Genomic DNA, 109,225 nt, shown 5'->3' on the forward strand with positions numbered 1-109,225 from the left:
ACGCGGCGATGTCGCCCGCCAGCACGGCGAGGCGCGCGCCGAAATCGTCCGGCAAAGCATCGACATCATCCTCGTCTCCGAAGTCGAGGATCGCCTCGACCGCGGCCGACAATGCCAGTACCTCGCCGCGCCACGCTTCGACCTGCCGCGACAGGACGCCGCCTGCCATGAGGAGCGCGGCACGGCGCTGGCTTTCGGTCTCGGCGGCAAGGAGGTCGGCAAGACCCTCGGCTTCGGCAAGGTCAATGCGGCCATTGGCAAACGCGCGCCGGGTGAATTCGCCCGCCTCGGCGCGGCGAAGGCCGGGAATGCGCGCGAGTTCGGCTTCGATTGAAGCGACGACCGCGCGGCCGCCGTGAAGATGGAGCTCGGCGGTATCCTCACCGGTCGCGGTCCCCGGTCCCGGGAGCCAGAGGACTAGCGCCCGGTCGAGTTCGCCTCCGTCGGCTCCGCGCAGGATCATCGCCGTCGCCCGGCGCGCTGGTGGAATGCGGCCCGCCAGTCGCTCCAGGGCGGATGCTGCGGCAGGCCCGCTTACGCGAACGACGGCGATTCCCGCTGGCGGGGCGCCGCTCGAGAGCGCGAAGATCGTGTCCATGCTGTAGACCGCGCGGAGACGCGCCTCAGTCGCCCTTGCTGTCCTTGGGCGGGGTTGCGGTGCTCGATGTGGGAGCGGACTGGTTGGCGCGAGCCGCCGCCCCTTCCATGAAATTCTGGAACATTTTCAACCCCATCTGGCCCATCGGTGCCACTTGGGTCGCATATTCCTGCAGCTTGTCGATACTGCCCACGCCCTTCATCGCCTTGGCGACGGCATCGACGTAGACGTCGTTGACCTTGCCGACATCCGGCAGACCCATGAAGGTCCGCGCTTCCTCGGGGGTGCAGTCGATCTCGATATGGACCTTCATGCCGCGCTCCTGCGTTGACCTATCGACACCTGTCACACGGATTTGGCAAAGTCCATCGCGCGGCGCTAGACTGGCGGCGTACCAACGGAGACGATATTGGCCGACATGCACCGCATTTCCACCCTCGACGAAACCGGGACCTTTCCGGCCTACATCGCCCGGCCCCAAGGCGAGGTACGGGCAGCGATCATCGTGATACCGGAGATCTTCGGAGTGAATCCCGGAATTCGCGCCAAGTGCGACGACTGGGCGAGCAAGGGTTATCTCGCCGCGGCCCCAGACATCTTCTGGCGCTTTGCCGAGGGCGAAGAGCTCGATCCCGACGTGCCCGAGCAATTCCAAAGAGCGCTCGACAACATGGGCAAGTTCGACCCCGACCTCTGCATCCAGGACACCGAGGCGCTGATCCATTGGCTGAAGCGCGACGAGGGATGCGGAAAAGTCGGACTGGTCGGATTCTGCCTCGGCGGGCGCATTGCCTACATGGCCGCGACGAGGACCGACGTCGATGCCTCGGTCGGATACTACGGTGTGATGATCGACCAGATGCTGGGCGAAGCCCACGCGATCGCCAATCCGCTGATGCTCCATATCCCAACGGCGGACCACTTCGTTGGGCCGGAAGCGCAGGCGGCAATCCATGCCGCGCTGGACGATCACCCCCGCGTGACGCTCCACGATTACGAGGGTCTCGATCACGGTTTCGCGGCCGAATCCGGCAACCGCCGGGACGAGGCAGGCGCGAACCTCGCCGATTCGCGCACCGAGGCATTTTTCGCGCAGCATCTGGCTTGAGGGAGTACTATCGATGAGCACATCGCAGGGACTCGCCAACTGGCACCGGGTGATCGAGGGCGGTAACAACCCGGTGGAACTTGCGGCCATCATCCGCGAGGACGCGGTGTTCCACTCGCCCGTCGTCCACACCCCGCAGCACGGTCGCGATATCGTCGTGGCCTATCTCGCGGCAGCGGGCGTGGTGCTCAACACCGACAAGTTCCGGTACGTCCGTGAGTTCGCCGATGGGCACGATGCGCTGCTGGAATTCGTCACCGAGCTCGACGGAATTCACATCAATGGCGTCGATATCATCACCTTCGATGACGATGGATTTATACAAGACTTCAAGGTCATGGTGCGACCGCTGAAGGCGATCAACAAGGTGTGGGAGATGATGGGCGCGCAGCTCGCCGAGGCGGGCAAGCGCTAAGGCTGCCGGGCAAGGAAGGCGATCAGCGCAGCGCGCTCGGCCGGGTCGTCCATGCCGAAGTAACCCATCGCGTTGCCCGGCGCCGCCCGCTCGGGATCAGCCAGAAACGCGTCGAGGCGCTCTTCAGTCCAGACCGGACTGGTCTTCGCGAAATCCTCAAGCGCGGCGGAATACCGGTATCTCTGGACCGATGCGACCCGGCGCCCGACGATCCCACCCAGATGCGGCCCGTCGGCACCGATCGTTTCAGGCGACAGCGCATGGCAGGCATAGCATTGCTGGTACGCCCGCTCACCCACCGCTAATTGATTGGTAGCTGGCGAACCGCTGGCTGCAGCAAGGGGCACGCAGGCGGCCGCTATCGCGCTTGCTCCAAGGATAAAGGCAGCCTTCAACCGCTAACCCGCACAAGCATCAGGCGATCGGTGCCCGATTCCGGCAAGTAGACCTCGGCACCCCGTCCGAGAATCTGGCGCACGTTCGCCCCTGCGCCGGTTCCCGGGATCGTGTGGATGAACCGCTCGCTCTTCGGGTCGAACACCAGGGTGGCGTTGGCGGCGAAATCGGTCACCCAGACCAAATCCCGCTCATCGACATAGACGGCGTAAGCCTTAGGCGCCTCACCGGGCAGCATCCAATCCTTCCACGTTCCCGCAGCCGGATCGTAACGATAAAGCTTGCCGCTGTTCCACCCGGTCGCCCAGAGCTTGCCGGTGGAATCCGACCATACGCGGCGAAGCCCGGCACCTGCATCGGGCGCGTCGACCACCGTCAATTCGCCCGTGGTCCGGTCGATCTTGGCCAGATGGCTCCCGGCGAGCGAGGAATACCAGACGTCGCCCGCGGGCGTATCGTCGATGCCATAGGGTCCCCGCCCCTTGGGATCCTTCCATACCGTGACCACGCCGTCGCTCGCAGCAACCCTGCCATAAATCCCGTTCTGGCCCGTGAACCAGTGCACGCCATCACGGTCGAACGCGCCAGTGTTGAGATTGGTGTATCCCGTATCCGCCGGCAGCGCCCAGACGTCGATCTTTTCGGTTTCGGGATCGTAGCGAACGATGGCGTTCTGCCCGCCATCTGTGATCCAGGCCATCCCGTCAGGGCCCAGGACCACACCGTGCGGCGCGGATTTATCGCCCAGCGGAATCTGGCGTACGGCTCCCGTAGCGATATCGATGATCCCGAGCGCGCCCTGCCGCTGCGCCGTGTACCAGATCTGACCGTCCGGCCCCGGCGCCGCATCGTGCGGCCGCGATCCTTCGGGCAGCTGGAATACCTGCGTTTCGAACGAATAGGGCGCAAGGTCTGCCTGGACAGCTTCCCCTGCGCATGCCGCCGACGGCAACGCCAGCGTAGTGGCGGCCAGAATTCCCAGAACGGCGGCGCGGATCATGCCGATATCTCCCGGTCGGTATGTGTTTCCGACCGGGAGGATAGCGGACCGGCGCCGCGGGCGTAACCCCCTGGGTTACTGGTTCATCGTGGCGAAGAAGTCCTCGTTGGTCTTGGAATCCTTCATCTTGTCGAGAAGGAACTCCATCGCGTCGATCGTGCCCATCTGCATGAGGATGCGGCGCAGGACCCACATCTTCGACAGCTTGTCCTTTTCGACCAACAGCTCTTCCTTGCGGGTGCCGGACTTGCCGACATCGAGCGCGGGGAAGATGCGCTTGTCGGCCACCTTGCGGTCGAGCACGATTTCCGAGTTACCGGTGCCCTTGAATTCTTCGAAGATGACCTCGTCCATTCGGCTTCCGGTATCGATCAGCGCGGTTGCGATGATCGAGAGCGATCCGCCTTCTTCGATGTTGCGCGCCGCGCCGAAGAAGCGCTTGGGCCGCTGGAGAGCGTTGGCATCGACACCGCCGGTCAGCACCTTGCCGCTCGATGGCACGACGGTGTTGTAGGCACGACCCAGGCGGGTGATCGAATCGAGCAGGATGACGACGTCCTTCTTGTGCTCGACCAGACGCTTGGCCTTTTCGATCACCATTTCGGCGACCTGGACGTGGCGCGTGGCAGGCTCGTCGAAGGTCGAAGATATCACCTCGCCCTTCACGCTGCGCTGCATGTCGGTGACTTCCTCGGGCCGCTCGTCGACCAGCAGGACGATCAGGAACACCTCGGGGTGGTTGTCGGTGATCGCCTTGGCAATGTTCTGCAGCAGCACGGTCTTGCCGGTGCGCGGCGGCGCTACGATCAGAGCGCGCTGGCCCTTGCCCTGCGGGCTGATGATGTCGATCACCCGCGCCGACTTGTCCTTCACCGTGGGATCGAGCGTGTCGAGCGACAGCTTTTCCTCAGGGTAAAGCGGGGTGAGGTTGTCGAAATTGGTCCTATGGCGAACCGCGTCGGGATCGTCGAAGTTCACGCTGGTGAGGCTGGTCAGCGCGAAGTAGCGCTCGCCTTCCTTGGGTGCGCGGATCTCGCCCTCGACAGTATCGCCGGTGCGCAGGCCCCATTTGCGGACCTGGTTCGGCGAAACGTAGATGTCGTCCGGGCCGGCGAGGTAGTTCGCCTCGGGGCTGCGCAGGAAGCCGAAGCCGTCCTGCAGCACCTCGATGGTGCCGACGCCCATGATCGATTCGTCGTATTCCTCGTCTTCCGCCAGTTCGCGCAGGATGCAGAACATCAGGTCCTGCCGGCGCATCGTGCTGGCGCCTTCTACGCCAAGGTCTTCGGCCATCTCGACGAGTTCGGCCGGGGCTTTCTTCTTCAGGTCTCTCAGGTGCATGTCTTGGTTTTCCGTGGACTGGATTTCGGCCGGCCGGTCGAATGGGCTTGGGGAAAGCGCGACCCGGTCTTCGCTCTGCGGCGGAAGACCGGAAAAAGCCGGTTGGTGGCGCGGGGAATAAGCGCACGGCGGCGCGGGGTCAATCGGCGGCACGCTCCGCTCGTCGCAGCGCGGGCCAAACCGGTCTCAGAACGGAGAAATCAGAAGGGGCGAACGATCACCAGAACGACGATCAGCGCCGCAGCCAGTCCGGGAACCTCGTTCGCCAGTCGAAGCTGCTTGCCCGAAAGCCGCCGTTCGCCGCGGGCGAGCTTGCGCGAATAGCCCGCCATCCACCCGTGATAACCCGACAGAGCCAGCACCAGCAGCAATTTGGCGTGAAGCCAAGGCTCCGCCCAAAGGTTTGAGGTGGTCGCGAGCAGGATCCCAAGCAGCCATACGACCACGATCGAAGGCGCGAGGATGATCTTGAGCAGCTTTCGCTCGCGGTCGATCCACAGCAGGTCATCGGCCGAGCCCGGTCCCGACGCGTCGAGCGCTTCTTGGTGATAGACGAGATAGCGCGGCAGCATGAACAGTCCCGCCATCCAGAAGATCACGAAAATCACGTGACCCGCCTTGAGCCAGAGGTAGGTCATCGCGAGCGCGCTCTCCATGCCCGGCATTTAGGGAGCATTCCCGCCATCGTCACCCCCTCCATGCACGAACGGTGTCGCGCAGGGCCTCGACGTGCGGGATCGGGGTATGCTGGCCGATGCCGTGGCCAAGATTGAAGACGTGCGGCCGGTCGGCGAATGCCCGGAGGATCGCCTGCGTCCGTTCGACCAGGCGGTCGCCGCCGGCCATCAGGAGCAGTGGATCGAGATTGCCCTGCACCGGCATCCCGGCCGGTAATTCGCGCGCGGCCCAGACCGGATCGATCGTCTCGTCCACCCCGACCGCATCGACGCCCGTCTCGCGGGCATAGTCGGCCAGCTTGGCCCCAGCCCCCTTGGGAAAGCCGATCACCGGGACACCCGGACAGCGCGCCTGCACAGCCGCGGCGATCCGCGCATTCGGCGCGATGACCCAGCGTTCGAACTCGTCGGGCGCCAGGCTGCCCGCCCAGCTGTCGAACAGCTGCACGGCCTCGGCCCCGGCCTCGATCTGCCCGACAAGATATTCGACCGTCACCCCGGCAATCGCATCGATGATCGCAGCAAAAGCGATCGGGTCGCGATAGGCGAGTTCGCGGGCGGCATGATGATCCTTCGACCCTTCGCCGTTCACCATGTAGGTCGCGACGGTCCACGGACTTCCCGCAAAGCCCAGCAAGGTGGTCTCAGGCCCGAGTCCGGCCTTCACTGCAGCGACGGTAGCGTAGATAGGATCGAGGCGCTCTGGCACGCTCTCAAGGCCCGCCAGCGCATGATCGGCGAGCCGGGGGGACAGGTGCGGTCCCTCGCCGGCCAGAAAAGTCAGGTCCTGTCCCATCGCGTAGGGGACGATCAGAATGTCCGAGAACAGGATCGCCCCGTCGAAACCGAACCGGCGGATCGGCTGCAGCGTGACTTCGGCCGCAGCCTCGGTATCGTAGACGAGCTCGAGGAAACCGCCCTTTTCGGCCCTGAGGGCGCGATATTCGGGCAGGTAGCGTCCGGCTTGGCGCATCAGCCACATGGGCACCTGGTCACTTCGGTGACCTTTCAGGGTATCGAGCAGCAAGCCAGGCATCGCGTCTAATCCAATTCAATTAGATTCTTATATAAGATGAAGGAGTCTGTTGGCCCTGTGGATACTGGGGACAGCGGCGTCCTGCCTGATTTTTCCCGGGCTGGCCAGAATTTCGGGGGTGTCGAATCGCCAGAATGCCGCGTCAAGGCAAGCTTGTCCCCGTTATCCCGAACCTGTCGACAAGCTAGCGGGCCTGTCCACAAGGCGGCGGTCCGGATGGAGGTAGCGGGCACGGAACCGGCAGGTCCGCTTGTCCCCGGTTGCCTCCCGTGGTTTATGCGGCACATTCTCCACAGGCCGATCGGCACGAGCGCATTCAATCCATGCCCCGCCTTCACCTACATCTGCTGTCGGACTCCACCGGCGAGACGCTGGAGATGATCGCCAAGGCTGCGCTGGCGCAGTTCGAGGAGGCGGACGTCCAGCGGCACTTCTGGCCGATGGTGCGCAGCCGCCAGCACCTCGACAGGATCGTGCCGGATCTTGCGGCCAATCCGGGACTGGTGCTCTTCACGCTTGTGAACGACGAAACCCGCGCGCGGCTTGAGGAGCATTGCCGGGTGCTCGGTCTGCCGGCGGTCCCAGTGCTCGACGCGGTGACCGCCGCGCTCGAAAGCCATCTCGGCCAGGAAGCGCACGGCCGGCCTGGCCGGCAGCACGCGATGGACGAGGCCTATTTCGCGCGGGTCGAGGCGATCCAGTACACGATCGCTCACGACGACGGCATCGCCCATGACGACTGGGAAGAAGCCGACATCGTACTCGCCGGGGTTTCGCGCAGTTCCAAGACGCCAACGAGCATCTACCTCGCCAATCGCGGGTACAAGGTCGCCAACATACCGCTGGTGATCGAAAGCCCCCCGCCCCCGGCCCTGTTCAAGTTGCGTCATCCGCTGGTCGTCGGGCTGACGACCGCGCCCGAGCGCCTCGTGCAGGTTCGCCGTAATCGCCTGCTGACCATCGCCGAGGGTCGCGAGACGAGCTATGCCGATGCAGAGCGCGTAGCCGAGGAAGTGCGGTTTGCCCGGCGCATGTTCGCGGACAACGACTGGCCCGTGATCGACGTGACCCGCCGTTCGATCGAAGAAACCGCCGCCGCCGTCATTCGCTTGCTCACCGAGCGGCGCTCGCGCGAGGCGCCGCCGGTCGTCGGGCCGAATCCGATATGATCGTCCTTGCGTCCAAGAGCGCCTCGCGTCGCGCGATGCTCGAGGCGGCCGGTGTCGCATTTCGTTGCGAGCCGGCGGACCTCGACGAGCGGCGCATCGAAGAGGAAGCGACGGGCGCGGCCCCGGGCGAGATCGCCCACATGCTCGCGGAGGCCAAGGCTAAGGCAATCGATGCGCGCGAGCCGGTACTCGGCAGCGATTCACTCGTGAGCGTCGCAGGGCGCCGGTTCGACAAGCCGGCGAACCGCGAGGACGCGGCGCGCCATCTGCGATTTTTCTCCGGGCGGACGATGGAATTGCATTCGGCCGCGGCCATCGCCCGCGCCGGGACAATCATCTGGTCCCTTGTCGATGTCGCGAGGTTGCACGTGCGCGAACTGTCCGAAGAGTTCATTGCCGATTATCTCGATACGGAATGGCCGGCGGTGGCGGGCTGCGTAGGGGTGTTCCGGATCGAGGCTCGCGGCGTGCACCTTTTCGAACGGATCGAAGGGGATCATTTCACGGTGCTGGGAATGCCCCTTCTTCCGGTGCTCGGCGCATTGCGCGATCTCGGAGAAATCCCGGCATGACCCGCCCCTACGCGGAGGTCATCGGCGACCCGATTGCGCAGTCTAAATCGCCCGCGATCCACGGCTTCTGGCTCGACCGGATGGGGCTCGACGCGGACTACCGCGCCTGCCACGTCACCCCTGATGGGTTGGCGGATTACATCGCCGAACGACGCAGCGACCCGGACTGGCGGGGCTGCAACGTCACGATGCCGCACAAGCAGGCCGTGATCGCCTACCTCGATCGGCTGGAAATCGGCGCCGAACTTGTCGGAGCGGTCAACACGATCACGCGCCGGCACAACGGCGCACTGATCGGCACCAACACCGACGTCGGGGGGTTCCTCGAGCCGCTGGCCGCCGTCCTCGCGCAAAACCATCTGTTCCGGATGGCGCGGGTGCTCGGGACCGGTGGAGCTGCACGGGCGATCGTCGCTGCGCTGGCCGACCACGGGTTCACAATCGTGCTGGCCGGGCGCGATCCAGCCAAGGCGCAGTCGATCCTCGACGCCATCGATCCTGCAAGCGAGCATCACGCGGTCGACATCGCGCACTTTTCCGATCCGACCGACTTCGCCTTCGACGACCGCCAGGGGTGTTTCGACCTCGTCGTGAACGCGAGTCCCTTGGGAATGCGTGGTCAGCCGCCGCTGGCGTTCGACTGGAGCCATGCCCCGCCCGGAGCGATCGCATACGACATCGTCACCGATCCCCTGGAGACCGAGTTCCTCCGCAATGCCGGTGCGGCAGGGCACCAGACTATCGACGGCCTCGCCATGCTCATCGGCCAGGCCGCGCTCGCGTTCGAGAAATTCTTCGGCGTCGCCCCTCCGCGCGAACACGACGGCGAACTCAGGGCGATGCTGTCGGCATGAGCCGCCCCTTCATACTCGGCCTCACCGGATCGATCGGGATGGGCAAGTCGACCGTCGCCGCCATGTTTGAGGCGGCCGGCGTTCCGGTGTTCGACGCCGATGCCGTCGTCCACCGTCTCCAAGGCCCGCGGGGCGCTCTGCTGCCTGCGACCGAGGAGGCTTTCCCGGGATCGACCGGAGAACAGGGCGTCCTCCGCGAAAAACTCGGCGCGCAGGTCTTCGCCGATCCCGATGCGCTGACCCGCCTCGAAAGAATCGTCCATCCGGCGGTGGCGGCGCAGCGCCATGCCTTCATGATCGAACATTCGGGCGAGCCGCTGGTCGTGTTCGACATTCCGCTGCTGTATGAAAAAGGCGGCTGGGAACAGGTCGATGCCGTCGCGGTCGTTTCCGCTCCCCCCGAGGTGCAGCGTGCGCGCGTGCTCGCGCGGCCGGGCATGAACCCGGACAAGTTCGCGCACATCCTCTCTCTCCAGGTTCCCGACGCGGAAAAGCGGGCGCGGGCGGATTACCTGATCGATACCGGAACGTCGCTTTTCGCGACCGAGGAAGCGGTCAAGGAGCTGATCGCCACAGTGACCGCTGCGCGCGACCCTTCGTGACCTCCCACCTACTTGCCAGTCGGACATAACGGGCCGATAGATAGTCCACCCATGCGCGAAATCGTGTTCGATACCGAAACCACTGGCCTCGATCCGCGGACGGGCGACCGGATGGTGGAGATTGGTTGCATAGAGCTCGTGAACCGGGTTCCAACCGGTGCCACCTACCACGCCTACTTCAATCCGGATCGCGACATGCCCGAAGCGGCTGAGGCGGTTCACGGCCTTTCGGCGGCTTTCCTGTCAGATAAGCCGCGGTTCCGCGACAAATGCCACGAGCTTCTGGAATTCATCGCCGATTCCCCGCTCGTCGCTCACAACGCGGGCTTCGATTTCGCCTTTCTCAATACGGAACTCGACCTGTGCGGGCTGGAAGCGGTGTGCCTCAGCCGCATGATCGATACCGTGGCTATCGCGAAGCGGCGTCATCCGGGCGCGAAACTGTCGCTAGACGCGCTGTGCACCCGCTATGGAATCGATCGCAGCCACCGGGTCAGGCACGGTGCGCTGCTCGATGCCGAGTTGCTGGCGCAGGTCTATGTCGAATTGACCGGCGGCCGCCAGATCGGCTTCGCGCTCGCCGGATCCGGCGCGGACGACACGATCGTCGAGGTGAATTTCCAGCCAGCGCGCGAGCGGGCATTCCGTCCGGCGCGCCCCCATGCTCCATCCGCCGAAGAACTGGCGCGGCACCGCGCATTCGTCGGCACCATTGAGGGAGCCATGTGGTCGTCGCAGCGTTGTTGAACAAAGGTCGCCAAGCACAGGAGAATGCGTGCCAATGGATATTCGCGTTTCGGGTCACCAGATCGAAACCGGCGCTGCGCTGCAGCAACATGTAACCGACCGCCTCAACAGCATCGTCGATAAATACTTCAGTCGTGCGATTTCGAGCCAGGTCACGTTCGGCAAGGCTCCCGCGGGGGCATTCAGCTGCGACATCGTCACCCATGTGATGCAGGGCCTGATCCTCAAAGCGCATGGCGTGGCACAGGACGCGCACCAGGCGCTCGACGTGGCCGCGGAGAAAATCGACAAGCAGTTGCGGCGTTACAAGCGCCGCCTGAAGGATCGGCACGAACAGACCGCCCACGCCGCGCGTGAGGAAACCGCCGCCTACACGATCATCGCCGCTCCGGATGCCGAGGCCGAGGAAGTCGAGTTCGAGGATTCGCCGGTGATCATCGCCGAGACGACGGCCGATATTCCGGAAACGAGCGTGGCCGATGCGGTGATGATGCTCGATCTGCGCGATACCAACGCGATGCTGTTCAAAAACGCTGGAACGGGTCGGCACAATATGGTCTATCGCCGCCGCGACGGATCGATCGGATGGGTCGAGCCTCGTTGAAGCGATGGCGCTGGCGGGTGCCGCTCGCCAGCCAATGCCCAATCCTGCCGGCGGTCCGGCCTCTGACCCGATTGTCTGAACCATGAACGTTATCTTCAAGCTCCTGCCCGAGGCCGTGTGGATCGATTCACCGGCGGACAAGCCGGCGATTCTCGCCGCGCTCGCGACCCGTTTCGCCAAGGTCTACGCGCTCGATCGCGAAGAGGTGCTCGAGGGGCTTGAAGAGCGGGAGGCTTTGGGCAGCACGGGGTTCGGGCGCGGCGTTGCCCTGCCCCACGCCCGGATCGAGGGCTTGTCGCGCCCCGTGGCCGCACTCCTCAAGCTCGCCCGTCCCGCCGATTTCGGTGCGGCCGACCGGATGCCGGTCGACATCGTCATCGGGCTGCTGTCGCCGATCAACGCCGGGGCGACGCACCTCCACGCGCTGGCCGCGCTGTCGCGCCTGGTCCGCGACGAAGACATTCACCGCGGCCTGAGCGAGGCGACTGACACCGAGACGCTCTACGCGCTGCTGACCAACGCCTCGGATCGTGACGCCGCCTGACGCGAACGCGTCGCGCGCAGGGACCGGCGCCGACCTGCATTACCGTGCGCTCGAGCGGCTGTACGATGCGGCGCCGGTCAATGCGCTGTTCGCCTCACGGCTCGAAATCGTCGGCGAAGGCCGGTCCCGCCTGGTCTTCACCGTCGATCGGTCGGTGTATCACGCGGCAGGCGCGGCCCACGGGACGATCTACTTCAAGATGCTGGACGATGCGGCATTCTATGCGGCGAACACCCTGGTCACCGATCGTTTCCTTCTGACCACGTCGTTCAACCTGCATTTCACGAAACCCGTTCGCGCCGGCGAGGTCGTGGCGGAAGGGCGCTGGGTCAGCGGTCGACGCCGGGTGCTCGTCGCCGAGTCGCGGCTGGTCGATGCCGAGGGAGAAGAGATCGGTCGCGGAACCGGCACGTTCATGCGGTCGCGAATGGCCCTCTCCAGCCTTGCCGGCTACAGTCCGCAGGCCTGACCGGGGCATGGACGATCGCCTGCCCGCACACCTCGAAGCGGACGCTATCCGCCGCGTCGCCGAATCGATGGGAGGGTTCGCAACCGTCCTTTCGCGCGGGGAGCGGCATGCCGGAACGATCGCCATCGTAATTATCGGTCGCGGTAAACCGGCCTGGCTTTACGAACGCGTGCCCACGCCCGACGGGAACCGCCGATTCGTGCGCACGGCGGAAGAAGACATTGAAAAAAAATCGGAATTTTCCGAGCGACTGACACGGCGCTGCGATCGAGACCCCGATTTGTGGTTAATCGAGGCAGACGTCCCGGAAAGGGAACGGTTCATCGCAGCTTTGCCCGGTTGAGTTGACTTCGCACCTGCAGCATTTATCTGGCCGGCCACCTTCACGGACGCAGGCGGCTTGGACGACATGGGGTCGGACAGCCAGCGCGCAGACGGGGGACGGCCGGCAGGCTGTATAACGGACCCGACCATTACCGCATCGAACGCGGATGGGTCCCGGCCTGCGACGGAGCGCGTTCACCGCCTTGACCGACCGGATCAATGCAGTTTCATCGCTCGACAATCGCGGCGCTCGCCGCGACGTGTATTCTTACCTTGTTCACCGCCGACGGATCCGGCGTAAACGCTGAACCCAGCGCGATCCCGCAGACGGAAGCCGAAGCTCCGCCCCTGACCGAAGAGACAGTTCCCAAAACTGCCCCGGTCGCATTCGTATCCCAGGAAGTCGTCCAGCCGATTGATTCTGCCGCCAAGCAGGATGAGACGCCTCGCGCCGGTTCGCTGCGCCAGCTGGTGGCCGACATGCCGCGCCCCGCCGCCCTCTCCCGTGAGATGGAGTGCCTGGCCGGTGCGATCTATTTCGAATCGCGCGGCGAGCCTATCGAGGGCCAGCTTGCGGTCGGCCAGGTCGTGGTGAACCGTGCGGCCTCGAACCTGTTCCCCTCCGACTATTGCGGCGTGGTGTATCAGAAGGCCCAGTTCTCGTTCGTGCGCGGCGGCAAGATGCCGCGGATCGATCGCAACTCGCCCGCATGGGGCCGAGCGATGGTCATCGCCAAGATCGCCCATGAAGGACTGTGGGACAGCGCGGCCGACGATGCGCTCTTCTTCCACGCCAACTATGTGAAGCCGAGCTGGAGCCGCAAGAAGATCGCCCGCGCGACGATCGACACGCACATCTTCTATCGGTGATCGCTCAATCGGCGATCTCGACCCACACCGGGGCGTGGTCGCTGGCTTTCTCCCGCCCGCGATGATCCTTGTCGACTCCGGCCGCGACCAGCCGGTCGGCCAGTTCCGGCGACAGCAGCAGGTGATCGATGCGGAAGCCGTGGTCGCGCTGCCACGCACCCGCCTGGTAATCCCAGAACGTCCACACCCCGCCGCGCGGGTTCAGTGTGTCGAGGGCATCGGTCCATCCGTCTCCGAGCAATCGGGCATAGGCATCGCGCGATTCGGGTTGCATCAGCGCGTCGGCTGCCATGGCCGCGGGCGACCAGACGTCCTTGTCCTCGGGGATGACGTTGAAATCGCCGACGACGGCAACCGGTTTTTCTAGCGCCCAGAGTTCGTGCATCCGCGACCGAAGGCGCTCCATCCAGGCAAGCTTGTAATCGAACTTCGGCCCTGGAACCGGGTTGCCGTTGGGCAGGTAGATGCAGGCGATCCGCACACCGTTCACGTCTGCCTCGATATAGCGTGCGTGCTCGTCCTCGGGATCGCCCGGCAGGGTGCGCTGCGCCTCGATCGGCTCCACGCCGTCCGCCAGGATCGCAACGCCGTTGAAGCCCTTCTGACCGTGCCAGATCGCTCGGTAACCGATCTTCTCGAACTCGGCGAAGGGGAACCCCTCGTCCTGGCTTTTCACTTCCTGCAGGCAGGCGACCGTGGGACGCGTTTCCTCTAGCCATTCGAGGAGTCGCGGCAGGCGCGCTTTCACGCCGTTGATGTTGAAGGTGGCTATCCGCACGCGGCGGACTCTTAGATACCGAAGCTGGAACCGCAACCGCAACCCGATGCGGCCTGCGGATTACTGACCTTGAACGCCGCCCCGCCGAGCGATTCGACGAAATCGACCGTGCTTCCGGCGATCAGGTCGAGGCTGACCGGATCGACCACCAGCTTCACCCCGCCCGTCTCGCTGACCGAGTCGTCGCCTTCCGGCGCATCGGCCAGATCGAACTTGTACTGGAAGCCGGAACAGCCCCCGCCCTCGACCGAAAGGCGCAGGATCGCCGGCTTCGCCTGGCGTTCGGCGATCGCCGCAATCCGCCTCGCGGCGTTTTCGGTTAGGATAAGCGGTTCGGACATGGGCAGGATGTAGGGTGTCCGGGGCGAACCCTCAACCTTTCGCTGGCGATGGCCTCCGGCTCAGGCGCTCTGGATGTAGCTGCGCATCGCCTCGGCCTCGCGGGCGAGATCGTCGACCTGGCTCTTCACCAAGTCGCCGATCGACACGAAACCGCACATCGCGCCGCCATCCACGACGGGCAAGTGGCGGATCCTTCGCCGGGTCATGAGTTCGAGCGCTTCGTCGACCTTGGTCGCGGGGGTAGCGGTGATAGCCGGTGCGGTCATCACCTCGCCCACCTTCTTCGACAGGCTCGCCTCACCCTCGGCCTCGATGCAGTAGATCACGTCGCGTTCGGAAAAGATGCCCGCCAGCTCGCCCTGGCGCATCACGGGCAGGGCGCCGATGCGCCGCTGGGCCAGTATCGCCACCGCCTCGCGCATCGTCATGTCGACGTCGCAAGTGATCACGTCGCTGCTCGCGCGGTTCGCGAGCAATCGGGCGATGTCCATGGGACTCTCCCTTGTCCAATTCTCCGGGACAGGCAGGTTGCCATGAATTGCGCCCCATTGCCAGCGCGGTGCGGGACGTACACAAGGCCGGCCATGACCCGCCACTCGCCCCTCGACGATCCGGCCAGCGCTGCCTTTGCCTGGGGCCGCTGGAAGCGGATGATGCAGGTGATGGGGATCGCAACCGCGATCACCGTTGCCGCGATCCTCGGTTATATGTGGTTTTCGGAAACCGCCATGTCGATCCACTTCTACATCGCGGTCGGACTCGGCGTGGGTGCCTCGATGATGCTGATGGGCGCGCTGATGGGTCTCGTATTCATGTCGAACGGGACCGGTCACGACGATTCGGTGGTCGATCCGCTCGAAGGCGATCGTCGGAATTAAGCTCCGCGCAGGCGCAGGTCCTCGACCGGTTCGCCGCCGATCAGGTGCTGCTGGATGATCCGCTCGAGCGCGGCCTCATCGCAGGAATGATACCAGACTTTGTCGGGCCAGACGACGGCGATGGGCCCCGCCTCGCAAACCTGGAGGCAATCCGCTTTCGTGCGCTGGACGGACGTCCCCACGAGGCCGAGTTCCTTCAGCCGCCGCTTGAGGTATTTCCACGACCGTTCGCCCGCTTCGCGCGAGCAGCACTTCTGCTTGTCCGAAACGGCGCAGAGGAAAATGTGCCGCTCGACCCGCTCGCCGCCGATCTTGGCGAGTGCGGCGCGGGCCTTGGCGATGTCCCGCGGGTCCTTCATGCGCGCCCACCTAGCGGCTGAGCCTCGCGCAGGGAAGGGTCAGCCGCGTTTGCCGGCGATCCGTGCGATCTCGTCCTTGACCATGCGCTCGACCATGCCGGGCAGGTTCTTGTCGAGCCATTCGGCCAGCATGGGGCGCAAAAGGTCCCGCGTCAGCCCTTCGAGCGAGGTTTCGCCCGAGCGCACGATCTGCGGCGGAACGCCCGGCTCGGCCAGCATGGCGAGGGCGGCGAGGTTCTCGCGCATCGCGTCGCGTGCCGAATCGGTCAGCAGCGGCGTATCGTCATCGTGATCCTGGAAGTCCGTTTCGCGTTCCAGATCGTGATCGTCGTGGCTGTCGTGCGCCGCCCGATCGTCGAATTCGGGCGCCTGCTCGACATAGTCGGTCGCAGCGAGATCGAGCACCTCGTCCGCCTCTTCGTCGTCAGCGGGTTCGGGTGCGGTTTCGAGCCCCTCCGTCTCGCGGCGACGGCGCGTGTCGAGTGCGCTCGCGCGGTTATCGCGTGCGATGACTTTCTTGATCGATTCGAGGATTTCCTCGACCGAAGCTTCGCCTTCCTGGCGCATGCGACTGGACCCCCCGGTCTTTGAGCGACGTGTCACTCGGTGCCGCTGACCGGCGCCGAATCATAGTTAACACGAATCTCTGCGTCCGGAGCCGGGATGTCAACGGTCCGCGTGGACTGGACGATCGGGTCGGGATCGCGCGACCAGTCGTTCCACTTGCCCTTCACGCGGTCGTAATTGATCTGCGGGTCGTAGAGCACGCCGTCGTCGCCCAGCCCCAGGTCGCGCGCCTCGGCGCGGCCCATTGCCGCCAGCAGGCTGAAACCCGCGACATAGGCGTTGCGCCGCGCGGTGACGAGCTGCGAGCGGGCAAGCACGAGTTCCTGCTCGGCATTGAGAATGTCGAGGATCGTGCGGTTGCCGACGGTGTTTTCGGCGCGCACGCCCTCCAGGCTCAGGGTGGCTGCATCGACCGCCGACTGCGTGCTGGCGATGATCTGCGTCGCTGCCTGCCAGCTCGACCATGCCGAGCGCACCTGCGCGATCACGTCGCGTTCGGCGGCGATGACGGTCTCGAGCGCGGCGGCGGAGCGCGCCTGCGCCTGACGCTGGAGCGCTGCCGGGCGGCCACCCTGGAAGATCGGGATCGATACGCTGACCCCGGCCTGCGCGGTCGTGGCCGTCTGCGGAACGTTGGGGCCGATATTGCCGCCAAGCGTTCCGAGGTAGTTGCTGTAGTCGCCCCCGGTGAAGATCGACACGCGCGGCAGGCGGCCCGATCCGGCCACGTCGACATCGAAGCGCGATGCCTCGGCCCGCTCGCGTGCGGCGATCAGGTCGGGATTGTCCTCCAGCGCCACGAAGACCGCGTCCTCCGCGCTCGCCGGGAGGCCCGGAAGCGGCGGCGGGGGCTGCAGGTCGTCGGGAGCAAGGCCCGTCAGCTGAATATAGGCCTCGCGCGCGGCGATGAGGTTGGCCTGCGCGCTCCGCAAATCGCCCTGGGCCAGCGCGAGGCGCGATTGCGACTGCGCCACGTCGGTTCGCGTCAGATCGCCGATCTCGAAGCGATCGGCGGTCGCCTGCGCGTTGACGGTGAGAACATCGACCTGGTTGGAGTTGAGACCGACCAGCGCCTCGCCGCGAATGACGTCCATGTACGCGGCGACAACCTGGGTGAAGATCGCCGACTCGGTGCCGCGCAGGTCGGCTTGCCCGGCTTCGACGCGGTTTTCCGCCGCCTTGACCGCGTTCTTTACCGCGCCGCCCGAATAGATCGGCACGCCAAGGTCGACACCCGCGTTGATCGCACGGCGGGGTGCGGTGAAGTTCGTTTCGCTCTGCTTGACGAATTCGATGTACTGCGCGCTGCCGGTGACGTTCGGGCGACCTGCCGACTTCTCGATCGGCACGCTTTCGTCAGTGGCGCGCTGCTGTGCGCGTGCGGCTTGCAGGGTCGGGTTGGTGCGATAGGCGCCGTTCAGCGCCTCGCGCAGGGTATCGGCATGGGCCGGACCTGCCGCGAGGGCAAGCAGCGCGCTGCCGAGCAGCAGGGAAGCACGGCCCGTGGCAATCATGTTCAGAAACTCCAGGCCTTCGGCTTGTCGAATGCGGAAAGCCGCGGAATGCCGAGTTCGGCCAGCGGCAGAAGTGCGATGGTGCCGCCGGATTTGCGGCCGATGGCCAGCCGGCTCACCCCGTTGTCGATCAGGCCGGTGACCACGCGCGCATCTTCGGACAGGCGCTTGGCGATCCCTTCGGGCAGCTGTTCGACTGCCCCGTCGATCAGCAGCAGCGTGTAATCGCCCTTCTTGCCGCCCTTCATGGCGTCATCGGGAGTGACAACCGTGACCGACCCGGCAAGGCCTTCGATCAGGGCGGGCAGATAGCCGCTACCGCCATCGACCACGAGCACGCGATCGGACTGGACCGGCTTCGCTTCTGCAAGCAGGCGCGCATGGAACAGCGGGGCAGCGAGCATCGCGCTACCGCCCAGCGGCACGGCACGATCGATATAGGCAACCGGTCGCGCTTCGGCTGGCACGAAATCCTCGCGCGGGACGGCGTTCATCCGGGCGAGTACCCAGGGCTCGTTGACGCCGCTGGTGCGGAGCTGGCTGTCGATCATCGCGCGGCGCGCGGTGGCGAAGTCGGGTTCGGAACGGAGGGCGGCGGCCATTATCACGTAACCTGTATTAGCAATATAACACAGCGGGTCAATGCCTCGGTGGACGGGACCCCCTGTCCAAAATTCGGGTCTTTGGCGATCGGGTCTTTGGCGCAATCGCTCGAAACCGCCAAGCGCTTTGACGCCCTAGTCCCGCGAACCTATCGCGCCTGTGGCGATTCGATCAGAAGGAGTGACGGGCCGATGAGCGACATGACGACCATCCGCGAGGACGACCTGATCGACAGCGTGGCCGATGCGCTGCAGTTCATCAGCTACTATCACCCGATGGACTACATCCGCGCGCTGGGCGATGCCTACGACGCCGAACAAGGACCTGCAGCCAAGGACGCGATCGCCCAGATCCTGACCAACAGCCGGATGTGTGCCGAAGGTCACCGCCCGATCTGCCAGGACACCGGCATCGTCAACGTGTTCGTGAAGTGGGGGCAGGATTGCCGCCTCGAATCGAACCGTTCGCTGCAGGACGTCGTCGACGAGGGCGTGCGCCGCGCCTACAATCATCCCGAGAACAAGCTGCGCGCCTCGGTCCTCGCAGACCCGGCTTTCACCCGTCGCAACACGCGCGACAATACGCCGTGCGTCTTGTCGGTCGAGATGGTCCCCGGCCGTACGGTCTCGATCGACGTCGCCGCCAAGGGTGGGGGCAGCGAAAACAAGTCGAAATTCAAGATGATGAATCCGTCGGATTCGATCGTCGACTGGGTGCTGGAGATGCTGCCCCAGATGGGCGCCGGCTGGTGCCCGCCGGGCATGCTCGGCATCGGTATCGGCGGCACGGCCGAGCATTGCGTGAAGCTCGCCAAGGAAAGCCTGATGGAGCCGATCGACATGGCCCAGCTGAAGGCGCGCGGTCCCCAGAGCGATATCGAGGTGCTGCGGATCGAGATCTTCGACAAGGTCAACGCGCTGGGCATCGGTGCGCAGGGCCTTGGCGGCCTCTCCACCATCCTCGACGTGAAGATCCGGGACTGGCCCTGCCACGCTGCGGGCAAGCCGGTGGCGATGATCCCCAACTGCGCCGCCACCCGCCACGCGCATTTCACGCTCGACGGTTCGGGGCCGAGCTTCCTCGAGACGCCTAAGTTGTCCGACTGGCCCGACGTCCACTGGACGCCCGATGCGGCGGCGAAGCGGGTCAACCTCGATACCCTGACGCCCGAAGAGGTGTCCGGGTGGAAGGCGGGCGACCGGCTGCTCCTCAACGGAGCGATGCTCACCGGGCGCGATGCAGCGCACAAACGCATCGAAGAGATGCTCAAGAAGGGCGAGCCGCTACCGGTCGAGTTCAAGGGACGTGCGATCTACTATGTCGGGCCGGTGGACCCGGTGATGGGCGAAGTGGTCGGCCCCGCCGGCCCGACGACCGCGACCCGGATGGACAAGTTTACCGACATGATGCTCGACCTCGGCCTGCTGGCGATGATCGGCAAGGCCGAGCGGGGGCAGGGCGCGACCGAGGTGATCGCGAAGCACAAGGTCGCCTACCTGATGGCGGTGGGCGGTGCCGCGTATCTCGTTGCGCGGGCGATCCGCGAGGCGAAAGTGGTTGCATTCGAGGATCTGGGAATGGAAGCGATCTACGAGTTCCGGGTCGAGGACATGCCGGTAACGGTGGCAGTCGATGCGACCGGGGCCAACGTCCACACCCTGGCCCCTGCCGAGTGGCGCGAGCGGATCGCGGTGGGCAACTTGCTGCCCAGCGCATGACCGGTCTCGACGAACCGCTCACGGGGTCCGACTGTCGCGCTGGCCACCGGCACACTGTTTCCCCTAGATGCAACGCGTTTTGACAAAGCATCCTGCCACTCACGACGAATCCGCCCGCCTGGCGCTGCGCGTCGTCCTCCTGTCGATCGTGGGCGTCTGGCTCGCCTACTTCGTGATCTTCACCGCCCGCGGGGCGATCGTCGGGCTCGACTACCAGTTCGATATCGTCGGGCGCCGGGCGCTCGTGACCGGGAGCGCGGTGGTCATCACGTTCGTGCTGTGGCTCCTGCTCCGACTATTCGACCATCGCTCCCTGGCATTGCAGATCACGGCCGCCGCCTTGCTCGCGATGCCCGCCGCCGTCGTGATCGCCCAGACCAACCAGCTCGTCTTCGCAAGCCTGCAGGACAAGCTGGACAGCAAGCGGGCCGAAGAACGCGGGTTTTCCGTGAGGCGCGACGAACTGGGTAACGTCATCATCGAAGGCCCCACGACGGCGGGCGGTCAGAGAGATCCGCTCGAGGGTCGAAAATCCGCTCGTGCCACGGTGGTGCTACCCAGCGAACGAGGCGAGGAATGGGTACGCCTCGCGGAGGTGGCGCTCAGCCAGTACTTCCTGCTCATCGCGTGGGCGGCGATCTATTTCGCGCTGCTCGCAGGCGCCAGAGCCCGGCTGGCCGAGCGGCGCGGCGAGCGTTTCCGCAGCGCCGCTCGGGCCGCGGAACTGCGCAGCCTGCGCTATCAGGTGAACCCGCATTTCCTGTTCAACGCCTTCAACTCGCTGTCGGCCCTGGTCATGACGGGCAAGGGCGACCGGGCGGAAGAAATGATCCAGCGCCTGTCGAGCTTCTACCGCCACAGCCTGGCCGAAGACCCGACCGGCGACGTGATGCTGGCCGACGAGATCGCATTGCAACGGGATTACCTGGCGATCGAGTCGGTCCGGTTTCCCGATCGACTCCGGACCGTAATCGACTTGCCTGCAAATCTGGCGGAGCTGTATGTTCCCGGCATGATCCTGCAGCCGCTGGTCGAGAATTCGGTGAAATACGCGGTCGCTCCGAACGCCCGCCCGGTCACGATCTCGATCACCGCGCGCGAGGAGTACGATCGCCTCGTGCTCACGGTCGAGGACAACGGACCCGGATCGCCCGACAGCGGGGAGCACGGCTTCGGAATCGGACTGGCCAACGTCCGCGACCGGCTGATCGCGCGTTTCGGCACCGATGCGACGATCGTATCGGGACCGGTCGAGGGCGGCTATCGCAGCGAACTGCGTTTGCCGATGGTGGCGCGTGACTGAGCCGGCGCTCCATTCCGTCAGCGATCGCGAAGGTCAGCCGCTTCGCGCGCTGATCGTCGATGACGAGCCGCTGGCGATCGAGCGGATGCAGATCATCTGCTGCCGGATACCCGAATTGCAGGTTGTCGGCACCGCGAGTGACGGTGCCGCCGCGCTTCGATTGATCGAGGCGCTGTCGCCTGACCTCGTGCTGCTGGACATGACGATGCCCGAACTCGACGGGCTGGCGGTCGCCCGCGCGCTCGCGAAGCGCGCCACGCGACCGGCGATCATCTTTGTGACGGCGCACGAACACTTCGCGGTGGAAGCGTTCGATCTCGAGGCGGTCGACTACGTTCTCAAGCCCGTGACGCCAGAGCGGTTGGGCAGGGCGATCGATCGAGCGCTCGTGCGGCGCGACAAGCAGGGCGCACGGTCGGACAATGGCTGGCTGACGGAACTGTGGGTTCCGCACCGATCGGAGCTTCTGCGGATCGAGGTATCGCAGGTCAGCCGGATCGATGCTGAGCGCGACTATGTGCGGCTCCACCTGGGCGATCGGTCGTACTTGCTGCTCCAGACCATTGCGGGGCTGGAGGAACGGCTCGATCCGGCGCAGTTCATCCGCATCCACCGGTCGACGATCCTGCGGCGCGACTGCATTCGCGGCCTGCGACACGACGGACTGGGTGTCTGGTCGATCGAACTCGCCGATGGCGAGGCGCTGCGCATCGGCCGCACGTACCTGTCACGAGTTAAGGCAATGGCTGGGCGCTGACGCCCACTTTGCGGCAAATCGCCGCCCGGTCTCAGTTGTCACAAAAGATCGGGCCCGGCGGGAGGGCTGATCCCGGCCGGGCCCTGATGCTGCGGGGACGCAGCATCATTTCGTTATCATTAGACGACGCGTCAGCCGCCGAGCATGGTCTCGCGCTGGATTACCGCTGCCATCTGCTGCCGAGCCGATGCGCGCGTCCGGTTGAGGCACGTGCGGATCTCGGAAGGCTGAACTCGCGTTCCGGTCAGCACTTCGTCGGCGCTGCAAAAGTCGCGAACGGCGCGCTCGATCCGTGCCTCGAATTTCTTCTGCCCGCTGACGCTGGCGAGGTTCAAGTCGTCGTAGCGGACGCTGAATGTGTCGTCCTTCGCCTGTGCGCCGGTCGCAAGGGCGAGGGCCGACAGAGCAATAAGTGCAGTTCGCATCTCATATTCTCCTCATCGAAGTGACCCGCAAAAGGCGGAGCCAGTTTTCACCCCCGATGCTGTTTTCTACGCCGGGAGACGCGGTACGTCCGCATGCGGTCGACGACCCTCTTCGTTTGTCCGATAAGGGTGGGGCCGGCGCGACGAACGCGGGCAAACGGCGGACGAACGGTCATTGCCAACCGACAAGCGTGCACCACATCGATAGATATGGCGCTGGTCGCGATCTTCCTGCTGGGCATGGGCAACTTCGCGATGCTTCAGGCCGTCCGCAAATCCGGGCACCCGATGCTTCGTCGCAGTCCCTGGTTCGTCCATCAGTTGGGAGGGAGGGTGACGCTGGTTACCGATTTCATGCTCCTCCTGACAGCGATGCTGTTCGCCGCCCAAGGCGGGCAATGGAGCGCATGGCTCTATGCGGGCTATACCGCGGTCAACGCCTTCGGTGTGTGGCTGATCCTTACGCGCCGCGTCTGACCGGGAACCGGAAGGCACGACCTTCGCTTAGGCGGGATGGACACACACGGCGAAACCTGGCTCACCTACAACGGTGCGAGCGGCAGTCACGACGACGACGCGCTTCGCGCCATGGTCGATGCGATGGGCGCAGCAGGATATGCGCCGACCAAGGTGGTCGATTGCAAGGACGGCACGCCCGATGCTGCCGACGCGAACCGGGGCGGACTGGGTCTCGTCGCGGTGCACGGCGGCGACGGCACGCTCAGTCGCACGATCGCCGGGCTCGAGGGCTTCTCGGGCCGAGTTCTGCCGCTGCCCGGGGGCACGTTCAATCTGCTGGCGCGCGAAATCTTCGGCGAACGCACCCCACTCGACATCATCGAGATGCTCGGCGCGGGGCATCTGGCGGTGCGCCGGCGCAACTGCATCCGCGGCGACGGTGTGCTGGCGCTGTGCGAGCTGCTTGCCGGGCCAGGCGCGAAGTGGGCCGATGTGCGTGAAGAGCTGCGCGAAGCGAACGTCGGCGAAATGCTCGTGAAGGGCTGGGACGCCGCCACCACCAGTACCGTGGGTCCGATGGTCGGTCTTTCGGAGCCGCAAGCCGGGCGGGAAGACGGTTATGCCGGTCTGCGTTTCTGCCCGAAGGCTGATGGTATCGCCATCGAGGGTTTCGCAGCCGAGGGCCTGGGCGATTACCTCCAGCAGGGCATGGCCATCCTCAAACGCGATTTCCGCGAGGGTCCGCACGACGACCTGGGCATCGTCCCGACGGTGGAATGCCGTTCGCTGGAAGGCGATCCGATTCCGCTGATGATCGACGGTGAGCGCAGCGAAGGGTCAAGCTCGATCCGCTTTTCGCTCGACAGGCTCGACGTCGATCTGCTTGGGATCGCGGATGGCCGATAGCACGCTGCTGTTTCACCTGTCCGATATCCATTTCGGGCTCGAACATAACCGCGCACTCGACTGGGTCGCCGCAGAGATCACCGAGCGCAAGCCGGCGGCGGTGCTTATCACCGGCGACCTCACAATGCGCGCGCGTCGGCGCGAGTTCGACGCCGCACGCGACTGGATCCTGTCGCTCGATGCGCCGGTCACGGTCGAAGTCGGCAATCACGACCTGCCGTATTTCAATCCGTACGAACGGTTCTTCGCACCCTATCGCAAGTTTCACGGCATGGAGGCGATGGTCGAGCGCGACCTCGATCTGCCGGGTATCGCGATCGTCTCGCTGAAGACGGCGGCGCGGATGCAGCCGCGGCTCGACTGGTCGAAGGGCTGGGTGAGCGACGCGGCATTGGCCAAGTGCCTTGCTGCGATCGACGCGGTCACGCCGGGCAAGAAGATCCTCGTCACGGTGCATCACCCGCTGGTCGAAGTCGGCACGCGCGGCACGGCCCTGACGCGCGGCGGGACGAAGGCCTTGGCGGAACTGGCGAAGCGCAACGTGACCGCCGTGCTTTCGGGGCATGTCCATGACCCGTTCGACCTGATGCAGCAGACCGTCAACGGCCCGGTCAGGATGATTGGTGCGGGCACCCTTTCGCAGCGCATCCGTTCGACCCCGCAAAGCTTCAACGAACTCCGCTTCGGGCCCGATGGGTCGCTGCACGTCGAAGCGCGCAACCTGCAGCACGTGCCCACCGATGCGATGAAGATCGATTCGGTGCCGGAAGACGCGATGCCGCCGCGCGACCCGGGAGAACCCGTGGCGCCGGTCAACGCCGTGCCGCGGGTCGATCCGCCGCTCTACTGATACGAAAAGGGCGACCCCTTGCGAGGCCGCCCTTCCTTCCCGCCGTCGCGGAAACTGGTATCGTAAGGCTTTCGCCCCGGATCAGCGCTTGCTGAACTGGAAGCTGCGGCGAGCCTTGGCACGGCCGTACTTCTTGCGCTCGACCACGCGGCTGTCGCGGGTCAGGAACCCGGCGGCCTTGACGGTGGCGCGCAGCGCCGGCTCGTACTTGGAAAGCGCTTGGGCGATGCCATGCTTGACCGCACCGGCCTGGCCCGAGAGCCCGCCGCCCTTGACGGTGGCGACCACATCGTACTGACCCTGGCGATCGGTGATCGTGAAGGGCTGGTCGATGACGAGGCGCAGAGTCGGACGCGCGAAATAGACTTCCTGATCGCGGCCGTTGACGGTGATCTTGCCGGTGCCGGGCTTTAGCCAGACGCGCGCGGTGGCGTCCTTGCGGCGACCGGTGGCGTAGGCACGGCCCTGCTTGTCGAGCTCCTGCTCGCGCAGCGGGGCGTTGCTCACGACCGGCTTGAACCCGACGTCCGCATCGGCGGCATCGGTCGGGGCAGCAGTCTCGGCCTGGGCTTCGCCGGCGCCCGACAGGGTCTTGAGGTCGGCAAGATCCGACACGGTGTTGTTCTCGTCAGCCATTACGCGGTGACCTTGTTCTTGCGGTTCATCGAAGCGACGTCGAGCGTCTCGGGCTGGTTTCCGGCATGCGGATGCTCGGTCCCGTTATAGAGGTGCAGCGCCTTCATCTGCTGACGGCCCAGCGGACCGCGCGGGATCATCCGCTCGACAGCCTTTTCCAGCACGCGCTCGGGGAAGCGGCCTCCGAGCACCTTGGCCGGAGTCGTTTCCTTGATGCCGCCGGCGTAACCGGTGTGCTTGTAATACTTCTTGTCCGACAGCTTGTTGCCGGTGAACCGCACCTTGTCGGCGTTGATCACGATTACGTGATCGCCGCAGTCGACGTGGGGGGTGAAGCTCGGCTTGTGCTTGCCGCGCAGAATGTTGGCGATGATCGAAGCGAGGCGGCCGACGACGAGCCCATCGGCGTCGATCAGGTGCCACTTCTTCTCGACCTCGGCCGGCTTGATCGACCGGGTGATCTTGCTGAGCGCCTTCATGGCTGGGTTACCTTGGTTGACTGAACGTGATCGCGCCAGCCGATTCGGGCCGGTCGCGGGAGCGGCGCATCTGTGCGCGAGAGGCCGCAAAGTCAAGCAAATGGGCGGCTTTGCGGAGAGGTAAAATAATACCGTGCGCTAATCGAGGCCGTTGGCAAGGAAGGCCAAGGTCGCGGTAGGCGCGCGGTCGGCGAGCCATCCGATCACCACCGGCACGTCGTAGGTGTGCAGCTCTTCGACCAGCGAAACCGCAGCATCGAGCGTGCGGGCGTCGAGCTTGAAGAGCACGCCGTATTCCATGCTCGACTGCATCTGGCCCTTCCAGACGTAGTGCGATTCCATCGGGCCGATCACATTGGCGCAGGCGACCAGACCCGACCCGACGGCCGCAGTCGCCAGATTGCGTGCATTCGCGAGCGTGTCGATCGGGGTCCAGATCAGCGCCGGGGAGCCGCTGCTCACCGGTCGCGACCGATGGCGTGCGCGCCCCACGCCGTCGCCGCGACCAGCAGGGCGCCGACGAACTGGTGCAGCACCGCCAGCCACAGGTCGACCCCCGTCAGCACGGTCGCGATGCCGAGCAGGATCTGCACGCCGAAAGCCGAATGGATCGCGATCGACGCGCGGCGGTCGACCGCTCGCACCCTGCGGGCGAGAACGACGAGAAAGGCGACCGCGACCCACGCCCACCAGCGGTGCAGGAAATGGATCAGGAACGGATCGTGCAACGCGGCCCAGACGAACCCGCGGCTCGCGTCGTATTCGGGGACAACCCGCCCCTGCATCAGCGGCCAGGTGTCGGACGCCAGCCCCGCGTCGAGCCCGGCGACCCATGCGCCGAGCAGCAACTGCACGAACAACACTGCGCTCGTCACCGTCGCCACCCCGGTCATCCGGGCCGGACGCGCTGCGGGATCCCGATCCAGAGCCCGCAGGTCGAGCGCGGTCCAGATCAGTCCCGCCAGCGTGAACAGCGCGGTGAGCAGGTGGATGGACAGCCAGAAATGGCTCACGTCGGTCGAGGTTTCGTTCACACCCGAGCGGACCATGAACCAGCCGAACGCGCCCTGCATTCCGCCAAGCGCGAGCAGCGCCACGAGGCGGCCCTTGTAGCCTGCCGGTATCGCCTGCTTGATCCAGAACCACGCCAGCGGAATCGCGAAGGCGAGGCCGATCACCCGCCCGAGCAGGCGGTGGAACCACTCCCAGAAGTAGATGAACTTGTAATCGTCGAGCGTCATTCCGGCGGGGCCGGTGACGTGCCGGTACTCGCCAATTTCCTGATACTTGGCGAACTCGGCCTGCCATTGCGCTTCGTTCAGCGGCGGGATCGTGCCCGTCACCGGCTTCCATTCTGTGATCGAGAGGCCGGATTCGGTCAGCCGGGTGATCCCGCCGACCACGACCATGAGGGTGACGAGCGCGGCGACGGCGAGTAGCCATGTCGCCATTGCGCGCGGGCGAAGCCGGGACGCCAAGCTGCCTTGCGCGCGTTCGGCCGGATCGAGGGCGATATCCATCGACCGCGCAAATGGGCCGCCCGGACGCGAATCGCAAGCATCCAGCGGCAACGAAACCTTGCGTAACGATACAGCGTTACATAGATGACCCCACAAGCCATGGCACACGCATTCATCACATCGATTCGAGGCAACCTCGACCGCGTCGGCGTCACGCTGTCGGCGCTGTGCGCGGTGCATTGTCTCGCGACGATCGTGCTCGTGTCCTCGCTGGGGCTCGGCGGCGAACTGCTGGGCGATCCGATCATCCACGAAGTCGGGCTGGTGCTCGCGATGATCGTCGCCGCGGTCGCGATCGGGTGGGGCGCGCTCAAGCATCGGCGCGCGGGTCCGTTCGTCACTGCGATGACGGGCCTGTCCTTCATGGGCGGCGCGCTCGCGGTCCCGCACGGCTTCGAAGAGGCGATCCTGACCATTATCGGCGTGGCGCTGGTGTCGCTCGGACACATCCTCAACTTGCGCGCCTGCCGCTGTTCGCTATCTGGCGAGCATGCCTGCACCGCTGACACTGACCGTTAACGGCGAAAGCCGCCGCACCACCGCCGCCACCGTTGCCGATCTCGTCCGCGAACTTGGCCTCGCGCCCGAAAAGGTCGCGGTCGAGCGCAATGGCGAGATCGCCCCGCGCTCGACCCTGGGCGACGTTGCCCTGGCCGACGGCGACACGCTGGAGATCGTGCACTTCGTGGGTGGCGGCGATCATGCGGACGCTTCGTCGACTGATGATTCGTGGGAAGTCGCCGGCCACCGGTTCCGTTCGCGCCTGATCGTCGGCACCGGCAAGTACAAGGACTTCGCCCAGAACGCCGCGGCGCTCGAGGCCTCGGGGGCTGAAATTGTCACCGTGGCGGTGCGGCGCGTCAACGTCAGCGATCCATCGGCGCCGATGTTGACCGATTTCATCGACCCGAAGAAAGTAACCTACCTGCCCAACACCGCAGGGTGTTTCACGGCCGAGGATGCCATCCGCACGCTGCGCCTGGCGCGCGAGGCGGGCGGCTGGGACCTGGTGAAGCTCGAAGTGCTGGGCGAGGCGCGCACGCTCTATCCCGACATGCGCGAGACGCTGAAGGCGACCGAAATTCTCGCCAACGAGGGTTTCAAGCCGATGGTCTACTGCGTCGACGATCCGATTGCCGCGCAGCAGCTCGAAAGCGCGGGTGCGGTCGCCGTGATGCCGCTGGGCGCGCCGATCGGCTCGGGCCTCGGCATCCAGAACCGCGTGACGATCCGCCTGATCGTCGAGGGCGCGAAAGTCCCCGTTCTGGTCGATGCGGGCGTGGGCACCGCGAGCGACGCGGCGGTCGCCATGGAGCTGGGCTGCACCGGCGTCCTCATGAACACCGCCATCGCCGAGGCGAAGGACCCGATCCGCATGGCCCGCGCGATGAAGCTGGCCGTCGAAGCGGGACGCCACGCCTACCTCGCCGGCCGGATGGGGACCCGCAAATACGCCGATCCGAGCAGTCCGCTGGCGGGGCTGATCTAGCGCCCCTCATCCGCCCTTCCGTCCAGCGTCGCGCGCAGTGCGCTCCGTTTCCAAGGCCAGCAGCCCTCGATCTCCGTCTCGAGCGCAAAGCTCAGGAAAGTGCGGATCACGATTATCAGCGCCAGCAGGCCGACGCTCTCCAGTGTAAGGGGCGCGACGATCGTGCTGATGATGTCGGCGCCGACCAGGAACTCGAGACCAAGCAGGATGCTGCGGCCCAGGTTCGCGCGAAAACTTTCGTAGGCATCTCCCCACGTCGATCTCCAGCCCTGCCGCAGGAAGATGAACGTGGCCGCCAGCACCCCGATGAGGATAGTGGCGACACCGGCGAGTTCGAGCAGCCGAGCGAGCATCTGGACGTAGTCTTCGATCATGGGTCCCCCGGTCGCGGTCATGCGCGAGGCTAACGCGAAATTAACCATCGTGCGCGACATTCCTCCCAACAGGGGGTTACCGGCCATGGCCGTCAAGCATGCTGCGTCGATGACGATTTCGGAAATGCGCGAGTTCGCGAGCTTCACGCCTGCCGAGCAGCGTTATATCCGCCGCAGCCTCGACATCGGTCTGGGGCGGCAGGATGCCTTCAAGCTGTGGGCCCGCACCGCCGACGAGAACGCCGCGATCCGCAGCCAGTATGTCGCCTATCAGGACCTCAAGGTGCTCCGCGCCTCGATCCCCGAGGAGACCGGCTTCGAATGCGTCGAGGGCTTCATCGGCAAGCTGACCCGCGTCGCCGCGTTCGACCTGGCGCAGGAACGCATCGAGAGCTTCTCGGCCTTCCGCTTCCTCTACGAGCGCCTGATCGGTGCCGATGCACGGCCGTGGCTGCCGAGCGCGTTCTGCGCCGCAAGCGCACTGCCGCAAATCAAGCCGAGCCGCCGCAAGGTGCTGCTGCAATCGCTGAGCGAGGCCGCCGCGACCGCGCCCGGCTGGTCCGACCGCGCGCCCAGCTTCTTTCCCGAATACATCGAGCGCGAAGCCGCCTGATCGCTGAAACCCCGCCATTGGCGCGGGCATTATTGCGGGCTACGGATGGGCCATGCCCACTGCCCAGCTTGTCGAGCCCCACCTTCGCAACTTGTTCGGATTGGCCCGCTGGTCGGTGATCGCACCGATCGTGGCCGCGCTGGCGATCGGCTTTGGGAAGCCCGCCGGACTGCCGGTCGCGGCGATCATGGGGCTGCTGCTGGCCGGGGCGATCATGGCGGCGGTCTATCAGGCCGAAGTCCTCGCGCATTACCTAGGTGAGCCGTTCGGCACGCTGACACTGGCAGTCGCGGTGACCGTGATCGAGGTTTCGCTGATCGTCTCGATCATGCTGGGCGAAGGCGCGCAGGCGCAGACGCTGGCGCGCGACACTCTGATGGCCGCGATCATGATCACCATCAACGGCATCGTCGGCATCTGCCTGCTGGCGGGCGGCCGCCTGCATCACGAGCAGAGCTATACCCAAGCGGGGGTCAGTGCGGGCCTTGCGATGCTCGCGACCCTGTCGGTGCTGGTGCTGGTCCTGCCCAATTACACCGTCTCGGCGGCAGGGGCGTTCTACAATTCCAAGCAGCTGCTGTTCGTCGCGATCATCTCGCTCGTCGTCTACGCCACCTTCGTCATGGCGCAGACGATGCGGCACCGCGATCACTTCCTCTATCATATCGAGGAAGCCGACGATCACGCGCATGAGCCGCCGGTGCCCCGTGCAAAGGCGATGGCGGCGGCGGGAGTCCTGATCGTCGCGCTTGTTGCGGTGGTCGTACTCGCGAAGAACCTTTCACCGACGATCGAAGGCGCCGTGCGGTCCGCCGGCGCTCCGCAAGCGCTCGTCGGAATAATCATTGCGACCCTGGTCCTCGCGCCGGAAGGATTCGCGGCCTACCGGGCGGCCAAGGTCAACCGAGTGCAGAACAGCCTCAACCTTGCGATCGGGTCTGCCCTGGCGGCGATCGGACTGACGATCCCGGCAGTCGCCGGTGTCGCGCTGCTGCTGGGGCTGAACCTCGAGCTTGGATTGTCGGCGAAGGGCATCGTCCTCCTCGCGCTGACGCTGCTGGTCGCGACACTCACGCTGAGCCGCGGCCGAACGACCATCGTACAGGGCGTCATCCACCTCGTGCTGTTCGCGACCTACCTGTTCATCACGATCGTGCCGTAGCTGGCAAGGAAAATGTAACTCGTGACTATTAGTTGGGTTACATGGACTTATCCCATGCGCCCCCCATCCAAAGGGCACCCAATAACGAACTCTGCGCGCTGGCCTCCCTTTGGCGAGGAGCGATGCTCAATATCCACGGTAGAATAGAGACTGCCGTTGCTGACCAGCTTCATCATTTAGCTGACGAGGGCGTTGAACTACCAAAGATCGCCTTCCATGAAGCCCCTGCCGAAAGACTACGTTGCTTAATGGAGGTCCTAGGTCGAGCCGACTTCGGCGGCCACGGGCGGGCAACCGTTAAATGGCTCGATGGAGTTCGCGTCGCAGCGGAGTGGCGAAATGCCTTGGCCCACGGCGCAATCTCAGTGGAAAGCGGTGAGGTGATATTCCGTTGGAGCGCGTATCGGGCACAGAAACGCGACCTTAGGGAGGTGCGAGTTTCGCCGCTGGAGATGCTTCAAAGGTTGGTTGCCCTTAGCCGGACTTACGATTCACTCATTAGTCAATTCGGCCAAATACGGCGGCACCTTTCAGCTACGGCTCCCTAGCCTTTGTATAACGCGTCCATCCGCGCCCCATACCGCTCGCGGATCTTGTGGCGGCGGATCTTGAGGCTGGGGGTCATTTCCTCGTTGTCGGTGCTGAACGGTTCGTCCGCGAAGGCGAACTGGCGGACCTTCTCGATCACCGAGAGGTCCTGGTTCGTCCGGTCGACCGCGGCGCGCACCGCGGTGCGGAAGGCGGGCAGGTCCTGCAGCGCCTTCATGTCGAACTTCTCGCCGTTGGCCTTAGCCCATTCCACCGCCCACTCGGCATCGGGGACGAGCAGCGCGACGAGATAGGGCCGCCGGTCGCCGCTCACCATCGCCTGCGCGATCTCGGGCTGGAGGGTCAGCATCCCCTCGACCTTCTGCGGGGCGACGTTGTCGCCCTTGTCGTTGACGATCATGTCCTTCTTGCGGTCGGTGATGACGATGCGGCCCTTGTCGTCGAGATGACCGATGTCGCCGGTGTGCAGCCACCCGTCCTTGAGCGCCTTGTCGGTCTCCGGCTTGTTCTGCCAGTAACCGTGCATCACCAGTTCGCCGCGCACGAGGATTTCCCCGTCTTCTGCGATCCGCACCTCGACGCCCTTCAGCGGCGGGCCGACGGTGTCCATCTTGATCCCCGCCCTGGGCCGGTTGCACGAGATCACCGGCCCGGCCTCGGTCTGGCCGTATCCCTGGAGCATGGTGAGGCCCATCGCCTCGAAGAAGTTGCCGACCTCGGGATTGAGCGGGGCGCCGCCGCTGACCATCGCCTTGATCCGTCCGCCGAACTTCTGGCGGACCTTGGGCCGCAGCAGCTTCTCGATCAGGAGGTCGGCGGGGCGATCGCGCAGCCGCTTGCGGGGATGCGCGGCGATCTGCAGCGCGCGGGTCATCAGGTAGTTGGGCACTTTGCCCTGCTTTTCTACCTGCTTCATGATGCGCGTGCGGAGCACTTCGAACAGGCGCGGCACGACGACCATCAGCGTCGGGCGGGTCTCCTCGATATTGCTGGCGAGCTTCTCCAGCCCCTCGGAATAGAAGATCTCCGCGCCGACCCCGATCGGCAGGTACTGGCCGCCGGTGTGTTCGTAAGCATGGCTCAGCGGCAGGAACGACAGGAACCGCTCGTCGTCGTCGAGGCCGAAATCCTGCTCGAGCACTTCGGCAGCGCCCGCCACGTTGCACAGGATCGCGCCGTGATGCTGCAGCACCCCGCGCGGGCTTCCGCCGGTGCCGCTAGTGTAGATGATGCAGGCCGTATCGCCGCGCCCGATCTGCGCAATTCGGGCCTCGACCGCGGCGCGCGCCGCCGCGGCATCGCCCTCGATCATGGTCGACCACGGGTGAAGGGCCACCTGCCCGCCCTGATAGCTGCGAATGCCGTCGATCGGGATCAGGTGCTCAGCCATGCCGGACCGCATGATCGCGGGGATCAGCGGGGCCGACAGTTTCTCGTTCGAAACGATCACCGCACGCGCGCCTGAATTGTCGAGGATGTGCTGGTGGTCGCGTTCGGTGTTGGTGGTGTAGGCGGGCACCGTCACGCAGCCAGCGGCCATGATTGCCAGGTCGGCGATGCACCATTCGGGCCGGTTCTCCGACACCAGCATCACCCGGTCGCCGGCGTCGAGGCCCAGGGCGCGCAGGTTCTCCGCCATCACGCAGACCTGATCGGCGACCTCGCGCCAGCTATGGGTCTGCCAGCCGCCCGCTCGCTTCTCGCCCAGGAACGGACGGTCGCCGCGCGCATCCGCGCGCTTCAGGAACAGCTCGACGAGGTTGTTTGCCGAATCGATATCGCTCAGCCGCAAGGCCCCACGCTCCTCTTTCCCAGGCATTCCATGCCGTTCGTTACGGTCGGTTTCGCCCTAGGCCCGCTTGGCGCGAGCGGCAAGCGACGCAGCCGGTCATGGCGCGTCGATCAGGCTTTCCATGCGCGGCTCGCGGGCGCTCTGCCAGCCGGTCGGGGTCCGCAGCAGCGCGTTGACCTTGATCGGCGCCTCGCGCGCCATGAACTGTGTGTGGCCCAGCGCGCGAAGCTGCGGGATCGCGCTTTCGGCCCAGGTGCCCTTCTCGACCAGAATCGTGTCGCCGAACGCCATCACGAACGGCATCGCCAAGGCGGCTTCGGCGTCCATTCCGAAATCGATGATCCCGATGATCGACCGGGTGGTGGACACCGGTATGGTCCCGCCGCCTGCCGCGCCGATCACCAGGAACGGCTTGCCCGCCGGGTCCCACACCACCATCGGCGCCATCGAGCTGCGTGGGCGCTTGCCGCCCTCCACCCGGTTGGCGACGAGCTTGCCATCGACTTGCGGGGAGCGGCTGAAATCGGTCAGTTCGTTGTTCAGGAAAAACCCGCCCGACATCAGCCCAGATCCGAAGGCGCTCTCGATGGTCGAGGTGTAGCTGACCATCGTCCCGTTGCCGTCCGTCGCGGAGAAGTGGGAGGTGCCCTGCTCTTCCGGCTCGTCGCCATCGGCAAGAGCGGCCAGTGCCCCGCGCGGGGTCCCCGCCTTGGGTGCGGCAATCGTCTTGCCCGGATCGATCAGCGCGGACCGCGTGGACAGGTAGGCCGGATCGATCAGGCCGGCGACCGGAACGGCCACGAAATCGCTGTCCGCCGCGTACAGCTCGCGGTCGGCATAGGCCAGGCGCTGCGCTTCGAGAAACAGGTGCCAGGTCACCGGGTTGTCGGCACCCAGCGCCTTGAGGTCGAAGCGTTCGAGCATCTCGAGGATCTGGAGCACGGCGATACCGCCCGAGCTCGGCGGTCCCATCCCGCACAGGCGGTACCCACGATAGGTGCCACAGACGGACGGGCGTTCCTGTGCCTCGTACGCGGCGAGATCGGCCGCGGTCATCGGACGGGGTCGCGGGGTTGCGGCGGCCACCGTCGCGGCGAGCGCTTCGGCGCGCGGGCCCTTGTAGAATGCCTGCGGACCGGCCTTGGCGACCGCCTCGAGCGTCTGGGCCAGCGCTTCGTTGCGGATCAGCGTGCCGGCGGGCAATGGCTTGCCCGCGGCATTGTAATACAATTCGCGCGCGGCAGGGGTCCACGCGGCACGGTCGGCGGTCTGGGTCAGCGAATTGACGAGGCGCGGGTTCATCCGGAACCCGTCGCGGGCCAGCGCGATCGCCGGCTCGAACAGCCTGGCCCAAGGCAGCTTGCCGTGCGCGGCGTGGGCCTTCGCGGCGGCGGCGATGTTGCCGGGCACGCCCACGCTCAGGCCGCTCTTGATCGAAGCGTCGAACGGGGGAAGCTTGCCGCTTTCGTCGAAGAACCATTCGTGGAACGCACCGGCGGGGGCCTTCTCCCGCCCGTCGAACGAGGTCACGTCGCCGTCGCTGGTACCGCGGACGATGAAGCCGCCGCCCCCGATGCCCGAGCTCTGCGGTTCGACCACCGTCAGCGCGATCATCGTCGCGATCGCCGCATCGGTGGCGTTGCCGCCCGCGCGCAGCATGGCGAGGCCGGCATCCTCGGCGCGCGGATCGGCGGCGCTGACGTTGCCGGTCAGGGCGGGCGCAGGACCGGTATCGGCGGGGAGGGTGGCGCAGGCCGCGAGAAGCGGCAGCGCGGCGAACGGGGCAAGGAAGCGACGCAGCATCGCGCCGGTGCTACTCGCTCCCGACCGCATCCGCAATCGACGTAAACCCGTCGCGTTTCAGGCACCGCTCCAATCCGCGGACGATCCGCCGGGCGAGACCGGGCCCTTCGTAGACGAGCGCGCTATAGACCTGGACCAGGCTCGCCCCGGCGCGAATGCGCGCCCAGGCATCCTCTGCGCTGGCGATCCCGCCCACCCCGATCAGCGGCAGGTCGCGTCCCGCGACGGCGCGGAACCGGCGCAACTGCGCGAGCGCGAGATCGCGCAGGGGGGCGCCCGACAGGCCGCCCGTCTCGCTCGCGTGGGCCGAGTGCAACGGCGGGCGGGTGATCGTCGTGTTCGACACGATCAGGCCGGCGATCCCGTGGTCGATCGCGGCGCGAACGATCCGCTCGTGATCCCCGTCGGCAAGATCGGGCGCGACCTTCAGAAAAACCGGCGGGGTTTCGGCGGTGCGGGCGTCCGCGATCGCCGACAGCAGCGCGGCGAGCTCGCCTTCGGACTGCAAGTCCCGCAGCCCGGGCGTGTTGGGAGACGACACGTTGACCGTCAGGTAATTGGCAAACGGGGCGAAGGTGGCGATTCCGGTCAGGTAGTCGGCGATGCGGTCCGCCGAATCCTTGTTCGCGCCCACGTTGATCCCCAGCACGCCGCTGCGCTCGCGTGTTCGCAGGCGTGCGACCGCTGCCTCAGACCCGCCGTTGTTGAATCCCATCCGGTTGATGACCGCGCGGTCGGCGGTAAGGCGGAACAGGCGCGGCTTGGGGTTGCCCGCCTGCGGGCGCGGGGTGATCGATCCGACCTCGACGAAGCCGAACCCGAGGCCGAGGGCGGCGTCCGGCACTTCGGCATCCTTGTCGAACCCCGCGGCGAGGCCGACCGGATTGGAAAATGCGATCCCGGCCACCTCGGTCGCCAGGACTCCCGGCTTGGGAGGCGGCAACCTGGGGGCGACCCTGAGCGCCGCGATCGTCAGGCGATGGGCGCGTTCGGGATCGAGCGCGAACAGCGCGGGCGCGGCAAGGCGGTAGAGCATTGTGGCCGGGCTATGCCTCCATGCCCTTTGGTTGTCGAGCGCACATAACTGTCCCGTTCCTGTCCAAAACCTACAACAAATGTCACCGAAATGGCGGAAATCGCGTCGCTTTCATACAATCAGGCCAATTCGAATCAGGGTAGTGAGCGCCTGCGACCCGAAGGGCTCGAGGCTTTTACGCAACGAGTTCCTCCACTTTCAGGGCGGTCTGGGCTTCGGCTTGGGCCGCCCCTTTTTTTGCCCTGTCGAGGCACTTCCCATCCCGTTCGGCCAGCAGATTGAATCGCCTGTGCATTCGGGCTAATCCGGATGGGGTCGCGAACCTATAAACGGGGCGCATAATATATGGATCGACCCGCAGACGGGTCAGGCTGGTATGAGGGCGACGGTGCGGATCCGGCATGGACCGCGCCGGAATCGATTCGCCTCGACTATCTCGCGCCGCCTGCAGACCTCCAGCCCTATATCACGACCTTCTATCTCTTCCGCTGCGACGAGCCGCTGATTCGCGACGTGCAGCCCGCTGCGGTGGGCCAGTTGCAGATATACCTGCGCGGTAGCGGGCGCATGCTCTACCCCCACGGACGCACCGACCGCTCGTTTCCCGAGACGATCCAGGGCCCGACGACGATTGCCGCGCCGTTCGAGGTCGACGGACCGTTCCATGCATTCGGAGCGGCGCTTTCCGCGCTCGGCTGGGCGGCCCTGACCGGTATTCCTGCAGACCGGGCAACCGACCGTTTGTTCGACATGGGCACTGTGCTGGGCGTCGCCGCGCGCGAACTCGGCCGTGAATGCCGGGCCCGATACGACGCCGATCCGGGGATGGACGGCACCGATTTCGTAGGGCTTGCGGCCGAATTCCTGCGCCCCCGTCTGCGACCGGTTCCGGCCGGTCACGCCGAGTTGATGCGGCGAATCCCGTTGTGGCTGGGAACCGGTTTCAATCCCAGTCCGCAGGCCCTGTACGACATGGTCGATTACTCGCCGCGCCAGGTGCAACGACTGGTTGCGCGCTATTACGGGTCGAGTCCCAGCCACCTCGTCCGGGCCTATCGGGCAACACGCGTCGTCGCGCTGCTGTCTCAGCCGGGGGTGACCGACGACCAGGTCGCCGCGCTCACCAACGAATTCTACGACCAGTCGCACATGATCCGCGAAATCCGCGCATTCGCCGGGCGCACGCCCGCCCGGCTGCTGGCAGAGGACGATTCGATCCTGCGGCAACTGCTCGACGTGCGCAATTTCCGCGAGATCAAGCCGAACGTCGCGCCGATGCCGCCGCTTGAAACCGAGGGCGACGGCGCCTAGTTGCAATTCGGAACGAATCAATCCGAATTGCCCGCAGCGCCGTTGCGCCCAGGGCCAGCAAGGACGCCATGCGCCTCTCGAACCTCGCCGATTACGCCGTCGTCACGATGAGCGCCGCGGCCCGCCACTGCGGCGGGGCACGGATCAGTGCGGGTGGGCTTGCCGCCGAAACCGGCCTTCCGGCACCCACGGTTTCCAAGGTCGTCAGCCGGCTGACTGCGGCGGGTCTCTTGCGCTCGGTACGCGGCGCGCACGGCGGTCTGCAGCTCGCGCGACCCGCGGCGGCGATCACGCTGGCCGATATCGTCGAGGCGGTCGAGGGACCCATCGCGCTGGCCACCTGCCTCGACGGCGACGACTGCGCGGCCCACCACGATTGCCGCGTCCGTCCGCATTGGCCGCTGGTCAACGAAACGCTGCGCGGCGCGCTGGCCGCCATTCCGCTGACCCGGCTGGCGCAGGAAGCCGAACCCAAGGTGCCCGCATGAGCGACGACCAGATCACCGACGTCGCCGCGCGCGAGGCGGCCGCCCGCGCGGCCGATTACGAGCACGGCTGGTCGAGCGAGATCGACACCGAATTCGCGCCCAAGGGCCTGTCCGAAGACACGGTGCGGTTCATCTCGGCCAAGAAGAACGAGCCCGCATGGATGCTCGACTGGCGGCTGAAGGCGTTCCGCCTGTGGCTGACGATGGAAGAGCCGGACTGGGCCAAGCTCGGCTATCCCGCGATCGATTACCAGGACGCCTATTACTACGCCGCGCCCAAGGCGAAGCCCAAGCTGGGCAGCCTGGACGAGGTCGACCCGGAAATCCTGCGCGTCTACGAAAAGCTCGGCATCCCGATCGAAGAGCAGAAAGTGCTCGCCGGGGTCGAGGGCGCGCGCAAGGTCGCGGTCGACGCGGTGTTCGACAGCGTATCGGTGGCGACCACGTTCCGCGCGGAGCTGGAGCGGGCGGGCGTGATCTTCCGCTCGATCAGCGAGGCGATCCGCGAATATCCCGAACTGGTGCAGAAGTGGCTCGGCAAGGTCGTGCCGCAGCGCGACAACTATTTCGCGACGCTCAACAGCGCGGTCTTCTCCGACGGGACGTTCGTCTACATCCCCGAAGGCGTGCGCTGCCCGATGGAGCTGTCGACCTATTTCCGCATCAATGCGGAGAACACCGGCCAGTTCGAACGGACGCTGATCATCGCCGAGAAAGGCTCCTACGTAAGCTATCTCGAGGGCTGCACCGCGCCGATGCGCGACGAGAATCAGCTCCACGCCGCGGTGGTCGAACTGGTCGCGATGGAAGACGCCGAGATCAAGTATTCGACCGTCCAGAACTGGTACCCCGGCAACGCCGAGGGCGTCGGCGGGATCTACAATTTCGTCACCAAGCGCGGGCTGTGCCAGGGTGCGCGCAGCAAGATCAGCTGGACCCAGGTCGAAACCGGCAGCGCGGTGACGTGGAAGTATCCCAGCTGCGTGCTCAACGGCGAAGACAGCGTGGGCGAGTTCTACTCGGTCGCCGTGACCAACAACTTCCAGCAGGCCGACACCGGCACCAAGATGATCCACAACGGGCGCAATACGCGCTCGACGATCATCTCGAAGGGCATCAGCGCGGGCAAGTCGAACAACACCTACCGCGGCCTCGTCCGCATGGGTCCGAATGCCGAGAACGCGCGCAATTTCACCCAGTGCGATTCGCTCCTACTCGGCAGCCTCAGCGGCGCGCACACCGTGCCCTACATCGAGGTGAAGAACCCGACCGCGCAGATCGAGCACGAGGCGACCACCAGCAAGATCAGCGACGACCAGCTGTTCTACGCGATGCAGCGCGGGCTGGGGCAGGAGGAAGCGGTGGCGCTGATCGTCAACGGCTTCGCCAAGGACGTGATGAAGCAGCTCCCGATGGAATTCGCGGTCGAGGCGCAGAAGCTGCTGGCGATCTCGCTCGAGGGGAGCGTGGGGTGAGCTTTTTTACACGGCATCCGACTTTCTGGACAGCCTTCTGGGCCATCTTCGCGTTCGGGGGAGCCGTCATTCTTTTTGGGGCTTTGCCGGAAGCGCAGCCGATGGGCGATCTGGTTAGGGGTGTCGTGGGCATAGGTTGTGGACTGATGATGATCGGCCTCATCAGAAAGAACACCCGCTCTTCGGAAGCAAAACGATGACCGACCGCAAGACCCTCCAGCTCCGCTCGCCCGACGAGACTGCCGACGCCGCGCCCGCGATCAAGAAGAAGGGCCGCGGCTGGGAAATCTCCGACAAGCGGCTCGATGCGCTGCACGACATGGCGCGCGAGATGCGGCGGCATTCGAGCCCGGCGCACAAGGCGCTCGCCGCGCAGTTCGCCAAGGCGGACCTCGGCAAGTGGAAGTTCACCCGCCACGCGGTGATCGGCAGCGCGATCGTCGATTTCGGCAGCCCGACGCTCGGCATGGCGATCATGCTCGACGAAGAGGGCGCCGACCCGGTGCTGTCCAAGCGCCGCGACAAGAGCCTGAACGCGGTCGGCATCAAGGTGATGCGGATCAAGGCCGAGGACGTGCTGACCGACATGGACGCCGTCCTTGCCCGGATTACCGCCGGGATGCGGATGCGCATCGCCGACCGCAAGACCGCCGCCCGCGAACACGCCGCCGCCAATCCGCGGCAGGACTACGAGCGGCCCAACCGCCGCCCTCGGGAGGACCGCGAATGATCCGCGTGGCTGCTATCCCGGCGCTTGCCATGCTGGCCTTCGCGCCGGCTTTCGCTGGCGATGCCTTTACCGACAGCCTCGCCGAATCGCGGCTGCGCGGGTGCCTGCTCGCCGGGGCCTCGTCCGCCGGGCAGAGCGACCTTGCCGGCAAGGTGATCGAGGTCCGCGCGTTCTGCGGGGCGCAGATCGCGCGGGTCCGCGACCAGCGCGTCGCCGCCGCCACCGCCAACCTGAGGGGCGAGGAAGCCGAGGCCGCAAAGGCCGCGGCGACCCGCACGCTCAACGACGAGATCGCCCGCGCGATCGCCAATTTTACCGGATTGACCGCCTGACCATGCTGAAGATCGACAACCTCCATGCCACGGTCGGCGAGACCGAAATTCTCCGCGGGCTTTCGCTCGAGATCGGCGCGGGCGAAGTCCACGCGATCATGGGGCCCAACGGCGCGGGCAAGTCCACGCTGGCCTACACGCTGGGCGGGCGGCCGGGATACGAAGTGACCGGCGGATCGGTGACGCTCGACGGGCAGGACCTGCTCGCGATCGATCCGCACGAGCGGGCCGCGGCGGGGCTGTTCCTCGGCTTCCAGTATCCGGTGGAGATTCCGGGCGTGTCGAACGTCCAGTTCCTGCGCGAGGCGCTGAACTCGCAGCGCAAGTCGCGCGGGGAAGAGCCGCTCTCGGGCGCGGATTTCCTCAAGCTCGCGCGCGAAAAGGCCGGGCTGCTGCAACTCGACATGGACATGCTCAAGCGGCAGGTGAACGTCGGCTTTTCCGGCGGCGAGAAGAAGCGCGCCGAGATGGTCCACATGGGCATTCTCGATCCGCGCGTGGCCGTGCTGGACGAAACCGACAGCGGGCTCGACATCGATGCGCTGCGCGTGGTCGGCGCGGGCATCAACGCGATCATGCGCAAGCCCGACAAGGCCGTGCTGCTGATCACCCACTACCAGCGCCTGCTCGACATCGTCCGGCCCGACCGGGTCCACATCCTCGCGAAGGGACGGATCGTGAAGTCGGGCGGACCCGAACTGGCGCACGAACTGGAGCGCGAAGGCTACGAAGGCGTAGCCGGGACGGTGGCGGCATGACCTGGCTGGCCCCGCTCATCCTGATCCTCGCCCAGGCGGTCCCCGCCGGCGCGCCCGCGAACGTCGACCCCAAGGTCGCGGCCGAGGTGCCCAAGATCACCGAGAAGCTGCGCCAGTGGCGCGGCTCGTGGGCAGCGGTGGACGGCAAGCTGGCGTGCCGAACGGTCAAGACGTCGGGCGACGAGGAGATCGACAAGATCGGCTGCTTCTCGACGCTGACCTGCGTGAAGCCCGCCTACCCCGAGCTGAAGGCCATCGCCGACGGCAAGGGCACGGAGGCCGAGAAACAGACGAAGATCCGCGCCAAGCTGGCGACCCTGCAGCCGTGCCTTTCGCAGCACCGCGGCCAGGGCATCGCGACGCTCGCACTCAAGCGGGGCGGCGCCTGATGCTCGCCGCGCTTCCCACCACGCGTGACGAGGACTGGCGCTATGCCGACGCGGCGGCGCTGACCGCGCTCGCGCCCGCCGACCTCGGGGCGTGGCACGAAGCGACGCTGGCGCCGGGCGAGACGCGGGCGAAGGACCTGATCCTCGATGCCGGCCACCCGGGGCTGCACAGGGTCCGGCTGAACGTGGGCGCGGGCGCGCGGGCCGAATTGTTCGCGGTCCTCTCGGCGCCCGCATACACCCGGCTCGAAGTCGAGGTGACGCTGCACGAAGGCGCGCATTTCGAACTGGGCGGCGTGACCATCGGCGGCGGCAGCGCCACGCGCGAGATCGTGACCCGCGTCAATCATGCCGAGCCGAACGCGACCAGCAACCAGGTCGTGCGCAGCGTCCACTGGGGCACGGCGACGGGCAATTTCCTCGGCCGGCTGGCGGTGGAGCGCGACGCGCAGAAGACCGACGCGGCGCAAAGCTTCAAGGCCCTGCTGCTCGAACGCGGCGCGAGCGCGAACGCCAAGCCCGAGCTGGAGATCTTCGCCGACGACGTGAAGTGCGCCCACGGCGCCGCGATCGGCCAGATGGACGAAGCCGCGCGCTTCTACATGGCCTCGCGCGGGATCGCGCCCGATGCGGCCCGCGCGCTGCTGGTGCGCGCCTTCGTTGCCGATGCCTTTGCCGCGCACGGCGAACCCGACGCCCTGCTCGACGCGGCACTGGGCGCGCTGGGAGACATGGCGTGAGCGAGGCAGTGCTCCGCGCTCGCTCCCCTGCACGAGAGGGGGACTTGAAGTCCGACTTCCCGGGGCTGGCCGGCGGCTGGCACTACCTCGACACCGCGGCCACCGCGCAGAAGCCGCAGGCGTTGATCGACGCTATGAGCGACGCGCTGGGGCGCGACTACGCGACCGTCCACCGCGGGGTCTATTCGCGCTCGGCGCAGATGACGCTGGGCTACGAAGCCGCGCGGCGGCGGGTCGCGGGCTTCGTCGGCGGGCGCGAGGAGGAACTGGTCTTCACTCGCGGGGCGACCGAGGCGATCAACCTCGTCGCATACAGTTACCCCGACAAGGGCCGCGTGCTGCTGAGCACGCTGGAGCATCATTCCAACATCGTGCCGTGGCAACTCGCCGGCTGGCAGGTCGACGTCTGCCCGCTGACCGCCGACGGCCGCATCGACCTCGACGCGGCGGAGGCGATGCTGACCCCCGAGCATACGATGGTCGCCTTCGCGCACGTCTCGAATGTCCTCGGCTCGGTGCTAGACGCGCGCCGCGCGGCCGACCTGGCGCACCGGGTCGGCGCGAAGCTGCTGCTCGACGGGTGCCAGGCCGTCCCGCGTCTGGCGGTCGACGTGGCGGCGCTGGACTGCGATTTCTACGCCTTCAGCGCGCACAAGCTATACGGCCCGACCGGGATCGGCGCGCTGTGGGGCCGGGCGGACCTGCTGGCGGCCATGCCGCCGTGGCAGGGCGGCGGCTCGATGATCGACCGGGTGACGTTCGCGGAAACGACCTATGCCCCCCCGCCGCAGCGGTTCGAGGCGGGGACCCCCGCCATCGTCGAGGCGATCGGTTTCGCCGCGGCGTGCGACTATGTCGCAGGCATCGGGATCGATGCGATCGAACGGCACGAGGCAGCGCTCGTGCAGCGCCTGCGCGACGCCCTGCGACCGATGAACGACGTCACGCTGTTCGGGCCGGAAGACAGCGCGGGCATCGTCAGCTTCGCGCTCGGGGGCGTCCACCCGCACGATCTCGGCACGATCCTGGACGAGGAAAACGTCGCGATCCGCGCCGGGCACCACTGCGCGCAGCCGCTGATGGAGCACCTCGGCGTGCCCGCCACCGCGCGGGCGAGCTTCGGGCTCTACAGCGACGAAAGCGATATCGATGCGCTGGTCCGTGGGATCGAGCGCGCCAGAAGGATTTTCGCATGAACGAGCAGAGCAAGATCGAGGTCGAGGAAGTCGAGGCAGTGGCCAAGCCGCCCAGAGCGTCTGTCGATTTGGCATCGGTCGACGATGCCGAGACCCCGGCCGAAAAGCTGGAGCGCAAGCGGGACTACCTCGAAGGGTTCCTGTCGCAGAAGCCGCCGGCGGTCCATGCGGGCGAGCCGGGCGGCGACCTCTACGAAGCCGTGGTCGATGCGCTCAAGGACATCTTCGACCCCGAGATTCCGGTGAACATCTACGACCTAGGGCTCATCTACGGGGTCGAGGTTACGCCGGACGGCGACGCGGTGGTGACGATGACGCTCACCACACCGCATTGTCCGGTCGCCGAATCGATGCCGGGCGAAGTGGAATTGCGCGTCGGCAGCGTGCCGGGCGTGCGCGATGCCGAGGTCAATCTCGTCTGGGACCCGCCGTGGGGGCCGGACAAGATGACCGACGAGGCCAGACTCGAATTGGGCATGCTATGACCGACGCGAAAACCCGCCAGCTTCCCGCCGCCGTCGTCCTCACCCCCGCCGCCGAGGCGCGGGTGGCCGAGCTCATGGCCAAGGCGCCCCAGGGTGCGATCGGGGTCAAGCTGTCGACCCCGCGCCGCGGGTGTTCGGGCCTCGCCTACTCGGTCGACTACGTGACCGAGGAAGCGAAGTTCGACGAGAAGATCGTCACGCCGGGCGGCACGTTCTACATCGACGGGCCGAGCGTGCTCTATCTCGTCGGCAGCACGATGGACTGGGTGGAGGACGATTTCACCGCCGGATTCCAGTTCACAAATCCCAACGCCAAGGGCGCGTGTGGCTGCGGCGAAAGCTTCATGGTATAATCGGCGCCATGCCGAGCCACGATCCATTGATCCCGTTTTCCCCGCGCCGCCCGAAAGGCGCGCCGCCGCACAACCCGGAACCGGTTTCGATCGCACACCTCGACGAGTCCCTGCGCGATGCGATGCGCGCGGCCGCAGCGGCCATTCGCGAACGCCACCGGACCCGGATGGAACTGCTCAAGGCGCAGGCTCGGCGCACCGGTCCCGCCCGCAATCGCAAGCCGCCCGAGGCCGGACTGCCGGTGCCCGCCGTTCCGCCGCGCGGACCCTTGCCCTTTCAGGGCGGAGCGGAAGCCCCGCTCGACTTCGGCGACTGACTACTTCTTCAATGCCCTGACGCAGGCGGCGCGGTCCACGTCCAGCCCGTCGCTCGACCGGCGCGCGTCGACATAGGTCGCGGTCGGATTGCCGCCAGGGCTGGGCGGATAGAGATAGACGTCGAGCACGCAGGCCTCGCCCGAGAACTGCAGCTTGCGCGCGTCGCCTTCCCACACATCGAGCCTGGGCGCGCCGAACTGGCGCTGCAGCCCCGCGGTGTCCGCGCCGATCACGCCTTCGAGGCCGGGCATGGTCATCACCCGCGCGGTGCGAAATCCGGTTGCGGGGGGCGCGGTCGGCCGCGTGGGCGGAACGCTTGCGACCCGTGTCGGGGCGGGCGTCGAGGCGACCGGCGACCGGCTCGCCGGCCCGCAGGCGGTCACGAATACGGAAGCGACGATGGGGGCGAGCAGGACGAGCTTGTTCACGAACGGGACCTTCTGGAATGGACGAGGTGCGTGGCCGCGGCGGCCCCCAGCACCGGGGCGAGCAGGTTCACGAACGGCACCAGCAGCATCGCGGCGACGATCCCGCCGAGCGCCAGCCGTGTCAATCCGGAGAGCGGCGAAGCGGCGCGCCGGTCGGGCCGGTGACGCAGCCACACCATGTCGGTCAGTTCGCGCCCCAGGAGCCAGGCGTTGACCGCCCAGAACAGCAGCGCGGTGCCGACCCCGGTCACGAGCAACAGCAGCGCGACCGGCAGCGCCAGTGCGTTGACGAGCACCGCACGCCAGATGCCGCCCAACGCGTTGCGCGCGTCCTCCGCCAGGGGCAGGTCCCGCGCGGTCGCCGCTTCGGCGGGATAGTATCGCGCCTCGACCGCGCGGACGACTTCGTCGGCGAAGAACTGGAGTACCGCCAGCGCAAGGATGCGGAACGCCAGCCAACCGGCGATCAGCGCGACGAGCAGCGCGGCAAGGCCGCCCACTTCGCCCCAGCCATGCGCATAACGCTCGATTCCCAGCGCCGCACCGCGCCAGAACGCCACCGCCAGCACGGCAAAGATCGCCAGCGTCACGCCTATGCTCTTGGCGAGCACGCCCAGGACGCGGCGATCGCCGAGTTGTCCGAACGCGCGGGCGAAGGCGGAAGCGACACCGGTCATCGCGGTGCTTCTCAACGCTTGGCGCGCCGCGCGCAAGCCGCTAGGCGCGCCGGGCTTTCCCCATAGAGGACTACCGAGTGACCCAGACCCGTTACGACGTCATCGCCATCGGCAACGCCATCGTCGACATCATGGCCGCCAGCGACGACGCCACGATCGAGCGCCTGTCGCTCAACAAGGGCGGGATGACGCTCGTCGATGCCGACGGCGCGCGGCGGCTCTACGACGCGATGGGTCCGGCAAAGGAAATTTCCGGCGGATCGGCCGCCAACACGCTGGCGGGCCTCGCGGCTCTGGGCGCGGATTGCGCCTTCATCGGCCAGGTCGCGGACGACCAGTTCGGCCGCGTGTTCGCGCACGACATTCGCGCAGGCGGGATCGATTTCGACACGCCGGCGCGCAGCGAATCGGAGCCGCCGACCGCGCAGTGTCTGATCTTCGTCACGCCCGACGCGCAGCGCACGATGAACACCTTCCTCGGCGCGAGCCAGTACCTCCCCGCCGCCGCGCTCGACGAGAGCGCCATTGCGGCCGCCAAGGTGCTCTATCTCGAAGGCTATCTGTGGGATCCCGAAGAGCCCCGGGCCGCGATGCGCCGTGCGATCGACGCCGCGCGCGGTGCCGGCCGCGAAGTTGCCTTCACCCTGTCGGAAGTCTTCGTGATCGATCGTCATGGCGACGATTTCCGTAGCCTGATAGCCGAAGGGCTGATCGACGTGCTGTTCGCCAACCATACCGAGCTTGCCGCGCTGACCGGCGAGAGCGAACTGGAAGCGGGCATCGCCGCGCTGGCGGGCAAGGTGCCGACGCTAGTCGTGACCTGCGGCGCCGAAGGCGCGACCGCAGTAAGGGTCGGCGAACGCGCGACCGTCCCTTCGGTCGCGACGACCGTGGTCGATACCACCGGCGCGGGCGACCTGTTCGCCTCGGGCTTCCTTTTCGGCCACGTCAACGGCGAGCCGCTGGAAACCTGTCTCAAGCGCGGGGCGATCTGCGCCGCCGAGATCATCAGCCACTACGGCGCGCGGCCCGAAGCCGACCTCAAGGCGCTGATGGCCGAACGGCTCGGCTAGGCCGGAACCGCGGCGCGCGCACCGGTCGTCCGGGCCGGCGCCGCCTTCCAGCCGAACCAGCACACCGCCAGCCCCGCCAGCGCGGCGAGCGACAGCGTCACCGCGTCGGGGATCGCGGCATAGGCCCTGAACAGGTTGCCGAGTGGGACGTTGCCGGGCGTCACCCACATGACCACCGCCTGGAGCATCATGAAGGCGGAGGCGACCAGCCACGGCGCACCGTGCTTGCGGTCGCGGAAATACAGCGCGAGCGCGAAGGCCGTGGCGATCGTGTCGCCGACCACGATCGTGTCGAACAGCGCCTGCGGCCCCTCGCTGCCGATCACGTTGAGCCACGGCAGGTAGGCATCGATCACCCGGCTGAACGGCGATTCGAACAGGATCAGCGGCGTCGCCAGCATGTAGCCTGCGTGCAGCTTCACGTTCCGCCGGTGCTTCAGCGCCAGATAGAACAGCGTCAGGTAGGCGGCGATGGCGATGGCCATCCCGATCGCGAACGACGGGCCGGCAAAGGCGATGAATTCGCCTTCGTTCGCGGCGAGGCGGTCGGCCGAGAAATTGATGATCATCGTCAGGCCGACGATCAAGAGCGGGAACAGCGCGAAGCTCGCCCAGCCGACCTGGCGGTGCAGGGCGTTCATCCGCCGGTGGATCGCCACGCTCTGCGCGATGAGCAGCAGCAGCCACGTCATCGCGGTGATCGCATGGACGTGGAACGCGAACGGTACCGTGCCGATCGGCGCGAAATAGCTCGCCCAGAAACCGGCCAGGATGACCAGCAGGACGAAGCCGACGTAGAAATGTCCGTGACGGTAGGGCACTTGCGGTCTCCCCCCAGAGTCCCGCGACCGGCGTCATGGTATCACGTCGTCCCCGGTTTTCAATATTTCGGCGGTGGCGCCTCGCCGCGATAGCCGATGAAGTGACGGCGCAGCTGGGTGGCATAGACCGCGCGGCGCAGGCACAGGAACCGCGCGGTATCCGGGCCGGGCTTCGCTTCGCCGACCGCCGCGTCGACCGGACCGCGCGTATATTCCAGCCAACGCCCGTCGATCACCCGCAGGGCCGCGCCGGGTTCGAAATCGCACCAGTGTTCCAGCCTGCGAGCGAACTCGGCCATTGCCTCGCCTTCGTTTTGCCGAGGGACTCGGTCCCAATCCCCATGCCGCTTCAGGATCGCGATTTCGGCCGCCATTTCGCGGCGATAGAGCTCCTCGCCCACATCGACCGCGCGCTCGATTGCAGGGTCCGCGAAGGTAAGACGGAAATTGCTGTCGACAACGAGACCTGCCAGCACGTTGGTGTCGAATTCATCAAGGCGATCGACGCTGATATTCATCACCAGGCGGTCGATGGCATAATCGGGGTCGGGGACGGTGGCGATCTCGGCCGGTTCGACTCCCAGCTCGACCAGCTTCGCTCGCAGGCCATCGAGGCCCAGTGCCTCGCCCTTGGCGAAGGCCGCCTCGCGCGCGGCATCGCGCTCGGCCTGGCTTTCGGGATAGACGCCTGCGCCGCGCTCGGGGCCGCATGCCGCGAGCGCGATTACGAGCAAGGGGAGGGCGCGCTTCAACCGGCCTCGCCGTCGCGGACTGCTTCGCGCCCGACTTCGCGCCATCCGATATCCCGGCGGCAGAACAGGCTTGGAGCGTCGATCGCGTCGACCGCGGCATAGGCCCTGGCGGCAGCCTCGCCCACCGACGGACCCGTCGCGGTGACGTTCAGAACTCGGCCCCCGCTCGCGACCAAATCGCCGGCCGCCAGCGCGGTGCCGGCGTGGAATACCTTCGCACCTTGAGCTTCCGCCTGGCCAAGATCGATCCTGCCGCCCTTGTCCGGCGTGCCGGGATAGCCGTTTGCCGCCATGACCACGGTCAGGGCCACGTCCTTGCTCATCCTGACCGGCGACACCCGGCTTAGCCGGTTCTCGGCGCACGCGAGCAGGATTTCGCCGAGGTCGTCCTCGAGCCGCATCATCAGCACCTGACATTCGGGATCGCCGAACCGGCAGTTGTACTCGATCAGCTTGGGCCCTTCGGACGTCAGCATCAGGCCCGCGAACAGGACGCCGGAATAGGGCGTGCCCTCGTCGGCGAGCGCGCGGACGGTCGGCGCGACGATCCGCTCGATTACCTCGCCGCGCAGCAGCGGGGTCAGCACTCGCGCGGGGCTGTAGGCGCCCATGCCGCCCGTGTTGGGGCCGGTGTCGCCCTCGCCTACGCGCTTGTGGTCTTGGGCGCTGCCGAACGACAGCACGCTGGCCCCGTCCGTCAGCGCGAAGAAGCTCACTTCCTCGCCCTCCATGAATTCCTCGATCACGACCTCGGCCCCCGCGTCGCCGAACTGTCCGCCGAACATTTCGGTCAGCGCCGCCTCGGCCTCCTCGCGCGATTCGGCGATCACGACGCCTTTTCCCGCGGCCAGTCCGTCGGCCTTGAGGACATAGGGCGGGGTGAAATTCTCGAGCGCGGCGGTCGCGGCCTTCAGCGAGGTCGTGCGGACATACCCGGCGGTCGGGATGCCGGCGCGCTGACACAGGTCCTTGGTGAAGCCCTTGCTTCCTTCGAGTTGCGCCGCCGCCTGCGACGGCCCGAACACGTTGAAGCCGTGGCCGCGCAGCGTGTCCGCCAGACCGTCCACCAGCGGGGCTTCGGGGCCGATGACGACAAGGCCGATGCGCTTGCCCTCGCAGAACCGCACCACCGCTTCATGGTCCGTTGCTTCGAGCGCGGTCAGCACCGCGTGCTGGGCGATCCCCGGGTTGCCAGGCGCGGCGTAAAGCGTATCGCCTTCGCCCGACAGCAGCCGGGATTGCGCGAGTATCCACGCCAGCGCATGTTCGCGCCCGCCGCTGCCCAGCAAAAGGATGTTCATGCCCGCTCCCGATTATTCCGACGAAAGTGCCGAAGGTCCCGGCGGGCTGGTAGCGAAGGGTCGGCCCGGGGACAACGCCGAGCCGCTGACCGTTTCCGAACTGTCGAACCTGCTCAAGCGCACGGTCGAGGACCGGTTCGGCATGGTGCGGCTGCGCGGCGAACTGTCGGGCGTCAAGCGGGCGGCCAGCGGGCATCTCTATTGCTGTCTCAAGGACGAAAAGGCGCTGATCGACGGGGTGATGTGGCGGGGAAGCGCGGAACGGCTCGCGTTCCTTCCGGAAGACGGGCTGGAGGTCGTGGCCTCGGGCAAGCTGACGACCTATCCCGGCCGCTCGAAATACCAGATTGTGATCGACAGCCTCGAACTGGCGGGCGAGGGCGCATTGCTCGCGCTGCTGGAGAAGACGCGCCAGCGCCTGGCGGCGGAAGGACTGTTCGCGCCCGAGCGCAAGCGACCCCTGCCCTTCATCCCCGCGACCATCGGCGTCGTGACAAGCCCGACCGGCGCGGTGATCCGCGACATCCTGCATCGGCTGGCGGACCGCTTTCCGAGCAGGGTCGTGGTCTGGCCAGTGCTGGTCCAGGGACAGGGCGCAGCCGAGCAGGTCGCCGCCGCCGTGCGCGGCTTTTCCGACCTGCCCGAGGGCCACGCCCTGAGGCCCGACCTGCTGATCGTCGCGCGCGGTGGCGGCTCGATCGAAGACCTGTGGAGCTTCAACGAGGAAATCGTCGTTCGGGCGATCGCCGGGTGCTCGATCCCTACGATAAGCGCGGTGGGTCACGAGACCGACACGACGCTGGCCGATTTCGCCGCCGACCGCCGGGCGCCTACCCCGACCGCCGCCGCCGAAATGGCCGTCCCCGTGCGGCGCGAGCTGGCCGCGACGCTGGCCGATTTCGCCCTGCGCAAACAGCGCTGTGCGCTCCGTCCGGTGGAACTGGGGCGCGAGCGGCTCGAGGCGCGCGTGAAGCGCCTGCCACGGATAGAGGCGCTGCTCGCCCCGCAGGCACAGAAGCTCGACGATCTCGCAGGGCGGCTGCGACAAGGGCTGCGCGATCGCGCCGGCCAGGCCCGCGAGGCGCTGGCCCGCGACCGGGCGCGGCTCTCGCCCGCGTTGCTCATGCACCGGCTGGAGCGGGGGCAGGACCGGCTCGCCGCCACCGTGCGGCTGATGGCGTCGCTCGATCCGGATGCGGTGCTGCAGCGCGGCTACGTGCGGGTCACTGGGGCCGACGGGCGCACGCTGACCGATGTCGCGGCGGCAAGAAAGGAAGCGGTCCTTTCGCTGAGGTTCCGGGACGGGCCGCTCGACGTCTCGCCGACCGATGGTGCGGGCCAAGTCAAGCCGCGCCCGACAGCGCCAAAGCGCGCTTCGCCGATCATGCGGCAGGACGATTTGTTCGGTTGAGCCAACGGTGATAGGGCGGCGCCATGCTGATGAAATCGGGTAAGCAAGTCGCACAGCTCATGTACGGTCCCAATGGTTTTCGCGTGATGCGGCCGGGCGATCACGTGATTTGCGCCGCGAGCGGTGAAACGATCCTGCTCGAGGAACTGCGCTACTGGTGCGTCGAGCGGCAGGAGCCTTTTGCCAGCGCCGAGTTGGCGACGCGGAGGCTGCTCGGCGGGTGAGGCGTTTCACGGTCGCGACACTATCGATCCTGCTCGCCGCGTGTTCGGCCGGCGACGTGGTACCTCGGGCTCAGAGCGCCCCGTCCCAGCCCGCCGTTGCTCCCCGACCGGCACCCACTCCCACGCCGACCGGCCCCGCTACGTTCGTGGTCGACGGGCAATTGACGCAGGGCGGGTTCATTCGCGGGCAGGTGCCCGGCGGGACGCGCAGCGCCACTCTCGATGAGCAGCCGCTCGCCATTGCGCCCGATGGACGGTTCCTTGCGGCGTTCGACCGCGATGCCGGGCTGGTCGCGACTCTTGTCGCGCGGCTGGCCGACGGGCGTGAAATCCGGCGCGAACTGGCGGTCGCCCCGCGCGCATGGCAGATCGAGCGAATTAACGCAGCCCGCAGGCCCGGCGGCACTACAGAGGCGTTCCTCGCCCGTCGTCGCTCCGAACTCGCCCGCATCGCCGCCGCGCGCGCGATCGACAGCGACGTGGCGGGCTGGCGGCAATCGTTCCAGTGGCCAGTTAAAGGCCGCATTTCGGGTCGCTTCGGCGCGCAGCGGATCTATCGCGGCGAACCGGGCGCTTACCACTCTGGCCTCGACATCGCGCCCGGCGCAGGAGCGCCCTATGTTGCGCCCGCCGACGGGGTGGTCGTGCTGGCGACCGAGGAGCCGTTCTCGCTCGAGGGCTACCTTTTGATCATCGACCATGGCGGCGGGCTCAACAGTGCGTTTCTCCATTCCTCGCGCCTTGCCGTCACGGAGGGCGAGCGCGTCCGGCAGGGCCAGACTATAGGCTATGTCGGCGCTTCCGGCCGGACCACCGGTCCGCACCTGCACTGGTCGCTCGAGTGGCAGGGTGCGCGGCTCGACCCCCTGCTGTTCCTTCCGCCAATGTGACCCGACGTCTTCGTTTCGCGGCGGCGCTGCTGATGGCAGCGACGCTGGCTCCCACGACATGGCTCGGTGAGCGACCCAACCTCGCACACGACGATGCGGTCCTGCGCTTCGAGCGGATCGCGGTGCCCGACTCGGCGCTCGGTCCGTTCACCGTCGGGGGCGCGTGGCGCATCACCAGCCCGCACTTCTGGTTCGGCAGTTACTCGGGGTTGGTCGTCGAGGATGATGGCTCGTTACTGGCGGGCAGCGACAGAGGGTGGACTCTGGGCTTCGCGCCTCCGGATCGTCCAGCGATCATCCCGCGCTTCGCTCCTTTCTTGCAGCAACGCAAACGAAGGCTGGTCGACCTAGAGGCACTGGCGCGCGATCCCGAAGGCGGCACCGTCTGGGCAGCCTACGAATATCGCAACGCGATCGTCCGGCGGACGACGGATGGCACGGCGACCCCCTATTATCCGCCCGCCATGCGCCGCTGGCCCTTCAACGGCGGGGCGGAGGCGATGGCGCGCCTCGCGGATGGCAGGTTCGTCGTCCTCGCCGAATCGGCCAGCGAGGCGGGCGAGGAGACGCATCATCGGGGATTGCTATTCGATGGTGATCCGGTCGAGGGCGCTGCTGCGGTGCCGTTCGCGTTTGCCGCGACGGACGGCTATCGCCCGGTCGACATGGCGCTCTTGCCCGATGGCCGCGTCATGGTCCTGCTGCGCCGGGTGGAATGGCGCCTTCCGCCCGGCTTCACCGCCCGGCTCGCGATTGCAGATCCCCGAGAGATTCGTGAAGGCGGAGTGTGGCGGGCGGAGACTCTCGCCACGCTCACGCCGCCGCTGCCGGTCGACAATTACGAGGGGTTGGCGGTTGAGAGCGGTGAGGACGGGTCGCTTACCCTCTGGTTGATCTCGGACGACAACCGGATGGCGATCCAGCGAACCTTGCTGATGAAGCTGCTCTGGCGGCCCTGACCTGAACCAGACATGCAAAAGGGCGCGCGGACCAAGTCCCGCGCACCCCTTGCCATGTTCTCAGCGAATCAGGCGGCCGCGGCGGCCTTCTTCAGCTCGCGCTTCACCTTGAGCGCGGTCGCCGAGAGCTTTTCGTCGCTGGTCTTGAGCAACCATGCATCGAGCCCGCCGTTGTGCTCGACCGAGCGCAGGCCGTGCGTGCTGACGCGGAACTTGAAGCTGCGGTCCAGCTTCTCGCTCATCAGCGTCACGTGCTGCAGGTTGGGCAGGAAGACCTTCTTGGTCTTGTTGTTGGCGTGGCTCACATTGTGGCCGACCTGACGGCCCTTGCCGGTGAGTTCGCAGATGCGGGACATGACTGATCTCTTCGGTAAACTGTTACGGCAGTGCCGGGAAAGGCGCGCGCTTAGCCCCGAGGTGGCGAATCGTCAACCCGCCGAGTAGGGCGGGACGCATGAAACGCCCAAGCATCCGGTGGCCGTTGCCCGAACCGATGAAGCGCGCGCTCGCCCTAGCCAGGGAGGCTGCGGCGGCAGGCGAAGTGCCGATCGGCGCGGTTGTCGTCAAGGACGGCGTCATCGTCGGGGAAGGCCGCAACGCCCCCCGCGCCGATCACGACCCCACCGCGCATGCCGAGATTCTCGCGATTCGCGCCGCCGCCAAGGCATTGGGAGACGAGCGGCTGACGGGGTGCGACCTGTTCGTCACGCTCGAACCATGCGCGATGTGCGCCGGGGCCATCGCGCACGGCCGTATCGCCCGCCTGACCTACGCCGCGTCCGATCCGAAGGGCGGCGCGGTGATTCACGGCGCGCGGGTGTTCGACCACCCCCAATGCCTGCACAAGCCCGAAGTCGTAGGCGGTATCGGCGAAGTCGAGGCTGCGGACTTGCTTCGCGCGTTCTTCCAGGAGCGGCGCTAAAGCCCGCGCCAGATCTTGAGCGGGGCGTTGTCCTTCGCGCCGGCTCTGCCGCGGTCGCAGGCGGTCGGCATGAAGTCCTTGCGATAGCAGAGGCGCAGTTCTTGGAGCCAGCCGCGCTCGTTCAGTTTTATTCCTACCGCCGAGCGCGGCCAAGCAGGGTTCGCGATCGTCCAGCGGTCGCGGAGCATCCCGGCGGTCAGGCCGGGCTCCTTCGACAGCCGGTCGAGATCGGGCAGGCGCAGGCTTTCCCATAGGGTCCTGGTGACCGCGAAGTAGGTTTCGGGGCGGCGGACCATGCAACTGCCGTGCTTGGCCCATTGCCGGGTCTGCAGCAGCGCCGAGGGCATCATGCAGACGTTGCGGCGAACCTCGTGCGGAGACAATTTTCGCGGGGTCGGGCACCACTGCGGCCAGGTGCTGCGCCCGTCGGGCCACAGGCCGTGCACGACCAGCCCGAACCGGCCGTTGCGGCCGGAACACTGAACGGTATCGGCACGGCGCCCTTCGCGGCCCTTGCAGAACTCCGGCGCCCAGCTCAGCGCCAGCGTGTAGCCGGTGACCGGCACACGGCGCGTCGGTCCATCGGGGCTGACTCGCGGCACGAACAGCTGCTGCGGGATGCGGCACTGGTAGGCTTGGGCCAGTGCGGGAGAGGGAATCGCCGCGATCGTCGCGGCGGCGAGGATCGCCAGCCGATCAGGAAAGCGCGTCATCGGACTGCTGACCTCTCGTCGCGAACCAGTGGCTTGCTCTCCGCGTAAACAGTAGACCCACTGCGATCAGCGCGCACGCGAGCGCGGCCAGTTCCGGCCATGCCGGTGCCGCATCGCCCGATTGCATCGACCACGGTGCGGAGGCGAGGCGGACCAGCGCCAATCCGGCGACCATCCAGCGGGCGACAGGGTTTGCCATGAACCAGACCAGAGCTATCGGGATCAGTGCGATCGTCAGGCGGGCCGACGCAAGCACGATGGGCATGTCGGCCGCATCGGCGGAGAGGTCCGGGATGCGCGAAAGGCTGTCGGCGAAGGTGATGGCAGCCGCGACCATGAACAGGACCGCGAACCAGCCGATCGCAGCAGGACGGTACCGGGGGCGGATCACAACGGCGTGAAGTCGAGGCCGATGTCGGCTGCAGGCGCGCTCTGGGTCAGGCGGCCAACCGATACGAAGTTCACCCCGGTTGCCGCCTTGGCCTTGATCGTGTCGAGGTTGATTCCGCCGCTCGCCTCGGTGGGAACGCGACCCTGCACGATCCCGACTGCCTCGCGCAGAGTGCCGGGATCCATGTTGTCGAGCAGAAGGCGGGTGGCCCCGGCGACCAATGCGGGTTCGATCTGGTCGACCCGGTCGACCTCGCAGATGATTTCGCGCACGCCGGCGTCCACGGCGCGGCGGACAGCCTCGCCTACGCTGCCCGCAACGAGAACGTGGTTGTCCTTGATCATCGCGGCGTCCCACAGGCCCATGCGGTGATTGGCCGCACCGCCCATTCGCGTGGCGTATTTTTCGAGCACGCGCAGCCCGGGAATGGTCTTGCGGGTGTCGAGCAGCGTGCATGATGGGTTGTCCATCGCCCGAACATATTCACGGGTCATCGTCGCGATGCCCGACAGGTGCTGGACGGTGTTGAGCGCGCTCCTCTCGGCGGTCAGCATCGCGCGGGCGTTGCCTCTGAGTCGCATCAGGTCGGTGCCTGCCGCAACCCCTTCGCCCTCGACGGCCAGTAGTTCGATCTCGATGGTCGGATCGAGCGCGCGAAAGAACGCTTCGGCGACCGGTAGCCCTGCGACGACGATAGCGTCCCGGCTGTCCATCAGCCCCGCAAACCGCGCCCCCGCAGGAATCACGCTCTCGCTGGTGACATCGCGCCCGCCACCGGGAAGCCCATCCCCGAGATCCTCCGCCAGCGTCTCGCGAACGAAGCGATCAAGGTCGAAGCCAGGGAGTGAAAATCTCATCGCACCTCCCTAACCGGGCCGGCGGAGGCCCGGCAAGGGCGAACGCCCGTCCGGACCGGCCCCACAGCAAAGCGGAGGGATCAGCCGGGAGAACGAGCGCGCGGAGGCGCGCTCGCAAAACATCAGTGCACGAAGCGCGCGACAACATCGCGGTAGCTGCGGCTCACCTTCACCTCGGACCCGCTTTCCAGGACCAGGAAGCACTCGCCGTTGGTGTGCGGCTTGACCTGGCGGACCTGATTGAGGTTGACGATGGTCGACCGGTGGACGCGCTGGAAAGTGCGCGGATCAAGGCGCCGCTCGAGGTCCTTCATCGTCTCCCGTAGGACGAGGCTGTTGTTGCCGGTAGAGATGACCATGTAGTCGCCCGCCGCCTCGATATGCTCGATCGAATCGATCTCGACCCGGAAAATCTGTCCGCGATCCTTGATGTTGATAAGCTTCTCGTAGCGATCGGCGCTCTCGCTCGGCGCATCGTCAGCAGCGAACTCCTCTGCGGCATCGGGCGCGACTTCGTTGAGCACGGTCTTGAGTTTCTCGGCCTCTTCGGCGCTGCGCTTCTCGGAAAGCCGTTGGCGCACCCGCTCGATCGTGTCGGCCAGCTTGTCCTCGTCGACCGGCTTCATCAGATAATTGACGGCATTTGCCTCGAACGCGCGGATCGCGTGTTCCTCATAGGCGGTCACGAACACGATCAGCGGCGGTTCGATCTCCATGATCCCCTTCACGACCGAGAACCCGTCGAACCCCGGCATCTGGATGTCGAGGAAAACGAGATCGGGCTTCTCGGTCTTGATCGCGCGGATCGCCTCGCGCCCGTTGGCGCACGTACCGATCACCTCGATATCGTCGAATTTCTCGAGGCGGAGCTGGAGCCCCTGGGTGGCGAGCTTCTCGTCATCGACGAGCAGGGTGCGAATGGTCATGCAACATTTCCAATCGAGCGCGGTTCTGGCCGCGGTGCGGTAACGGATTCGGTAACCGAAGGTTTCGCCTGGACAGGGTGTCCTGGGCTTTCGGCGGCTTCGTGCGGGATCTCGATGATCACCGTGAAGCCCCCTTCGGGCGGATTGCGGATTTCGAAGCGGTGGTCCTCACCGTAGGCCTGGCTGAGGCGATCGCGAATGTTGGGCAGTCCCACGCCGGTCGACACGGTCCTGCTTACGCCCGCGAGCGCGGCCGGGTAGCTGGCGCGGGCGGGACCTTCGCGCAAGCCCGGCCCCGTGTCCGATACGGCGATACGCAGCCGTCGTCCGACGAGTTGCGCGGAAAGCGAGATACAGGCGCCTTCCTCCTGCGGGCTGACCGCATACTTGATCGCATTCTCGACCAGCGGCTGGAGAAGCATCGACGGCAGGCAGGCGCTCGCCGCCTCGGGCTCGATATGGAACTCGGTCCGCAGCCGTTCCTCGAACCGCATCCGTTCTATGCCCAGGTAGAGCTGCAGCGTCTCGACTTCCTGTGCGACGGTGACCTTGCTTCCCGGTTCGCTGACCAGGGTATGGCGCAGGAACGCGCTGAGGCGGGTGAGCATCGCGTTCGCAGGCTCGGTCTGCTTGAGCAGGACGAGAGTGGAGATGGAGTTCAGCGTATTGAACAGGAAATGCGGGTTTAGCTGATAGCGCAGCATCGCGAGCTGCGCACTAGTCGCCTGCGCCTCCAGCCGTTCGAGCCGGTCGGCCTGCTCTTCCACCTGGAGGAAGTAATTGATCGCGTAGTACAGCGCCGACCACGCGCCCAGCAGCGTTCCGTCGAGGAAGGCAAGCGCGAGCACGCGCTGTGCGAAGGTCGAGTCGCGGGTATCCGAATAATACACCCCCTGCAGCCAGGCATCGAGCGCCGCGTACAGCGCGACCGCCAGCGCAAGGACCAGAGCGGTCACGGTCCAGGTAACCACCGCCCTTCGCTTGATCAGGTGGCCGTAGATGACGCTGAGCACCAGGCTGATGGCAAACCCGGTGATGACTTGGACCAGCACGACCAGCAGCAATTCCCACGGCTGCTGGTTGGCCATCGCGGAAATCGCACGCAGGGCGAACACGCCGCCCCAACCCAGGAACTGCAGATTCCAGAAGGCCGCGTTCTTGTTGTCGAAGAACGGCGCGGGGCGAAAGGGCAGCCTGACCACCATGATCGGCGTCTAACCTAAGTTTACTGAAAGCGTCAGACAAGTTTTGCCATTGGCGCGTCCGATGCGGTATGCCTCTTGCCGAGGAGACCGACGATGAACTTGACCGAGGATACCCTGCACGGCGCTCAGGAACGGGCCAAATTCCGCGAGATGAAGGAAGGCACGCAAGAGGACTGGGCGCTGATCGGCGGCGAGTACATGGCTTTCGCCAAGGGCCTCCCCGATCGGGTGCTCGCTCACCTCAAACTGCTCGATGGCGATTTCGGCGGATTCCCGGTGTGCCGGCTCGAACACTCGCTGCAGACCGCGACGCGTGCCTATCGCGACGGACGCGACGAAGATTATGTCGTGATGGCCCTGCTGCACGACATCGGCGACACGCTGGGAACCTACAACCACCCCGAAGTCGCAGCTTCGATCATCAAGCCGTTCGTGTCGGAAGAACTCCACTGGATCTGCCAGAACCACGGGCATTTCCAGGGGTACTACTACTTCCACTACCTAGGCATGGACCGCGAATCGCGCGAGCAGTTCCGCGGCAGCCCCCATTTCGATGCGTGCGCCGAATTCTGCGAGAAATACGACCAAGCCGCCTTCGATCCCGACTACGAGAGCGAATCGCTGGAATTCTTCGAGCCGATGGTCCGCCGCGTGATGGCGCGCCCGATCAACTCGCTTTACGCAAGGGCTGCCGAGCAGCAGGCCGCCTAGGGTTCGATTTCCCGGCGGAAATGCGTGCGCCAATCGGCGGCGCTGCCGTTTGCTCTCAGCGATTCGATGGCCGACAACTCCGCGCGGACGAAATCGGACCGCTCGTCCCACCCGTCGTGCGTGCGTGCGCGGAAGATCCAGCCGCCGTTGCCGGGCCCCCAGCGTTCGAAGAAGCGCGCCGCAGCCTCCGGCGGATAACCCGCATTGGCGAGGAGCCACGGCATCAGCCGGTCGGCTTCGCGCTCGGTGAGCCGGATGTTCGCCCTCTTGCGCCCCGCCTCGCGTAACCATGCGCGGTGGCCGAGCAGGTTGTGCGCGAATTCGTGCGCGAGCGCTGCCGCGAGCTCGTCTTCGGAGTAGTCGAGACCGGCGAACTTGCGACCGATGAGCACGCGCTTTCCGTCGGCCACCGCGCGCTCGCTATTGTCGATCAGTTCGAATCGCGACGGGCACGTCAGGTTGCTGCCGACCGTCACTTCACGCGATTCGTCGCCGGCCCGGCGGAATGCGATCCGCACTTCGCCATCGCGGTCGAGTGCTGCGTCTACCAGATCGTGCAGCGAAGCGAGGCGTTGCCAGTCCCCGGCCTTGGCCGGGGGAAGATCTGCCATCGCGCGCCGGTCTATGGCCACGATCTCGTCGTTGGCGGCCAAGCCTACGATCTCGGCGGGCGATCCAGCAGCTACCGCCTGCACGACTATGTCTCCTGCGATGCCGGTCGCCGCGCGCATCCGGGCAGGCTCCGTAAAGTTCGCCATGTCCTGCAGCAGGAGGCCGATCGACGGACGCGGGGCGCAGAACGGTGCGTTGGCGGTTGCGAGACGCCAACCGATAGACTGGAGTCGCGCGTCCTCTTGCTGAAGGCGGACGAGCGCGGCGCGGTCCTCGTCCGGGCCGGCGATTACGGGCGATGCAACCAGCCCCAGCGCGACGATGGCGACGCGGGCGAATGCCGCGATCACGCGCCCTTTCGCGCGGCCGCGACGGCGTCGGACAGTTGCGCGCGGCCCACAGCGCCCGAGAACACGCGGTCGCCCACGACCCAGCTCGGCGTGCCCTCGAAGCCGAGCTGGCGGGCAAGGTCCATGTTCTTGCGCAATTCCAGAGCGGCCTCGCCAGAGGTGGCGAAGGCGCGCGCAGCCGCCATGTCGAGGCCCGCGGTCTCGGCAGCCTTTGCCACGCTGGCCTCGCTCGGTGGGCCATGCAGGAACATCGCATCGTGGAAGGCGGCATATTTGCCTTGCCGCGCGGCGGCGAGGGCCCATGCGGCGGCGACGTCGCTACCCTGGAAGATCGGCCATTCGCGCATCACGACCTTCAGGTCCGGGTTCGCCTCGACCAGCGCCTTCACGTCGTCGACCGACTGCCGGCAGAACGTGCACCCATAGTCGGTGAACTCGACGAGCGTGACCGTGCCTTGCGGGTTGCCGAGTATGGCGCCGGGAAAAGGCTTCACGACCTCGTCAGAGGCACCCGCGAGCCGCGTCCTCGCCTCGTTCGCCTGATAGGCCTCGGCCATTTCGGGAAGGATTTGCGGATTGGCGAGAAGCCATTCGCGCGTTGCATTGCCGCCCAGGCCGGACCAGGCGAACAGCCACGCACCCAGAAAACCGAACACGAGCGCGACGACAGCGCTGGGCAGAAGCGTCTTGAGCAAGTTCATGGGTGCAGCGCTATCGACGCTTCTTCTGGCGTTCAAGCTCGCCGCGCGCCTGCAGCTCGATATCCTGCGCACGAATCCAGTCGGGGGACCCGGTCGGCAGGCCGGCCTGCGCGGCCTGGGCGCTGCGCAGCGCCTCGCCATAACGGCGGCTCATCGACTGCTGCTCGGCGCTGGCGAGACGCGCGCGCGGCATGTCACCCTGGGCGGCATAGATCACGCCCAACTGATACCATGCGAAAGGATTGTACCGGTCGCGCGCCACAGCCGCCTTGAGCACGGTCTCGGCCTCGGCATGGTTGGTCGTGTCCTCGGTCGCGATCAGGGCATGTCCGAACAAGGCCGCGATCAGCGGCGCGTTGCTGGTCAGCTCGATCGCCCGGCGCAGCGGCTCCAATGCTTCGTCGGGCCGACCCGATTCGAGCAGCACCTGCCCCGCCAGTTCGAGGAAGTAGGGATTGTCGGGCTCTGCCGCGATCAGCGCCCGGGATTCGGCCAGCGACCGATCGACGAGTGCGTCCTTGTGAAAGGCATAGGCCCGGGCATAGCGGGCAGGCAGACTGGTATCGGTTTCGGGAAAGTCGCGCAGGGTCTTGGCGGGTTCCTCGGTATATCCGGCGAGTTTCGCCTTCACGAGTTCGAACCGCTTCTGCAGCGCCGCGTCGGCGGGCTTCTCCCACGCCGGATCGACCTGATAGGTTTCGGTCAACCGCGCCAGCCGGTCGCCCGATAACGGGTGCGTGGTGGAAAACGCGTCTTCATCGGTCGGGTTGTAACCGTAGCGGAACTCCATGCTCTGCAGCTTGCGGAAGAAGGCCAGGCTCCCGCGGCCCGAAATGCCGGCCTTCGAAAGGTACTCGGCCCCTGCGGCGTCCGCAGCGCTTTCCTGCGCGCGGCTGAAGGCGAGGTACTTGCCCAGCGCGGCGCGCTGGCCTGCCATCAGTACGCCCATCGCCGCGTCGCCCGCTCCCGCCGCCGCAGCGGCCGCGGCTAGGACCAGCGACATGATCGAGATACCCGAAGCCTCGCTCGTGCCGGCCGAGTTGATGATGTGACCGCCGGTTATGTGGCCCAGTTCGTGAGCGATCACGCCCTGGACTTCCTCAGCACTATCGGCAGCGTCGAGCAGGCCGGTATGGATGTAGATCGCCTGCCCACCGGCTACGAACGCGTTGAGGCTCTGGTCGCCGATCAGCACGATATCGACATTGCTCGGCTGCAGCCCGGCAGCCTCGATCAGGGGCGCGGCCATGTCGTCGAGCAGCGCTTCCGTCTCCGCGTCGCGCAATATCGATTGGGCCGCCGCGGGCTGGGCGACGAGCGAGAGCGCCGCGAGGAGCGCGAGAACGCGGGCGAGCAAACGCATCGGGCGTCGCTCTAGCGGGATTCGCGCTGAACCGGAACTGAAGCGCTGGCATAGGGCGACGGAGCGGTGGCCGAGCGCATGAATTCGATCATCGGATCGCGCACGATCCCGCCCTGCGCCAAGGGCCGGGACAGACCCATGATGATTCCGGCGTGCCCCATGCCGTCGAATTCGACCGTACCCACCGCACCGCCTTGGGCCTCGACCGCGGCTGCCAAGCGGCGGGCGTTGCGCACGCGGACGACCGTGTCGGCGGTGCCGTGCATCAGCAGCAGGGGCGGCGCGCCGGCGCGGGCGAACGCGATCGGCTGGGTGATCGCCGGGTCGGCGACGTGGCCCAGCGCGTTGCGGGCCGAATCGCTGGTGAAGGGATAGAAATCCGCCGGGCCGGCCATGCTCACCACCCCGCCGATACTTTCGGCAGGCACGCCGGCGGCAGCAAGCCACTGCGGATCGAGCGCCATCATGAGCACGTTGTAGGCACCCGCCGAATGGCCGGCGAGCGCAATCCGGTTGGTCCGCACGCCCACGGCGGCAGCCCTGTCTTGCGCCCAGCGGATCCCGGCGGCGGTATCCTCCAGCATCGCCGGAAAGCGCCCGCCCGGTACAAGCCGGTACCCGATCAGCGCGGTGGCGAAGCCAGCCTCTCCCAGAGTCCGGGCAACGAAACGGTATTCTTCCGCTGCACCCGAATGCCATCCTCCGCCATGCACGAAGACGACGAGCGGCCTGGCTCCATCGGCCTCTTCGCCTGCCGGAACCCACAGTTCGGCGCGTTGGGCGGGATCGCTACCGTAAAGTCCCTGCGCGGCTAGATCGACCGTGGTGGAGCGCGGGAAGCGCGCGTCGATCCAGTCGAGTGTTCCCGCCGATCCGGCAGCGACTGCCCAGCGCCACACGCCGAATCCCGCCAGCGCGAGCAGGCCCACCACCAATGCCGCGATCATCGCCCATCTCCTCGCACGGCCGGTCTTCAAGTCGGGTGATCCTTTTGCACGGTCTTGACGATCTGGGCCGTCTCGCCAGCAGTGGAAATCCCGATCGTGCGCAGGAAGTCGCTGCCGGTGGCGAAATCGTCGCCCAGCCAGAGCGGCACCCCCGCGGCCTCGATAAGGGACTGGCCGGCGATCTCCTCGGGCGAGAACGGCCCCGTGGCGGTGCGTATGAAGACGGCGGCAATGCGTCCCGGGTGGGCTTGCACGGTTTCGGCAAAGGCGGGCAGGTCGCCCTGGGTGTCGTCGCCGATCAAGGCGAACCGCAAGTCCGGATAGAAGGCGAGCAGCCGGTCGAGCGCGGCCCGCTTATGCGCTCCGTGGCTTTCGGAGCCGAAGGTCGCGCGGTTGAGGCCCCAGTCGCGCAGGAGCAGCGGGCCGAGCGGCAGCTTGCGACTCTGCTGAAACGCGACGAGATAGGAGAACAGATTCCACGGCGACGACGATATGTAGAAGAACGGCCGGTGCGTTGCGGCATAGTGCGCGCCCGCTCCGCCCGGCTCGGCGAGAACCGCGCCGCCGCCCAGCGCACCATAGAACACGTCGGCCCCCGGCACGGCGATCCGTTCGTCCGGCAGTTCGGCGAGGACGCGGCGCCAGTTTCTTCTTACGGCTCCGAAACCGCCGGTGATGCCGGTTTCCACGATCGTGTCGTCGATATCGGAAATGACCGCGAGATGGGTCGCCTTGCCCGGAGCGAGCACGTAACCCTCGATGCAATGGGGTCCCTCGGGAGTCAGCCAGTGGAGGCAGACGACTTCCCATTCGGGATCGCGCGCCAGCGGCCATGGCGGGTCGAGCGCGACGTCGAAATGGACATAGCCCTCGTCGTCTGTGACCCCATGGTGATCGACGGCGATACCAAGCGGGCTCTTGAGTTCCAGCCGCACGTCAAGTCCGGGCACCTCGCGCGAGGCGAACTGCGCCAGCATCGTGCGCATGGCCTGCATCCGGCCGCGATTGGCGAACGTATGCGGGCCCGGCTTGCCCGAACGAAGGGCGCGCGCCGACAGGGTCAGCCGCGTTTCGCTGCGATAGCCGAAAAAGGGCTGGATGCGGACGGGCGCGCGTTCGAACAGGGGCATCGGCCCCGCGCTAGCGAGCGTCGGTCGAAGCGGAAACCCCTAACTGCGAGCGGCCAGCGTCAGGCGACGAGCTTCTTTGCCGCCTTTTCGACAAGAGCGGTGTCGACGACCTCGCCCAGCACCACCACTTCGCCGTCGACACGCCGGATCATCACGAGCGCGAATTCCTCGCCGTCTGCTTCGATGTCCTCGAACCCGAGCGGTGCGATTGCGCGCAGCTTGCGAGCCAGTGCCTCGCGCGGGGTCTCGCGAACGGGCACTTCGCCGTCATCCGAACGGCGGTAGGCGCGCTCGGCGTGGACGATCCCCTTGAGGCCGCCTTCAGCGGCGCCGAGGTATCCGGCGAGCGTCCCGCGCTCGATGCCCATTCGATGGGCGTGCGTGAGCACGGCGGCATACTCGGTCAGCCGGGTCTTGTCGTAATCAGCACCGAACACGAGCTTGACCACCGGGGTCATCGGCGCGCGGTCCTGCATTGTTAGTCCGCTGTCGGCCATGAGTTCGGCGAACTCTTCGGGTTCGGCCTGCGCGGCGATGCTGAAATCGTAGGCTCGGCCGACCGCTGCATAGAGCGCGGTACGGCTGCGATCCTCGCAGCTGCGTGCGGCGATCGCCATTTCGCGGGCGGCGGCCAGGCAGTCGTAGAGTCCGGTCGCTTCGTCCGCAGCCTCGACGACTTCGAAGTCGTCGAGATCGATCACGGTTTCATCGTCCGCGACAACCGGTTCGGCAGTGACCACGGCTTCCGGCTCGGGGGCGGATTGCGCGAAAACGTCATCATGTTCGATCGCTTCGGTCAGTTCGAACGGGGCATAGTCGTTTGCGGCGGCAGGCTGGTCGACGACCGGTTCGGCTTCGAACGGCGCGTCCAGATCGTGCGGAGTGTCCACAGGCGCCAGCGGTGCAAAATCGACGTCGGGAAGCGAATCGAGCGGGGTCGGGCGTTTGAGCCACTTGGCGACCGGATCCTCGTCGTCGTCCTCGTCGAAGTCCTCGTCCTCGTCGAAAGCGTCGGCGTTCGATCGACCGCCCCCCAGCGTCAGGAGCGAGGCGAAACGGCTCGGGCCCTCGGGTTCCTCGTCTACGGCCTCGATCGATTCGTAGAGGCTGGTCTCTTCGGCCTCCTCGTCTTCGTCTTCGTGCTCGCCGTGATCGGCGAAGCGATAAGCGTTTGAACCTGTATCTTCGGATTCCCCAAAGGCCGGCAGCGGGAAGGGGTCGTCGCCTTCTGCAAACGATACGGGCGTCGTGGCGGCGGCGAACAACGGTTCGACGACGCCGGGCCCATCCGCCCAGTCGGTGACCGGATCGGCCGGCCGCGGGCGACCGTCCTCGATCTCGAGGGCCTGGTCGATTTCCAGCAGCAGCTCGTCGCTGGTCAGCTGGTCGGCCATCTCCTTCCAGTTGATGACGCCATAAATGAAGTCGATGGTATCGTCGTCGCTGGAGAACGGTAGCAGGATGCCGCGATAGAGGATCGTCTGCCCACGCTGATTGACGAACTCCGCCTCGAACCCGATCGGCGCCTGATTGGCGAGAATCTGCATGTAGTGGTCGGTGATGCGGGTGAGCAGCGAACGGCTGGGAACATCGCTCAGGCGGTCGACGACCCCGGTGACATCGCATTCTTGGGCGAGCATCGTGCCCAGGAACCGGACGGAGGGATTGTCGATCCCGTTCGTGAAGTCGAGCAGGACCGAGTAGGGTCCGAAATCGGGAAGCGCGTCGGGATCGAGGTCCTCGATCGAAGGGAAATTGCGGTCCGCCAGCAGGCATGCCCAATGGTTGTAGGCGCGGACCTGCATCCGGCGCTCGTCCTGACCGATCGGGCTCGGCGGAAGCTCGCGACCGGAATCGTCGTCACCGATGCCATGGTCGTAGCTGTCGGCGTCGTAGTCGACTGCTCCGATATATCCCCGCAGGTTGTCCATCGCGCCAATTCACCCCTGTTGCGGGACACGTGCGTGCGTGTCCCAAGCGATGGGGAGAGTTGTGCCGCTTGCGTGGTAAACATCCCGTTAAGTTGCGCCGCGACTTTTTGCCGTCAGCGGCGCGGTGGCGTCACATCATGTAGCGCATCTTGATGGTGAGGCTCAGATCGCGGCTTTCGACGGGAAACACCGCGTCGGCATATTTGGGCGGGGCCATCCGGACCGGGGCGTCGCGCGAAAAGCCGAAGCCTTCCTTGGGCATCATACCCAGAGCCCGGTCGGCCTTGCCGTTGTTGTTCTCGTCATGCAGCAGCGCGATGGCGTAGCGCCCTGGCGTCACGCCCTTGAACGTCAGCTTCAGGTTCCCCGAGGCCGGCACAACCAGCCGGTGTGATCTGGGGTCGCCCGCGCATTTGGGAAATCGTGCGGCATCGCCCGTCATGCATGCGCGCACCACGCCTTTCGTGGACCGCATTCCGGTGATGGACACGGTCACGTCTGGCGGCGGGGGGGCCGCTCCCAGCACCATCGCGCAGACTGCAAGGGCGGCAAGCGCCCTCACGGCTGGCCGAGCCCCCGATCGGTGCCGCACAGCTTGTCCCAGAACCGGAAGTAGAGGCCGTAGTTGCATTTATAGAGATCGTGATGCCGTTGATGGTGGCTGGCGGTTATCAGCCATTCTCCCAACCTCGAGTGAACGAGCCAGCGCGGAAACATCTCCCAGCCCATGTGGTTCGTCACCCCCATCACGGTCATGACCGCCAGAACCAGCCCGAGCATCGCGGCATGGATCGGAACGATGAACACGAGCGCCGGGATGACGACCGCGCCGGTCACCGCTTCCCACGGGTGAAAGCTCATCGCGGCCCAGGCCGTCGGCGGCCGGCTGGCGTGATGGACCGCGTGGGCGATGCGAAACGGCTTTGGCCGGTGCATCCAGCGGTGGGTCCAGTAGAACCAGGTGTCGTGCGCGGCCAGGTAGGCGAACACGCTGACCGGCAGATACCACAAGGAAAATGCATCCCAGTCGGTGTAGATGCGCGTCCAACCACGCTCCTGCCAACCCCACGCCACCACGCCCGCGGGTATCCCGTAGATCGCGGCGGAGGCGATCGACCAGCCGATCTCCCTGCGAATCTGGCCGTCGAGCCCGGTATACAGCCCCGGGCGGACGCGCGCTGTCGCCCAGGCGAACCCGCCGCTCGTCAGCAGGTAACGAACGGCCACGATCGCGGTCATCGCAAGGGCGGAAAGGATGATGGCGGCAAGCATCTCGGCGACGCTCTACGCTGGCTGCATCGGGCTGACTAGGTGGCGAACGCTAGTCCAGATTGCCCCACGGAGCGCAATGGGGGTCGGCCGCGACGATGGTGCGGCGCATCGCTGCGCGAGCGAGCCGCTCTACCTCCACCTTGCGCCGGGCGGCAGCAAGCGGATGACTGGGTGCGGGGCGGACGATTTCGGCGTCGTAGCCGTCCGCCACGATCACCCCGCAGCAATCGGGCCGGAAGTCGAGACCGTCGAGGATCGCGCAATCGATCCCCGGAGGAACGCCCCAATAGAACCGGTCGCAAAAGTCGAGATAGTCGGGCCACTTGCCGTCACCCACAAGGTCCGCACGGCTTACCTTGATCTCGACGATCACGATCCGCCCCTTCGCATCGACACCCATCAAATCGGCCCGGCGTCCGTTGCGCAGCGGCATTTCGGCCAGGCACCAGATGTCGTTTCGCGCGAAGAGCCGGCAAATTCCGCGCGCGACGGCCAGGGCGTCATGACGTTCGGCCGCGAGGGCTATCGCAGGTGAGTCGGGCATGGCCCACGATTGGAACGAAAGAAGAACCCGGTCAAGTTCGGCATGCATTCCGAAGCCAGAAGCACGGGCCGGACCAACGTGTGGGCCCCGTCTGCGGGGCTATTCTTCCGGGACTAACGCGAGCAGCGCATCGCGAGCGGCATGAAATTCGTGCCACAGGGTCAGGGCCGCCGGCGTCGGATCCTGCCCGCGCGCGGACACCGCCAGCAACGCCTTGACGCCCGGGGACATCATGGCGGCGATATCGGATATCCCGTTGGAAGCCAGTTCAAGCCGCCAGCCACCGACATCGGCGATCCGGTCGGGAAATGTCCGCATGAGTGCGGTAGGTTTTTCTGCCGCAAGACCGGCGATCGCGGCGACGGCGTCGGCAGTTTCCTGCAGCGCCGCCCACTGAGCGCCCAACGTGCCCGCGCCTCGCGGTGATGCCTGGTCCGGACGGACGGCGAAATCGGTCGGCGCGACGCTCATCAGGATTCGAGCGTTAGCCGGATTCGCTTGCCAAAAAGCTAATGGCAACGGTCCGCGCATGAGCGAACTGGCGCACCCGACAGGATTCGAACCTGTGACCTCTGCCTTCGGAGGGCAGCGCTCTATCCAGCTGAGCTACGGGTGCCTGAACTCGCGTCCAGTTCGGTGCGGGCGCTTAGCAAAGCGATTCGCAGCGCGCCAGCACCTTGTCGCCATGCGGGCGCGAACGGTCGTCCGCATGGGGGAGAAGGCCACTTGCACTTCCATTAGGAATGCCTAATATTAGCGTCTGCTAATGGAGAGTGGCAAAATGCAAGTCGACCTGGGAGCATTCCAAAAGCAGGCCGCAGAGGCGGCCGGTATGCTCAAGACGTTATCGAACGAAAGCCGATTGCTGGTGCTGTGCCACCTTGTCGCGGAAGGCGAACTTACCGTGGGCGACCTCAACGAGCGCGTAGGGCTCAGCCAGTCGGCGCTGTCGCAACATCTCGCCAAGTTGCGCGAGGAGGGACTGGTGGCGACGCGGAAGGAGGCGCAGGCGGTCCATTACCGTATCTGCGATCCACGCGCGCACCAGATCCTTGGCGTCCTGCACGAGGTATTCTGCCCCGATCTCGGCGAGCAGAAACCGCAATCGAACGGAGATACGCAATGACCGCCGATATCCACCTCGACAAAGCAATCGCGCAAGTGAAGGCAGTGCTGGCGGGACAATCGTCAGCGCCGCAAGTCAAGGCGTTCTTCCATGAACCCACCTTCACGGCGAGCTACGTGGTGTCCGATGCCGCCACGGGTCATGCCGCAATCATCGATAGCGTGTGGGATTTCGACCAGCCGTCGGGACGGACCAGCTTCGAATCGGCCGACCTGATCGTCGATCACGTTCGCCGGCAGGGTCTGACGGTGAACTGGATCCTCGAGACCCATGCCCATGCCGATCACCTGTCGGCAGCGCCGTATCTGCAAGAAAAGCTCGGCGGCAAGCTCGCCATCGGACGCGAAATCGTGACGGTGCAGGGCGTGTTCGGGAAAATCTTCAACGAGGGCACCGAATTCGCACGCGACGGATCGCAGTTCGATCGGCTCCTGTCGGACGGCGACGTGCTGATGATCGGCGGGATACCGTTGACCGTCCTGCACGTGCCCGGCCACACCCCGGCGGACCTCGCCTACCTCGTGGGCGACGCGGCGTTCGTCGGCGACACCATGTTCATGCCCGACTACGGCTCGGCGCGCGCGGACTTTCCGGGCGGCGATGCCCGTGAGCTCTACCGTTCGGTCCGCCGCGTGATGCAGCTTCCCGATCAAACCCGAGTCTTCTTGTGCCACGACTACAAGGCGCCCAACCGCGACGAGTTCGTGTGGGAGACGACGATCCTCGCCGAGCGTACCAGCAACGTGCACCTGCACGACGGCGTGACCGAGGACGAGTTCGTCGAGATGCGTACCCAGCGCGACGCGACCCTCGCGATGCCGCGGCTCATCCTTCCCTCCATCCAGGTCAACATGCGCGGCGGACACCTGCCCCCGCCCGAAGACGATGGGGTATCGTACCTGAAGCTTCCGGTGGACCGGCTGTGATGTTGCCCGGCTTTCCGGATGCGCAGCCGGTTGCGGGCCTTGTCGGAGGCGTGCTGATCGGCCTTGCCGCAGCGTTGATGCTGCTCGGCGCGGGCCGCATTGCGGGGGTGTCCGGCATCCTGGCGCGGGGCACAGGAATCGCGCGGGGCGACATGGCGATGACGAGCGCCTGGGGGTTCATCGTCGGCCTACCTTTGGGTGCGCTCGCCATACGGTCGGGTTTCGACTGGGAACCGGCCACTTTCGCGTCGTGGCCGGTGCTGATCGTCGCAGGACTCCTGGTCGGCTTCGGCACCCGGATGGGTAGCGGCTGCACCAGCGGCCACGGTGTCTGCGGAGTGAGCCGTCTGTCGCAGCGATCGATCGTGGCTACCGCATCGTTCATGGCGGCGGGGATCGCCACCGTGTTCGTGCTTTCCTTGGTGGGAGACTGACATGTCGTTTGCCCGCAGACTCCTCCCTCCGCTCGTATCTGGCCTGTTGTTCGGCGCCGGCCTGACAGTGTCGGGCATGACCGATCCGCAGCGCGTGCGCGGCTTCCTCGACGTGTTCGGCGATTGGGATCCGACGCTGGCGTTCGTGATGGGCGGAGCGGTGATCGTGATGGCGGTCGCTTGGACGATCCAGTCACGCATGAGAACGCCGATGTTCGGAGCGAAGTTCTCCCTGCCCGATCGCAAAGACCTCGATGGGCGACTGATTGCCGGATCTGTCCTGTTCGGGATCGGCTGGGGAATCGCCGGCCTGTGCCCCGGCCCCGCGATCGCCGCGCTGGCCCTGTCGCCGATCAGCGTCCTCCCCTTCATCGGCGCGATGCTGGCAGGCATGCTCCTTCAGAAGATAACCATGGAACGAAAGGTAATCCGGCCATGACGGATATCAGACGCATTTCGCCCGATTTCTCGGTTTCGGCCCAAGTCGACCCCGAGGAATTCGAGGCCTTGGCAGCCGCGGGGTTCCGCTCGGTCATCTCGAACCGGCCCGAGGGCGAGGAGCCCGGCCAGCCAAGCTGGGCGCAGATCGCAGCAGCGGCACAGGCGGCGGGCATGGAAGCCCGTCATATACCGGTGACACCGGGTGCTTACGGCGACGAGGACGTATCGCGCTTCGCCGCCGCGCTCGAAGAGATGCCCGGTCCCGTGCTGGGGTTCTGCCGCACCGGCACGCGCGCTGCGAGCATGTGGGCCCTGTCGCAAGCCGGAAGGCAAAGCCCCGACGCGATCATCGAGGCCGCGGCCGCGGGCGGGTGCGACATTTCGGGGCTGCGGGTTCGGCTGGCGCTCGGAGGCGACGAGCCCCCGCGCTCCGAGCCGCAGTAACGCCGAGCACCGCTCCCGTGCGCTCCCTGTCCCGCTACCTGCCGATCCTCGACTGGGGGCGGAGCTACAATTCCGCGGTCCTGACGAACGACCTCGTTGCAGCAGGGATCGTCACGATCATGCTGATCCCCCAGAGCCTGGCTTACGCCATGCTTGCAGGGCTGCCGCCAGAGATCGGTCTTTATGCGTCGATCCTGCCGATCATCGCTTACGCGCTGTTCGGCACCAGTCGTACGCTGGCCGTCGGGCCGGTGGCGGTCATCTCGCTTATGACGCTGACCGCAGCCAGCAGTGTCGCGGTCCCCGGCAGCGCGGAATTCATCGCGGCGGCGCTCGTGCTGGCGTTGCTATCGGGCGCGATGCTCATGCTGATGGGCGTGCTCAAGCTCGGCTTCCTGGCCAACCTACTGTCGCACCCGGTCGTTTCGGGCTTCATCACAGCGTCGGGCATCATCATCGCGACGAGCCAGCTCAAATCCATTCTGGGCGTGTCCGCGTCGGGTGAGGCGATGCCGGAACTCGTGAGCTCTCTCGTCGCCAACATCGGCGAAACCAATCTTCCAACCCTTGCCATCGGCGTTCTTTCGGTCGCTTTCCTGTTCTGGGTCCGCAAGGGGCTCAAGCCGCTTCTGATGCGGTTCGGCATTCCCCCGCGTGCGGCCGACCTGACCGCGAAGGCAGGGCCGATCGCGGCCGTGGCGGCATCGACGCTCGCGGTCGTGGCGTTCGGGCTCGAGGACGCGGGCGTGAAGGTCGTCGGCGCGATACCGCAGAGCCTGCCGCCCTTTACCGTGCCCCTGTTCGACGCGGCCTTGTGGCAGCAGCTCGCCGTGCCCGCGCTGCTGTTGTCGATCATCGGGTTCGTGGAATCGGTCTCGGTCGCCCAGACGCTCGCCGCCAAGAAGCGGCAGCGCATCGACCCCGACCAGGAACTGATCGGATTGGGCGCGGCCAACGTCGCCGCCTCTTTCACCGGCGGCTATCCGGTCACCGGGGGTTTCGCCCGCTCGGTGGTCAACTTCGACGCCGGGGCCGAAACGCCCGCTGCCGGAGCATTCACGGCGGTCGGGATCGCGGTCGCCGCGCTGTTCCTGACGCCGCTGCTCCATTCGCTGCCGATCGCGACGCTGGCGGCCACGATCATCGTCGCGGTTCTCAGCCTGGTGGAGTTCAAGACCCTGCGAACGGTCTGGCACTATTCGCGAGCGGACTTCGCCGCGATGGCGGCGACCATCCTCGTCACCTTGCTGCTGGGTGTCGAGCCCGGTGTCATGGCCGGCGTTGGGTTGAGCCTGGCGCTGTTCCTCTGGCGCTCGTCCCGTCCGCACGCGGCGATCGTGGGCCGGGTTCCGGAGACGGGGCACTTCCGCAACGTTCTGCGCCACAAGGTGATTACCGATCCCCGCGTGGTGACGATCCGGATCGACGAGAGCCTGACCTATCTCAACGCGCGGTGGCTGGAAGAGTTCGTGCTCGAGGAAGTCGCCGACCACCCGCAAGTCGAACACCTCGTGCTGATGTGTTCGGCGGTCAACGCGATCGATGCCTCGGCGCTCGAAAGCCTCGAGGCGATCAATCACCGCCTGTCGGACGCGGGGGTGCGGTTGCACCTTTCGGAAGTGAAGGGGCCAGTGATGGACGCGCTCGAACGATCGCACTTCCTGGCCGAATTGACCGGGCGCGTGTTCCTGTCGCAGGACGAGGCGTTTTCTACCCTGGTCAAGATGGCCCACGATCCGCCGCAGGGGAGCCAGGACCCTTATCTCGCCCGGGGCCTGATCTAGGCCTGCATCAGGAAACGGGTCCGGATATCCGTTTCATCTATCGCCGGATGCCCGACTGGTGCGGTCGAGAAGACTCGAACTTCCACGGGCTTTCGCCCACAACGACCTCAACGTTGCGCGTCTACCAATTCCGCCACGACCGCACATCGGATGAAACGGGCCGACTGAACGTCGGGCCCCGGTAGGCGCGCGCCTCTAGCAACGCCTCCGCCATGCCGCAAGCGGGCTTTTACAGGAACGGCGCGGCGACTTCCGCGGGCACGCGCACCAGGCGGCCACTGGACTTGTCGAGCATGGCCCAGGTGCTGCGCGCGGCGACGATCCGTTTGCCGGCCGAATTCCGAAACTCGACGCAGCGATCGAACTGTGCCCCGCGCGGTCCTGCGGGGATGAACGTCTCGCCCGTAACGCTGTCGCCCTCGCCGATGTTGCCGCGATAATCGATCTCGTGCCGGGTCACGACCCAGATGTAGCGGTCGCGGTGCTCGGGCGCCGCCACCGCATTCCAGTGCGCGGTGGCGATGTCCTGAATCCACGTGACCCAGACCGCATTGTTGACGTGGCCCAGTTCATCGATGTGCTCGGGCCTCGCGGTGAATTCCAGGCTGAAGCGGCGGCTCTCCTCGACTTGCCCTACCGCGTCGCCACCTGAGGGCGTCACAGGCCCATCTGCCACAGGATGAAGCCGTACTCCTCGGCCGTTTCGTGCAAGGATTCGAACCGGCCCGACTTGCCGCCGTGGCCTGCGCCCATGTTGGTCTTGAGCACCAGCACGTTGTCGTCGGTCTTCATCTCGCGCAGTCGGGCGACCCACTTGGCCGGCTCCCAGTAGGTTACGCGCGGATCGTTGAGGCCGGCGGTGACGAGCATGGGCGGATAGGCCTGGGCCTTCACGTTGTCGTAGGGCGAGTAGCTGCGGATCAGTTCGAACGCGGCCTTGTCCTCGATCGGATTGCCCCATTCGGGCCATTCGCCCGGCGTCAGCGGCAGCGAGGCGTCGAGCATCGTTGCCAGCACGTCGACGAACGGCACGTGCGCGACGACGGCGCCCCACAGTTCGGGATCGGAATTGACCACCGCGCCCATCAGTTCGCCGCCCGCCGAGCCACCGGAGATCGAAATGCGGCCCGCCTGGGTGTAGCCGTGCTCGACCAGGCCCCTCGCCACGTCGACGAAATCGGTGAAGGTGTTGGTCCGCGCCTCCAGCTTGCCGCCCTTGTACCAGGCGCGCCCCAGGTCGTCCCCGCCGCGGATATGGGCGATGGCATAGGCGAACCCCCGGTCGACGAGGCTGAGCCGGGTCGTCGAGAACCCCGGCGGGATCGCGATGCCGTAGGCGCCGTAACCGTAGAGGTGCAGGGGACCCGGAGACGTCCGATCCTTGCGGTACATGATCGAGACGGGGATGCTGGTTCCGTCGCGCGCGGTCACGTGGAGGCGTTCGGTCGCATAGAGCCCGGCGTCGTAACCCGACGGCACCTCCTGCACCTTGAGAACTTCCAGTCGCCGCTCGGCGACATGGTAGTCGTAGGTGGTGGCCGGGCTGACCATCGATTCGTAGCTCACCCGCAGCTTGTCCATCGCCCATTCGGGATTGTCGCCCAGCCCGGCGGCGTAGCTCTCCTCGGGAAAGGCGATGGGCTCGACCCTGGCAGGATCGCCGTAATAGCGCACCTCGATCGTATCGAGCCCGTCCTGCCGACCCTCGACCACGTAGAAATCGCGGAACAGGTCGAACCCCGTCAGGTAGAACGCGTCCGAACCCTCGATCAGCGTCGACCACCTGTCCGGTTCGCCGAGCGGGGCGGTGGCGAGGCGGAAGTTCTCGTGCGTGTCGTTCGCCAGGATGTAGAGCGTTCCGTCGCCCATGCCATCGCTCGAGCCGTCGTCCTGATAGACGTCGACCTCGTACTCCACGCCCTTGCTGCGGGGCTTCACGAGGATCGGTTCGGCCAGCGGATCTGCGGCGGGCACCAGGCGGACCTCGCTCGTCTCGTGATCGCTGGTGGATATCACCAGCCACTTCTCGTTCGCCGAAAGTCCGGAGCCGACGCGAAATCCATCGTCGTTTTCATGGTAGAGTTCTACATCTTCGTCAGTCGAAGTGCCGATCCGGTGCAGCCGCGCGTTGTCGGTCCGCCACTGCTCGTTGGCGAGGCTGTAGACGATGCCCGTGTCACCCCCGACCCAGACGAGCGAGGACAGCGTCCCGGGAATCTCGTCGGGCAGCAGTTCGCCGGTCGCGATCACTTTGATGCGGGCGGTGAAGCGCTCCGAACCATTGTCGTCGATCGAGTAGGCGAGCCGGGTGCCGTCGCTCGAAACCGCGATGGCGCCGAGCCGGAAGTAGTCCTTGCCCTCTGCCAGCGCCACTTCGTCGAGGATCAGCTCGTCCGGTCCGCCCGCAACGGGTTTGCGCCACCACTTCTTGTATTCGGCACCTTCCTCGTACTCGACCCAGTAGAGCCACTCGCCGTCCTTTTGCGGAACCGACTTGTCGGCTTCCTTGATCCGTGCGCGCATTTCCTTGAACAAGGCGTCGATCCGGTCCTTCTGGCCTTCCATCGCCGCTTCGAACCAGGCGTTCTCCGCCTTGAGGTGGGCCAGGATATCGGGGTCGTCGACGACCGGGTATTTCGGATCGCGCAGCCAGGCGTAATCGTCGCTGACGGTCAGGCCGTGGTGGGACACGCTGGAGGGCTTTTTCGCCGCTTGGGGAGGGGCTTTCGGCGGGTTCGCGGTGGCATCGTTCATGGCGCGGCCCTATGTGGGAAGCGAAAGGACCGCAACAATGCTCATGCAGACCGAACTCGACTCCGGCGCAGCCCGCCTCTCCGCCTTGCGCGAGGAGCTGAAGAAGCGCGGGCTCGACGGATTCGTCGTGCCGATCAGCGACGAACACATGAGCGAGTACATCGGTGCCTACGCCCAGCGGCTACACTGGCTGACCGGGTTCGGCGGATCGACCGCGACCGCTGCCGTGCTGGCCGACAAGGCCGCGATCTTCGTCGACGGGCGCTATACCGTGCAGGTCCGCGACCAGGTGGACGGCACATTGTTCGAATACGTCGGCGTGCCGGCATCGAGCCCGGCCAAGTGGCTTGCCGCCAACGCCGCCGAAGGCGCGAAGATCGGCTACGACGCGTGGCTCCATTCGAAAGGGTGGGTCGAGGGCGTGGCCAAGGCGCTGGAGAAGAAGCGCGCCGTGCTCGTTCCGGTCGACGGCAATCCGGTGGACGCGGTGTGGGCCGACAGGCCCGAGCCGTCGAACGCGCCGGCGCTGGTCCATTCCGATGCGCACTCCGGCCGATCGAGCGCCGAGAAGCGCGCCGAAGTCGCCGACTGGCTGAAGGGCGAAGGGTATGACGCCGCGGTGGTGAGCGCGCTCGATTCGGTCGCGTGGCTGCTCAATGTGCGCGGCACCGACGTCGACCGGACCCCCGTGGCGCTGTCCTATGTCGTCGCCCACGCCGATGGCACCGCGGACCTGTTCATCGGACAGGACAAGGTCACGCCCGAGCTTGCCCAGCACCTCGGCAACGCCGTTACGATCCGACCGCGCGAAACGTTTGAACAAGCGCTCGGCGAGCTGGCCGGCAAGACGGTGGCGGTCGATCCCAATTACGGCGTCGCGGCGATCTTCGACGCGCTTGAGGGCGCCGGCGCCAGGCCGGTGGCTGTGCGCGATCCCACGATCCTGCCGCGCGCGGTCAAGAACCCCGTCGAGCAGCAGGGCCACCGCGACGCCCAGGCGCGCGACGGCGCGGCGATCGCGAAGTATCTTCACTGGCTGAGCGTCGAAGGACCCAAGGGCGGGCTGGACGAGCTGTCCGCCGCCGCGCAGCTGCGTGCCTTCCGTGACGAGGCGGCGGGCACCCTGCGCGACCTGTCGTTCGACACGATCAGCGCGGCGGGACCGCACGCCGCGCTGCCGCACTACCGGGTGGACGCGGATTCCAACATCCCGATCCAGCCCGGCAGCATCTACCTGTGCGATTCGGGCGGCCAGTACCTCGACGGGACGACCGACATCACCCGGACGGTATGGATCGGGACGCCTGATGGTTTGGGCGAACCGTCCGCTGAGCAAAAGGACCGCAACACGCGGGTCCTCAAGGGGCACATCGCCCTGGCGCGCGCGGTGTTTCCGCAAGGTACGGTCGGCGGCCAGCTCGATGCGCTGGCGCGGCAGTTCCTGTGGTCGGCGGGCGTCGATTACGCCCACGGCACCGGGCACGGGGTCGGCAGTTTCCTGTCGGTTCATGAAGGGCCTCAGCGCATCGCCAAGATCACCGGATCGCAGTCTGGCGGCGACCAGGAACTGCTTGCCGGAATGATCCTCTCGAACGAGCCGGGTTATTACAAGGAAGGCGCCTACGGCATCCGGATCGAGAACCTCGTGCTCGTCGAAAAGCGCGAAATCGCCGGGGCGGAAGGCGATTACCTCGGGTTCGAGACGCTGACCTACGCGCCGATCGACAAGGCGCTGGTCGAGGTGTCGCTGCTGACCGAGGAGGAGCGCGCGTGGTGGAACGACTACCACGCCGAGGTCCGCCGCATCCTCGCCCCGCAGCTGTCGGGCGACGTGCTCGCGTGGCTCAAGGAAGCCTGCGCCCCGCTCTAGCCTGCGCTTGCGGGAGCCACGATGTTCGCGTAATGTTCTTGCCGGGTCGAGTCGCGGCAAGGAGCATTTCACATGATCGGTTACGTCACCCTTGGCACCAACGACCTGAAGGCGATCGCCCCGTTCTACGATGCCATCGCGGCCGAGATGGGCGTCGGCCGCATGATGGAATTCGACAGCTTCATCGCTTGGGGCGAACCTGGCGGCGCGGCGGGGATCGCCCTCACCAAGCCGTTCGACGGCAACGCCGCCTCGGTCGGCAACGGGGTCATGGTCGCGCTGCAGGCGAAGGACGAAGCGCAGGTCCACCGGCTCTACGAGATCGCGCTCGCCAATGGCGGGACCGACGAAGGCGCACCGGGTGATCGCGGCGGCGGCTTTTTCGCCGGCTATTTCCGCGATTCGGAGGGCAACAAGCTCAATGCGTTCGTGATGAGCACGCCTACATGAGCGCCAAATCCCTCAGCGAACGCTTCATCCATCTCGGCCTCGGGGCGACGGCCGAGGCGCAGCCGTCGTTCGACGGGATGGCGTGGTACGAAGGCTACGGACAGCGCCACGACGGCGACGGAGCCGAAGGGCGGCTGGTGAGCATGTACACCTTCACCGAATCCTGGGATTCGTGGGAGATGCATCCGGTCGGGACAGAGGTGGTGCTGTGCACCGCGGGCGAAATGACGCTTCATCAGGAACATGCCGACGGTACCACCGACCGCGTGACGATCCGCGCCGGCGAATACGCGATCAATCCGCCCGGCACGTGGCACACGGCGGATGTGGCGGGCGAGGCGACCGCCGTGTTCATCACCGCGGGCCTCGGGACCGAACACCGCCCGCGCTGACTGTCCGCCGGATGAACCGCGTCGGCGGGACGCGACATTTTGCGACAATTCTCCCGCCTTTGGCGATACGCCTGCGACATGACTGCCGTAGAACGGCGAGTGTGAGCTGCGGCGCACGCGGGCAACCCTCCCCCTCCCCTTGTTGCCCCGGGCGTCGCAGTTCGACCCATTGAGTTTCCCAGGAGAGAATCGTCATGCGTACAGTAACCCTTTCGATCGCCGCCGTGATGCTTGCCACGTCGGGCGCAGCCATGGCCCAGGCCGGCAAGATGCCGCAGGGCGACATGACCCGCGCCCAGGCCGAGGCGGCAGCCGCACAGCGCTTCGCCAAGATGGATGCCAACGGCGACGGCGTGATCAACCAGGCCGACCGCGAGGCGCGCCGAGGCCAGGTGTTCGAACGCCTCGACACCGACCGCAACGGCTCGATCAGCGAAGCCGAGTTCAATGCCCGTACCGAAGCGCGCGCCGCCCGCGCCGACAAGCCCAAGGCCGGCAAGCGTCGCGGCGGCCGCGGCATGGGCATGATGAAGATGATGGACACGAACGGCGACGGCGCCCTGAGCCAGGCCGAGGTTACCGCGGCAGCGATGAAGCGTTTCGACCGGGTCGATGCCGACGGCAACGGGACCGTGACGCAGGCCGAACGCACCGCCGCGCGCCAGACCATGCGGGCGACGATGCAGGAGCGCAGGCAGGCCCGCCAGGCCGCCCAGCCCGCGAACTGAGGAGCTTCGGCTCGATGACCCTGGCGGGGCGCGCTTGACCGGCGCGCCCCGCTACAGGCACGGGTGCTTTCCATGACCTCCGACACCACGCCCGTGAAGCTGCTCCTCGTCGACGACGAGGCGACGCTGCGCGAGCCCCTGGCCGCGTACCTTTCGCGCCAGGGGTTCATCGTGAGCGAGGCGCACAATGCCGCCGCGGCGCGCAGCGCGATCGTGTCGGACACACCCGATCTCGTCCTGCTCGACGTGATGATGCCGGGCGAAGACGGCCTCTCCCTGTGCCGCCACCTCGTCGAGTCGCGGGCGATTCCCACGATCCTGCTCACCGCCCGGGGCGAGGCGACCGATCGCATCGTGGGGCTCGAGATCGGGGCCGACGACTATGTCGTCAAACCGTTCGAACCGCGCGAACTCGTTGCCCGCATTCGCAGCGTGCTGCGCCGCGCGAGCAAGGCCGCGCCACCGCCCGAGGACGACGCGCTCTACGAATTCGAGGGCTGGCAGCTCGACCCGCTCAAGCGCCGGCTGGTCGATCCCGAAGGGACGACGGTGCCGATCTCGACGGCGGAGTTTCGCCTGCTCGTCGCATTCCTCGACCGGCCCAAGCAGGTCATCGATCGCGATCGCCTGCTCGACCTCGTGCAAGGGCGCGAGGCGCACCTGTTCGACCGCGCGGTCGACAACCAGGTCAGCCGGCTTCGACGCAAGATAGAGGCCGACAGCCGCAACCCGCATTTCATCCAGACCGTGCGCGGGGGCGGCTACCGGTTCGCGGCCGAAGTCGGCCGCTTCGCCGGCGGCAACAGCGAATGAGGTTCTGGCCCAGAAGCCTGCTCGGCCAGGTGCTGCTCGCCGTCGCGGGCGCGCTGTTGCTCGCGCAGGCCATCTCCGCGGTGCTGCTGTTCCGCGCGGCCGAAGAGCGGCGCGCGCAGCAGGTCGTGGGAACGCTCGCGGTGCAGCTGACCGCCGCCTCGACAGGCGCGCCCGCCGAGCGGCTCGCCCGGCGATTCGGGGATCGGCCCGGCGAACGGCTGGGGCTGGCGAAGCGGTTGCGAATCGAGCGGTCCGCCACCCCGCCCTCACTTCCCGATGATGAACCCGAGGCGGCGCTGACGCGTGATTTACGCGAAGTGCTGTCGCAGCAGGGCCTGAGCGGAGCGGACAAGGTGCGCGTGGTGAGCCGCGCCGCGATGGCCGATCCGCGCGTCCTGCGCAGGATCGAGGCGGGCCGGATGCTCGGCGGCGCCGCGCCGCTCGAGGATGCCCGCGTGATCCTGGCCAGCGTGCCGGGCAACGACGGCCAGTGGGTGACCGCCCGCGCCATCGACCGGCAGCCCACCGCGCGCGGCGTGCGCGGGCTCGTCACGCAGACTCTGGTCCTTTTCGGCGCGCTGATGCTGGTCATGTGGCTGCTGCTCCGGCGCATCACCCGCCCGCTCGCCCAGCTCACCGGTCGGGTGGAGGCCTTTGCCCGCACCCAGGACCTGACCGGCCAGCTCGAGCCGCAGGGGCCGGACGATGTCCGCCAGCTGATCGAGGCGCACAACGCGATGGAGGCGCGCATCGCCGCCATGCTCGACGAAAAGGACGTGATGCTCGGCGCGATCGGCCACGATCTCAAGACGCCGCTCGCGGCGCTGCGGGTGCGGATCGAGAGCGTCGACGACGAGGGCGAGCGCGCGCGCATGGCGGCGACGATCGAGGATATGGTCCGCACGCTCGACGATATCCTGTCGCTCGCCCGGGTCGGCCGCGCGAGCGAGCCGCCCGAACGCACCGACCTCGCGGCGCTCGCGGCCTCCATCGTCGAGGAGTTCGAGGACATGGGCGAGCCCGCGGTGCTGGCAGAGGGCGCGCGCGTGGTCGCCCCTGTCCATGTCACCTGGGCCAAGCGCGCCTTGCGCAACCTGGTGTCGAACGCGGTGCGCTATGGCGGGGGGGCGGAAGTCGCGGTCCTGCGCGAGGGCCCGGATGCGGTCCTGCGCGTGACCGATACGGGGCCGGGAATTCCCGATGCCCTGCTCGCCACCATCACCGAGCCGTTCGTGCGCGGCGAGGCGAGCCGCAACCGCGATACCGGCGGTGCCGGCCTCGGCCTGACGCTCGCCCGCGCCATCGCGGAGGCGCACGGCGGTCGCATCGTGCTCGCGAACCGGCCCGGCGGGGGCCTGTCCGCCGAGCTTCGCCTCCCGCTCTAGCGTTCCTTGGTCGCCGAGAACGTGAGGTCGGGGTTCCTCTCGGCCTGGTAGTTCACGTCCCACGACGACTTGGCGAGGAACACCGGATCGCCGTCGCGGTCCGTGGCGAGGTTGGCGCGGTTGAAATCGGTGAAGGTCTTCAGCGCCGCCTCGCCGCCCTTGACCCAGCGTGCGGTGACGAACGGTGCCGGCTCGAGATTGGCGCCCACCTTGTATTCCGCCTCGAGCCGCGAGACGAGCACGTCGAGCTGCAGCTGCCCGACCACGCCGACGATCCATTGCGCGCCGAATTCGGGATAGAACACTTGGATCACGCCCTCCTCGCTGAGGTCGTCGAGCGCCTTCCTGAGCTGCTTGGTCTTGGTCGGATCCTTCAGCACCACCCGGCGGAGGATTTCCGGCGCGAAGTTCGGCAGGCCGGTGAAGCGGACCTTGTTGCTCTCGCTCAGCGTGTCGCCGACGCGCAGCGTGCCGTGGTTGGGAATGCCGATGATGTCGCCCGCCTCCGCCGTATCGGCGATCTCGCGATCCTGCGCGAAGAACAGGATCGGCGAGTGGACAGCGATCGGCTTGCCGAGGCCCGACGGGGTGAGCTTCATCCCCCGTTTGAAGGTGCCCGAGACCTGCCGCATGAAGGCGATCCGGTCGCGGTGGTTCGGGTCCATGTTGGCCTGCACCTTGAAGATGAAACCGGTCACCTCGTCGCGATCCGGGCTGACCGGGCCGTCTTCCGAGGGTTGCGGTCGCGGCGGCGGGGCCCAGCGGTCGATCGCGGCGATCAGTTCCTCGACGCCGAAGTTCTTGAGCGCGCTGCCGAAGAACACCGGCGTCAGGTCGCCGTGCAGGAACGCCTCCAGGTCGAACGCGGGATAAGCTTCGCGGATCAGCTCGATTTCCTCGGCCATGTCGTCGGACAGCCCGCTGTCGAAGCCGGCGAACGGTTCGCGCGTGCCGAGGTATTCCCGGCTGCCGCCCTCCGGCTTGGCGACGGTTTGCGAGGCGAAATCGAGCACGCCGGTGAACAGCCCGCCCATGCCCAGCGGTGCGCCCTGCGGCGACACGTCGAGCGCGAGCGCATCGGCCACCTCGTCGAGAATTTCGGTCAGCGGGCGACCTTCGCGATCGACCTTGTTGATGAACGTGATGATCGGCACCGACCGCAACCGGCAGACCTCGAACAGCTTGCGGGTTTGCGGCTCGATGCCCTTCGCCGCGTCGATCACCATGACCGCCGAATCGACCGCGGTCAGCGTCCGGTAGGTATCTTCGGAGAAGTCCTCGTGGCCCGGGGTGTCGAGCAGGTTGAAGACCGTCCCGTCCTTTTCGAACGTCATCACCGAGGACGTGACCGAGATGCCGCGCTGCTGCTCGATCTTCATCCAGTCGGACCGCGCCCGGCGGGCCTGCCCGCGCGCCTTGACCTCGCCCGCCAGGTGGATCGCGCCGCCGGTCAGCAGGAGCTTCTCGGTCAGCGTGGTCTTGCCCGCGTCGGGGTGGGAGATGATGGCGAAGGTGCGGCGGTTGGATGTCATTTCATCTGTCTTTGCGTGAAAAATCTGAACCAAGCCCGCTCATGCTGAGCTTGTCGAAGCATTGTGTCGCAACGCTGCACCAGACCCTTCGACAGGCTCAGGGTGAGCGGATATGGGCGGTGCCCGCTAGCTTTCGCGCGCGACCCGGAAGCCCGCGAAGCCCTGGTTCACCGGCATCAGTTCGATGCGGTTGACGTTGAGGTGCGGGGGCAGTTCGGCGATCCACTGGATGGTGTGGGCGATGTCGTCCGCCGTCATCGGGTTCACGCCCGCATAGAGCTTGTCCGATGCGTCTTGGCTGCCGGTGCGAACGAGCGTGAACTCGGTTTCAACCATGCCCGGCTCGATGCTCGTCACGCGCACCCCTGTGCCGTGGAGGTCGGCCCGCAGCGCCAAGGTGAAGTGGTTGGCGAAGGCCTTGCTGCCCGCATAGACGTTGCCGCCGGGGTAGAGGTAGGTGCCCGCGACCGAGCCGATCGTGATGATCGCGCCCTTGCGCGCGATCAGGCCCGGCAGCAGCTTGCGCGTGAGCGTGACCATCGCGGTCACGTTGGTGTCGATCATCGTCTGCCAGTCGTCGAGGTCGGCTTCCTGCGCGGGCGACAGGCCCTGGGCGAGGCCGGCGTTGTTCACCAGCAGGTCGATCGCGGCGAACTCGGGCGGCAGCGCTGCCAGCGCCGCATCGAGCGCCGCCGTATCGCGCACGTCGAACACCGCGGCATGGACCTTGTCCGCGCCCAGCTCGGCGACCAGTGCCTCCAGCCGCGAGCCCCGCCGCCCGGTCGCGACGCAGCGCCAGCCGCTCGCGACCAGCGTCCGCACGGTCGCTTCGCCGATGCCCGCCGTCGCTCCCGTGACGAATGCCGTGCGGGTCATCCGCGCAACTCCGCGCCCAGCTTGGCCGCAGCGGTGACGATCCGGTCGGAAACCGCCTTCAGGTCGGCATCGGTGTAGCTCTTGTCGCCCGGTTGCAGCGTGACTTCGACGGCCAGCGACTTGCTGCCCTCGGGCACGCCCTGACCGCGGAAATCGTCGAACACCCGCGCAGCCACGATATTGGCCTTGTCGGCGCCCTTGATCGCGCGGAGCAGGTCGCCTGCCGGCAGCGCGGCGTCGACCAGGAACGCGAAGTCGCGGGTGACCGACTGCAGCGCGGGCGGCGCATAGGCTGCTCGCGCAAACCCGGCGTTCTTGCGGGCCGGGATCGCGTCCAGAAACACCTCGACCGCCATGACCGGCCCATCGACGTCGAACGCCTTGAGCGTGGCCGGATGCAGTGCACCGAAGCGGGCGAGCACGGTCTTGGGGCCGAGGCGGAGCGTGCCCGACTGACCCGGGTGGAACTGTGGGCCCGCGTCTCCCATGACCTGCAGGTTGGCCACCGGGGCGCCGGCGGCTTCGAGCAAAGCGAGCGCTTCGGCCTTGGCATCGAAGGCGTCGAAGTGCGCCGCCTTGCCGGCTGCCCAGCCGCGCGGGGCTTTCTCGCCTGCCAGAAGCACGCCGACGGTGGCGCGCTCGTCGCTCGCGCCGCCGTCTCCGCGCAGGTAGCGGCGGCCCACTTCGAACAAGCGGACCGATGCCGCGCCGCGGTCCGCGTTGCGCTTCGCGGCGGCGAGCAGGCCGGGGATGAGCGACGGGCGCATCGCCTTCATGTCTTCGCTGATCGGGTTGTCGAGGACCCACAGACCGCCGTTGCCATCCGCGAAGTGATCGGCCTGGGCGGTCGGCAGGAACGACCACGTGACCGCTTCGGACAGGCCGCGTGACGCGGCGGCACGGCGCACCTTCCGCTCGCGGGCCTGTTCGGGCGTCGCGGTGGGACGCGCCACGCCGTCCATGCGCGGCAAGGGAGTGGACGGCACCGCGTCGAGGCCGTGGATGCGGACCACTTCCTCGACGATGTCGGCAGGCCCTTCGACGTCGTGGCGGCGCAGCGGCACCGTGACCTGCCAGTCGGCGGACACGGCGAAGTCGAGCCGTTCCAGGATCGCGCGCTGCTCGTCCTCCGGGATCGATACGCCGCCCAGCCGTTCCGCCAGTGCGGGATCGTAAGCGAAGACTTTCGGCTCGCTTGGCGGGGTACCAACGCGAACGACCTCGCTGGCCTCGCCCCCGCAGGTGCGCAGGATCAGGTCGGACAGGATATCGAGACCCGCGTCGAGGAACGCGGGATCCACGCCGCGCTCGAACCGCGTCCGCGCGTCGCTGGCGATGCCGAGCTTGCGCCCGGTCGCCCCTATAAGCGCGGGGTCGAAGTAGGCGATCTCGAGCAGGACGTCGGTGGTTTCCGCCGTCACGCCCGAATGCTCGCCGCCCATGATCCCGCCGATGTCGTGGACGCCGCTGTCGTCGGCGATGACGGTCATCGTGTCGTCGAGCGTGTAGGTCTTCTCGTTGAGCGCGAGGACCTGCTCGCCGTTCGCGGCGCGCCGCGCGACGACTGCACCCGTCAGCTTGGCAAGATCGTAGACATGCGCCGGCCGCCCGAAGGTGAGGCTGAGGTAGTTGGTAACGTCGACAAGCGCACTGATCGGGCGCTGGCCCGCCGCGATCAGGCGCGCCTGCATCCAGTCGGGCGAGGCGCCGTTGCGCACGCCGCGAATGACCCGGCCATAGAATGCCGGGCAGCCGACCGGGTCCTCGATGCGGATCGCGACCGGGCTAGGGAAACTGCCGGGTGCCGCCTCGGCGCGCCACGGCTTGAACGTGCCGAGCCCTGCTGCGGCGAGATCGCGCGCAATGCCTTCCACGCCCATGCAGTCGGGCCGATTGGGGGTGATCGCGACGTCGAACACGGGGCTCGCGTCGTGATAGTCGGCGAATGCGGCGCCCACCGGCGCGTCTGCCGGCAGTTCGATGATTCCGTCGTGATTGTCGCCCAGCTCGAGTTCGCGGGTCGAACACATCATGCCGTTCGATTCGACGCCGCGGATCGCCGACTTGCGCAGTTCCATCCCGTTCGCCGGGACGACCGCGCCCGGCAGGCCCAGCACGCCCTTCATCCCCGCACGCGCGTTGGGCGCGCCGCAGACGACCTGCAGCGGCTCGCCCCCATTGATTTCTGGGCCGGTGTTGACCGTGAGAACCTGCAGCTTGTCGGCATCGGGATGCGGCTTGGCGGTCAGCACTTCGGCCACCCGGAACCCGGCGAGCCGATCGGCCGGGTCCTCAAGACCTTCGACTTCGAGCCCGATCGCGTTGAGCTTCGCGGAAATATCGGCGGCGCTCGCATCGGTGTCGAGGAACGTCTTCAGCCATTCGAGCGAGAACTTCATGCTTTCGCTCCCACGCCCGCCGAAAGCGTCGGCACGTCGAGCGGGTCGAACCCGTAATGCGCCAGCCAGCGCCCGTCGCCGTCGAAGAAGGCGCGCAGGTCGTCCATCCCGTATTTCAGCATCGCCAGCCGGTCGACTCCGACGCCGAACGCGAAACCCTGCCAGCGGTCCGGGTCGAGGCCGGCGAATTCCAGCACCCGGCGGTTGACCATGCCGCTGCCGAGCAGCTCCATCCAGCCGTGGCCTGGCGCATCGCCGTCACCGCCCAGCACGCGGCGGCCTCCGACATCCTCCCAGCCCACGTCCACCTCGACGCTCGGTTCGGTGAAGGGGAAATAGCTCGGGCGCAGGCGCAGCACGATGTCGTCGCGCTCGAAAAAGGCCTTGAGGAAGGTCTCGAGCGTCCACTTGAGATGGCCCAGGTGGATGCCCTCGTCGATCACCAGGCCCTCGACCTGGTGGAACATCGGCGTGTGGGTGGCATCGCTGTCGGATCGATAGACGCGGCCCGGCGCGATCACGCGCAGCGGAGCGCCTTGCTGCACCATGCTGCGGATCTGCACCGGCGACGTGTGCGTTCGCAGCACCATCTTGGTCGGGGATCCCGCCACTTCGGGGCCCTGGTCCGGGAAATAGAACGTATCGTGCATCGCCCGGGCCGGGTGGCTTTCGGGCATGTTGAGCGCGGTGAAGTTGTGCCAGTCGTCCTCGATCTCGGGACCGCTGGCGACCGAGAAGCCCATGTCGGCGAAGATTTCCGCCAGTTCGTCCATGACCTGGCTGACCGGGTGGATCGAGCCCCTTGGCCACTCGGGCGCGGGCAACGTCAGGTCGATCACTTCGCTTGCGAGCCGGGCATCGAGCGCGGCGCTTTCGAGCGCGGCCTTCTTGGCCTCGATCGCGTCGGCGACGGAGGCGCGCATGGCCTGGATGCGCGGACCTTCGACCTGACGTTCCTCGGGGCTCATCGCGCCAAGCGTCTTGAGGGCGAGGCTGACCCACCCGGACTTGCCGAGCGCGGCGACCCGCTGCGCCTCGATCGCGTCGATGGTCTGGGCCGCTTCGATTGCGGCGAGCGCCTCGGACAGGCGGGTCTGGTCGGTCGTGGTCATCGCGGACACGCCCCTAGTGGCGCGGGCGCGCTATCGCAATGCTTGCGGCGCCTAAGCCGTCTTCCCGCCCGGACGGTCGAGCGTCTGCGCGGGCGAACCCCAGGTCTTGGCGCGCTGCTCCATGAACGCGGACAGGATCGGATGGGGCAAGGCGGCATATTCGCTGGGCCCCATGCCCATGAATTCGTGGAACTCGTGGTTGAAGTGGGACTGGTCGGTATAGAGCTCGTCGATCGCCGCGGTCCATTTGCCCATTCCGCCCAGCATCCATGCCGCAAGACTGCGCATGAAGCGCTGGCGGCGCAGCAGCAGCTTGGGCGGGAGGCCGAAATGGCGGCGGCAGGTGCGCTCGAGCGCGCGAACGGACACCCCGGCGAGGTCGGCGAAATCCGCGACTGTGGCTACCCCCAGTTCGACCATGGCGTTGTGGACGCGCACGATGCGTTCTTCATCGGGAACCGGCTGGCCCAGGCCACGCAGGATAGCGACGATCCGCTGCATCTCGACCTCGTCGTCCGGTGCTTCGCCGAAGATGCCGGGGAGTGCGCGAAAGTGAACGAACTCGGGCGTCCGCTCGGCGTCGGCAAGCATGTTGGCGTATGGCGCCGCCGGCCGCCCGACGAAGCGTGCCCAGCCGAGCGGGAGCATTCCGATCCCCCACATCCGGGTCGTGCCGAGCGCGAACCGCGTAGCGCGCGAGCTCGGCCCGGTGACGGTGAACCGCGCCTTGTCGACCACCTCGCCGGTCCCCACCTGCGCCCAGGGCATCGCGCCCGAGAAGACGCGCAGGTTGCCCCATTCGGGCTGCAGCCAATCGACGACCGTCTCCCCGTCCGCAACGGTGAGGTCGAGCCGATAGATGCTGGTCAGATAGCCGGCGAGGTCCGGCGGGGGCGCAAAGAAGCGCGCCGCCACGGTGCATTCGCCTTTGACTGCATTCGCCGAACGGTCCTGCAATTCGCGCCCCACCTAAATTACCAGCGTTCGAATGCGACCGCCTGCGCGTGTAACCGAGTTGTAGGAATGCGACAACTTTGCAGGCAGTCGGCGCGCCTTTAGCGGGCGGGGGCTAGCGAAAGCGGGCGATTGTCGGCAGGTCGAGCGGTTCCGCCGCGCCCTGATCGGCCATGCGCTGGCGCATGATGGGTTGCACGATCGGGTGCGGCATCCGCGCATAGTCGCTCGGGCGCAGGCCCATGAATTCGCGGAACTCGCGGACGAACTGGGCCTGGTCGTGATATTGCCCGTCGAGCGCGTCGATCCAGCTCATCGTGGGATCGAGCATGAAGTGCGCAAGGCTGCGGGCGAAACGCTGGCGGCGCAGCAGCAACTTGGGCGTGAAACCGAAATAGCGGCGGCAGAACCGCTCCAGCGATTTCACCGTCATGCCCAGTCGCTCCTGCAACGCGGATACCTCTCCCATTGCGGGATCGCGCAGGGCGTTCTGGCACGCCCTGATCTCCGCCTCGCGCGGAACCGGGCGATCGACGTGCTGCATCAGGTATCGGTCGATCAGGGCCGCCTTGTCGCTTGCGCTGCCTTCGGGCGCCTGGACGATCGGAAGGATCCCGGCGAATGCTGCAAATGCAGGATGGGTACTGCCGTCGACAGTTCGGTTGGCCAGTGCGGCCGCGTCACCGTCCGCGAATTTGGCCCAGCCGGTCGGCTGCAGGCCCAGGCCCCATACGCGCGAGGTGCGGACTGCGAAATGGGTGGACATGCTCGTCGGCCCGCCCGCGACAAACGGCCACTGCTCGACCATTTCGCCCGGCCCGATGCTCGCGATCGGCGGCGGCCCTTCAGTGAAGCGCATCGCAGCCCATTCGGGGTGCAGGTAATCCTCGACCAAGCCGTCCCCGGCTTCGATCGTCGTCAGGTACAGGGCGGTGAAATAGGACTGCAGCGGTTCCGACAAGCGAAAGAACCGCACCGAGATTCGCGGGGAATCCGACATCTGTGTGGCGCTGTCCTGTTCGGGAATTTTGCGACCCGAAGAACCAAGTTTTGTATGTTCTGGACATTAGCGCGCGAAATTCTTGCGTCAAGGGCGCCGCGAGCCCATGCCCGCGACGCCCCTGAAAACCGGATCGAAGACCGGATTTAGTTCAACGCTGCCTTGGCCTGCGCGATGATGGAGTTGAAGGCACCGCCTTCATTCATCGCGAGGTCTGCCATGACCTTACGGTCCAGTTCGATACCGGCGAGCTTCGCACCGTGCATGAACTGCGAGTAGGTCAGGCCTTCGGCGCGGACCGCGGCGTTGATCCGCTGGATCCACAGGGCGCGGAACGAACGCTTCTTAACCTTGCGGTCGCGATAGGCGTACTGTCCGGCCTTTTCGACCGCCTGACGGGCGATGCGGATGGTGTTCTTGCGACGACCGCGATAGCCCTTGGCCTGGTCGAGAAGCCGCTTGTGCTTGGCGCGAGTGGTTACGCCCCGTTTGATGCGTGCCATATCTCAGTACTCCCTCAGCCCAGGCCGTACGGCGCCCACTTCTTGATCGTCCGCGCGTCGGCGTCGGAGATCACGGAAGTGCCGCGGTTCTGGCGGATGTACTTGGCATTGTGGCTGATCAGGCGGTGGCGCTTGCCGGCGACCCCGTGCTTGACCTTGCCAGTGGCGGTGAGCTTGAAGCGCTTCTTCACGCCGCTCTTGGTCTTCATCTTGGGCATTTTCGTCTCCTTTCGGGGACACGCATCGGTCAGCCCTGGCAGCCCTAGTTGGCCAGGCCGGCCCAGAATCACGCAAAAAGTGTGAATCACGTGTCGGTGAAGCGCGCGCCCCTAAGGCGAGGGGCGCCAAAAGGCAACCCCGAACGCGCGCCCGCCCGAATGCCTCCGCCGGTCTGACGACAAGGGGGCCTAGTCGGTGTAGATCATCTTCACGGTCATGCCGCCGTCCACCACGATCCGCTGGCCGGTGACGAAACCGGCATCGACCAGCCATTCGACCGCACCCGCGATGTCTTCGGGCAGCCCCACCCGCCCAGCCGGATGTTGCCTGCGAGCGGCGGCGGAATGATCGGGCTCCTTGCGGGAGGCCGCTTTCTGCCACGGTCCGGTCTCGATCCATCCCGGCAGCACCGCGTTCACCCGGACCGCCGGGCCCAGGCTCACCGCCATCGCGTGCGTCAGCGCGTCGAGCCCGCCCTTCGCGGCCGCATAGCCATAAGTGTCCGGTTCGCTCATCAGCGCGCGCGTGCTGGATACGTTGACGATGGAGGCGCCTTCCGCCCGGCGGAGCAGCGGAAGGGCCTCGCGGCTGCACAGGAACGCCGCGGTCAGGCTGGCATCGATCCACCGCTGCCAATCGCCCAGCCTCAGATCCTCCAGCGGGCCGCAATACGGGTCCGCGATCCCGGCATTGTTGACGAGGCAGGTGAGCGCATCCTCGCCCAGCCATGTGGCGATGCGCTCGAACGCGCGGCGCACCTGTGCCTCGCGCCCGACATCGCAGCGCAGCCCGAGAAAGCGGGCCTTCGGCATGAGCTGGGAAACTTCGCGCAGGGCCTCGGCATCGCTGTCGAGCACCGCGACGCGCCAGCCAATACCGTGGAAATGCAGCGCGAGCGCGCGGCCTATGCCCGCCGCTCCGCCGGTGATCGCTATCGCCTTGTCCATGCGCTCAGAACGCCGGGCCCCCCGGGAGGTGCCCGACGGTCAGTGCCCGCCGCGTTGTCGTTCTCGCCAGCGTTCCGATCCCCAGCGCGCGACCACCGCGTCGGCGCGGCTGCGGTCCCGCCCGGTGAGCGAGGCGTAGGTCGTGCAGCGACCGCTCTCGCGGAAGCACACATCGCCGGTGTCGAGGCGCAGGCTGGTCAATTGTCCGTCCGGTCCCGCCAGGCCGATCGCGGTCGGCCGATCGATGGGCCCGATGTGCATGAACGGCGCCGCGGTCACCGGCGCGGGCGGCGCGCCGTGTATCGCCGCGTTCAGGATCGCGCGATAGTCCGACAGCGCCACCGGGCCCGACGGCAGCAGGCCGGGCCTGCTTGCCACCAGCAGCGTGGCGAACTGCTCGGCGTTGATCACGTGCCCGTGGCCGAGGAACCCGCCCTCGAACAGCTCTTCTCCGTGATCACCGGTGACGATCAGGATCGTGTCGTCCCACACCCCCTTGGCCTTGAGCCGCGCGACCAGTTCGCCCAGCCAGCGGTCGGCGTGGGCGACCGCATTCCAGTACGTCTCGCGCACCTTGTCGGCATTGGCGGCGGAGATCGCGCCGCGCGGCAAGGGCTCGGCGGTCAGCCGGCGTTCGACCTCGGCGTGGTCGTAGGGAAAATGCGCCGACTGGAAATTGAAATAGGCCATGTACGGCCGCGCGCGCCAGTCTTCCCGCCACAGCGTTCGGTCGAAAGCGGCGAGGAGGTGGCTCTCGTCGACCAGCAGGCTGCCCTGCGCCGCGAAATCGAACGCGCGCTTCTCTCGCAGCGTCTCGGCATCGACGTGCACGTCGGCGCTCGCCCGCATCCCGACGGTCTCGGAGATATCGCCGAAATCTTCCGGCTGGCCGGAGAACACGCCGATGCGGTAGCCGCTCGCCTTGAGGTCGGTGAATAGCGACGGATCGCCCTTGCGCGGGGCCAGCGCGCCCGAGAACAGCGATTTCAGGCTTTCGGTGGTGAAACCGACGTGGCTGAATGCCGGGCGCGCCACGCTGCCCGCTGCTGCGAGCGCCTCGAGATTGGGGGCGACCGGCTGTCCGTTTATCCGCTTGCCCAGCACGTCGCTGCGGGTCGTCTCCATGACCACGACGATCACGTGCGGACGCTTGCCTGCGAACACTTGGGCTCCCGGCGCCGACGCCAGCGGCACGAGCCGCAGGTCGCCGCCGTAACCGTCCTCGTCGATGCCGTTGCCGGGAATGTCGAGCGCGAGCGGGTGGCGCGCCGGATCGAACGGGGCGGTGTCCGGCTGGGCGACGAACAGGCCGTAGCCGTCGCGGTCGAAATCGCTCGCGAAATCCAGCCCCGACACCAACGTGCCCCAAGCAAGCGTCCGGTCGAGCGCGAATGCGGCATCGCTGCCGGTACGGGGAATGGCGAAGGCGAGCGCCAGGAACAACGCTGCCGCAACCGCTGTCGCTTTCCCGCTCGGTGCAGCCGGTCGCGGCAGGTCGGCGGGCAGGACGGCGGTCAGCAGGCGCGCGGCAAGCCAGGCGGCGCACGCGGACCCGCCCAGCACCAGAAGCGCCACGCCGATCTCGCTCATCCCGAACAGGATCGCATCGACGAGGCTGCCACCGCCAAGCTGCTTGAGCAGGGCAAACCCCACCGCGTCGCTGAAATAGGCCGCCAGCCGGTATTGCGCGGCCAGTATCCCGGCGAACAGCGCGCCATTGAGGATCGCGAAGACGAACACCGGCGCCCAGCCGGGTCGTCCGCGCGTCAGCTTATGTGCCAGCCACCAGCCCGCCAGGCCCAGCAGCGCCATCGCCGCACCGTAACCACCCGCGAACAGCGCGCGCTCGGTCAGGGTATCGACCGTCCGGCTCACCCCGAAGCCGCCGGTGAACAGGCCGAACTTGCGGTCCGCCAGCCCCAGCTCGACGATCGCCGTTGCCACGACCACCGCGAACGGGACGAGCGCGAGCAGCCGCGCCCACCCCAGTCGGGGCGCGCCGATGTCGGGCGTTGGCAGGGCGCTCGTTGCCATGCGCCCGCCATTACCCGAGCCGGTTTAGGATATGGCTAACGCGCGGAAATCGCGCGCGATCAGTGCGCGCAGGCGAGCGCCTCGACCACGTCCTCGAGCCGCGCGGGATCGCCCAGCGCGATCACGTGCCCCTCGCTGCCCGCGTGCAGCGGTTCGCCGTTCCAGTCCGCCATGGTCCCGCCCGCGCCCTCGACCACCGGCACCAGCGCCGCGAAATCGTGGAGCTTCAGGCCGCTTTCGCAGACGAGGTCCACCTGACCGCTCGCCAAGAGGCCGTAGTTGTAGCAGTCGCCGCCCCAGATCATGCGCCTATGCGCGGTCTTCGCGGCCAGGGCCATGAAGTGCTCCGCCGCATGGTCGTCGAAATATTGCGGCCCGGTGGACGCGAGGACGGCGTCGGTCAGCTCGCGGCAGGGCCGGGTGCGCACCGCGCGGCCGTTGAACGTGGTCGCCTGGCCCATCGCGCCGACCCAGCGCTCGCCGGCGATCGGCTGGTCGATCACGCCCAGCACCGGAAACCCGTCGTGCAGCAGCGCGATCAGCGTGCCGAATATCGGCCGGCCGCACGCGAAGCTGACGGTGCCGTCGATCGGATCGAGCACCCAGGTGCGCGCGGCGCCTTCGCGCTCGCTGCCGAATTCCTCGCCGATGATCCCGTCGCGCGATGCCTCGGCGGTGAGGATGCGCCGCATCGCCTCCTCGGCGGCGCGATCGGCCAGGGTGACGGGAGAGGCATCGTCTTTGGCTTCGATCCCGATCTCGCCGCGAAAGAACGGGCGGATCGCCGCGCCGGCCGCTTCGGCGAGGCGATTGGCGAGGGCGATGTCGTCGGTAAGGCTCACGCGATCAGTCGAACAGGCTCGACACGCTGCTTTCGTCCGCGATCCGGCGGACCGCTTCGCCGATCAGCGGGGCGATCGAGAGATAGCGGATGCGGGTCGAATCGGTGGCGGCATCGGTCGCCAGGATCGAGTCGGTGATGACCAGTTCCTCGAGCGCGGACTGGTCCACCCGCGCCACCGCGCCGCCCGACAGCACGCCGTGGGTGATGTAGGCGGTCACCGAGCTGGCGCCGCCGTCGAGCAACGCCTGCGCGGCGTTGCAGAGCGTGCCGCCCGAATCGACGATGTCGTCGATCAGGATGCAGTGGCGATCCTTGACCTCGCCGATGATGTTCATGACTTCGGACGAGCCTGGCTTGTCGCGGCGCTTGTCGACGATCGCCAGCGGCACGTTGTCGAGCCGCTTGGCGAGCGCACGGGCGCGTACCACGCCGCCGACGTCGGGCGAGACCACCATCAGCTCGCGCGTGCCGTAACGGGCCTGGATGTCCGCCGCCATGACGGGGGCGGCAAACAGGTTGTCGGTCGGAATGTCGAAAAAGCCCTGGATTTGCCCCGCGTGCAGGTCGACCGCTAGCACCCGGTCGGCGCCCGCCTGGGTGATGAGGTTGGCGACGAGCTTCGCGGAGATCGGCGTGCGCGGGCCGGGTTTGCGGTCCTGCCGGGCATAGCCGAAATAGGGGATCACGGCGGTGATCCGCTTGGCCGACGCGCGCTTCAGCGCGTCGATGCAGATCAGCAGTTCCATCAGGTTGTCGTTCGCCGGAAAGCCGGTCGACTGGACCACGAACATGTCCTGCCCGCGCACATTCTCGTGAATCTCGACGAAGATCTCCTCGTCGGCAAAGCGGCGGACGCTGGCATCGACCAGCGGCATCTCGAGATAACCGGCGATCGCACGGGCGAGCGGCAGGTTCGCATTGCCGGACATGATCTTCATCGGGGCAGGGGTCCTCTGTCGGCGGAATCGGCTGCGCGCGGCTTAGACGAGGGTCCTGCGATTGCAATGGGGCGGTGCGTTGGGGGGCCCACGCTTCGACAGGCTCAGGACGAGCGGGGTGAGTTTGGAGAAGCCTAATTTCGCTCTCGATCACGCCAAACCTGTCGATACATGGTCGCACGCACCCACCCTATTTTTGGCCCAGTTTGGGAGTGCGCCGGTCGCCAAAGCGGACCGGTAGCTAACGACCCCATTGCGGACGTCGGCGCACAGGGTAGGAAGACACTACAGGGCAGGAAGACACTGATGCGCGGGCTAAACAGTTATCCTAAGTGGGTGCCTCTACTAATCGGCGTGGCGTGTCTTGTCGCTGGGGTTCTGGCTAACGCCTCCGGTTACACGGCTGTTGGCGTCGGCCTGCTAGTCTTCGGGGTCGGCATGGTCATCCCTCGGCGCGGCGATCGGCTAACGAATGGGAAGAACGACAGCGAACCACCCTCATTGGGGACATTCAGCGTTCGACTTCTTCGAAGCTGATCCTGATGCCCGAAACCTCGCTGTCCTTTTCGAAAATGCGCGACTTCGCAGCGTAGCGGATCAGCAAGTGGTCCGGTGCCATCCATTTGATTTCAGCCCATGGACCACCCCAATCACCTGCTGCTGCGGCTCCGTGGTCATCATCCGCTAGGAAGGCATTGCCGCTGACGGATGGCTGTTCAACATCAGTAACAACCGAGATCTGTGTTGAGAAGCCGGTAGTAGCGCCACAGTCCCGCTGGAGCATGATGGCGCTGTGCAGCCCGCCGGGAGCATCAACACGGCTGATCGGGTTGTTCGTGCAGGTGTCGGAGCAGCCACCGAGCGTGATCATTACAGCCACCAAGATGCTTTTTCGTAACACCAAGTCAGGGTAACTTACGCGGGTATATCGTCAACGTCCGCTTCCCACCCACATTGCGGATAATAGCCGCAGCATACCCGATCCGGCCCCGCCGACACCGCCAAAACCGCCAAAGCCGCTTTCCTACACGCCGTCACCCGTGCCCTAAGCTCTGCGATGAGCGAGCCCCACACCCACCGCCTCCGCCTCCGCCGCCGTCCCGGCTGGTTCCGCCCTGTCCCCTTGCGTGGTCGGCACGACGGGTGGAGCGAAGTGCGGCAGTGCGTGTTCCTGGCGCAGCTTTACGTCACCGGATCGGTGACAGCGGCGGCGAAGGCGGTGGGGATGAGCCGGGCGAGCGCTTACCGCCTGCGCGAGCGGCCGGGTGCGAAAAGCTTCGCCTTCGCGTGGGACCGGGTGCTGTCGCTCCCCGGCTGCGGCCATCCCGGCGCCGCGCGCGAGGATACTCGGAAGGTGACAATGGAGACACTGTTCGCGCGGCTGGAAAGCGAGCTGGCAAAGCCCGTCGTCTATCGCGGCGCGATGGCGGAATCGCACGAAAGCCCGAGAGTTCCGCGCTTTTCCGACTGTTGCGGTACACCGAGCGCTGGCCCGATCCGCCTGAAGATTCCGCGTTCTGGCGGGCGAACGCCGTTTGCGAAAGAGACCCCCGATCACCGTGACAGGGTGGGCGAAATCAGTTGGTGCGATGCTCGCCCTTGATCCACCTGACGGTGCCGCTCGAGGCGCGCATCACCACGCTTTCGGTGGTCATCTTGCCGCCGCGCAGGCGCTTCACGCCGTCGAGCAGACTGCCGCTGGTGACGCCGGTGGCGGCGAAGATGCAGTCGCCCTTGGCCAGTTCCTCCAGCTTGTAGATGCGGCCGAAGTCCTTGTCGGGGATGCCCCACTTGCGGGCGCGGGCCTTCTCGTCGTCGTTGCGGAAGACGAGGCGGCCGTTGAACTGCCCGCCGACGCAGCGCAGCGCGGCAGCCGCCAGCACGCCCTCGGGCGCGCCGCCGGTGCCCATGTACATGTCGATCGTGGTGTCGGGGTCGGTCACAGCGATCACGCCAGCCACGTCGCCGTCGCCGATCAGTACCACGCCGCAGCCGAGCGCGCGGAGCTCCGCGATCAGCGCCGCATGGCGCGGACGGTCGAGCACGCAGACGATGATGTCGCCCGGCTCCACGCCCTTCGCGGCGGCGACCGCCCGCACGTTCTCGGTCGCCGATTTCGCCAGGTCGATCACGCCTTCGGGATAGCCGGGCCCGACGGCCAGCTTGTCCATGTAGGTATCGGGCGCGTTGAGCAGGCAGCCTTCTTCGGCAGCGGCGAGCACCGCGAGCGAGTTGGGTCCGGCCTTGGCAGTGATCGTGGTCCCCTCGAGCGGGTCCAGCGCGATGTCGATCTTGGGTCCCTTGCCGATCGCCCCGCCAACCTTTTCGCCGATGTAGAGCATCGGGGCCTCGTCGCGCTCCCCTTCGCCGATCACCACGGTACCGTCGATCTCGAGCGTGTCGAACGCCTTGCGCATCGCTTCGACTGCGGCGGCGTCGGCGGCCTTTTCGTCGCCCCGCCCGACCAGCTTCGACGCGGCGATCGCGGCTGCCTCGGTCACGCGGACGAGTTCGAGGACGAGGACGCGATCGAGCACGCTGGAACGCTTGGGACTTGTTGTGTTCATGTGTAATTCACGCTCCGGACGGCTGTTTGCCGGGCGCGCTTAGCCGAGGGAGAGACCGATTGTCGAGACGAGCGGTCGCCGCGCTGGGCGCACTGTTGTGCGGCGCTCCGCTTGCCGCGCAGGATGCACCGCCTCCGTCCACCGCCTCGGCCCCAGCCCCGGTGACCGCCGAGCAGGCGCTCGAAACCGCGCGCGAGGTGTACGGGCCGCCCGATCCGCGCAAGCGTGCCGAATGCCCGCCCCAGCGTCCCGGCGGAGAGATCGTGGTCTGCGGCCAGCTCGAGGACCCCGAGCAGTTCCGCGTCCAGTCGAGCGGCGACCTCGATCCCGAAGGCGCCGGCGCGCGCAGTGGCGGGCCGCGGCCGCCGGACGTGGGAACGGTCTATCCCGGTGTGGTGGTCGCGACCGGCTGCTTCATCCCGCCGTGTCCGCCGCCGATGCCGGTGCTGATCGACCTCAAGGCGATACCCGAAGCGCCGCCGGGGTCCGACGCCGACCGGATCGCACGAGGATTGGCGCCGAGGGGCCGCGACGATGCGCCGGTCGAGCCTGCCGACCTGCCGCCGCCGCCTGCTACGCCGCAAGAATAGGCATAACCAGTGGGGGCGCGGTCAGGCTCGGCGATCCGTCGAGCAGGCGCAGGGCCTCGGTAACGCATCGTTCGGGCCCTTCGTGAGTGACCATGGCGACCAGGACCTCGCCCACCTCGTTCGCCTCGCCCTGCTGGATCAGGCTTTCGATCGAGACTTCGGCGTCGCGCATCGCCGCGGTGATCTCGGCGAGCACGCCGGGCCGGTCCGCGACGGTGAAGCGGATATAGGTGTGTCCGCTCCGGTCACCGCTGTCCGCCGCCTGCATCGGCGCCAGCGCGGCGACGGGGATGGAGAACGCGCAGCCCGCATCGCCTCCGGGCGAAAGCCGCGCGATGTCGATGAGGTCGGCGACGACGGCGCTGGCGGTCGGCCCGTCGCCCGCTCCAGGCCCCTGGAACAGCAGGCGGCCCGAAAAATTGCCTTCCGCGACGACTGCGTTGGTCGGCCCGTCGACGTGGGCCAGCGGGTGCTGCTGCGGCACGAGGCAGGGCCGCACGCGCTGGAGCAGGCGCTGCGCGCCGCTGGCGTCGGTCTCCACGTCGGCCTCGCCGATCAGCCGGATGACGAAGCCCAGGTCCCGCGCCCGCGAGATGTCCGCCGCCCGCACCCGGGCGATTCCCTCGCAAGACACGGTGTCGAGATCGAGCCGCGCGCCGAACGCGATCGCGGCGAGGATCGCGAGCTTGTGCCCGGCGTCGATCCCCTCGATGTCGAGCGTGGGATCGGCCTCGGCAAAGCCCATGGCCTGCGCTTCGGCCAGCACGTCGGCGAAATCGCGCCCGGTATCCTCCATTGTCGAGAGGATGAAGTTGCAGGTGCCGTTGAGGATGCCCTGCACGCGGTCGATCACGTTGGCCGCGGCGCCTTCGCGCAGTCCTTTTATCACGGGGATACCGCCCGCCACCGCCGCCTCGAATTTCAGCGGCACACCAGCTGCCTCCGCCGCTTCGGCCAGTTCCAGGCCGTGGCGCGCGATCATGGCCTTGTTGGCGGTGACCAGGCCCTTGCCGCTGGCGATGGTGTTGCGCGCAAGGGTAAGTGCGGGTCCGTCGGCGCCGCCGACCAGTTCGACCACCGCGTCGACATCGCCGCGCGCGGCCATGGCCGTCATGTCGTCGCACCAGTCGAAGGCGGACAGGTCGATTCCGCGGTCCCGCGAACGGTCCCGCGCGCTGATTGCCACGACCTGGATGTCCCGGCCCGCGCGCGCGCGGACCGTTGCCGCATTTTCCGCCAGCAGGCGAACGACGCCCGCGCCCACCGTGCCCACACCTGCCAGCGCGATCCGCAGCGGTTCGGCCATTTGCGAAAATTCCCTGTTTGCCTCGCCGCGGTCCTAACGGCTGCGGTGCGCGGCGGCCAACAAAGAGAAACTATTGCAGCGGAAGAGGCGCTCCCCCCAGGGTACGCTCGCAGGGTCCGAGTTGCTCCATCACGAAACGATAGTCCTGAGCGGCTCGCCCGCGCGAGGGCGTGTCCTGTGACAGGTTGGCCGCGGCGGGCAGTTCGCTTGGCAGGAAGCAGGCAAGGCGATACCAGCCGAGCGTCTCGGGTGCGGGAGGGCGGGCCGCCTGATCGACGATCTCGCCGTAGGACACGCCCCAGACCGGTTCCATCCCTGGCCGCCGGACGACGGTGATCGAAACCGGATCGCCGCTGCGCGTGTCGAGGAAGATCTGGGTTTCCGATTCGCCGCTCAAAGTGCCGGCAACCGACAGCGCATCGCGCACCCCGGTAATGGCGGGGGCAGCGTCGGGAGCGACGAATTCAGCGAGAATCGGCTTTGCACGCGCATCTACCGCAGGATTCCAAGCAAGCTGCGCGTGGGGGCCGACCAGCTGCAGTTCGCCGGTCCGCCCCGGCACGGGGCGCGCGAACAGAAGGACTTCGGTCTTCTTGAGCTTGGGAACCTTGCCCCGGGCATCGAGAGGCACGTCGACCAGATATTTCAGCGATTGCCCAACCGGCGAAGAGCCGCTGAGCAGGGCGACCGTCTCCGCCTCTACATATACGCGTGCATGACCGGCGGAAACGCTGGTGGCCCTTTCGGGCGGAACGGTGATGGCTTCCTTGATCCGCGCGTGCACGACCAGATCGGCGGCGTCCGCCAGATCGGCTATGTCAGCGTATGCCGGCGGCGGGGCCGTCGGGGCGGGCTGTGCCGACGCGGGTGTGCAGATTGCTGCGGCGACGGCCATCAGTCCCGTCAGGGAGCGGGACCGGAAACGGGATTTGCTCATGGCCGGGCGACCTAGGCTAACGAGCGATGATTGGAAACCGTAGCGCATGACCGCCGTTGAGCGCAGAAGGAGTGAATTGCCGCTTAACCGGAAAAGGGTTTGCACCTCGGTTTCTTCGCGGTTAAGCGTCCGGCGATCCGGGGAGAAGAATAAAGATCCTCCGGACGCGGCCCCCGGCCGGGTCATTGGATTACCGGCGGGCCATTCGGTTGCCGTGTATTGCGGTGGACCGACAGGGTGGACAGCAGGAATTGCGTCGGGGCGCGGCGTGAGTACGCGCCTCTGATGTGTATTGCCGGGCCAGGCCCGGCATGAACGATGGAGTGATGCGACTGAATGGCTTACGCTGACCAACAGATGAGCGGTAATCGCATTGTTGCGATCATCATCGTTGCGCTTGTTCACGTCGTCGTCGGTTATGCTCTCGTGACCGGCCTCGCCTATTCGGCGATCAAGAAGGCGGTCGAGCGCGTGACGACGGTGGATATCGAGGAACCGCCACCGCCAGAGGAGGAGCCGCCGCCACCTGAGGAGATGCCGGACGTCGCTCCGCCGCCCCCGGTCGCGCCGCCCCCGCCGATCAACATCGCGCCGGCACCGCCGCCGATCCAGACCCAGCCGACGATTCCACCGCCTGCGCCCCCGGCGCTGCGTGTGCCGCCGCCGGCTCCGGTTGCCGCTCCGCCGCCTCCCGCTCCCCCGCCGCCGCGGGTGCAGCCGAAGTCGGCGTCTCCGCGCGGAAATCCGGCCAGCTGGGCGAACGACAACGACTATCCCAGCCGTGCCATGCGCGAAGAGCGTGAGGGAACCGTTCGTTTCACGGTCCAGATCGGTGCAGACGGTCGTGTCACCAGCTGTAATGTTACCGGTTCCAGCGGTCACTCCGACCTCGACAGCACGACGTGCTCACTGATCCAGCGGCGTGCACGGTTCAACCCGGCCACCGACGGAAATGGGCAGGCAGTAGCCGGTTCCTGGTCGAGTTCGGTGCGCTGGCAAATTCCGGAATGATCACGCAACATCTTCGTTTCATTCGTATTTTCTGAGAGGACTTTCACCCATGTACATCGAACTCCTTGCGGCCGCATCGGAAGCCGCGCCCAAGAACCAGTTCGGCTTCTGGGAAGCCATGAACCAGGGCGGTGTTATCGCCTGGTCGATCTTTACCGTGCTCGTCATCATGTCGGTGGGATCGTTCTACATCCTCATCACCAAGTGGCTCGAGCAGCAGAAGATCTTCAATCAGTACAAGGCTGTTCGCGGCAACTTCTGGCGCGCACCGACCCTGCGCGAAGGCGCGGGCAAGCTCGACAAGAACAGCGCCTGGCGCCAGCTGGTCGACGATGGCCTCGCCGCCGAGGAACAGCACGGCAAGATGACCGACAGCCTGGAGGCTCACGACTGGCTTCACGGCTCGCTCGCGCGCTCGGAAGCGTCGATCAACGCCAAGCTCGCCGGTGGCCTTCCGTTCCTCGCCAGCGTCGGCGCGACGGCTCCGTTCGTCGGTCTTCTCGGTACGGTTATCGGTATCTACCGCGCGCTGATCAACATCGGTCTTGCCGGTTCGGCCTCGATCGACAAGGTCGCCGGCCCGGTCGGTGAAGCACTGATCATGACTGCGATCGGTCTGCTCGTGGCGGTTCCCGCGGTGCTCGCCTACAACTGGCTGCAGAGCCGCAACAAGCGGATCGGCGAGCTTCTTTCGGGCTTCTCGACCGACATCCTCGCCAACATCAACTCGAAGGGTTCGGTGAAGCCTGCGGTGATGACGGCCACTTCGACGCAGCAGGCTGCCAAGGCAGCGGCAACGGCTCCGGCCAAGCCCGTTACCCCGGCTGCGCCGCGTCCCTGAGCGGATTTTCGGAGGGGCGACGAAGGTCGCCTCTCCGATACCCCCTGCTCACGATTGAATTGAAATAGGACAGGAAGCCCATGGCGATTTCTACCGGAGGCGGCGGCGGCGAGACGCCGATGTCGGACATCAATACCACGCCGCTGGTCGACGTGATGCTGGTGCTTCTGATCATCTTCCTCATCGCGATTCCGGTCGCGATCCAGACGATCGAGAAGCTCAAGCTGCCGGTGATGCCGTCCAGCGAATCGAAGGACAAGGTCGAGAACCTGCTGCTCACGGTCAGCACGACCGACGCTGCCGGTCTCAGCGCAGGTGATCCCGGTTTTGCCGGAGCTTCGCGCAACGGCGAATGCCGGGTGTATTTCAACAACACCACTCCGGTCGACTCGAGGGAGCTCTACGACCAGGCTTTCGAGCGGCTCGATTCCATCGTGCAGGCGGCCGGTGGCCCTGAAGCGCTGATGGAAAATCCGGAAAGCATCCCGCAGGTTCACATCCGCGGCGACGTGGAAGCGCCCTGGCGCTGTGTTGCGGGCACCATCTACAACGTCCAGGCTGCCGGTTATCCGACGGTCGGCTTCATTTCGAACCCGGTCGATCCGAACGGCTGACAAGCCGAACGTATCACCGCTGCGTTTCGACGCGACAGAAGAACTTAGGAGTAACCCACCATGGCAATGTCAGGCGGCAAGGACGATGGCTCGCCGATGATGGAGATGAACACGACGCCGTTGATCGACGTCATGCTCGTGCTCCTGATCATGTTCATCATCACGATCCCGGTCGCGACCCACTCGGTCGACATCGACCTTCCGGTGCCGAACAACACTCCGCCGCCACCGGACATGATCGACCCGATCAAGAACAAGATCGTGCTGACGCCGGAGAACGTGATCCTGTGGAACGGCACGCCGATCAACGACGGCGAACTGGTACGCAACCTCGAGGCGACTAAGGCTATCACACCGGAACCCGAGTTGCAGTTCGAACCCGATCAGCAGGCTTCGTATGACCTGTCGATCCGCGTCCTCAACGTCATCAAGGGATCCGGCGTGAGCAAATTCGGCTTCGTGGGCAACGAAAAGTATCGCGAATTCGGCAAGGCCGGCTGACGCCTCTCGAAATCGAATGAAACGAGCAAGGGGCGGAGCGATCCGCCCCTTTTTCGTGTCCTCACTAACGGGATTGGATTAATTGCGCGCGGCGCCGCTGAGCGGATCGACCCGCATCGCCGCTGCGGCCAGCGTCTCCGCTTCGAGCACCAATTCGTCGTCGATGGCCCCTTGGGGCATCGCCTCGCGCCCGATCAGTGTCATCACCGGAACGGCCAGCGGACTCACGCGGTCGAGTTCGACATGGACCACCTCATCCGCGGCCCGGTCCAGCAGGTCGCCCAACCGGCCGACGTCGGTCATCCGGGTGCGCGCATCGGCCCATGCGGCTTCCAAAAGGACGTGGTCGGGTTCGTATTTCCGCAGGACATCGTAGATCAGGTCGGTGGAGAAGGTGACCTGCTTGCCTGTTTTTCGCTTGCCCGGGTGCTGTCGCTCCACCAGCCCACCGATCACGGCCACTTCGCGGAACGCGCGCCGCAGCAGGTGCGAGTTCTGCACCCAGTCGACGAATTCGTCCTGCAGAATATCGGGCGATAGTAGTGGCACCGGGTCCGCGACCGGCTTCATGCCCCATACCGCCAGACAGTAATCGTTGGCATTGAAGCCCAGCGGCATCAGGCCGCGGTCCTCCATCCGCTTGGTGATTAGCATTCCCAGCGACTGGTTCGCGTTCCACCCGATGAAGGTGTAATAGACCGTGTAGTGCTTGCGCGCGTGCGGGAAGCTTTCGACCAGCAAGGTATCGGGCCCCGGCATCTGTGAACGCCAGTCCTGCACCTCCAGCCATTCCCGCACATCGTCGGGAAACCGCGCCCAGCTGGTGCGATCGACCAGCATTTCGCGCACCCGAGTCGCCAGGTGCGTCGTAAGCGGAAGCCGCTGACCGCCGTAGCTGGGGATCATCGCCGCCTTACTAGATGCGCGGACGGTCAGCTCCATGTCGCGGATCCGCTCGACCTCGAGATTGATGCCGGCGAACTGGAATGTATCGCCGGGGCTCAGGCTTGCGGCGAACCTTTCCTCGACCTTGCCCAGCGACCGGCCGTTCTTGAAGCGGACGTCCAGCATTTCGCTGTCGACGATGATACCGGCGTTGAGCCGATGGCGTGCGGCATGTTCGGGGTGGGTGAGGCGCCACACGCCATCGCGGTCCTTCACGATGCGCCGGAACTTGTCGTAGGCCTTCAGCGCGTATCCACCGGTCGCAACGAACGTCAGCACGCGCTCCCAGGTCGGTGGATCGACCCAAGCATAGGCGAGGCTAGATCGGACTTCGGCGAGCAACGCGCCTTCGTCGAACGGGCCGGCGCACGCGCAGGCCATCACGTGTTGAGCCAGCACGTCGAGCCCGCCGGGCCGGAAGTCCTCGCCGTCCCTCTGGCCCTCGTCGACAGCATCCTTGGCAGCGGTCGCTTCGAGGAACTCGAACCGGTTTCCGGGCACGAGGATCGCACGACTGGGGCAATCGAGTCGGTGGTTTGCCCGGCCGATGCGTTGCAACAGACGGCTCGATCCCTTGGGCGCACCCATCTGCACGACAAGATCGATATCGCCCCAGTCGATGCCGAGGTCGAGGCTGGCAGTTGCCACCAGAGCCCGCAACTCGCCCCGCGCCATTGCTCCTTCGACTTTACGCCGCGCCTCCTTCGACAGCGATCCGTGATGAACCCCGATCGGCAGCGTTTCTTCGTTCACGTTCCAAAGGTTCTGGAAGACGTATTCGGCTAGGAAGCGCGTGTTGGTGAAGATCAGCGTGGTGCGGTTCCGTTTGATCTCTTCGTAGAGCTGCGGGATCGCCCAAGTCGCCGCATGACCGCCCCATGGCACCCGCTCTTCGTCCGGCAGCAGGATCTCCACTTCGGCCGGTGCGCCCGGCTCGCCCTCGATGAGCGATACCGTGTCGATATCGCCGAACGGCGCCAGCCATTCGCGAAAGCCTTCGGGATTGGCGAGCGTGGCCGACAAGGCGGCGCGTTCCATTTCGGGCGCAATCGCCTGCAAGCGGCTCAAGGCCAGGGCCAATAGGTCGCCGCGCTTGCCGGTGGCGAAGGCGTGCACTTCATCGATCACCACCCGCTTCAGTCCGGCAAACAGCGTGAAACTGTCGGGATAGCTCAGCAGGAGCGACAGCGATTCGGGCGTCGTAAGCAGGACGTGCGGAGGCTTCGTTCGCTGGCGCTTCTTGCGATCTGACGGCGTATCGCCGCTCCGGGTCTCGATCCGGATGGGCAAACCCATCTCTTGGACCGGAGTAACGAGGTTCCGCTGTACGTCATGCGCCAGCGCCTTGAGCGGGCTGACGTAGAGCGTATGCAGGCCTTCAGGCGGCACCGCATTATCCAGTCGCGAAGGGCAGAACGCCTCTAGGGTGGGCAGGAATCCTGCCAGCGTCTTGCCCGCGCCCGTATCCGCGACCAGCAGCGTGTGCTGCCCGCGATCGCTGGCGGAAAGCATCTCGGCCTGATGGCGACGAACACGCCAGCCCCGGCCTGCAAACCAGCCTTCGATCTCGGCCGGGACCGCTGATAGGGAGGGAGGCTGAGGAACGCTCATCTCAGGTGCAAAGCACGCCCATCCGGAAAGCTCCATAGGGTGCGCTGCTTTAGACCTCGCGACAGCGCCTAATCGTTGGGCTGATTGCCCTCGATCTCGAAATGGATGGGTTTGAAGCTGCCTCCGTTCGAAGCATAGGCGGAACACGCCGTAAGGCCGACGACAAGGTCCATCGCCGCCCGCAGCCGGATATAGGAACCTGCCGTGCTGATCGGCGGATCCACACGTATGCTGCCGTCCGGTGCCACCGGAACGTTCATGAACACGTTGAACGCGCACGGGATCGCGTCGGGCTCGATACCAAAGGGAAGCAGTGCATCGGCCAGGTTTCCGAAGCATCCGCGATGGACCGGGTGCTCAGGGTAGAAATGACGGAACGTCGCTTCGCTGCACGGTGTGAGGAGGAAGTCATGGCAGCCCACCGTATCCTCCACGATCTCCAGCATCACCCGGGATCGGTTGGACCAGAGCCGATGGCCGGTCGTGATCCGCAGCGTCTCCTCATAATCGAAAGTGCGCCCGTTGGAGATCGCCTCGCGCACGTCGTCTGCGGCGAAAGCGACCAGATCGCTGACCTGTTGGCCAATCGGATCTATCACGCGCAGGGTGTCCCCTGCCGCCATCCTGAAAGCGGTGCCGCTTCTTGGCGGTATTTCCAACGTCACGCGGCTTCTTCCAGCCGCTTGTCGCGGAACGGACACTGCCATCCCTTTTCGATCACGCGCCCGCTGTACTGGCGCGCTTCGCTCGCATCGCCGTGACGCGAAAGCATCGGGTTGATCGAGCCGGCCAGTTCGACGTCGCGTTCGAGAATGCGCTCACGCATCCGTTCGTATTTTCCTTCCTCGCGCAGCGTTTCGAACTGGGCGTGGAGGTTGAATACCAGGGTGGGGCGGGGAAAGCGGCGAGCCGGGCGAGAGGCGCTGGGGTGCAGGCCCACGACGAAGAAGGCCTCGCCCCCGAAGCTCAATGAGAAATGCGGATCGTCGGGGTCCGCGCTAACCCGGTGATCGTAAGGCTGGCCGAGCCAGTGATCCTTGTCCGCGAACGACTGAATGCGCTCCCACATCAGGCGCTCGAAAGTCCGCTCGTCGAGGTCGTCGGGCCCCGAAAAGACCACGGCAAGGCTGCGGAGCCCTTTGGGATCCTCACGATAGCCGCGCGCCCATTCCATCAACTCACGATGGATCCGAACGTCGTCCCAGCCGCTCGAGAGGCTGTGGCAGACGAGGGTCTTGAGTGTCCCGCGCGCGAGAGCCGACTTGGCGCCCACGCAGGGAAACTCCGGCGCAACGATGCGCTCACGCAATTCTTCTTCGCCCGCGGTGCGGGTGTGTTCGTCCACGAACATCGTGTTCAGTCTCCTGTGAACAATGGAGACTCGCAACCCGACCGGTAGGTTCCAAACCCGACCAGTTGTTAAGTTGCACGCGGTCCGTTGCCGCGGACAGGTCCGCCGGGCTCAATGGCCGGCCTGTGGCTTCCGCTCGAGGCCGGATGCGGCAAGCTGCTTGTCTATCTGCGCCAAGAGCCGGGCCAGTCCGGCCTCGGTCTTGCTTTCGGCACGGGCGACCAACACGTCCTGCGTGTTGGATGCACGCAGCAGCCACCAGCCGTCGGGGGTCGAGACACGCACGCCGTCGGTCCCGTCAACCTCCAGCGGCGATTCGGCCAATCGCGCCTTGATCTCGTCGATCGCGGCGAACTTGCGTGTCTCATCCACTTGGAAGCGCAGCTCGGGCGTGTTGATCATTGCGGGCATTTCGCTGCGTAGCCGGGTGACCGACTTGCCCAGCCGCACCGACGCGGCGATCAGTCGAACGGCGGCATAGAGCGCATCGTCGAAGCCGTAATACGTGTCGGCAAAGAACACGTGGCCGCTCATCTCGCCGGCGAGCGGCGCGCCAATCTCCTTCATTTTGGACTTAATCAGGCTGTGCCCGGTCTTCCACATCATCGGTCTGCCACCGAGTTCGGCGACGCGTTCGAATAGCGCCCCGCTGGCCTTCACATCGGCGATGACCGGCGCGCCGGGCATTCTTGCGAGCAAGTCCTCGGCGAAGATCATGAGCAGCTGATCTCCCCAGATGACCCGGCCTTCACCGTCGATCGCGCCGATCCGGTCGCCATCGCCATCGAAAGCCACTCCGAAGTCGAGCTTCCTTGCCGCGACAAGTCGCTGCAGATCAACGAGATTTTCGGGAACGGTAGGATCAGGATGATGATTGGGAAACGACCCATCGATTTCGGTATAGAGAAGGTGATGCTCCCCTGGGAGCCGGGCGGCCAGCGCCTCGAGCGCGGGGCCGGCAGCACCGTTGCCCGCATCCCAACCGATACGAAGACCGCCCAGCACATCCCGGTCCAGCCCGTCCAGAGGTTCGAGCAGCCGCTCGACGTACTCCTCGAAAATCGCGCGCGTGGAGACTTCGCCCAGCCCGTCGAGCCAGTCTCCGGTCGCGGCACGTCGGCCAAGTTCGGCTATGTCCTGACCGAAGAACGGGCGGCCGCGAAATACCATCTTGAAGCCGTTGTAATTGGCGGGATTGTGGCTGCCAGTTATCTGAATGCCGCCATCTACATCGTCGGCTGAAGCCTCGGCGTAGTACAGCATCGGCGTGGGCCCGATTCCGATCCGCACGACGTCGCAACCACTGCCGGTAAGGCCTTCGATCAGCGCGTGTTCGAGCATCGGGCTGCTGATCCGCCCGTCGTAACCGACCGCCACGGTCTTGCCGCCGGCCTCGCGAAGCATGCTGGCAAACCCCCGACCGATCGCGCGCGCATCGTCTGCGCCGAGTGTCTCTCCGATGATGCCACGAATGTCGTATTCACGCAGCGTCGTAGGATGAAAATGATGGTTCACGAAAATAGCCTTCAATCGGTTTGATCGAGGTCCGACAGCAGTAGATCGCGGGCGGCGTTCGCCTCGTGCACCTTGGCGTCGCTGCCGCCCCGGTCAGGGTGGACCGCGGCGATCCGCTGGCGATGGGCCTTGATCACGTCCTCGCGCGAATAGCTGTCCGGCAGTCCGAGCAGCTTTCGCGCTTCGAACGTGGCCAGGCCGCGGGTCGGTTTTGCCGTCAGGTAATCCCAGGGCCAGCGACCGAATGCGACGCGCCAACCGAATGCGACAAGCGCGACGATGAGCAGTATCTTGACCATGGGCGCGTGGGCTAGCGCCTAAGTCAGGCGAGCGCCAGTTCGGCCTCGCGATGCGCCGCGGCCGGTAGGTTGAGCGCGGCGACAAGGCTGCGCAGCTCCTGCCGGGCTACCAGGTGACTGGTGCCGAGCTCGCCCAGGTGACCCTTGTCGAGCAGCGTCAATCCGCTGGGAAAAAGCTCGCGGTAGATCACGCGCTCGGACAGGCCGCTGGCAACGCGGAAACCGACGCGCTTCGACAGTTCGCGCAACGCTTGCTCGATGCGCGCCATGTTGCGTGCCTCGACGTGGCCGGTGCGATTGCGCACCAC

Annotated in this window: 128 protein-coding genes, 2 tRNA genes and 1 pseudogene (2 of these 131 running past the window's edge); 61 read left to right on the forward strand and 70 right to left on the reverse strand. The window is 66.5% G+C overall.

Annotated features, from left to right (window positions below; genetic code table 11):
• Together mnmE and AR323_RS01620 are read right to left on the reverse strand one after the other, a co-directional pair.
• Positions 1-598, reverse strand: the 5' portion of a protein-coding gene (gene mnmE / locus AR323_RS01615; protein ID WP_057882190.1) for a tRNA uridine-5-carboxymethylaminomethyl(34) synthesis GTPase MnmE. The gene continues 671 nt to the left of window position 1, outside the view; 598 of the gene's 1,269 nt are visible here — the first part of the coding sequence; the start codon lies at positions 596-598; its stop codon lies beyond the left edge, outside the window.
• A 25-nt stretch (positions 599-623) separates the two neighbouring features.
• Positions 624-911 (reverse strand): DUF6489 family protein, encoded by a 288-nt coding sequence (locus AR323_RS01620; protein WP_057882191.1) that lies wholly within the window; start codon positions 909-911, stop codon positions 624-626.
• A 105-nt stretch (positions 912-1,016) separates the two neighbouring features.
• On the opposite strand from AR323_RS01620, the gene AR323_RS01625 reads away from it, so the two are divergent.
• Positions 1,017-1,706 (forward strand): dienelactone hydrolase family protein, encoded by a 690-nt coding sequence (locus AR323_RS01625; protein ID WP_057882192.1) that lies wholly within the window; start codon positions 1,017-1,019, stop codon positions 1,704-1,706.
• A 13-nt stretch (positions 1,707-1,719) separates the two neighbouring features.
• The gene (locus AR323_RS01630) at positions 1,720-2,121 is read left to right on the forward strand and encodes a nuclear transport factor 2 family protein (RefSeq protein WP_057882193.1); all 402 of its coding nucleotides are present in this window, start codon (positions 1,720-1,722) and stop codon (positions 2,119-2,121) included.
• Here the strand turns inward: AR323_RS01630 and AR323_RS01635 are convergent.
• From AR323_RS01635 to hemE, 5 genes are all read right to left on the reverse strand, one after another.
• Positions 2,118-2,468, reverse strand: a complete 351-nt coding sequence (locus AR323_RS01635) for a c-type cytochrome (RefSeq protein WP_161808703.1) — start codon at positions 2,466-2,468, stop codon at positions 2,118-2,120. The genes AR323_RS01630 and AR323_RS01635 overlap by 4 nt on opposite strands.
• Before the next feature lie 44 nt (positions 2,469-2,512).
• A complete protein-coding gene (locus AR323_RS01640) occupies positions 2,513-3,517 on the reverse strand; it encodes a Vgb family protein (RefSeq protein WP_083495189.1) in 1,005 nt (334 codons plus the stop codon).
• Between the two features lie 75 nt (positions 3,518-3,592).
• The gene (rho, locus tag AR323_RS01645) at positions 3,593-4,858 is read right to left on the reverse strand and encodes a transcription termination factor Rho (RefSeq protein WP_057882195.1); all 1,266 of its coding nucleotides are present in this window, start codon (positions 4,856-4,858) and stop codon (positions 3,593-3,595) included.
• Between the two features lie 200 nt (positions 4,859-5,058).
• Positions 5,059-5,514: a CopD family protein gene (locus AR323_RS01650; protein WP_407701067.1), complete on the reverse strand. Its 456-nt coding sequence runs from the start codon at positions 5,512-5,514 to the stop codon at positions 5,059-5,061.
• Positions 5,515-5,545: 31 nt separating this feature from the next.
• Entirely contained in the window at positions 5,546-6,571 is a 1,026-nt protein-coding gene (gene hemE, locus AR323_RS01655) for a uroporphyrinogen decarboxylase (protein WP_057882197.1), read from the reverse strand.
• Positions 6,572-6,894: 323 nt separating this feature from the next.
• On the opposite strand from hemE, the gene AR323_RS01660 reads away from it, so the two are divergent.
• The 10 genes from AR323_RS01660 (at position 6,895) to AR323_RS01705 (ending at position 13,326) form a co-directional block, all read left to right on the forward strand.
• The gene (locus tag AR323_RS01660) at positions 6,895-7,740 is read left to right on the forward strand and encodes a pyruvate, water dikinase regulatory protein (protein WP_057882198.1); all 846 of its coding nucleotides are present in this window, start codon (positions 6,895-6,897) and stop codon (positions 7,738-7,740) included.
• On the forward strand, positions 7,737-8,312 hold the full coding sequence (locus tag AR323_RS01665; protein ID WP_057882199.1) for a Maf family protein: 576 nt from the start codon (positions 7,737-7,739) through the stop codon (positions 8,310-8,312). Before AR323_RS01660 ends, AR323_RS01665 begins: the two co-directional genes overlap by 4 nt.
• Positions 8,309-9,166, forward strand: a complete 858-nt coding sequence (locus AR323_RS01670) for a shikimate dehydrogenase family protein (protein WP_057882200.1) — start codon at positions 8,309-8,311, stop codon at positions 9,164-9,166. Before AR323_RS01665 ends, AR323_RS01670 begins: the two co-directional genes overlap by 4 nt.
• A complete protein-coding gene (gene coaE / locus AR323_RS01675; protein WP_057882201.1) occupies positions 9,163-9,768 on the forward strand; it encodes a dephospho-CoA kinase in 606 nt (201 codons plus the stop codon). Before AR323_RS01670 ends, coaE begins: the two co-directional genes overlap by 4 nt.
• Before the next feature lie 51 nt (positions 9,769-9,819).
• Positions 9,820-10,515 (forward strand): DNA polymerase III subunit epsilon, encoded by a 696-nt coding sequence (dnaQ, locus tag AR323_RS01680; protein WP_057882202.1) that lies wholly within the window; start codon positions 9,820-9,822, stop codon positions 10,513-10,515.
• Between the two features lie 34 nt (positions 10,516-10,549).
• The gene (gene hpf / locus AR323_RS01685; protein WP_057882203.1) at positions 10,550-11,119 is read left to right on the forward strand and encodes a ribosome hibernation-promoting factor, HPF/YfiA family; all 570 of its coding nucleotides are present in this window, start codon (positions 10,550-10,552) and stop codon (positions 11,117-11,119) included.
• Positions 11,120-11,201: 82 nt separating this feature from the next.
• Entirely contained in the window at positions 11,202-11,663 is a 462-nt protein-coding gene (locus tag AR323_RS01690) for a PTS sugar transporter subunit IIA (RefSeq protein WP_057882204.1), read from the forward strand.
• Complete coding sequence (locus tag AR323_RS01695; RefSeq protein WP_057882205.1) at positions 11,650-12,132, forward strand: PaaI family thioesterase; 483 nt, start codon at positions 11,650-11,652, stop codon at positions 12,130-12,132. The genes AR323_RS01690 and AR323_RS01695 overlap by 14 nt, the downstream gene beginning before the upstream one ends.
• Positions 12,133-12,139: 7 nt before the next feature.
• Positions 12,140-12,475: a DUF1491 family protein gene (locus AR323_RS01700; protein ID WP_057882206.1), complete on the forward strand. Its 336-nt coding sequence runs from the start codon at positions 12,140-12,142 to the stop codon at positions 12,473-12,475.
• A 200-nt stretch (positions 12,476-12,675) separates the two neighbouring features.
• Positions 12,676-13,326 carry a cell wall hydrolase gene (locus tag AR323_RS01705; protein WP_057882207.1) on the forward strand — a complete coding sequence of 217 codons (651 nt, stop codon included), beginning with the start codon at positions 12,676-12,678 and terminating at the stop codon, positions 13,324-13,326.
• Between the two features lie 4 nt (positions 13,327-13,330).
• On the opposite strand, the gene xth is transcribed toward AR323_RS01705, so the two are convergent.
• From xth to AR323_RS01720, 3 genes are read right to left on the reverse strand one after another with little or no spacing between them, the layout of a single operon-like run.
• Complete coding sequence (gene xth / locus AR323_RS01710) at positions 13,331-14,104, reverse strand: exodeoxyribonuclease III (RefSeq protein WP_057882208.1); 774 nt, start codon at positions 14,102-14,104, stop codon at positions 13,331-13,333.
• Positions 14,105-14,115: 11 nt separating this feature from the next.
• Positions 14,116-14,445 (reverse strand): HesB/IscA family protein, encoded by a 330-nt coding sequence (locus tag AR323_RS01715; protein WP_057882209.1) that lies wholly within the window; start codon positions 14,443-14,445, stop codon positions 14,116-14,118.
• A 60-nt stretch (positions 14,446-14,505) separates the two neighbouring features.
• Positions 14,506-14,937: a CBS domain-containing protein gene (locus AR323_RS01720; protein ID WP_057882210.1), complete on the reverse strand. Its 432-nt coding sequence runs from the start codon at positions 14,935-14,937 to the stop codon at positions 14,506-14,508.
• 93 nt (positions 14,938-15,030) lie between these two features.
• Between AR323_RS01720 and AR323_RS01725 the strand changes: the two genes are divergently transcribed.
• Positions 15,031-15,324: a hypothetical protein gene (locus AR323_RS01725; RefSeq protein ID WP_057882211.1), complete on the forward strand. Its 294-nt coding sequence runs from the start codon at positions 15,031-15,033 to the stop codon at positions 15,322-15,324.
• On the opposite strand, the gene AR323_RS01730 is transcribed toward AR323_RS01725, so the two are convergent.
• Genes AR323_RS01730 through AR323_RS01745 form a run of 4 tightly spaced genes read right to left on the reverse strand, consistent with a single transcriptional unit; the run spans position 15,321 to position 18,366 of the window.
• Positions 15,321-15,683: a (2Fe-2S) ferredoxin domain-containing protein gene (locus AR323_RS01730; RefSeq protein ID WP_057882212.1), complete on the reverse strand. Its 363-nt coding sequence runs from the start codon at positions 15,681-15,683 to the stop codon at positions 15,321-15,323. The two genes, AR323_RS01725 and AR323_RS01730, sit on opposite strands and share 4 nt — an antisense overlap.
• Positions 15,684-15,722: 39 nt before the next feature.
• On the reverse strand, positions 15,723-16,250 hold the full coding sequence (locus AR323_RS01735; RefSeq protein WP_057882213.1) for a DUF2497 domain-containing protein: 528 nt from the start codon (positions 16,248-16,250) through the stop codon (positions 15,723-15,725).
• A gap of 32 nt (positions 16,251-16,282) precedes the next feature.
• A complete protein-coding gene (locus AR323_RS01740) occupies positions 16,283-17,764 on the reverse strand; it encodes a TolC family outer membrane protein (RefSeq protein WP_057882214.1) in 1,482 nt (493 codons plus the stop codon).
• Positions 17,765-17,766: 2 nt separating this feature from the next.
• Positions 17,767-18,366 (reverse strand): protein-L-isoaspartate O-methyltransferase family protein, encoded by a 600-nt coding sequence (locus tag AR323_RS01745; RefSeq protein WP_057882215.1) that lies wholly within the window; start codon positions 18,364-18,366, stop codon positions 17,767-17,769.
• Positions 18,367-18,558: 192 nt separating this feature from the next.
• Here AR323_RS01745 and AR323_RS01750 point away from each other — a divergent pair, with 192 nt between their 5' ends.
• The 3 genes from AR323_RS01750 to AR323_RS01760 all read left to right on the forward strand — a co-directional run bounded on the left by AR323_RS01750 (position 18,559) and on the right by AR323_RS01760 (position 22,145).
• Entirely contained in the window at positions 18,559-20,085 is a 1,527-nt protein-coding gene (locus AR323_RS01750) for a fumarate hydratase (protein WP_057882216.1), read from the forward strand.
• A 79-nt stretch (positions 20,086-20,164) separates the two neighbouring features.
• Positions 20,165-21,388: a sensor histidine kinase gene (locus AR323_RS01755; RefSeq protein WP_235510418.1), complete on the forward strand. Its 1,224-nt coding sequence runs from the start codon at positions 20,165-20,167 to the stop codon at positions 21,386-21,388.
• Complete coding sequence (locus AR323_RS01760) at positions 21,381-22,145, forward strand: LytR/AlgR family response regulator transcription factor (protein WP_057882218.1); 765 nt, start codon at positions 21,381-21,383, stop codon at positions 22,143-22,145. The genes AR323_RS01755 and AR323_RS01760 overlap by 8 nt, the downstream gene beginning before the upstream one ends.
• A gap of 131 nt (positions 22,146-22,276) precedes the next feature.
• Here the strand turns inward: AR323_RS01760 and AR323_RS01765 are convergent, their stop codons facing one another.
• Positions 22,277-22,570, reverse strand: a complete 294-nt coding sequence (locus AR323_RS01765; protein ID WP_057882219.1) for a UrcA family protein — start codon at positions 22,568-22,570, stop codon at positions 22,277-22,279.
• A gap of 210 nt (positions 22,571-22,780) precedes the next feature.
• Between AR323_RS01765 and AR323_RS01770 the strand changes: the two genes are divergently transcribed.
• From AR323_RS01770 to AR323_RS01780, 3 genes are read left to right on the forward strand one after another with little or no spacing between them, the layout of a single operon-like run.
• Entirely contained in the window at positions 22,781-23,047 is a 267-nt protein-coding gene (locus AR323_RS01770) for a hypothetical protein (RefSeq protein WP_057882220.1), read from the forward strand.
• Between the two features lie 36 nt (positions 23,048-23,083).
• Complete coding sequence (locus AR323_RS01775) at positions 23,084-23,935, forward strand: diacylglycerol/lipid kinase family protein (protein WP_057882221.1); 852 nt, start codon at positions 23,084-23,086, stop codon at positions 23,933-23,935.
• Positions 23,925-24,785, forward strand: a complete 861-nt coding sequence (locus AR323_RS01780; protein ID WP_057882571.1) for a metallophosphoesterase family protein — start codon at positions 23,925-23,927, stop codon at positions 24,783-24,785. Before AR323_RS01775 ends, AR323_RS01780 begins: the two co-directional genes overlap by 11 nt.
• Before the next feature lie 81 nt (positions 24,786-24,866).
• On the opposite strand, the gene rpsI is transcribed toward AR323_RS01780, so the two are convergent.
• From rpsI to AR323_RS01800, 4 genes are all read right to left on the reverse strand, one after another.
• Entirely contained in the window at positions 24,867-25,421 is a 555-nt protein-coding gene (gene rpsI / locus AR323_RS01785) for a 30S ribosomal protein S9 (RefSeq protein WP_057882222.1), read from the reverse strand.
• A complete protein-coding gene (rplM, locus tag AR323_RS01790) occupies positions 25,421-25,900 on the reverse strand; it encodes a 50S ribosomal protein L13 (RefSeq protein ID WP_057882223.1) in 480 nt (159 codons plus the stop codon). Before rplM ends, rpsI begins: the two co-directional genes overlap by 1 nt.
• A 138-nt stretch (positions 25,901-26,038) precedes the next feature.
• The gene (cutA, locus tag AR323_RS01795; RefSeq protein WP_235510419.1) at positions 26,039-26,362 is read right to left on the reverse strand and encodes a divalent-cation tolerance protein CutA; all 324 of its coding nucleotides are present in this window, start codon (positions 26,360-26,362) and stop codon (positions 26,039-26,041) included.
• Entirely contained in the window at positions 26,359-27,420 is a 1,062-nt protein-coding gene (locus tag AR323_RS01800) for a COX15/CtaA family protein (RefSeq protein WP_057882225.1), read from the reverse strand. Before AR323_RS01800 ends, cutA begins: the two co-directional genes overlap by 4 nt.
• Before the next feature lie 99 nt (positions 27,421-27,519).
• Between AR323_RS01800 and AR323_RS01805 the strand changes: the two genes are divergently transcribed.
• Both AR323_RS01805 and thiS read left to right on the forward strand, forming a co-directional pair.
• Positions 27,520-27,939, forward strand: coding sequence for a MerC domain-containing protein (locus AR323_RS01805; RefSeq protein WP_057882226.1), 420 nt, complete (start codon positions 27,520-27,522; stop codon positions 27,937-27,939).
• A complete protein-coding gene (gene thiS / locus AR323_RS01810) occupies positions 27,911-28,909 on the forward strand; it encodes a sulfur carrier protein ThiS (RefSeq protein ID WP_083495191.1) in 999 nt (332 codons plus the stop codon). Before AR323_RS01805 ends, thiS begins: the two co-directional genes overlap by 29 nt.
• On the opposite strand, the gene AR323_RS01815 is transcribed toward thiS, so the two are convergent.
• A complete protein-coding gene (locus AR323_RS01815; protein WP_235510420.1) occupies positions 28,906-29,304 on the reverse strand; it encodes a DUF1622 domain-containing protein in 399 nt (132 codons plus the stop codon). The genes thiS and AR323_RS01815 overlap by 4 nt on opposite strands.
• 64 nt (positions 29,305-29,368) lie before the next feature.
• Between AR323_RS01815 and AR323_RS01820 the strand changes: the two genes are divergently transcribed.
• Together AR323_RS01820 and AR323_RS01825 are read left to right on the forward strand one after the other, a co-directional pair.
• On the forward strand, positions 29,369-29,896 hold the full coding sequence (locus AR323_RS01820) for a hypothetical protein (protein WP_057882227.1): 528 nt from the start codon (positions 29,369-29,371) through the stop codon (positions 29,894-29,896).
• Positions 29,897-29,948: 52 nt separating this feature from the next.
• Positions 29,949-31,058 (forward strand): calcium:proton antiporter, encoded by a 1,110-nt coding sequence (locus AR323_RS01825; RefSeq protein WP_057882228.1) that lies wholly within the window; start codon positions 29,949-29,951, stop codon positions 31,056-31,058.
• 544 nt (positions 31,059-31,602) lie between these two features.
• Here the strand turns inward: AR323_RS01825 and AR323_RS01830 are convergent.
• From AR323_RS01830 to AR323_RS01840, 3 genes are all read right to left on the reverse strand, one after another.
• Complete coding sequence (locus tag AR323_RS01830) at positions 31,603-33,399, reverse strand: AMP-dependent synthetase/ligase (protein WP_057882229.1); 1,797 nt, start codon at positions 33,397-33,399, stop codon at positions 31,603-31,605.
• 96 nt (positions 33,400-33,495) lie between these two features.
• Entirely contained in the window at positions 33,496-35,202 is a 1,707-nt protein-coding gene (gene ggt / locus AR323_RS01835; RefSeq protein WP_057882230.1) for a gamma-glutamyltransferase, read from the reverse strand.
• A gap of 10 nt (positions 35,203-35,212) precedes the next feature.
• Entirely contained in the window at positions 35,213-36,238 is a 1,026-nt protein-coding gene (locus AR323_RS01840; protein WP_057882231.1) for a quinone-dependent dihydroorotate dehydrogenase, read from the reverse strand.
• A 345-nt stretch (positions 36,239-36,583) separates the two neighbouring features.
• On the opposite strand from AR323_RS01840, the gene AR323_RS01845 reads away from it, so the two are divergent.
• The 13 genes from AR323_RS01845 to AR323_RS01900 all read left to right on the forward strand — a co-directional run bounded on the left by AR323_RS01845 (position 36,584) and on the right by AR323_RS01900 (position 44,812).
• A complete protein-coding gene (locus AR323_RS01845; RefSeq protein ID WP_057882232.1) occupies positions 36,584-37,549 on the forward strand; it encodes an AraC family transcriptional regulator in 966 nt (321 codons plus the stop codon).
• Positions 37,550-37,617: 68 nt separating this feature from the next.
• The gene (locus tag AR323_RS01850; RefSeq protein WP_057882233.1) at positions 37,618-38,037 is read left to right on the forward strand and encodes an RrF2 family transcriptional regulator; all 420 of its coding nucleotides are present in this window, start codon (positions 37,618-37,620) and stop codon (positions 38,035-38,037) included.
• Positions 38,034-39,512: a Fe-S cluster assembly protein SufB gene (gene sufB / locus AR323_RS01855; protein ID WP_057882234.1), complete on the forward strand. Its 1,479-nt coding sequence runs from the start codon at positions 38,034-38,036 to the stop codon at positions 39,510-39,512. Before AR323_RS01850 ends, sufB begins: the two co-directional genes overlap by 4 nt.
• The gene (locus AR323_RS14605; protein ID WP_152980280.1) at positions 39,509-39,712 is read left to right on the forward strand and encodes a hypothetical protein; all 204 of its coding nucleotides are present in this window, start codon (positions 39,509-39,511) and stop codon (positions 39,710-39,712) included. The genes sufB and AR323_RS14605 overlap by 4 nt, the downstream gene beginning before the upstream one ends.
• A complete protein-coding gene (locus tag AR323_RS01860; RefSeq protein ID WP_057882235.1) occupies positions 39,709-40,242 on the forward strand; it encodes an endonuclease domain-containing protein in 534 nt (177 codons plus the stop codon). The genes AR323_RS14605 and AR323_RS01860 overlap by 4 nt, the downstream gene beginning before the upstream one ends.
• On the forward strand, positions 40,239-40,574 hold the full coding sequence (locus AR323_RS01865) for a hypothetical protein (RefSeq protein ID WP_057882236.1): 336 nt from the start codon (positions 40,239-40,241) through the stop codon (positions 40,572-40,574). The genes AR323_RS01860 and AR323_RS01865 overlap by 4 nt, the downstream gene beginning before the upstream one ends.
• A gap of 2 nt (positions 40,575-40,576) precedes the next feature.
• Positions 40,577-41,332 (forward strand): Fe-S cluster assembly ATPase SufC, encoded by a 756-nt coding sequence (gene sufC / locus AR323_RS01870; RefSeq protein ID WP_057882237.1) that lies wholly within the window; start codon positions 40,577-40,579, stop codon positions 41,330-41,332.
• A complete protein-coding gene (locus tag AR323_RS01875) occupies positions 41,329-41,721 on the forward strand; it encodes a hypothetical protein (protein WP_057882238.1) in 393 nt (130 codons plus the stop codon). Before sufC ends, AR323_RS01875 begins: the two co-directional genes overlap by 4 nt.
• Positions 41,721-42,461: a SufD family Fe-S cluster assembly protein gene (locus AR323_RS01880; RefSeq protein WP_057882239.1), complete on the forward strand. Its 741-nt coding sequence runs from the start codon at positions 41,721-41,723 to the stop codon at positions 42,459-42,461. Before AR323_RS01875 ends, AR323_RS01880 begins: the two co-directional genes overlap by 1 nt.
• Positions 42,462-42,505: 44 nt before the next feature.
• Complete coding sequence (locus tag AR323_RS01885) at positions 42,506-43,657, forward strand: aminotransferase class V-fold PLP-dependent enzyme (RefSeq protein WP_057882240.1); 1,152 nt, start codon at positions 42,506-42,508, stop codon at positions 43,655-43,657.
• Positions 43,654-44,142, forward strand: a complete 489-nt coding sequence (locus AR323_RS01890) for an SUF system Fe-S cluster assembly protein (RefSeq protein ID WP_057882241.1) — start codon at positions 43,654-43,656, stop codon at positions 44,140-44,142. The genes AR323_RS01885 and AR323_RS01890 overlap by 4 nt, the downstream gene beginning before the upstream one ends.
• A complete protein-coding gene (locus AR323_RS01895; RefSeq protein ID WP_057882242.1) occupies positions 44,139-44,495 on the forward strand; it encodes a HesB/IscA family protein in 357 nt (118 codons plus the stop codon). The genes AR323_RS01890 and AR323_RS01895 overlap by 4 nt, the downstream gene beginning before the upstream one ends.
• Before the next feature lie 8 nt (positions 44,496-44,503).
• Positions 44,504-44,812, forward strand: a complete 309-nt coding sequence (locus AR323_RS01900; protein ID WP_057882243.1) for a hypothetical protein — start codon at positions 44,504-44,506, stop codon at positions 44,810-44,812.
• Here AR323_RS01900 and AR323_RS01905 read toward each other — a convergent pair whose 3' ends face one another.
• Positions 44,813-45,241 carry a hypothetical protein gene (locus AR323_RS01905; protein WP_057882244.1) on the reverse strand — a complete coding sequence of 143 codons (429 nt, stop codon included), beginning with the start codon at positions 45,239-45,241 and terminating at the stop codon, positions 44,813-44,815.
• Positions 45,238-45,918 (reverse strand): EI24 domain-containing protein, encoded by a 681-nt coding sequence (locus AR323_RS01910; protein WP_057882245.1) that lies wholly within the window; start codon positions 45,916-45,918, stop codon positions 45,238-45,240. The genes AR323_RS01905 and AR323_RS01910 overlap by 4 nt, the downstream gene beginning before the upstream one ends.
• Positions 45,919-45,995: 77 nt before the next feature.
• On the opposite strand from AR323_RS01910, the gene AR323_RS01915 reads away from it, so the two are divergent.
• Complete coding sequence (locus AR323_RS01915; RefSeq protein WP_057882246.1) at positions 45,996-46,991, forward strand: adenosine kinase; 996 nt, start codon at positions 45,996-45,998, stop codon at positions 46,989-46,991.
• On the opposite strand, the gene AR323_RS01920 is transcribed toward AR323_RS01915, so the two are convergent.
• From AR323_RS01920 to purD, 3 genes are read right to left on the reverse strand one after another with little or no spacing between them, the layout of a single operon-like run.
• On the reverse strand, positions 46,988-47,812 hold the full coding sequence (locus AR323_RS01920; protein WP_057882247.1) for a hypothetical protein: 825 nt from the start codon (positions 47,810-47,812) through the stop codon (positions 46,988-46,990). The two genes, AR323_RS01915 and AR323_RS01920, sit on opposite strands and share 4 nt — an antisense overlap.
• Before the next feature lie 59 nt (positions 47,813-47,871).
• On the reverse strand, positions 47,872-48,564 hold the full coding sequence (locus AR323_RS01925) for a hypothetical protein (protein WP_057882248.1): 693 nt from the start codon (positions 48,562-48,564) through the stop codon (positions 47,872-47,874).
• Entirely contained in the window at positions 48,561-49,865 is a 1,305-nt protein-coding gene (purD, locus tag AR323_RS01930; RefSeq protein ID WP_057882249.1) for a phosphoribosylamine--glycine ligase, read from the reverse strand. The genes AR323_RS01925 and purD overlap by 4 nt, the downstream gene beginning before the upstream one ends.
• On the opposite strand from purD, the gene xseA reads away from it, so the two are divergent.
• The 4 genes from xseA to AR323_RS01950 are packed head-to-tail and all read left to right on the forward strand — an operon-like array spanning position 49,864 to position 53,349.
• Complete coding sequence (xseA, locus tag AR323_RS01935) at positions 49,864-51,276, forward strand: exodeoxyribonuclease VII large subunit (RefSeq protein ID WP_057882250.1); 1,413 nt, start codon at positions 49,864-49,866, stop codon at positions 51,274-51,276. The genes purD and xseA overlap by 2 nt on opposite strands.
• Positions 51,277-51,299: 23 nt before the next feature.
• Positions 51,300-51,500, forward strand: coding sequence for a DUF2093 domain-containing protein (locus AR323_RS01940; RefSeq protein ID WP_057882251.1), 201 nt, complete (start codon positions 51,300-51,302; stop codon positions 51,498-51,500).
• A complete protein-coding gene (locus AR323_RS01945) occupies positions 51,497-52,390 on the forward strand; it encodes a M23 family metallopeptidase (protein WP_057882252.1) in 894 nt (297 codons plus the stop codon). The genes AR323_RS01940 and AR323_RS01945 overlap by 4 nt, the downstream gene beginning before the upstream one ends.
• Complete coding sequence (locus AR323_RS01950; protein ID WP_152980281.1) at positions 52,387-53,349, forward strand: esterase-like activity of phytase family protein; 963 nt, start codon at positions 52,387-52,389, stop codon at positions 53,347-53,349. Before AR323_RS01945 ends, AR323_RS01950 begins: the two co-directional genes overlap by 4 nt.
• A gap of 68 nt (positions 53,350-53,417) precedes the next feature.
• Here AR323_RS01950 and rpmB read toward each other — a convergent pair whose 3' ends face one another.
• Positions 53,418-53,705, reverse strand: coding sequence for a 50S ribosomal protein L28 (gene rpmB, locus AR323_RS01955; protein WP_057882254.1), 288 nt, complete (start codon positions 53,703-53,705; stop codon positions 53,418-53,420).
• Positions 53,706-53,803: 98 nt separating this feature from the next.
• Between rpmB and AR323_RS01960 the strand changes: the two genes are divergently transcribed.
• Entirely contained in the window at positions 53,804-54,271 is a 468-nt protein-coding gene (locus AR323_RS01960; protein WP_057882255.1) for a nucleoside deaminase, read from the forward strand.
• Here AR323_RS01960 and AR323_RS01965 read toward each other — a convergent pair.
• The 5 genes from AR323_RS01965 to AR323_RS01985 all read right to left on the reverse strand — a co-directional run bounded on the left by AR323_RS01965 (position 54,268) and on the right by AR323_RS01985 (position 58,363).
• Entirely contained in the window at positions 54,268-54,984 is a 717-nt protein-coding gene (locus tag AR323_RS01965) for a ribonuclease T2 family protein (protein ID WP_057882256.1), read from the reverse strand. The genes AR323_RS01960 and AR323_RS01965 overlap by 4 nt on opposite strands.
• Positions 54,968-55,375 carry a hypothetical protein gene (locus AR323_RS01970; protein ID WP_057882257.1) on the reverse strand — a complete coding sequence of 136 codons (408 nt, stop codon included), beginning with the start codon at positions 55,373-55,375 and terminating at the stop codon, positions 54,968-54,970. The genes AR323_RS01965 and AR323_RS01970 overlap by 17 nt, the downstream gene beginning before the upstream one ends.
• Positions 55,372-56,232 carry a carboxylating nicotinate-nucleotide diphosphorylase gene (gene nadC, locus AR323_RS01975; RefSeq protein WP_057882258.1) on the reverse strand — a complete coding sequence of 287 codons (861 nt, stop codon included), beginning with the start codon at positions 56,230-56,232 and terminating at the stop codon, positions 55,372-55,374. Before nadC ends, AR323_RS01970 begins: the two co-directional genes overlap by 4 nt.
• A 122-nt stretch (positions 56,233-56,354) precedes the next feature.
• Positions 56,355-57,158, reverse strand: a complete 804-nt coding sequence (locus tag AR323_RS01980) for a LytR/AlgR family response regulator transcription factor (protein ID WP_057882259.1) — start codon at positions 57,156-57,158, stop codon at positions 56,355-56,357.
• A complete protein-coding gene (locus AR323_RS01985) occupies positions 57,155-58,363 on the reverse strand; it encodes a sensor histidine kinase (RefSeq protein ID WP_057882260.1) in 1,209 nt (402 codons plus the stop codon). Before AR323_RS01985 ends, AR323_RS01980 begins: the two co-directional genes overlap by 4 nt.
• 93 nt (positions 58,364-58,456) lie before the next feature.
• On the opposite strand from AR323_RS01985, the gene AR323_RS01990 reads away from it, so the two are divergent.
• Entirely contained in the window at positions 58,457-59,074 is a 618-nt protein-coding gene (locus AR323_RS01990) for an HD domain-containing protein (RefSeq protein ID WP_057882261.1), read from the forward strand.
• On the opposite strand, the gene AR323_RS01995 is transcribed toward AR323_RS01990, so the two are convergent.
• From AR323_RS01995 to AR323_RS02045, 11 genes and pseudogenes are all read right to left on the reverse strand, one after another.
• Complete coding sequence (locus AR323_RS01995) at positions 59,071-60,036, reverse strand: M48 family metalloprotease (protein WP_235510421.1); 966 nt, start codon at positions 60,034-60,036, stop codon at positions 59,071-59,073. The genes AR323_RS01990 and AR323_RS01995 overlap by 4 nt on opposite strands.
• A complete protein-coding gene (locus tag AR323_RS02000; RefSeq protein WP_057882262.1) occupies positions 60,033-60,737 on the reverse strand; it encodes a DsbA family protein in 705 nt (234 codons plus the stop codon). The genes AR323_RS01995 and AR323_RS02000 overlap by 4 nt, the downstream gene beginning before the upstream one ends.
• Positions 60,738-60,747: 10 nt before the next feature.
• Positions 60,748-62,100, reverse strand: a complete 1,353-nt coding sequence (locus AR323_RS02005) for a M48 family metalloprotease (protein ID WP_057882263.1) — start codon at positions 62,098-62,100, stop codon at positions 60,748-60,750.
• Between the two features lie 11 nt (positions 62,101-62,111).
• Entirely contained in the window at positions 62,112-63,047 is a 936-nt protein-coding gene (locus tag AR323_RS02010; RefSeq protein ID WP_057882264.1) for an alpha/beta hydrolase, read from the reverse strand.
• A 26-nt stretch (positions 63,048-63,073) separates the two neighbouring features.
• Positions 63,074-64,177, reverse strand: coding sequence for an App1 family protein (locus AR323_RS02015; RefSeq protein ID WP_057882265.1), 1,104 nt, complete (start codon positions 64,175-64,177; stop codon positions 63,074-63,076).
• Between the two features lie 1,274 nt (positions 64,178-65,451).
• Positions 65,452-66,108 (reverse strand): annotated as a pseudogene (locus AR323_RS15410) (PAS domain-containing protein); the annotation flags it as partial.
• Between the two features lie 130 nt (positions 66,109-66,238).
• Positions 66,239-66,670 carry a DUF2141 domain-containing protein gene (locus AR323_RS02025; RefSeq protein ID WP_321164521.1) on the reverse strand — a complete coding sequence of 144 codons (432 nt, stop codon included), beginning with the start codon at positions 66,668-66,670 and terminating at the stop codon, positions 66,239-66,241.
• Positions 66,667-67,380 carry a sterol desaturase family protein gene (locus AR323_RS02030; protein ID WP_057882268.1) on the reverse strand — a complete coding sequence of 238 codons (714 nt, stop codon included), beginning with the start codon at positions 67,378-67,380 and terminating at the stop codon, positions 66,667-66,669. Before AR323_RS02030 ends, AR323_RS02025 begins: the two co-directional genes overlap by 4 nt.
• A gap of 49 nt (positions 67,381-67,429) precedes the next feature.
• Positions 67,430-67,924, reverse strand: coding sequence for an MmcB family DNA repair protein (locus tag AR323_RS02035; protein ID WP_057882269.1), 495 nt, complete (start codon positions 67,922-67,924; stop codon positions 67,430-67,432).
• A gap of 99 nt (positions 67,925-68,023) precedes the next feature.
• Positions 68,024-68,395: a hypothetical protein gene (locus AR323_RS02040; protein ID WP_057882270.1), complete on the reverse strand. Its 372-nt coding sequence runs from the start codon at positions 68,393-68,395 to the stop codon at positions 68,024-68,026.
• Positions 68,396-68,463: 68 nt separating this feature from the next.
• Positions 68,464-68,540, reverse strand: a tRNA-Arg gene (locus tag AR323_RS02045).
• Positions 68,541-68,705: 165 nt separating this feature from the next.
• Here AR323_RS02045 and AR323_RS02050 point away from each other — a divergent pair.
• Genes AR323_RS02050 through AR323_RS02075 form a run of 6 tightly spaced genes read left to right on the forward strand, consistent with a single transcriptional unit; the run spans position 68,706 to position 73,079 of the window.
• Entirely contained in the window at positions 68,706-69,050 is a 345-nt protein-coding gene (locus tag AR323_RS02050; RefSeq protein ID WP_057882575.1) for an ArsR/SmtB family transcription factor, read from the forward strand.
• Positions 69,047-69,976 (forward strand): MBL fold metallo-hydrolase, encoded by a 930-nt coding sequence (locus AR323_RS02055; RefSeq protein WP_057882271.1) that lies wholly within the window; start codon positions 69,047-69,049, stop codon positions 69,974-69,976. Before AR323_RS02050 ends, AR323_RS02055 begins: the two co-directional genes overlap by 4 nt.
• The gene (locus AR323_RS02060) at positions 69,976-70,410 is read left to right on the forward strand and encodes a YeeE/YedE family protein (RefSeq protein WP_057882272.1); all 435 of its coding nucleotides are present in this window, start codon (positions 69,976-69,978) and stop codon (positions 70,408-70,410) included. The genes AR323_RS02055 and AR323_RS02060 overlap by 1 nt, the downstream gene beginning before the upstream one ends.
• Before the next feature lies 1 nt (position 70,411).
• Entirely contained in the window at positions 70,412-70,849 is a 438-nt protein-coding gene (locus tag AR323_RS02065; protein WP_057882273.1) for a YeeE/YedE family protein, read from the forward strand.
• Positions 70,846-71,295, forward strand: a complete 450-nt coding sequence (locus tag AR323_RS02070; protein ID WP_057882274.1) for a TIGR01244 family sulfur transferase — start codon at positions 70,846-70,848, stop codon at positions 71,293-71,295. The genes AR323_RS02065 and AR323_RS02070 overlap by 4 nt, the downstream gene beginning before the upstream one ends.
• Before the next feature lie 17 nt (positions 71,296-71,312).
• Entirely contained in the window at positions 71,313-73,079 is a 1,767-nt protein-coding gene (locus tag AR323_RS02075; RefSeq protein ID WP_057882275.1) for a SulP family inorganic anion transporter, read from the forward strand.
• A 56-nt stretch (positions 73,080-73,135) separates the two neighbouring features.
• On the opposite strand, the gene AR323_RS02080 is transcribed toward AR323_RS02075, so the two are convergent.
• From AR323_RS02080 to AR323_RS02090, 3 genes are all read right to left on the reverse strand, one after another.
• Positions 73,136-73,222 (reverse strand) — tRNA-Leu (locus tag AR323_RS02080).
• An 86-nt stretch (positions 73,223-73,308) separates the two neighbouring features.
• Positions 73,309-73,740, reverse strand: a complete 432-nt coding sequence (locus AR323_RS02085; RefSeq protein ID WP_057882576.1) for an acyl-CoA thioesterase — start codon at positions 73,738-73,740, stop codon at positions 73,309-73,311.
• Positions 73,737-75,833 carry a S9 family peptidase gene (locus tag AR323_RS02090; protein ID WP_057882276.1) on the reverse strand — a complete coding sequence of 699 codons (2,097 nt, stop codon included), beginning with the start codon at positions 75,831-75,833 and terminating at the stop codon, positions 73,737-73,739. Before AR323_RS02090 ends, AR323_RS02085 begins: the two co-directional genes overlap by 4 nt.
• 37 nt (positions 75,834-75,870) lie before the next feature.
• Between AR323_RS02090 and AR323_RS02095 the strand changes: the two genes are divergently transcribed.
• The 6 genes from AR323_RS02095 to AR323_RS02120 all read left to right on the forward strand — a co-directional run bounded on the left by AR323_RS02095 (position 75,871) and on the right by AR323_RS02120 (position 81,471).
• Positions 75,871-77,703 carry an aminopeptidase P family protein gene (locus tag AR323_RS02095; protein WP_057882577.1) on the forward strand — a complete coding sequence of 611 codons (1,833 nt, stop codon included), beginning with the start codon at positions 75,871-75,873 and terminating at the stop codon, positions 77,701-77,703.
• Positions 77,704-77,775: 72 nt separating this feature from the next.
• The gene (locus AR323_RS02100) at positions 77,776-78,153 is read left to right on the forward strand and encodes a VOC family protein (protein ID WP_057882277.1); all 378 of its coding nucleotides are present in this window, start codon (positions 77,776-77,778) and stop codon (positions 78,151-78,153) included.
• Positions 78,150-78,545, forward strand: coding sequence for a cupin domain-containing protein (locus AR323_RS02105; protein WP_057882278.1), 396 nt, complete (start codon positions 78,150-78,152; stop codon positions 78,543-78,545). The genes AR323_RS02100 and AR323_RS02105 overlap by 4 nt, the downstream gene beginning before the upstream one ends.
• Positions 78,546-78,739: 194 nt before the next feature.
• Positions 78,740-79,273: an EF-hand domain-containing protein gene (locus tag AR323_RS02110; protein ID WP_057882279.1), complete on the forward strand. Its 534-nt coding sequence runs from the start codon at positions 78,740-78,742 to the stop codon at positions 79,271-79,273.
• Positions 79,274-79,345: 72 nt separating this feature from the next.
• Positions 79,346-80,086 (forward strand): response regulator, encoded by a 741-nt coding sequence (locus tag AR323_RS02115; protein ID WP_057882280.1) that lies wholly within the window; start codon positions 79,346-79,348, stop codon positions 80,084-80,086.
• Positions 80,083-81,471, forward strand: a complete 1,389-nt coding sequence (locus AR323_RS02120; RefSeq protein WP_057882281.1) for a sensor histidine kinase — start codon at positions 80,083-80,085, stop codon at positions 81,469-81,471. Before AR323_RS02115 ends, AR323_RS02120 begins: the two co-directional genes overlap by 4 nt.
• Here the strand turns inward: AR323_RS02120 and AR323_RS02125 are convergent.
• From AR323_RS02125 to AR323_RS14610, 13 genes are all read right to left on the reverse strand, one after another.
• Positions 81,468-83,003 carry a peptide chain release factor 3 gene (locus tag AR323_RS02125; RefSeq protein ID WP_057882282.1) on the reverse strand — a complete coding sequence of 512 codons (1,536 nt, stop codon included), beginning with the start codon at positions 83,001-83,003 and terminating at the stop codon, positions 81,468-81,470. The two genes, AR323_RS02120 and AR323_RS02125, sit on opposite strands and share 4 nt — an antisense overlap.
• A gap of 126 nt (positions 83,004-83,129) precedes the next feature.
• Positions 83,130-83,879 (reverse strand): SDR family NAD(P)-dependent oxidoreductase, encoded by a 750-nt coding sequence (locus tag AR323_RS02130; protein ID WP_057882283.1) that lies wholly within the window; start codon positions 83,877-83,879, stop codon positions 83,130-83,132.
• Positions 83,876-86,278 (reverse strand): phenylalanine--tRNA ligase subunit beta, encoded by a 2,403-nt coding sequence (gene pheT / locus AR323_RS02135; RefSeq protein ID WP_057882284.1) that lies wholly within the window; start codon positions 86,276-86,278, stop codon positions 83,876-83,878. Before pheT ends, AR323_RS02130 begins: the two co-directional genes overlap by 4 nt.
• Complete coding sequence (gene pheS, locus AR323_RS02140) at positions 86,275-87,390, reverse strand: phenylalanine--tRNA ligase subunit alpha (RefSeq protein ID WP_057882285.1); 1,116 nt, start codon at positions 87,388-87,390, stop codon at positions 86,275-86,277. The genes pheT and pheS overlap by 4 nt, the downstream gene beginning before the upstream one ends.
• Before the next feature lie 51 nt (positions 87,391-87,441).
• The gene (locus AR323_RS02145; RefSeq protein ID WP_057882578.1) at positions 87,442-88,305 is read right to left on the reverse strand and encodes a helix-turn-helix domain-containing protein; all 864 of its coding nucleotides are present in this window, start codon (positions 88,303-88,305) and stop codon (positions 87,442-87,444) included.
• Positions 88,306-88,459: 154 nt separating this feature from the next.
• Positions 88,460-89,305, reverse strand: coding sequence for an AraC family transcriptional regulator (locus AR323_RS02150; RefSeq protein WP_161808704.1), 846 nt, complete (start codon positions 89,303-89,305; stop codon positions 88,460-88,462).
• Positions 89,306-89,490: 185 nt separating this feature from the next.
• Complete coding sequence (gene rplT / locus AR323_RS02155) at positions 89,491-89,847, reverse strand: 50S ribosomal protein L20 (RefSeq protein WP_057882287.1); 357 nt, start codon at positions 89,845-89,847, stop codon at positions 89,491-89,493.
• 14 nt (positions 89,848-89,861) lie between these two features.
• A complete protein-coding gene (gene rpmI / locus AR323_RS02160) occupies positions 89,862-90,065 on the reverse strand; it encodes a 50S ribosomal protein L35 (protein WP_057882288.1) in 204 nt (67 codons plus the stop codon).
• A gap of 189 nt (positions 90,066-90,254) precedes the next feature.
• Positions 90,255-91,013: an SDR family NAD(P)-dependent oxidoreductase gene (locus tag AR323_RS02165; protein ID WP_057882289.1), complete on the reverse strand. Its 759-nt coding sequence runs from the start codon at positions 91,011-91,013 to the stop codon at positions 90,255-90,257.
• Between the two features lie 39 nt (positions 91,014-91,052).
• Positions 91,053-93,047, reverse strand: coding sequence for a sulfatase-like hydrolase/transferase (locus AR323_RS02170; protein ID WP_057882290.1), 1,995 nt, complete (start codon positions 93,045-93,047; stop codon positions 91,053-91,055).
• A 59-nt stretch (positions 93,048-93,106) separates the two neighbouring features.
• Positions 93,107-93,889 (reverse strand): inositol monophosphatase family protein, encoded by a 783-nt coding sequence (locus AR323_RS02175; protein WP_057882291.1) that lies wholly within the window; start codon positions 93,887-93,889, stop codon positions 93,107-93,109.
• Between the two features lie 4 nt (positions 93,890-93,893).
• The gene (locus AR323_RS02180; protein ID WP_057882292.1) at positions 93,894-94,829 is read right to left on the reverse strand and encodes a ribose-phosphate pyrophosphokinase; all 936 of its coding nucleotides are present in this window, start codon (positions 94,827-94,829) and stop codon (positions 93,894-93,896) included.
• Positions 94,830-95,340: 511 nt separating this feature from the next.
• On the reverse strand, positions 95,341-95,700 hold the full coding sequence (locus AR323_RS14610; RefSeq protein ID WP_152980282.1) for a hypothetical protein: 360 nt from the start codon (positions 95,698-95,700) through the stop codon (positions 95,341-95,343).
• Positions 95,701-95,886: 186 nt separating this feature from the next.
• On the opposite strand from AR323_RS14610, the gene AR323_RS02185 reads away from it, so the two are divergent.
• A complete protein-coding gene (locus tag AR323_RS02185; protein WP_057882293.1) occupies positions 95,887-96,432 on the forward strand; it encodes a hypothetical protein in 546 nt (181 codons plus the stop codon).
• On the opposite strand, the gene glpX is transcribed toward AR323_RS02185, so the two are convergent.
• Positions 96,407-97,396 carry a class II fructose-bisphosphatase gene (gene glpX, locus AR323_RS02190; RefSeq protein WP_057882294.1) on the reverse strand — a complete coding sequence of 330 codons (990 nt, stop codon included), beginning with the start codon at positions 97,394-97,396 and terminating at the stop codon, positions 96,407-96,409. The genes AR323_RS02185 and glpX overlap by 26 nt on opposite strands.
• 59 nt (positions 97,397-97,455) lie before the next feature.
• Between glpX and AR323_RS02195 the strand changes: the two genes are divergently transcribed.
• Positions 97,456-97,986, forward strand: coding sequence for a hypothetical protein (locus AR323_RS02195; protein WP_152980283.1), 531 nt, complete (start codon positions 97,456-97,458; stop codon positions 97,984-97,986).
• Here AR323_RS02195 and AR323_RS02200 read toward each other — a convergent pair.
• The gene (locus tag AR323_RS02200; RefSeq protein WP_057882296.1) at positions 97,970-99,292 is read right to left on the reverse strand and encodes a homoserine dehydrogenase; all 1,323 of its coding nucleotides are present in this window, start codon (positions 99,290-99,292) and stop codon (positions 97,970-97,972) included. The genes AR323_RS02195 and AR323_RS02200 overlap by 17 nt on opposite strands.
• Positions 99,293-99,362: 70 nt before the next feature.
• Positions 99,363-100,229: a hypothetical protein gene (locus AR323_RS02205; protein ID WP_164461536.1), complete on the reverse strand. Its 867-nt coding sequence runs from the start codon at positions 100,227-100,229 to the stop codon at positions 99,363-99,365.
• A gap of 336 nt (positions 100,230-100,565) precedes the next feature.
• Between AR323_RS02205 and AR323_RS02210 the strand changes: the two genes are divergently transcribed.
• From AR323_RS02210 to AR323_RS02225, 4 genes are all read left to right on the forward strand, one after another.
• Positions 100,566-101,240, forward strand: a complete 675-nt coding sequence (locus tag AR323_RS02210) for an energy transducer TonB (RefSeq protein WP_057882298.1) — start codon at positions 100,566-100,568, stop codon at positions 101,238-101,240.
• Positions 101,241-101,289: 49 nt separating this feature from the next.
• A complete protein-coding gene (locus AR323_RS02215) occupies positions 101,290-102,081 on the forward strand; it encodes a MotA/TolQ/ExbB proton channel family protein (RefSeq protein WP_057882299.1) in 792 nt (263 codons plus the stop codon).
• A gap of 80 nt (positions 102,082-102,161) precedes the next feature.
• The gene (locus tag AR323_RS02220) at positions 102,162-102,695 is read left to right on the forward strand and encodes an ExbD/TolR family protein (RefSeq protein WP_200956662.1); all 534 of its coding nucleotides are present in this window, start codon (positions 102,162-102,164) and stop codon (positions 102,693-102,695) included.
• A 60-nt stretch (positions 102,696-102,755) separates the two neighbouring features.
• Positions 102,756-103,196, forward strand: a complete 441-nt coding sequence (locus tag AR323_RS02225; protein ID WP_057882300.1) for an ExbD/TolR family protein — start codon at positions 102,756-102,758, stop codon at positions 103,194-103,196.
• Between the two features lie 78 nt (positions 103,197-103,274).
• Here the strand turns inward: AR323_RS02225 and AR323_RS02230 are convergent, their stop codons facing one another.
• The 6 genes from AR323_RS02230 to AR323_RS02255 form a co-directional block, all read right to left on the reverse strand.
• Positions 103,275-105,752: a ligase-associated DNA damage response DEXH box helicase gene (locus tag AR323_RS02230; protein ID WP_057882301.1), complete on the reverse strand. Its 2,478-nt coding sequence runs from the start codon at positions 105,750-105,752 to the stop codon at positions 103,275-103,277.
• Positions 105,753-105,820: 68 nt separating this feature from the next.
• Positions 105,821-106,459 carry a DUF1989 domain-containing protein gene (locus AR323_RS02235; protein ID WP_057882302.1) on the reverse strand — a complete coding sequence of 213 codons (639 nt, stop codon included), beginning with the start codon at positions 106,457-106,459 and terminating at the stop codon, positions 105,821-105,823.
• Entirely contained in the window at positions 106,414-107,103 is a 690-nt protein-coding gene (gntA, locus tag AR323_RS02240; protein ID WP_057882303.1) for a guanitoxin biosynthesis heme-dependent pre-guanitoxin N-hydroxylase GntA, read from the reverse strand. The genes AR323_RS02235 and gntA overlap by 46 nt, the downstream gene beginning before the upstream one ends.
• A gap of 111 nt (positions 107,104-107,214) precedes the next feature.
• Positions 107,215-108,618, reverse strand: a complete 1,404-nt coding sequence (pgmG, locus tag AR323_RS02245; RefSeq protein ID WP_057882580.1) for a phosphoglucomutase/phosphomannomutase PgmG — start codon at positions 108,616-108,618, stop codon at positions 107,215-107,217.
• Between the two features lie 11 nt (positions 108,619-108,629).
• Positions 108,630-108,917: a J domain-containing protein gene (locus AR323_RS02250; protein ID WP_057882304.1), complete on the reverse strand. Its 288-nt coding sequence runs from the start codon at positions 108,915-108,917 to the stop codon at positions 108,630-108,632.
• Positions 108,918-108,940: 23 nt separating this feature from the next.
• Positions 108,941-109,225, reverse strand: the 3' end of a protein-coding gene (locus AR323_RS02255) for a division plane positioning ATPase MipZ (protein WP_057882305.1). The gene runs 522 nt beyond the window's last position; 285 of the gene's 807 nt are visible here — the last part of the coding sequence; the start codon falls outside the window, past its right edge; it ends in the stop codon at positions 108,941-108,943.

It is taken from the genome of Tsuneonella troitsensis, assembly GCF_001441535.1.
GTDB classification, from domain to species: domain Bacteria; phylum Pseudomonadota; class Alphaproteobacteria; order Sphingomonadales; family Sphingomonadaceae; genus Tsuneonella; species Tsuneonella troitsensis.

Coding starts and splice junctions, on each gene's coding strand:
- AR323_RS01705 (WP_057882207.1), top strand. CDS start 12,676: ATGCAGTTTCATCGCTCGACAATCGCGGCGCTCGCCGCGACGTGTATT.
- AR323_RS02200 (WP_057882296.1), bottom strand. CDS start 99,292: ATGGCCGAACCGCTGCGGATCGCGCTGGCAGGTGTGGGCACGGTGGGC.
- AR323_RS01740 (WP_057882214.1), bottom strand. CDS start 17,764: ATGATTGCCACGGGCCGTGCTTCCCTGCTGCTCGGCAGCGCGCTGCTT.
- AR323_RS01750 (WP_057882216.1), top strand. CDS start 18,559: ATGAGCGACATGACGACCATCCGCGAGGACGACCTGATCGACAGCGTG.
- AR323_RS02090 (WP_057882276.1), bottom strand. CDS start 75,833: ATGAACGATGCCACCGCGAACCCGCCGAAAGCCCCTCCCCAAGCGGCG.
- AR323_RS02055 (WP_057882271.1), top strand. CDS start 69,047: ATGACCGCCGATATCCACCTCGACAAAGCAATCGCGCAAGTGAAGGCA.
- AR323_RS01720 (WP_057882210.1), bottom strand. CDS start 14,937: ATGGACATCGCCCGATTGCTCGCGAACCGCGCGAGCAGCGACGTGATC.
- rpmI (WP_057882288.1), bottom strand. CDS start 90,065: ATGCCCAAGATGAAGACCAAGAGCGGCGTGAAGAAGCGCTTCAAGCTC.
- AR323_RS01845 (WP_057882232.1), top strand. CDS start 36,584: ATGGATCGACCCGCAGACGGGTCAGGCTGGTATGAGGGCGACGGTGCG.
- gntA (WP_057882303.1), bottom strand. CDS start 107,103: ATGTTCGTGGACGAACACACCCGCACCGCGGGCGAAGAAGAATTGCGT.
- AR323_RS01770 (WP_057882220.1), top strand. CDS start 22,781: ATGGCGCTGGTCGCGATCTTCCTGCTGGGCATGGGCAACTTCGCGATG.
- AR323_RS01815 (WP_235510420.1), bottom strand. CDS start 29,304: ATGACCGCGACCGGGGGACCCATGATCGAAGACTACGTCCAGATGCTC.
- AR323_RS02210 (WP_057882298.1), top strand. CDS start 100,566: ATGGCTTACGCTGACCAACAGATGAGCGGTAATCGCATTGTTGCGATC.
- AR323_RS01775 (WP_057882221.1), top strand. CDS start 23,084: ATGGACACACACGGCGAAACCTGGCTCACCTACAACGGTGCGAGCGGC.
- AR323_RS01745 (WP_057882215.1), bottom strand. CDS start 18,366: ATGGCCGCCGCCCTCCGTTCCGAACCCGACTTCGCCACCGCGCGCCGC.
- AR323_RS01665 (WP_057882199.1), top strand. CDS start 7,737: ATGATCGTCCTTGCGTCCAAGAGCGCCTCGCGTCGCGCGATGCTCGAG.
- rpmB (WP_057882254.1), bottom strand. CDS start 53,705: ATGTCCCGCATCTGCGAACTCACCGGCAAGGGCCGTCAGGTCGGCCAC.
- AR323_RS01660 (WP_057882198.1), top strand. CDS start 6,895: ATGCCCCGCCTTCACCTACATCTGCTGTCGGACTCCACCGGCGAGACG.
- AR323_RS01800 (WP_057882225.1), bottom strand. CDS start 27,420: ATGGATATCGCCCTCGATCCGGCCGAACGCGCGCAAGGCAGCTTGGCG.
- AR323_RS02250 (WP_057882304.1), bottom strand. CDS start 108,917: ATGGTCAAGATACTGCTCATCGTCGCGCTTGTCGCATTCGGTTGGCGC.
- AR323_RS01715 (WP_057882209.1), bottom strand. CDS start 14,445: ATGTCCGAACCGCTTATCCTAACCGAAAACGCCGCGAGGCGGATTGCG.
- AR323_RS02070 (WP_057882274.1), top strand. CDS start 70,846: ATGACGGATATCAGACGCATTTCGCCCGATTTCTCGGTTTCGGCCCAA.
- AR323_RS01640 (WP_083495189.1), bottom strand. CDS start 3,517: ATGATCCGCGCCGCCGTTCTGGGAATTCTGGCCGCCACTACGCTGGCG.
- AR323_RS01730 (WP_057882212.1), bottom strand. CDS start 15,683: ATGAAGGACCCGCGGGACATCGCCAAGGCCCGCGCCGCACTCGCCAAG.
- AR323_RS02105 (WP_057882278.1), top strand. CDS start 78,150: ATGAGCGCCAAATCCCTCAGCGAACGCTTCATCCATCTCGGCCTCGGG.
- purD (WP_057882249.1), bottom strand. CDS start 49,865: ATGAACATCCTTTTGCTGGGCAGCGGCGGGCGCGAACATGCGCTGGCG.
- AR323_RS01940 (WP_057882251.1), top strand. CDS start 51,300: ATGCTGATGAAATCGGGTAAGCAAGTCGCACAGCTCATGTACGGTCCC.
- AR323_RS02110 (WP_057882279.1), top strand. CDS start 78,740: ATGCGTACAGTAACCCTTTCGATCGCCGCCGTGATGCTTGCCACGTCG.
- AR323_RS01860 (WP_057882235.1), top strand. CDS start 39,709: ATGACCGACCGCAAGACCCTCCAGCTCCGCTCGCCCGACGAGACTGCC.
- ggt (WP_057882230.1), bottom strand. CDS start 35,202: ATGCTGCGTCGCTTCCTTGCCCCGTTCGCCGCGCTGCCGCTTCTCGCG.
- sufB (WP_057882234.1), top strand. CDS start 38,034: ATGAGCGACGACCAGATCACCGACGTCGCCGCGCGCGAGGCGGCCGCC.
- AR323_RS01980 (WP_057882259.1), bottom strand. CDS start 57,158: ATGACCATTCGCACCCTGCTCGTCGATGACGAGAAGCTCGCCACCCAG.
- pheS (WP_057882285.1), bottom strand. CDS start 87,390: ATGACCACGACCGACCAGACCCGCCTGTCCGAGGCGCTCGCCGCAATC.
- AR323_RS02015 (WP_057882265.1), bottom strand. CDS start 64,177: ATGCCCCTGTTCGAACGCGCGCCCGTCCGCATCCAGCCCTTTTTCGGC.
- AR323_RS01700 (WP_057882206.1), top strand. CDS start 12,140: ATGGACGATCGCCTGCCCGCACACCTCGAAGCGGACGCTATCCGCCGC.
- rplT (WP_057882287.1), bottom strand. CDS start 89,847: ATGGCACGCATCAAACGGGGCGTAACCACTCGCGCCAAGCACAAGCGG.
- AR323_RS01990 (WP_057882261.1), top strand. CDS start 58,457: ATGAACTTGACCGAGGATACCCTGCACGGCGCTCAGGAACGGGCCAAA.
- AR323_RS01805 (WP_057882226.1), top strand. CDS start 27,520: ATGGCACACGCATTCATCACATCGATTCGAGGCAACCTCGACCGCGTC.
- glpX (WP_057882294.1), bottom strand. CDS start 97,396: ATGAACACAACAAGTCCCAAGCGTTCCAGCGTGCTCGATCGCGTCCTC.
- sufC (WP_057882237.1), top strand. CDS start 40,577: ATGCTGAAGATCGACAACCTCCATGCCACGGTCGGCGAGACCGAAATT.
- AR323_RS02215 (WP_057882299.1), top strand. CDS start 101,290: ATGTACATCGAACTCCTTGCGGCCGCATCGGAAGCCGCGCCCAAGAAC.
- AR323_RS01825 (WP_057882228.1), top strand. CDS start 29,949: ATGCCCACTGCCCAGCTTGTCGAGCCCCACCTTCGCAACTTGTTCGGA.
- AR323_RS02170 (WP_057882290.1), bottom strand. CDS start 93,047: ATGGCAACGAGCGCCCTGCCAACGCCCGACATCGGCGCGCCCCGACTG.
- AR323_RS02120 (WP_057882281.1), top strand. CDS start 80,083: ATGAGGTTCTGGCCCAGAAGCCTGCTCGGCCAGGTGCTGCTCGCCGTC.
- AR323_RS02130 (WP_057882283.1), bottom strand. CDS start 83,879: ATGACCCGCACGGCATTCGTCACGGGAGCGACGGCGGGCATCGGCGAA.
- pheT (WP_057882284.1), bottom strand. CDS start 86,278: ATGAAGTTCTCGCTCGAATGGCTGAAGACGTTCCTCGACACCGATGCG.
- AR323_RS02035 (WP_057882269.1), bottom strand. CDS start 67,924: ATGCCCGACTCACCTGCGATAGCCCTCGCGGCCGAACGTCATGACGCC.
- AR323_RS14610 (WP_152980282.1), bottom strand. CDS start 95,700: ATGATCACGCTCGGTGGCTGCTCCGACACCTGCACGAACAACCCGATC.
- hemE (WP_057882197.1), bottom strand. CDS start 6,571: ATGCCTGGCTTGCTGCTCGATACCCTGAAAGGTCACCGAAGTGACCAG.
- AR323_RS01895 (WP_057882242.1), top strand. CDS start 44,139: ATGACCGACGCGAAAACCCGCCAGCTTCCCGCCGCCGTCGTCCTCACC.
- hpf (WP_057882203.1), top strand. CDS start 10,550: ATGGATATTCGCGTTTCGGGTCACCAGATCGAAACCGGCGCTGCGCTG.
- AR323_RS01630 (WP_057882193.1), top strand. CDS start 1,720: ATGAGCACATCGCAGGGACTCGCCAACTGGCACCGGGTGATCGAGGGC.
- AR323_RS02030 (WP_057882268.1), bottom strand. CDS start 67,380: ATGCTTGCCGCCATCATCCTTTCCGCCCTTGCGATGACCGCGATCGTG.
- nadC (WP_057882258.1), bottom strand. CDS start 56,232: ATGAGATTTTCACTCCCTGGCTTCGACCTTGATCGCTTCGTTCGCGAG.
- AR323_RS02235 (WP_057882302.1), bottom strand. CDS start 106,459: ATGGCAGTGTCCGTTCCGCGACAAGCGGCTGGAAGAAGCCGCGTGACG.
- AR323_RS01910 (WP_057882245.1), bottom strand. CDS start 45,918: ATGACCGGTGTCGCTTCCGCCTTCGCCCGCGCGTTCGGACAACTCGGC.
- AR323_RS01850 (WP_057882233.1), top strand. CDS start 37,618: ATGCGCCTCTCGAACCTCGCCGATTACGCCGTCGTCACGATGAGCGCC.
- AR323_RS02225 (WP_057882300.1), top strand. CDS start 102,756: ATGGCAATGTCAGGCGGCAAGGACGATGGCTCGCCGATGATGGAGATG.
- AR323_RS01880 (WP_057882239.1), top strand. CDS start 41,721: ATGCTCGCCGCGCTTCCCACCACGCGTGACGAGGACTGGCGCTATGCC.
- AR323_RS01820 (WP_057882227.1), top strand. CDS start 29,369: ATGGCCGTCAAGCATGCTGCGTCGATGACGATTTCGGAAATGCGCGAG.
- AR323_RS01965 (WP_057882256.1), bottom strand. CDS start 54,984: ATGACGCGCTTTCCTGATCGGCTGGCGATCCTCGCCGCCGCGACGATC.
- AR323_RS02115 (WP_057882280.1), top strand. CDS start 79,346: ATGACCTCCGACACCACGCCCGTGAAGCTGCTCCTCGTCGACGACGAG.
- AR323_RS02050 (WP_057882575.1), top strand. CDS start 68,706: ATGCAAGTCGACCTGGGAGCATTCCAAAAGCAGGCCGCAGAGGCGGCC.
- AR323_RS02125 (WP_057882282.1), bottom strand. CDS start 83,003: ATGACATCCAACCGCCGCACCTTCGCCATCATCTCCCACCCCGACGCG.
- AR323_RS02180 (WP_057882292.1), bottom strand. CDS start 94,829: ATGAAGATCATGTCCGGCAATGCGAACCTGCCGCTCGCCCGTGCGATC.
- AR323_RS01620 (WP_057882191.1), bottom strand. CDS start 911: ATGAAGGTCCATATCGAGATCGACTGCACCCCCGAGGAAGCGCGGACC.
- AR323_RS01670 (WP_057882200.1), top strand. CDS start 8,309: ATGACCCGCCCCTACGCGGAGGTCATCGGCGACCCGATTGCGCAGTCT.
- AR323_RS01780 (WP_057882571.1), top strand. CDS start 23,925: ATGGCCGATAGCACGCTGCTGTTTCACCTGTCCGATATCCATTTCGGG.
- AR323_RS02100 (WP_057882277.1), top strand. CDS start 77,776: ATGATCGGTTACGTCACCCTTGGCACCAACGACCTGAAGGCGATCGCC.
- AR323_RS01960 (WP_057882255.1), top strand. CDS start 53,804: ATGAAACGCCCAAGCATCCGGTGGCCGTTGCCCGAACCGATGAAGCGC.
- rho (WP_057882195.1), bottom strand. CDS start 4,858: ATGCACCTGAGAGACCTGAAGAAGAAAGCCCCGGCCGAACTCGTCGAG.
- AR323_RS02060 (WP_057882272.1), top strand. CDS start 69,976: ATGTTGCCCGGCTTTCCGGATGCGCAGCCGGTTGCGGGCCTTGTCGGA.
- AR323_RS02010 (WP_057882264.1), bottom strand. CDS start 63,047: ATGATCGCGGCATTGGTGGTGGGCCTGCTCGCGCTGGCGGGATTCGGC.
- AR323_RS01650 (WP_407701067.1), bottom strand. CDS start 5,514: ATGGAGAGCGCGCTCGCGATGACCTACCTCTGGCTCAAGGCGGGTCAC.
- AR323_RS02040 (WP_057882270.1), bottom strand. CDS start 68,395: ATGAGCGTCGCGCCGACCGATTTCGCCGTCCGTCCGGACCAGGCATCA.
- AR323_RS02185 (WP_057882293.1), top strand. CDS start 95,887: ATGAGCGAGCCCCACACCCACCGCCTCCGCCTCCGCCGCCGTCCCGGC.
- AR323_RS01840 (WP_057882231.1), bottom strand. CDS start 36,238: ATGCTCTACCGCCTTGCCGCGCCCGCGCTGTTCGCGCTCGATCCCGAA.
- AR323_RS01690 (WP_057882204.1), top strand. CDS start 11,202: ATGAACGTTATCTTCAAGCTCCTGCCCGAGGCCGTGTGGATCGATTCA.
- AR323_RS02065 (WP_057882273.1), top strand. CDS start 70,412: ATGTCGTTTGCCCGCAGACTCCTCCCTCCGCTCGTATCTGGCCTGTTG.
- AR323_RS01625 (WP_057882192.1), top strand. CDS start 1,017: ATGCACCGCATTTCCACCCTCGACGAAACCGGGACCTTTCCGGCCTAC.
- xseA (WP_057882250.1), top strand. CDS start 49,864: ATGCCCGCTCCCGATTATTCCGACGAAAGTGCCGAAGGTCCCGGCGGG.
- AR323_RS02230 (WP_057882301.1), bottom strand. CDS start 105,752: ATGAGCGTTCCTCAGCCTCCCTCCCTATCAGCGGTCCCGGCCGAGATC.
- AR323_RS01900 (WP_057882243.1), top strand. CDS start 44,504: ATGCCGAGCCACGATCCATTGATCCCGTTTTCCCCGCGCCGCCCGAAA.
- AR323_RS02220 (WP_200956662.1), top strand. CDS start 102,162: ATGGCGATTTCTACCGGAGGCGGCGGCGGCGAGACGCCGATGTCGGAC.
- AR323_RS02205 (WP_164461536.1), bottom strand. CDS start 100,229: ATGAGCAAATCCCGTTTCCGGTCCCGCTCCCTGACGGGACTGATGGCC.
- AR323_RS01725 (WP_057882211.1), top strand. CDS start 15,031: ATGACCCGCCACTCGCCCCTCGACGATCCGGCCAGCGCTGCCTTTGCC.
- AR323_RS01735 (WP_057882213.1), bottom strand. CDS start 16,250: ATGCGCCAGGAAGGCGAAGCTTCGGTCGAGGAAATCCTCGAATCGATC.
- AR323_RS02095 (WP_057882577.1), top strand. CDS start 75,871: ATGCTCATGCAGACCGAACTCGACTCCGGCGCAGCCCGCCTCTCCGCC.
- AR323_RS01865 (WP_057882236.1), top strand. CDS start 40,239: ATGATCCGCGTGGCTGCTATCCCGGCGCTTGCCATGCTGGCCTTCGCG.
- AR323_RS01890 (WP_057882241.1), top strand. CDS start 43,654: ATGAACGAGCAGAGCAAGATCGAGGTCGAGGAAGTCGAGGCAGTGGCC.
- AR323_RS02005 (WP_057882263.1), bottom strand. CDS start 62,100: ATGCGTTTGCTCGCCCGCGTTCTCGCGCTCCTCGCGGCGCTCTCGCTC.
- thiS (WP_083495191.1), top strand. CDS start 27,911: ATGCCTGCACCGCTGACACTGACCGTTAACGGCGAAAGCCGCCGCACC.
- dnaQ (WP_057882202.1), top strand. CDS start 9,820: ATGCGCGAAATCGTGTTCGATACCGAAACCACTGGCCTCGATCCGCGG.
- AR323_RS02165 (WP_057882289.1), bottom strand. CDS start 91,013: ATGGACAAGGCGATAGCGATCACCGGCGGAGCGGCGGGCATAGGCCGC.
- AR323_RS01985 (WP_057882260.1), bottom strand. CDS start 58,363: ATGGTGGTCAGGCTGCCCTTTCGCCCCGCGCCGTTCTTCGACAACAAG.
- rpsI (WP_057882222.1), bottom strand. CDS start 25,421: ATGGCTGACGAGAACAACACCGTGTCGGATCTTGCCGACCTCAAGACC.
- AR323_RS02000 (WP_057882262.1), bottom strand. CDS start 60,737: ATGAACTTGCTCAAGACGCTTCTGCCCAGCGCTGTCGTCGCGCTCGTG.
- AR323_RS01765 (WP_057882219.1), bottom strand. CDS start 22,570: ATGCGAACTGCACTTATTGCTCTGTCGGCCCTCGCCCTTGCGACCGGC.
- coaE (WP_057882201.1), top strand. CDS start 9,163: ATGAGCCGCCCCTTCATACTCGGCCTCACCGGATCGATCGGGATGGGC.
- AR323_RS01875 (WP_057882238.1), top strand. CDS start 41,329: ATGACCTGGCTGGCCCCGCTCATCCTGATCCTCGCCCAGGCGGTCCCC.
- rplM (WP_057882223.1), bottom strand. CDS start 25,900: ATGAAGGCGCTCAGCAAGATCACCCGGTCGATCAAGCCGGCCGAGGTC.